Annotated in this window: 109 protein-coding genes and 8 pseudogenes (1 of these 117 only partly in view); 43 read left to right on the top strand and 74 right to left on the bottom strand. The window is 56.9% G+C overall.

Features of this window, described 5'->3' with window-relative positions:
• Positions 1 to 1,057: the 5' portion of a DUF7125 family protein gene (locus GAO09_RS07170; RefSeq protein ID WP_153353343.1), read on the bottom strand. The gene continues 386 nt to the left of window position 1, outside the view; the window shows 1,057 of its 1,443 coding nt (coding positions 1-1,057); the start codon lies at positions 1,055 to 1,057; its stop codon lies beyond the left edge, outside the window.
• Positions 1,058 to 1,458: 401 nt separating this feature from the next.
• On the opposite strand from GAO09_RS07170, the gene GAO09_RS07165 reads away from it, so the two are divergent.
• From GAO09_RS07165 to GAO09_RS07155, 3 genes are all read left to right on the top strand, one after another.
• Positions 1,459 to 1,668 carry a cold-shock protein gene (locus tag GAO09_RS07165; RefSeq protein ID WP_027687039.1) on the top strand — a complete coding sequence of 70 codons (210 nt, stop codon included), beginning with the start codon at positions 1,459 to 1,461 and terminating at the stop codon, positions 1,666 to 1,668.
• Positions 1,669 to 1,817: 149 nt separating this feature from the next.
• Positions 1,818 to 2,093 carry a hypothetical protein gene (locus GAO09_RS07160; protein ID WP_206828806.1) on the top strand — a complete coding sequence of 92 codons (276 nt, stop codon included), beginning with the start codon at positions 1,818 to 1,820 and terminating at the stop codon, positions 2,091 to 2,093.
• Between the two features lie 308 nt (positions 2,094 to 2,401).
• Entirely contained in the window at positions 2,402 to 3,847 is a 1,446-nt protein-coding gene (locus GAO09_RS07155; RefSeq protein WP_153353341.1) for a sensor histidine kinase, read from the top strand.
• Positions 3,848 to 3,875: 28 nt separating this feature from the next.
• On the opposite strand, the gene GAO09_RS07150 is transcribed toward GAO09_RS07155, so the two are convergent.
• Both GAO09_RS07150 and GAO09_RS29920 read right to left on the bottom strand, forming a co-directional pair.
• A complete protein-coding gene (locus GAO09_RS07150) occupies positions 3,876 to 4,247 on the bottom strand; it encodes a response regulator (RefSeq protein ID WP_153353340.1) in 372 nt (123 codons plus the stop codon).
• 100 nt (positions 4,248 to 4,347) lie between these two features.
• Positions 4,348 to 4,644: a response regulator gene (locus tag GAO09_RS29920; protein WP_338015054.1), complete on the bottom strand. Its 297-nt coding sequence runs from the start codon at positions 4,642 to 4,644 to the stop codon at positions 4,348 to 4,350.
• A gap of 581 nt (positions 4,645 to 5,225) precedes the next feature.
• Between GAO09_RS29920 and GAO09_RS07140 the strand changes: the two genes are divergently transcribed.
• Positions 5,226 to 6,992 carry a methyl-accepting chemotaxis protein gene (locus GAO09_RS07140; RefSeq protein WP_153353339.1) on the top strand — a complete coding sequence of 589 codons (1,767 nt, stop codon included), beginning with the start codon at positions 5,226 to 5,228 and terminating at the stop codon, positions 6,990 to 6,992.
• A gap of 104 nt (positions 6,993 to 7,096) precedes the next feature.
• On the opposite strand, the gene GAO09_RS07135 is transcribed toward GAO09_RS07140, so the two are convergent.
• The 5 genes from GAO09_RS07135 to GAO09_RS07115 all read right to left on the bottom strand — a co-directional run bounded on the left by GAO09_RS07135 (position 7,097) and on the right by GAO09_RS07115 (position 9,250).
• Positions 7,097 to 7,375: a hypothetical protein gene (locus GAO09_RS07135; RefSeq protein ID WP_209018637.1), complete on the bottom strand. Its 279-nt coding sequence runs from the start codon at positions 7,373 to 7,375 to the stop codon at positions 7,097 to 7,099.
• 9 nt (positions 7,376 to 7,384) lie between these two features.
• Positions 7,385 to 7,684 carry a DUF982 domain-containing protein gene (locus GAO09_RS07130; RefSeq protein ID WP_153353338.1) on the bottom strand — a complete coding sequence of 100 codons (300 nt, stop codon included), beginning with the start codon at positions 7,682 to 7,684 and terminating at the stop codon, positions 7,385 to 7,387.
• Positions 7,685 to 7,760: 76 nt separating this feature from the next.
• Positions 7,761 to 8,234 carry an Hsp20 family protein gene (locus GAO09_RS07125; RefSeq protein WP_153353337.1) on the bottom strand — a complete coding sequence of 158 codons (474 nt, stop codon included), beginning with the start codon at positions 8,232 to 8,234 and terminating at the stop codon, positions 7,761 to 7,763.
• A gap of 357 nt (positions 8,235 to 8,591) precedes the next feature.
• The gene (locus GAO09_RS07120) at positions 8,592 to 8,882 is read right to left on the bottom strand and encodes a hypothetical protein (protein WP_153353336.1); all 291 of its coding nucleotides are present in this window, start codon (positions 8,880 to 8,882) and stop codon (positions 8,592 to 8,594) included.
• Positions 8,883 to 8,977: 95 nt separating this feature from the next.
• A complete protein-coding gene (locus GAO09_RS07115) occupies positions 8,978 to 9,250 on the bottom strand; it encodes an usg protein (RefSeq protein ID WP_153353335.1) in 273 nt (90 codons plus the stop codon).
• 277 nt (positions 9,251 to 9,527) lie between these two features.
• Between GAO09_RS07115 and groES the strand changes: the two genes are divergently transcribed.
• A complete protein-coding gene (gene groES / locus GAO09_RS07110) occupies positions 9,528 to 9,842 on the top strand; it encodes a co-chaperone GroES (protein ID WP_153353334.1) in 315 nt (104 codons plus the stop codon).
• 48 nt (positions 9,843 to 9,890) lie between these two features.
• A complete protein-coding gene (gene groL / locus GAO09_RS07105) occupies positions 9,891 to 11,519 on the top strand; it encodes a chaperonin GroEL (protein WP_153353333.1) in 1,629 nt (542 codons plus the stop codon).
• Positions 11,520 to 12,102: 583 nt separating this feature from the next.
• Here the strand turns inward: groL and GAO09_RS07100 are convergent.
• Both GAO09_RS07100 and GAO09_RS07095 read right to left on the bottom strand, forming a co-directional pair.
• Positions 12,103 to 12,477 carry a VOC family protein gene (locus tag GAO09_RS07100; RefSeq protein WP_153353332.1) on the bottom strand — a complete coding sequence of 125 codons (375 nt, stop codon included), beginning with the start codon at positions 12,475 to 12,477 and terminating at the stop codon, positions 12,103 to 12,105.
• A 28-nt stretch (positions 12,478 to 12,505) separates the two neighbouring features.
• On the bottom strand, positions 12,506 to 12,910 hold the full coding sequence (locus GAO09_RS07095) for an OsmC family protein (protein WP_153353331.1): 405 nt from the start codon (positions 12,908 to 12,910) through the stop codon (positions 12,506 to 12,508).
• 302 nt (positions 12,911 to 13,212) lie between these two features.
• Here GAO09_RS07095 and GAO09_RS07090 point away from each other — a divergent pair, with 302 nt between their 5' ends.
• Positions 13,213 to 14,418, top strand: coding sequence for a GGDEF domain-containing protein (locus GAO09_RS07090; RefSeq protein ID WP_153353330.1), 1,206 nt, complete (start codon positions 13,213 to 13,215; stop codon positions 14,416 to 14,418).
• A gap of 145 nt (positions 14,419 to 14,563) precedes the next feature.
• Complete coding sequence (locus tag GAO09_RS07085) at positions 14,564 to 15,061, top strand: GNAT family N-acetyltransferase (protein WP_153353329.1); 498 nt, start codon at positions 14,564 to 14,566, stop codon at positions 15,059 to 15,061.
• A gap of 265 nt (positions 15,062 to 15,326) precedes the next feature.
• Here GAO09_RS07085 and GAO09_RS07080 read toward each other — a convergent pair whose 3' ends face one another.
• Positions 15,327 to 15,557, bottom strand: a complete 231-nt coding sequence (locus GAO09_RS07080) for a CrpP-related protein (RefSeq protein ID WP_153353328.1) — start codon at positions 15,555 to 15,557, stop codon at positions 15,327 to 15,329.
• Positions 15,558 to 15,793: 236 nt separating this feature from the next.
• Here GAO09_RS07080 and GAO09_RS07075 point away from each other — a divergent pair, with 236 nt between their 5' ends.
• Both GAO09_RS07075 and GAO09_RS07070 read left to right on the top strand, forming a co-directional pair.
• The gene (locus tag GAO09_RS07075; protein ID WP_153353327.1) at positions 15,794 to 17,986 is read left to right on the top strand and encodes a putative bifunctional diguanylate cyclase/phosphodiesterase; all 2,193 of its coding nucleotides are present in this window, start codon (positions 15,794 to 15,796) and stop codon (positions 17,984 to 17,986) included.
• A 77-nt stretch (positions 17,987 to 18,063) separates the two neighbouring features.
• Positions 18,064 to 18,687 carry a plasmid pRiA4b ORF-3 family protein gene (locus tag GAO09_RS07070; protein WP_153353393.1) on the top strand — a complete coding sequence of 208 codons (624 nt, stop codon included), beginning with the start codon at positions 18,064 to 18,066 and terminating at the stop codon, positions 18,685 to 18,687.
• A gap of 112 nt (positions 18,688 to 18,799) precedes the next feature.
• Here the strand turns inward: GAO09_RS07070 and GAO09_RS07065 are convergent, their stop codons facing one another.
• On the bottom strand, positions 18,800 to 19,327 hold the full coding sequence (locus tag GAO09_RS07065) for a hypothetical protein (protein ID WP_153353326.1): 528 nt from the start codon (positions 19,325 to 19,327) through the stop codon (positions 18,800 to 18,802).
• 169 nt (positions 19,328 to 19,496) lie between these two features.
• Here GAO09_RS07065 and GAO09_RS07060 point away from each other — a divergent pair, with 169 nt between their 5' ends.
• Complete coding sequence (locus GAO09_RS07060) at positions 19,497 to 19,736, top strand: hypothetical protein (protein ID WP_153353325.1); 240 nt, start codon at positions 19,497 to 19,499, stop codon at positions 19,734 to 19,736.
• A 9-nt stretch (positions 19,737 to 19,745) separates the two neighbouring features.
• On the opposite strand, the gene GAO09_RS07055 is transcribed toward GAO09_RS07060, so the two are convergent.
• The 5 genes from GAO09_RS07055 to GAO09_RS07035 all read right to left on the bottom strand — a co-directional run bounded on the left by GAO09_RS07055 (position 19,746) and on the right by GAO09_RS07035 (position 22,615).
• On the bottom strand, positions 19,746 to 19,904 hold the full coding sequence (locus GAO09_RS07055) for a hypothetical protein (protein WP_153353324.1): 159 nt from the start codon (positions 19,902 to 19,904) through the stop codon (positions 19,746 to 19,748).
• A 209-nt stretch (positions 19,905 to 20,113) separates the two neighbouring features.
• The gene (locus GAO09_RS07050) at positions 20,114 to 20,482 is read right to left on the bottom strand and encodes a DUF6481 family protein (RefSeq protein ID WP_153353323.1); all 369 of its coding nucleotides are present in this window, start codon (positions 20,480 to 20,482) and stop codon (positions 20,114 to 20,116) included.
• A gap of 32 nt (positions 20,483 to 20,514) precedes the next feature.
• Positions 20,515 to 20,739 (bottom strand): hypothetical protein, encoded by a 225-nt coding sequence (locus GAO09_RS07045; RefSeq protein ID WP_153353392.1) that lies wholly within the window; start codon positions 20,737 to 20,739, stop codon positions 20,515 to 20,517.
• 133 nt (positions 20,740 to 20,872) lie between these two features.
• The gene (locus tag GAO09_RS07040; RefSeq protein ID WP_112506291.1) at positions 20,873 to 21,082 is read right to left on the bottom strand and encodes a cold-shock protein; all 210 of its coding nucleotides are present in this window, start codon (positions 21,080 to 21,082) and stop codon (positions 20,873 to 20,875) included.
• Between the two features lie 393 nt (positions 21,083 to 21,475).
• On the bottom strand, positions 21,476 to 22,615 hold the full coding sequence (locus GAO09_RS07035; protein ID WP_153353322.1) for an alpha/beta hydrolase: 1,140 nt from the start codon (positions 22,613 to 22,615) through the stop codon (positions 21,476 to 21,478).
• A gap of 272 nt (positions 22,616 to 22,887) precedes the next feature.
• On the opposite strand from GAO09_RS07035, the gene GAO09_RS07030 reads away from it, so the two are divergent.
• Together GAO09_RS07030 and GAO09_RS07025 are read left to right on the top strand one after the other, a co-directional pair.
• Positions 22,888 to 23,088: a type II toxin-antitoxin system VapB family antitoxin gene (locus GAO09_RS07030; RefSeq protein ID WP_153353321.1), complete on the top strand. Its 201-nt coding sequence runs from the start codon at positions 22,888 to 22,890 to the stop codon at positions 23,086 to 23,088.
• Positions 23,085 to 23,468, top strand: a complete 384-nt coding sequence (locus tag GAO09_RS07025) for a type II toxin-antitoxin system VapC family toxin (protein ID WP_338015053.1) — start codon at positions 23,085 to 23,087, stop codon at positions 23,466 to 23,468. The genes GAO09_RS07030 and GAO09_RS07025 overlap by 4 nt, the downstream gene beginning before the upstream one ends.
• An 82-nt stretch (positions 23,469 to 23,550) precedes the next feature.
• Here GAO09_RS07025 and GAO09_RS07020 read toward each other — a convergent pair whose 3' ends face one another.
• The 8 genes from GAO09_RS07020 to GAO09_RS06985 all read right to left on the bottom strand — a co-directional run bounded on the left by GAO09_RS07020 (position 23,551) and on the right by GAO09_RS06985 (position 34,575).
• Complete coding sequence (locus tag GAO09_RS07020) at positions 23,551 to 24,813, bottom strand: glycerate kinase type-2 family protein (RefSeq protein ID WP_153353390.1); 1,263 nt, start codon at positions 24,811 to 24,813, stop codon at positions 23,551 to 23,553.
• Between the two features lie 40 nt (positions 24,814 to 24,853).
• Complete coding sequence (locus GAO09_RS07015; RefSeq protein WP_132279071.1) at positions 24,854 to 25,705, bottom strand: 2-hydroxy-3-oxopropionate reductase; 852 nt, start codon at positions 25,703 to 25,705, stop codon at positions 24,854 to 24,856.
• A gap of 12 nt (positions 25,706 to 25,717) precedes the next feature.
• Positions 25,718 to 26,494, bottom strand: coding sequence for a 2-oxo-tetronate isomerase (otnI, locus tag GAO09_RS07010; RefSeq protein ID WP_153353320.1), 777 nt, complete (start codon positions 26,492 to 26,494; stop codon positions 25,718 to 25,720).
• A gap of 10 nt (positions 26,495 to 26,504) precedes the next feature.
• Positions 26,505 to 28,217 carry an ABC transporter ATP-binding protein gene (locus GAO09_RS07005; protein WP_153353319.1) on the bottom strand — a complete coding sequence of 571 codons (1,713 nt, stop codon included), beginning with the start codon at positions 28,215 to 28,217 and terminating at the stop codon, positions 26,505 to 26,507.
• 11 nt (positions 28,218 to 28,228) lie between these two features.
• Entirely contained in the window at positions 28,229 to 29,404 is a 1,176-nt protein-coding gene (locus tag GAO09_RS07000) for an ABC transporter permease (RefSeq protein WP_153353318.1), read from the bottom strand.
• Between the two features lie 10 nt (positions 29,405 to 29,414).
• Positions 29,415 to 30,401, bottom strand: a complete 987-nt coding sequence (locus GAO09_RS06995; RefSeq protein WP_132279059.1) for an ABC transporter permease — start codon at positions 30,399 to 30,401, stop codon at positions 29,415 to 29,417.
• A gap of 27 nt (positions 30,402 to 30,428) precedes the next feature.
• Positions 30,429 to 32,543 (bottom strand): family 10 glycosylhydrolase, encoded by a 2,115-nt coding sequence (locus GAO09_RS06990; RefSeq protein WP_153353317.1) that lies wholly within the window; start codon positions 32,541 to 32,543, stop codon positions 30,429 to 30,431.
• 103 nt (positions 32,544 to 32,646) lie between these two features.
• Entirely contained in the window at positions 32,647 to 34,575 is a 1,929-nt protein-coding gene (locus tag GAO09_RS06985) for an ABC transporter substrate-binding protein (RefSeq protein ID WP_132279053.1), read from the bottom strand.
• A gap of 203 nt (positions 34,576 to 34,778) precedes the next feature.
• Here GAO09_RS06985 and GAO09_RS06980 point away from each other — a divergent pair, with 203 nt between their 5' ends.
• On the top strand, positions 34,779 to 35,792 hold the full coding sequence (locus GAO09_RS06980; protein ID WP_153353316.1) for a LacI family DNA-binding transcriptional regulator: 1,014 nt from the start codon (positions 34,779 to 34,781) through the stop codon (positions 35,790 to 35,792).
• Positions 35,793 to 35,941: 149 nt separating this feature from the next.
• Here GAO09_RS06980 and GAO09_RS06975 read toward each other — a convergent pair whose 3' ends face one another.
• The 8 genes from GAO09_RS06975 to GAO09_RS06940 form a co-directional block, all read right to left on the bottom strand.
• Complete coding sequence (locus GAO09_RS06975; protein ID WP_153353315.1) at positions 35,942 to 37,006, bottom strand: ABC transporter ATP-binding protein; 1,065 nt, start codon at positions 37,004 to 37,006, stop codon at positions 35,942 to 35,944.
• Positions 37,007 to 37,022: 16 nt separating this feature from the next.
• On the bottom strand, positions 37,023 to 37,865 hold the full coding sequence (locus tag GAO09_RS06970; protein WP_132279044.1) for a carbohydrate ABC transporter permease: 843 nt from the start codon (positions 37,863 to 37,865) through the stop codon (positions 37,023 to 37,025).
• On the bottom strand, positions 37,855 to 38,787 hold the full coding sequence (locus tag GAO09_RS06965; protein WP_132279041.1) for a carbohydrate ABC transporter permease: 933 nt from the start codon (positions 38,785 to 38,787) through the stop codon (positions 37,855 to 37,857). Before GAO09_RS06965 ends, GAO09_RS06970 begins: the two co-directional genes overlap by 11 nt.
• Before the next feature lie 12 nt (positions 38,788 to 38,799).
• Positions 38,800 to 40,071, bottom strand: a complete 1,272-nt coding sequence (locus tag GAO09_RS06960) for an ABC transporter substrate-binding protein (RefSeq protein WP_153353314.1) — start codon at positions 40,069 to 40,071, stop codon at positions 38,800 to 38,802.
• A gap of 36 nt (positions 40,072 to 40,107) precedes the next feature.
• Entirely contained in the window at positions 40,108 to 41,709 is a 1,602-nt protein-coding gene (locus GAO09_RS06955) for an FAD-dependent oxidoreductase (RefSeq protein WP_132279330.1), read from the bottom strand.
• A 26-nt stretch (positions 41,710 to 41,735) separates the two neighbouring features.
• Complete coding sequence (locus tag GAO09_RS06950) at positions 41,736 to 42,782, bottom strand: LacI family DNA-binding transcriptional regulator (protein ID WP_338015052.1); 1,047 nt, start codon at positions 42,780 to 42,782, stop codon at positions 41,736 to 41,738.
• A 487-nt stretch (positions 42,783 to 43,269) separates the two neighbouring features.
• Positions 43,270 to 47,217 (bottom strand): putative Ig domain-containing protein, encoded by a 3,948-nt coding sequence (locus GAO09_RS06945; RefSeq protein ID WP_153353312.1) that lies wholly within the window; start codon positions 47,215 to 47,217, stop codon positions 43,270 to 43,272.
• A 566-nt stretch (positions 47,218 to 47,783) separates the two neighbouring features.
• Positions 47,784 to 49,004 carry an MFS transporter gene (locus GAO09_RS06940; RefSeq protein ID WP_153353311.1) on the bottom strand — a complete coding sequence of 407 codons (1,221 nt, stop codon included), beginning with the start codon at positions 49,002 to 49,004 and terminating at the stop codon, positions 47,784 to 47,786.
• Positions 49,005 to 49,392: 388 nt separating this feature from the next.
• Here GAO09_RS06940 and GAO09_RS06935 point away from each other — a divergent pair, with 388 nt between their 5' ends.
• Positions 49,393 to 49,974 carry a DUF1349 domain-containing protein gene (locus GAO09_RS06935; RefSeq protein ID WP_153353310.1) on the top strand — a complete coding sequence of 194 codons (582 nt, stop codon included), beginning with the start codon at positions 49,393 to 49,395 and terminating at the stop codon, positions 49,972 to 49,974.
• Positions 49,975 to 50,377: 403 nt separating this feature from the next.
• Here GAO09_RS06935 and GAO09_RS29915 read toward each other — a convergent pair.
• The 10 genes and pseudogenes from GAO09_RS29915 to GAO09_RS06885 form a co-directional block, all read right to left on the bottom strand.
• Positions 50,378 to 50,538 (bottom strand): annotated as a pseudogene (locus GAO09_RS29915) (glucokinase); the annotation flags it as partial.
• Positions 50,539 to 50,866: 328 nt separating this feature from the next.
• Positions 50,867 to 51,004: pseudogene (tatA, locus tag GAO09_RS06925) on the bottom strand (twin-arginine translocase TatA/TatE family subunit); the annotation flags it as partial.
• A 20-nt stretch (positions 51,005 to 51,024) separates the two neighbouring features.
• Positions 51,025 to 52,008, bottom strand: coding sequence for an FAD:protein FMN transferase (locus tag GAO09_RS06920; protein ID WP_153353307.1), 984 nt, complete (start codon positions 52,006 to 52,008; stop codon positions 51,025 to 51,027).
• Positions 52,001 to 52,558 carry a nitrous oxide reductase accessory protein NosL gene (locus GAO09_RS06915; RefSeq protein ID WP_153353306.1) on the bottom strand — a complete coding sequence of 186 codons (558 nt, stop codon included), beginning with the start codon at positions 52,556 to 52,558 and terminating at the stop codon, positions 52,001 to 52,003. Before GAO09_RS06915 ends, GAO09_RS06920 begins: the two co-directional genes overlap by 8 nt.
• Complete coding sequence (locus GAO09_RS06910; protein WP_153353305.1) at positions 52,555 to 53,382, bottom strand: ABC transporter permease; 828 nt, start codon at positions 53,380 to 53,382, stop codon at positions 52,555 to 52,557. Before GAO09_RS06910 ends, GAO09_RS06915 begins: the two co-directional genes overlap by 4 nt.
• Entirely contained in the window at positions 53,379 to 54,284 is a 906-nt protein-coding gene (locus GAO09_RS06905; RefSeq protein WP_153353304.1) for an ABC transporter ATP-binding protein, read from the bottom strand. The genes GAO09_RS06910 and GAO09_RS06905 overlap by 4 nt, the downstream gene beginning before the upstream one ends.
• Positions 54,281 to 55,618 carry a nitrous oxide reductase family maturation protein NosD gene (locus tag GAO09_RS06900; protein ID WP_235937961.1) on the bottom strand — a complete coding sequence of 446 codons (1,338 nt, stop codon included), beginning with the start codon at positions 55,616 to 55,618 and terminating at the stop codon, positions 54,281 to 54,283. Before GAO09_RS06900 ends, GAO09_RS06905 begins: the two co-directional genes overlap by 4 nt.
• 29 nt (positions 55,619 to 55,647) lie before the next feature.
• On the bottom strand, positions 55,648 to 57,567 hold the full coding sequence (gene nosZ / locus GAO09_RS06895; protein ID WP_153353303.1) for a TAT-dependent nitrous-oxide reductase: 1,920 nt from the start codon (positions 57,565 to 57,567) through the stop codon (positions 55,648 to 55,650).
• A 22-nt stretch (positions 57,568 to 57,589) separates the two neighbouring features.
• Complete coding sequence (locus GAO09_RS06890) at positions 57,590 to 59,818, bottom strand: NosR/NirI family protein (RefSeq protein ID WP_235937960.1); 2,229 nt, start codon at positions 59,816 to 59,818, stop codon at positions 57,590 to 57,592.
• 237 nt (positions 59,819 to 60,055) lie between these two features.
• A complete protein-coding gene (locus tag GAO09_RS06885) occupies positions 60,056 to 60,502 on the bottom strand; it encodes an RrF2 family transcriptional regulator (RefSeq protein WP_153353301.1) in 447 nt (148 codons plus the stop codon).
• A gap of 688 nt (positions 60,503 to 61,190) precedes the next feature.
• Between GAO09_RS06885 and napE the strand changes: the two genes are divergently transcribed.
• The 9 genes and pseudogenes from napE to GAO09_RS06840 all read left to right on the top strand — a co-directional run.
• A complete protein-coding gene (gene napE / locus GAO09_RS06880) occupies positions 61,191 to 61,403 on the top strand; it encodes a periplasmic nitrate reductase, NapE protein (protein ID WP_153353388.1) in 213 nt (70 codons plus the stop codon).
• Entirely contained in the window at positions 61,348 to 61,908 is a 561-nt protein-coding gene (locus GAO09_RS06875; protein WP_338015051.1) for a ferredoxin-type protein NapF, read from the top strand. Before napE ends, GAO09_RS06875 begins: the two co-directional genes overlap by 56 nt.
• Entirely contained in the window at positions 61,901 to 62,182 is a 282-nt protein-coding gene (locus tag GAO09_RS06870; protein ID WP_153353299.1) for a chaperone NapD, read from the top strand. Before GAO09_RS06875 ends, GAO09_RS06870 begins: the two co-directional genes overlap by 8 nt.
• Positions 62,157 to 63,080 (top strand): annotated as a pseudogene (locus tag GAO09_RS06865) (molybdopterin-dependent oxidoreductase); the annotation flags it as partial. The gene GAO09_RS06870 and the pseudogene GAO09_RS06865, both read left to right, overlap by 26 nt.
• Positions 63,081 to 63,200: 120 nt before the next feature.
• Positions 63,201 to 64,584, top strand: a pseudogene (locus GAO09_RS06860) (molybdopterin-dependent oxidoreductase); the annotation flags it as partial.
• Positions 64,585 to 64,597: 13 nt separating this feature from the next.
• A pseudogene (locus GAO09_RS30325) lies at positions 64,598 to 65,524 on the top strand (molybdopterin dinucleotide binding domain-containing protein); the annotation flags it as partial.
• The gene (locus GAO09_RS06850; RefSeq protein ID WP_153353297.1) at positions 65,494 to 65,985 is read left to right on the top strand and encodes a nitrate reductase cytochrome c-type subunit; all 492 of its coding nucleotides are present in this window, start codon (positions 65,494 to 65,496) and stop codon (positions 65,983 to 65,985) included. The pseudogene GAO09_RS30325 and the gene GAO09_RS06850, both read left to right, overlap by 31 nt.
• Positions 65,982 to 66,692: a cytochrome c3 family protein gene (locus GAO09_RS06845; protein WP_153353296.1), complete on the top strand. Its 711-nt coding sequence runs from the start codon at positions 65,982 to 65,984 to the stop codon at positions 66,690 to 66,692. The genes GAO09_RS06850 and GAO09_RS06845 overlap by 4 nt, the downstream gene beginning before the upstream one ends.
• A gap of 37 nt (positions 66,693 to 66,729) precedes the next feature.
• A pseudogene (locus GAO09_RS06840) lies at positions 66,730 to 66,881 on the top strand (GTP 3',8-cyclase MoaA); the annotation flags it as partial.
• A gap of 35 nt (positions 66,882 to 66,916) precedes the next feature.
• Here GAO09_RS06840 and GAO09_RS06835 read toward each other — a convergent pair.
• The 6 genes from GAO09_RS06835 to GAO09_RS06810 all read right to left on the bottom strand — a co-directional run bounded on the left by GAO09_RS06835 (position 66,917) and on the right by GAO09_RS06810 (position 71,306).
• Positions 66,917 to 67,744: a shikimate dehydrogenase family protein gene (locus GAO09_RS06835; protein ID WP_153353295.1), complete on the bottom strand. Its 828-nt coding sequence runs from the start codon at positions 67,742 to 67,744 to the stop codon at positions 66,917 to 66,919.
• A gap of 34 nt (positions 67,745 to 67,778) precedes the next feature.
• Positions 67,779 to 68,510, bottom strand: coding sequence for an amino acid ABC transporter ATP-binding protein (locus tag GAO09_RS06830; RefSeq protein WP_153353387.1), 732 nt, complete (start codon positions 68,508 to 68,510; stop codon positions 67,779 to 67,781).
• Positions 68,511 to 68,582: 72 nt separating this feature from the next.
• Entirely contained in the window at positions 68,583 to 69,224 is a 642-nt protein-coding gene (locus GAO09_RS06825; protein WP_153353294.1) for an amino acid ABC transporter permease, read from the bottom strand.
• Positions 69,225 to 69,236: 12 nt separating this feature from the next.
• Positions 69,237 to 69,905, bottom strand: a complete 669-nt coding sequence (locus GAO09_RS06820) for an amino acid ABC transporter permease (RefSeq protein ID WP_153353293.1) — start codon at positions 69,903 to 69,905, stop codon at positions 69,237 to 69,239.
• A 21-nt stretch (positions 69,906 to 69,926) separates the two neighbouring features.
• Entirely contained in the window at positions 69,927 to 70,370 is a 444-nt protein-coding gene (locus GAO09_RS06815; protein ID WP_153353292.1) for a type II 3-dehydroquinate dehydratase, read from the bottom strand.
• A 105-nt stretch (positions 70,371 to 70,475) separates the two neighbouring features.
• Positions 70,476 to 71,306, bottom strand: a complete 831-nt coding sequence (locus GAO09_RS06810) for a transporter substrate-binding domain-containing protein (RefSeq protein WP_153353291.1) — start codon at positions 71,304 to 71,306, stop codon at positions 70,476 to 70,478.
• A gap of 195 nt (positions 71,307 to 71,501) precedes the next feature.
• Between GAO09_RS06810 and GAO09_RS06805 the strand changes: the two are divergent.
• Together GAO09_RS06805 and moaA are read left to right on the top strand one after the other, a co-directional pair.
• Positions 71,502 to 73,031 (top strand): annotated as a pseudogene (locus GAO09_RS06805) (TIM barrel protein); the annotation flags it as partial.
• A 156-nt stretch (positions 73,032 to 73,187) separates the two neighbouring features.
• The gene (gene moaA, locus GAO09_RS06800; RefSeq protein WP_153353290.1) at positions 73,188 to 74,180 is read left to right on the top strand and encodes a GTP 3',8-cyclase MoaA; all 993 of its coding nucleotides are present in this window, start codon (positions 73,188 to 73,190) and stop codon (positions 74,178 to 74,180) included.
• Positions 74,181 to 74,206: 26 nt separating this feature from the next.
• On the opposite strand, the gene GAO09_RS06795 is transcribed toward moaA, so the two are convergent.
• The gene (locus GAO09_RS06795) at positions 74,207 to 74,929 is read right to left on the bottom strand and encodes a Crp/Fnr family transcriptional regulator (RefSeq protein ID WP_153353289.1); all 723 of its coding nucleotides are present in this window, start codon (positions 74,927 to 74,929) and stop codon (positions 74,207 to 74,209) included.
• Between the two features lie 442 nt (positions 74,930 to 75,371).
• Between GAO09_RS06795 and GAO09_RS06790 the strand changes: the two genes are divergently transcribed.
• The 4 genes from GAO09_RS06790 (at position 75,372) to GAO09_RS06775 (ending at position 81,910) form a co-directional block, all read left to right on the top strand.
• Entirely contained in the window at positions 75,372 to 76,379 is a 1,008-nt protein-coding gene (locus GAO09_RS06790; RefSeq protein WP_153353288.1) for a sensor histidine kinase, read from the top strand.
• A gap of 194 nt (positions 76,380 to 76,573) precedes the next feature.
• Complete coding sequence (locus GAO09_RS06785) at positions 76,574 to 77,587, top strand: sensor histidine kinase (RefSeq protein WP_153353287.1); 1,014 nt, start codon at positions 76,574 to 76,576, stop codon at positions 77,585 to 77,587.
• Positions 77,588 to 78,057: 470 nt separating this feature from the next.
• Positions 78,058 to 80,880 (top strand): bifunctional diguanylate cyclase/phosphodiesterase, encoded by a 2,823-nt coding sequence (locus tag GAO09_RS06780; RefSeq protein WP_209018634.1) that lies wholly within the window; start codon positions 78,058 to 78,060, stop codon positions 80,878 to 80,880.
• A 625-nt stretch (positions 80,881 to 81,505) separates the two neighbouring features.
• On the top strand, positions 81,506 to 81,910 hold the full coding sequence (locus GAO09_RS06775; protein WP_153353285.1) for a PAS domain-containing protein: 405 nt from the start codon (positions 81,506 to 81,508) through the stop codon (positions 81,908 to 81,910).
• Positions 81,911 to 81,932: 22 nt separating this feature from the next.
• On the opposite strand, the gene GAO09_RS06770 is transcribed toward GAO09_RS06775, so the two are convergent.
• The 4 genes from GAO09_RS06770 to GAO09_RS06755 all read right to left on the bottom strand — a co-directional run bounded on the left by GAO09_RS06770 (position 81,933) and on the right by GAO09_RS06755 (position 84,003).
• Positions 81,933 to 82,238, bottom strand: coding sequence for an ArsR/SmtB family transcription factor (locus tag GAO09_RS06770; protein ID WP_324185296.1), 306 nt, complete (start codon positions 82,236 to 82,238; stop codon positions 81,933 to 81,935).
• A gap of 142 nt (positions 82,239 to 82,380) precedes the next feature.
• Positions 82,381 to 82,677, bottom strand: coding sequence for a DUF982 domain-containing protein (locus GAO09_RS06765; protein ID WP_153353284.1), 297 nt, complete (start codon positions 82,675 to 82,677; stop codon positions 82,381 to 82,383).
• A 222-nt stretch (positions 82,678 to 82,899) separates the two neighbouring features.
• Positions 82,900 to 83,370 carry an Hsp20 family protein gene (locus GAO09_RS06760; RefSeq protein WP_153353283.1) on the bottom strand — a complete coding sequence of 157 codons (471 nt, stop codon included), beginning with the start codon at positions 83,368 to 83,370 and terminating at the stop codon, positions 82,900 to 82,902.
• Positions 83,371 to 83,604: 234 nt separating this feature from the next.
• Positions 83,605 to 84,003, bottom strand: coding sequence for a helix-turn-helix domain-containing protein (locus tag GAO09_RS06755; RefSeq protein ID WP_153353282.1), 399 nt, complete (start codon positions 84,001 to 84,003; stop codon positions 83,605 to 83,607).
• Positions 84,004 to 84,317: 314 nt separating this feature from the next.
• On the opposite strand from GAO09_RS06755, the gene GAO09_RS30460 reads away from it, so the two are divergent.
• Complete coding sequence (locus tag GAO09_RS30460) at positions 84,318 to 84,770, top strand: GNAT family N-acetyltransferase (RefSeq protein ID WP_153353281.1); 453 nt, start codon at positions 84,318 to 84,320, stop codon at positions 84,768 to 84,770.
• Positions 84,771 to 85,572: 802 nt separating this feature from the next.
• On the top strand, positions 85,573 to 86,259 hold the full coding sequence (locus GAO09_RS06745; protein ID WP_153353280.1) for a TetR/AcrR family transcriptional regulator: 687 nt from the start codon (positions 85,573 to 85,575) through the stop codon (positions 86,257 to 86,259).
• A 130-nt stretch (positions 86,260 to 86,389) separates the two neighbouring features.
• Here GAO09_RS06745 and malQ read toward each other — a convergent pair whose 3' ends face one another.
• On the bottom strand, positions 86,390 to 88,246 hold the full coding sequence (gene malQ / locus GAO09_RS06740; RefSeq protein WP_209018632.1) for a 4-alpha-glucanotransferase: 1,857 nt from the start codon (positions 88,244 to 88,246) through the stop codon (positions 86,390 to 86,392).
• 1,612 nt (positions 88,247 to 89,858) lie between these two features.
• Between malQ and GAO09_RS06735 the strand changes: the two genes are divergently transcribed.
• Positions 89,859 to 90,035 carry a DUF2934 domain-containing protein gene (locus tag GAO09_RS06735; protein ID WP_153353278.1) on the top strand — a complete coding sequence of 59 codons (177 nt, stop codon included), beginning with the start codon at positions 89,859 to 89,861 and terminating at the stop codon, positions 90,033 to 90,035.
• Positions 90,036 to 90,112: 77 nt separating this feature from the next.
• Here the strand turns inward: GAO09_RS06735 and GAO09_RS06730 are convergent, their stop codons facing one another.
• From GAO09_RS06730 to GAO09_RS06710, 5 genes are all read right to left on the bottom strand, one after another.
• Positions 90,113 to 90,271 carry a hypothetical protein gene (locus GAO09_RS06730; protein ID WP_153353277.1) on the bottom strand — a complete coding sequence of 53 codons (159 nt, stop codon included), beginning with the start codon at positions 90,269 to 90,271 and terminating at the stop codon, positions 90,113 to 90,115.
• Entirely contained in the window at positions 90,268 to 90,414 is a 147-nt protein-coding gene (locus tag GAO09_RS06725) for a hypothetical protein (protein ID WP_153353276.1), read from the bottom strand. Before GAO09_RS06725 ends, GAO09_RS06730 begins: the two co-directional genes overlap by 4 nt.
• 46 nt (positions 90,415 to 90,460) lie before the next feature.
• A complete protein-coding gene (locus GAO09_RS06720; RefSeq protein WP_153353275.1) occupies positions 90,461 to 90,973 on the bottom strand; it encodes a ferritin-like domain-containing protein in 513 nt (170 codons plus the stop codon).
• Positions 90,974 to 91,259: 286 nt separating this feature from the next.
• A complete protein-coding gene (locus GAO09_RS06715; RefSeq protein ID WP_153353274.1) occupies positions 91,260 to 91,457 on the bottom strand; it encodes a hypothetical protein in 198 nt (65 codons plus the stop codon).
• The gene (locus GAO09_RS06710; protein WP_338015049.1) at positions 91,454 to 92,755 is read right to left on the bottom strand and encodes an NAD(P)/FAD-dependent oxidoreductase; all 1,302 of its coding nucleotides are present in this window, start codon (positions 92,753 to 92,755) and stop codon (positions 91,454 to 91,456) included. Before GAO09_RS06710 ends, GAO09_RS06715 begins: the two co-directional genes overlap by 4 nt.
• 121 nt (positions 92,756 to 92,876) lie before the next feature.
• Between GAO09_RS06710 and GAO09_RS06705 the strand changes: the two genes are divergently transcribed.
• Positions 92,877 to 93,059 carry a hypothetical protein gene (locus GAO09_RS06705; RefSeq protein ID WP_153353272.1) on the top strand — a complete coding sequence of 61 codons (183 nt, stop codon included), beginning with the start codon at positions 92,877 to 92,879 and terminating at the stop codon, positions 93,057 to 93,059.
• Positions 93,060 to 93,199: 140 nt separating this feature from the next.
• On the opposite strand, the gene GAO09_RS06700 is transcribed toward GAO09_RS06705, so the two are convergent.
• On the bottom strand, positions 93,200 to 93,961 hold the full coding sequence (locus GAO09_RS06700; protein ID WP_153353271.1) for a DUF2243 domain-containing protein: 762 nt from the start codon (positions 93,959 to 93,961) through the stop codon (positions 93,200 to 93,202).
• A 67-nt stretch (positions 93,962 to 94,028) separates the two neighbouring features.
• Positions 94,029 to 94,892 carry a manganese catalase family protein gene (locus GAO09_RS06695; protein WP_153353270.1) on the bottom strand — a complete coding sequence of 288 codons (864 nt, stop codon included), beginning with the start codon at positions 94,890 to 94,892 and terminating at the stop codon, positions 94,029 to 94,031.
• Between the two features lie 210 nt (positions 94,893 to 95,102).
• Here GAO09_RS06695 and GAO09_RS06690 point away from each other — a divergent pair, with 210 nt between their 5' ends.
• Positions 95,103 to 95,966: an SDR family oxidoreductase gene (locus GAO09_RS06690; protein WP_209018631.1), complete on the top strand. Its 864-nt coding sequence runs from the start codon at positions 95,103 to 95,105 to the stop codon at positions 95,964 to 95,966.
• Between the two features lie 525 nt (positions 95,967 to 96,491).
• Entirely contained in the window at positions 96,492 to 96,650 is a 159-nt protein-coding gene (locus GAO09_RS06685) for a hypothetical protein (protein WP_153353269.1), read from the top strand.
• A 48-nt stretch (positions 96,651 to 96,698) separates the two neighbouring features.
• On the opposite strand, the gene GAO09_RS06680 is transcribed toward GAO09_RS06685, so the two are convergent.
• From GAO09_RS06680 to GAO09_RS06660, 6 genes are all read right to left on the bottom strand, one after another.
• Positions 96,699 to 97,229, bottom strand: a complete 531-nt coding sequence (locus tag GAO09_RS06680) for a DUF4142 domain-containing protein (RefSeq protein ID WP_153353268.1) — start codon at positions 97,227 to 97,229, stop codon at positions 96,699 to 96,701.
• 98 nt (positions 97,230 to 97,327) lie between these two features.
• Positions 97,328 to 97,522, bottom strand: coding sequence for a YetF domain-containing protein (locus tag GAO09_RS30320; protein WP_338015048.1), 195 nt, complete (start codon positions 97,520 to 97,522; stop codon positions 97,328 to 97,330).
• 1 nt (position 97,523) lies between these two features.
• Positions 97,524 to 98,084, bottom strand: a complete 561-nt coding sequence (locus tag GAO09_RS06675; RefSeq protein ID WP_324185767.1) for a cysteine hydrolase family protein — start codon at positions 98,082 to 98,084, stop codon at positions 97,524 to 97,526.
• 100 nt (positions 98,085 to 98,184) lie between these two features.
• Entirely contained in the window at positions 98,185 to 99,012 is an 828-nt protein-coding gene (gene nadE, locus GAO09_RS06670) for an ammonia-dependent NAD(+) synthetase (RefSeq protein WP_153353266.1), read from the bottom strand.
• Positions 99,013 to 99,134: 122 nt separating this feature from the next.
• Entirely contained in the window at positions 99,135 to 99,686 is a 552-nt protein-coding gene (locus GAO09_RS06665) for an SDR family NAD(P)-dependent oxidoreductase (protein ID WP_153353265.1), read from the bottom strand.
• 8 nt (positions 99,687 to 99,694) lie between these two features.
• On the bottom strand, positions 99,695 to 100,147 hold the full coding sequence (locus tag GAO09_RS06660; protein ID WP_153353264.1) for a hypothetical protein: 453 nt from the start codon (positions 100,145 to 100,147) through the stop codon (positions 99,695 to 99,697).
• Positions 100,148 to 100,439: 292 nt separating this feature from the next.
• On the opposite strand from GAO09_RS06660, the gene GAO09_RS06655 reads away from it, so the two are divergent.
• From GAO09_RS06655 to GAO09_RS06630, 5 genes and pseudogenes are all read left to right on the top strand, one after another.
• Entirely contained in the window at positions 100,440 to 100,604 is a 165-nt protein-coding gene (locus GAO09_RS06655; RefSeq protein ID WP_153353263.1) for a hypothetical protein, read from the top strand.
• A gap of 468 nt (positions 100,605 to 101,072) precedes the next feature.
• Positions 101,073 to 101,360: a hypothetical protein gene (locus tag GAO09_RS06650; RefSeq protein WP_153353262.1), complete on the top strand. Its 288-nt coding sequence runs from the start codon at positions 101,073 to 101,075 to the stop codon at positions 101,358 to 101,360.
• Between the two features lie 1,015 nt (positions 101,361 to 102,375).
• Positions 102,376 to 104,614, top strand: a pseudogene (locus tag GAO09_RS06640) (methyl-accepting chemotaxis protein).
• Positions 104,615 to 104,820: 206 nt separating this feature from the next.
• Positions 104,821 to 105,135: an ArsR/SmtB family transcription factor gene (locus GAO09_RS06635; RefSeq protein ID WP_153353259.1), complete on the top strand. Its 315-nt coding sequence runs from the start codon at positions 104,821 to 104,823 to the stop codon at positions 105,133 to 105,135.
• Positions 105,136 to 105,816: 681 nt separating this feature from the next.
• The gene (locus GAO09_RS06630; protein ID WP_153353258.1) at positions 105,817 to 106,020 is read left to right on the top strand and encodes a cold-shock protein; all 204 of its coding nucleotides are present in this window, start codon (positions 105,817 to 105,819) and stop codon (positions 106,018 to 106,020) included.
• 109 nt (positions 106,021 to 106,129) lie between these two features.
• On the opposite strand, the gene GAO09_RS06625 is transcribed toward GAO09_RS06630, so the two are convergent.
• Entirely contained in the window at positions 106,130 to 106,708 is a 579-nt protein-coding gene (locus tag GAO09_RS06625) for a CrpP-related protein (RefSeq protein WP_153353257.1), read from the bottom strand.
• 1,077 nt (positions 106,709 to 107,785) lie between these two features.
• Here GAO09_RS06625 and chrA point away from each other — a divergent pair.
• Positions 107,786 to 108,997 carry a chromate efflux transporter gene (gene chrA, locus GAO09_RS06620; protein ID WP_153353256.1) on the top strand — a complete coding sequence of 404 codons (1,212 nt, stop codon included), beginning with the start codon at positions 107,786 to 107,788 and terminating at the stop codon, positions 108,995 to 108,997.
• Between the two features lie 11 nt (positions 108,998 to 109,008).
• On the opposite strand, the gene arsH is transcribed toward chrA, so the two are convergent.
• The 5 genes from arsH to GAO09_RS06595 all read right to left on the bottom strand — a co-directional run bounded on the left by arsH (position 109,009) and on the right by GAO09_RS06595 (position 112,122).
• Complete coding sequence (gene arsH / locus GAO09_RS06615; protein ID WP_153353255.1) at positions 109,009 to 109,719, bottom strand: arsenical resistance protein ArsH; 711 nt, start codon at positions 109,717 to 109,719, stop codon at positions 109,009 to 109,011.
• Positions 109,712 to 110,137 carry an arsenate reductase (glutaredoxin) gene (gene arsC / locus GAO09_RS06610; RefSeq protein ID WP_153353254.1) on the bottom strand — a complete coding sequence of 142 codons (426 nt, stop codon included), beginning with the start codon at positions 110,135 to 110,137 and terminating at the stop codon, positions 109,712 to 109,714. The genes arsH and arsC overlap by 8 nt, the downstream gene beginning before the upstream one ends.
• Positions 110,138 to 110,139: 2 nt before the next feature.
• Positions 110,140 to 111,198, bottom strand: coding sequence for an ACR3 family arsenite efflux transporter (gene arsB, locus GAO09_RS06605; RefSeq protein ID WP_153353253.1), 1,059 nt, complete (start codon positions 111,196 to 111,198; stop codon positions 110,140 to 110,142).
• Positions 111,199 to 111,331: 133 nt separating this feature from the next.
• Positions 111,332 to 111,775, bottom strand: a complete 444-nt coding sequence (gene arsN2 / locus GAO09_RS06600; protein WP_153353252.1) for an arsenic resistance N-acetyltransferase ArsN2 — start codon at positions 111,773 to 111,775, stop codon at positions 111,332 to 111,334.
• The gene (locus tag GAO09_RS06595) at positions 111,769 to 112,122 is read right to left on the bottom strand and encodes an ArsR/SmtB family transcription factor (protein WP_153353251.1); all 354 of its coding nucleotides are present in this window, start codon (positions 112,120 to 112,122) and stop codon (positions 111,769 to 111,771) included. The genes arsN2 and GAO09_RS06595 overlap by 7 nt, the downstream gene beginning before the upstream one ends.
• 423 nt (positions 112,123 to 112,545) lie before the next feature.
• On the opposite strand from GAO09_RS06595, the gene GAO09_RS06590 reads away from it, so the two are divergent.
• Positions 112,546 to 113,076, top strand: coding sequence for a hypothetical protein (locus GAO09_RS06590; protein ID WP_153353250.1), 531 nt, complete (start codon positions 112,546 to 112,548; stop codon positions 113,074 to 113,076).
• Positions 113,077 to 113,277: the final 201 nt, after the last annotated feature.

The following is a 113,277-nucleotide window of genomic DNA, read 5'->3' as shown; positions in this document are numbered from 1 at the left end:
CAATCTGGCCAAATTCACCGGGGGAGATTTCGTTGGGATTGAAGTCCCGCAGGACGAGTTTGCCATCCTTGTGGAATTGCCTGAGTTCCATCCCCAAGCCTTCAGAACGACGGAAGAAGGTTTCCAACCGCTCCTCGAACAGGAAGAGCGCCACGCTCTCACCCCGTTCGAGAGCCGCAGTGGCATAGAGGGACGACATGGTCGATTTACCAGTACCTGACTGTCCAATGACCAGCGTCGTGGTCCCGGCCTCCTGGCCACCGCCGAACATCTCGTCGAGCTCGGCGACACCGGACTTGATCAACTGCGGCTTGGCCGTTTCTACGGCGGCGCTGGACATGATACGCGGAAAAACGACGACCCCCTGCCCCTCGCGGATCGCCATATCGTGATAACCATCAGCGATCGGCACGCCGCGCATCTTGGAGACTTCTATTCGGCGACGCACGCCACCATATTCCTCAAGCGACTTGTCAAAGCGGATAACGCCGTGTGCCAGCCCCTCGACTTCCTCGCCGCTACGGTCATAGCCGGGGGTCTGGGTATCGAGCAACAGCGCGACGACGTTCCGCTTCGCAAGGAAAGATTTGAAGCCGATCAGTTCTCGGCGAAAGCGTGGACTATCACCTGTAATCAGCCGGATTTCGAGGAGTGAATCATAGACAAGGCGACGAGGCTTGTGCTCCTCGATCGCCGCTTCGATCGCTTTTCTTGTCTCGTCCAGGCGCAGATCCGCGGTCAGGAATATACTCTGGTCGTCGGCCTCGTTCACCGTGCCTGAGGTTGACAGCTCTTCGACTCGGATACCATCAAGCGTCCAGCCGTGCGACACTGCGATGGCCTCGAGCTCTGCAGCCGTTTGAGAAAGCGTCACATAGATGCAGCTCTCCCCAGCCTCGACACCTGCGCGCAAAAACTGCAACGCGGCCGTGGTCTTGCCCGATCCCGGCGCCCCCTGAAGCATGTAAAGATTTGATGCAGGAAGCCCTCCGCGCAGGATTTCGTTCAATCCTGCGATTCCGGTGTTAACGACAGTGGATTTCTTCTGTTTGGGCATGTTCGTCTTCCGTAAAGTGCGCGGCGCATATTGAAATCGATGGCGCCCATCATTCAGGGAAGAGCCACTTTGATCTTATATTTGCCTTTCAAAAAACTTCAATGTGGCCATGGCTTATGCAACATGCCCTTTGAATTTTGATGAAACCGGTCACGATCGGGGGATGTGAGTTTCGCAAGGATTGAAGGGAATTCTTCACTGGTCAGTACAGTAGAAAACTAGAACGTTGGCGTCCCAATCTCAAATGCCTATAAGCTGAGCTATCGATTTTTTCTTGCCGAGCTTTGGTTACCACGCGACTGGCACCGCGTTTTGAACGAACCCTCCCTTTAAAACGATCGTTATCATCATCCGCAATGCCTTGCGTTGCGGTCGTCTCTATTGCTATGAAAGGGTTCATCATGACCACTGGCACCGTAAAATGGTTTAATTCCACCAAGGGCTTCGGCTTTATCCAGCCTGACAACGGCGGCGCTGACGCCTTCGTGCACATTTCTGCCGTCGAGCGCGCCGGAATGCGCGAAATCGTCGAAGGCCAGAAGATCGGTTTCGACCTCGAGCGCGACAACAAGTCGGGCAAGATGTCCGCCTGCAATCTGCAGGCTGTATAATCGGTAACTGCTTTCCTTTGACCACGGATGTACTGGCACTGTCGAAAGCAACTACCAATCGAGGTCAGGCAGATTGCCTGGCCTTTTTTTGTGCCTGACGCCAAGGCACACGCCTGCGGCGAGACCGGCCAGAAATCACAAGAGATCCGATCAGCGATAAAACCAGTGAACTTCAGGCGATCAACACCGCGTGGCAAATTGCGATCCAGGAAATTCTGAGAATGGTCGTTCGCGACCTTTACAGATCCGGCGACGAAGCTTCGTTTCACGCTCATATCAAGCGGATCGAAGAGGCTGCCGTCGACAGTATCTACACCGGGCTGATGTTGCGGGGAACTGACGAGTGGACCGAGGTTCTCGTCAAAGAGAAGGCGAGCAATTTCGTCACAAGCCTCCTGACATCGTTCACATACGATCGGGTCTAAAGCGTCGTAGCGCCCGCGAATAACCTCGGCGGCCTGTTTTTTTCTGTCTGACAAGAATATTGCGCGTGCCACCGCCATTGTTTTCGGACGAGGGGTGTTGAGCGATGTGGTCCGCGAGCCGAGTGTTCTCCATCCAACCCATGGCTTGAGCGTAATCCAATCCCCGATCTGTCACCCGGACGGTCTGTTGCGCTAACACCATGTAGCAAATGAGCTTTACGCTTGAAACTGCCGAAAATTTTCACCGCGATATGCGTTGACTTGCTGATCGGAAGCTCTCAAATAAATGGAGGGCGAGAGGGCTTTCAATGCATAATCACGATCCGGCCACCCCCGATCACGGCTCGATGGCTGACATTATTCGCAACCACGACTGGGTAAGCACCAGCCTTGGACCGATGTCGTCGTGGCCGCCCCAATTGAAGTGTGCGGTTGACATCGTAATTCCGTCGGGTGCGCAGATCGTGATGTTTTGCGGGGATGACTTCACCGCCGTTTATAATGACGCATATGCCCCATCGATCGGGAACAAGCACCCGAGAGCCTTAGGGAGGCCGGCGAAAGAAAACTGGGCTGAACTTTGGGACGACCTGGAGCCGCTTCTGCTGAAAGTTCGAGAAGGCGGCGAAACAATCGTTGCCAAGGATAGGCCCTTCTACATCGAACGACACGGCGTGCCGGAAACAGTCTACTTCGACATTTCCTATTCGCCCGTTTCCGATGAACACGGCCAGGTGCTCGCGGTGCTCTGCATCGTGAATGAAACCACGGAACGGGTTGGCTACGAGGCAAAACTCAAGCGCCTGGCGTCAATCATCGCCTCGTCGGAAGATGCGATCCTCGGTATTGACCTCGCCATGACGGTTACCGATTGGAACAGTGGCGCCAAAAAGCTCTATGGATTCTGCGCCGAGGAAATCGTTGGTAGGCCTGTCACCCTTCTCGTTCCAGACGACCGCATCGACGAGGAGGCTCGCATCATCGCCCGCATCAAGGCGGGAGAGCGGGTGGAAACCCACGAGACCGTCCGGCGGCACAGCAACGGACGGCTCCTGGACGTTTCTTTGACTGTCTCACCCATCTATGACGCAGACGGCAGGATCATCGGGGCTTCAAAGATTGCCCGCGATATTACGGCCCGAAAAGAAGCTGAGCGTGTTCAGGATCTCCTGATTGGCGAACTGAACCATCGTGTGAAGAACGTACTTGCGACGGTCGCCGCGATCGCTCGTCAAACTTTTGCCGGCGTGCCGGACATCGAACCCGCAAGGGCAGCCTTTGACGCCCGCTTACAAAGCCTGGCCAGAGCGCACGACCTGCTGACGAGAGGAAGTTGGGAAGCTGCCAGCCTTCGCGCGGCAGTCACCGAGGCGCTGTCTCCCTATCCGCCCGAGCAGTTCGAGATCAGTGGGCCTGATGTCGACGTCTCACCCAAGGCCGTGGTCGCCCTCACGCTGATATTGCACGAGCTTGCTACGAATGCCGCGAAATATGGTGCCTTGGGAGCGAACTCGGGAAAGGTGACTGTGTCATGGAACGTATCAGAGGCAAAACTCACTCTGTTGTGGAAAGAAACCGGGGGGCCACAGGTCCAGCCTCCGAGCCGTAAAGGCTTCGGATCTCGGTTGATCGAAGCGCTGTCATCTGGCCATCTTCGGGGCGAAGTCGAACTAAATTACGATGTTTTGGGCGTAAATTGCATAATCCGGGCGCCGCTTGAAACGGAATGGAGCGACCACGACCATATTCATTAACGAACCTGACGCAATGTCAGTTGCACCGTCAGGATCGTCGCAATCGCTTGATGCGGTCGACAAGCTGCTGGGGATGGTGCGGGTGGTCGAGCGGACCATCTTCACAAAGGTCGCCGGCGATCTTGGCGGTTCGCTCAGCCGAGTGTGTCACCACCACCGTGAGATCCGGTCGGATTTCCCTGGCTTTTGCAGAAAGCTGGAACCCGGACGCATCCCGCAAAGCTATGTCTGTCACCAAAATCTCGATATCTTGATGAGAGAGAGCAGTGATTGCCTCCGCGGCATCAGTCGCTTCAATGACCCGGTACCCGCAGTCTCTGAGATACTGACCAACGGTCGAGCGCTGTAGAGGATCGGCGTCGACGAGGAGGATCGTTTCGGATGCTGGCTCGTCAGTCATCGATGTTGCCCGCCAGCGGAGATAAAGCGCTTACGAGGTCCAAAACAGGTTTTTGCAGAAACAAGTCAAACAGATGCCGGTCATCATCGGTGGGTCGATGCTAGCCAGACATGACGGCAACCTTGATGTGACGATAGGACCGCTTCACCATCCTTGCCAGGTCCAGGCCTGTGGGGGCACCGGGCATATGAACATCGGTCAGCACCATTTCGAACTGTTGGTCGCGCGCCAGAACGGCAAGGGCATCGCCCGCCGTTCCCGTTTCTACGACCTCCCAGCCTTGCTCACGAAGCGTGTCTGCTATGTCCATCCGGATAAGGATTTCATCTTCGGCAATCAACACGCGTCGCCTTGATGCCGAAGCTTGAGCGAGGTTCCCTTTATCTGCCGAAATCACTATCGCCCCTCTTACGCGCGAACGTTTCGTGATTATGCAATGCAATGCGCAAGGTCCGAAATTGTTCCCTTGCCGCTTTATTAGATCATCACCAAGCAACGACGTAAGATTTCAGAATTATAGTGGCCGTCTACCGAATTTTATGGAGGGGCCGGAATTCACCTGTGTCAAATACCAGCTCTTTGCCACGGCCTGCGCAGGTCTGTGCGTATCCCGAAAAGTAGACGCTTGCACTGAGACGACCGTTACCTTTGGCGGAGGCAGAATGCCGCCGAGCTGACGCGAAACCACCGGCTCGACGGCAGAACTGCTGACCGGCACGCAATATAGATCCGGGAAGGTGATAATGAGCGGGAATTCTTATCAAAGCGTTGAAAGGGTTTTCCGTGAATCTGAACGCGGCGCGCAGCCGACTGCGGAAGCGAACGTTACAGCGAAGGTGGCCGTTGTAACTACGTCTTTGCTAAATTTTTAATCATTTATGTTCATGCTTTACTAGATATAGCACTCTCTGCCGTGTTGTGCGGAAACGTGGGCACCGGAGAGGCGCGTGCAGTCACTGAACCTAGGGGGCGTACAGGATGTTCGGCAGTTCCACCATATCGCGGATGCAGACGAAGTCGCTGAAATCGATCACGGCCAACATCATGATTGCCGACGCGGGTCTCAACATCCGCTACATGAACGATGCGGTCATGGAGCTTCTTAAAGAGGCTGAGGCGGATCTCAAGAAAGAGCTGCCTCGCTTCGACTTTGCCAAGCTTGTCGGGAGCAACATCGACATCTTTCACAAGAACCCGTCTCACCAGCGCAACATGCTGGCTGCCCTGAAGACGCAGCACAGGGCAACGATCTGGGTGGGTCACCGCGCTTTTGACCTGATCGTGACGCCTCTGCTCGAAGGACAGAAGACAACCGGATTTGTCGTTGAATGGGCCAATGCAAAGGAAAGGCTGCAGAATCTGGACTTCGCAGGCCAGATGGTGGCGATCAGCCGTGTTCAGGGCATCATCGAGTTCACCACCGAAGGTGAGATCGTCACGGCCAACGACAACTTCCTCAAGGCGATCGATTATCGACTGGACGAGATCAAGGGCCGTAGCCACAGTATGCTGGTTGATCCAGATTACGCGAAATCTCCTGAGTACAAGCAATTCTGGGACGCGTTACGCCGAGGCGAATTTCAGGCAGCCGAATTCACCCGCTATGGCAAGAACGGCAAGGTGGTCGTCATCAATGCCTCGTACAATCCGATCCTGGACGCCAAGGGCAAGGTCACCAAAGTCGTGAAGTTCGCAACCGATGTGACCGAGCGGGTTCATGCCGTCAATACCATTGGTGAAGCACTGACCAAGATTGCCCAAGGAGATCTATCGTTCAACATCGACCAGCCGTTTGCGCCGGATTTCGAAGGACTTCGGCGCACGATGAACGAGGCGCTGAGCCAGATGCGCAATACGCTCGGCGCTGTGGCACACTCGACTGATCAGATTGACACGGGAACCCGCGAGATCAGCCAGAGCGCGGAGGATCTTTCCAGGCGAACGGAACAGCAGGCGGCGTCCCTTGAGGAAACCGCTGCGGCGCTTGATGAGATCACCGTCAATGTCAGCAATGCTGCCAAGCGCGCGGATGAGGCCCGTCATGCCGCGGCCACCGCAAGCGATAACGCGGAGCGCTCCGGCAAGGTGGTCGCCAATGCGGTTGGCGCGATGTCTCGCATCGAGAATTCATCGAACCAGATCTCGAACATCATCGGTGTCATCGATGAGATCGCTTTCCAAACGAACCTGCTCGCACTCAACGCAGGCGTTGAAGCGGCCCGCGCCGGCGAGGCCGGCAAGGGTTTTGCCGTCGTGGCACAGGAAGTGCGTGAGCTTGCGCAGCGATCCGCTCAAGCCGCAAAGGAAATCAAGGAGCTTATCCGCAACTCGAGTGACGAGGTCAGCACAGGCGTGAAGCTCGTCAGCGAGACTGGCGAGGCCTTGCGCACGATCCAGCAGAACATCGTCTCCGTGAATGAGCACATGGAAGCGATTACCAGTTCGGCAAAGGAACAGGCGACGGGCCTGTCCGAAGTCAATTCCGCCGTCAATCAAATGGATCAGGTGACGCAGCAGAACGCCGCGATGGTGGAAGAGACCAATGCCGCCAGCGCGACGCTCGCTCAGGAGACGGCGAAGCTGCGTGAGCTAATCCAGGGCTTCCAGCTTGGTGCCGATGCCCCAAGCCTCGCAACGCGCCAAATTGCGGTGGCAAATGCAAGCCATAGGCACGTGGCATCGCCGGCCCGCCGGATGATGGCCAAGGTGGCGGCCGGATCATCGGGCGGCTGGGACGAGTTTTGAGTTCGAAGCGAAGGTGCGAACTCCGTCCGGTTTCGACGGATGATAGGCGGACGTGGGTTGGTCGAACATTCCAATGCCCGACCGGTCGATACCCACGCCACCCTCTATGACTGATATCGCCGATCGAGTTCGATAAGGGCTGACTGGATCTCGTTGATCTGGACAGCCTCTGGCGTTCCGGGCAATTGCCGAAGCGCCGACTTCGACTCGACCACATAGAAATCGGAAGCCCAGGCGGCGAGGATCGTCCGTTTATCATCGATCGACAGGGATGGCGCTTTCACGACATCGATTGGCCGTCGAAGCTGCATTCCTCGCATCAGAACTGTCGGCCCCATTGCCACTGCAGTGACGACCACCTGCTGCAACCTGATGTCTCTCATGAGACCACCTCACTGCACGTGGGGACCGCTGCCGCCCCGCATGCGAGAAGCCGGGATCGCGGGCGTATCAGGGGCAAGAATCTCATGCTTTTCCGCGAAGGCTGCGAACAGGCCGCGCGCGGTCTCCGCTTCGATTTCGCCGCGAAGCGCCGCCTGGCATGCTTTCAGGGCGATGGTGTGTACCTCGTCCCTGGACGAGGCCGGCCACTCGACAAGGTGCCGGTAGGCGTCCATGACGCTATGAACTTCCGCAGGGAAGCCCAGGCCGACGAGAATGGTGACAGGCTTTGCGAACATATCGGGTTTCATTGCTCTCTCCTTCCCAACCCGGAATGTTGACGGGCGCCGTAGCAGCGGCGCCCCGATTTAGCGGATTATGTAGATATCAAGCCGCCTTTTGCGCCTCGATCTGCGCTGGAGCGACCGAGGTCAAAGCGGGTGTGCTCTGGATCGTGATCTTGCGCGGCTTCAAGGCCTCAGGGATCTCACGGACAAGCTCGATCGACAGGAGACCGTTGTTCAGATCCGCTCCGTTCACGCGGACATGGTCGGCAAGTTCGAAGCGGTGTTCGAACGGACGCCCGGCAATGCCGCGATGCAGGTATCCATCCGTTGAGGTCTCCTGCTTCTTGCCGGTGACCGTCAGCAGATTGGACTGGAAACTGATATCGAGGTCGTCCTGGGCAAAGCCCGCCACCGCGATCGAGATCCGGTAGCTGTCATCGCCGGTCTTGACGATGTCATAGGGCGGCCAGTCGCTGATCGAGCGGGCGCGCTGGGCATTTTCCAAAAGATTGAACACCCGATCGAAGCCGACGCTCGAGCGGTAGAGAGGTGCGTAATCATAAGATGTTGCCATAGCCATATCCTCCTTGAAGCAACATGGATACGGGATGCTACACGTAGCGCTCCCGGCGATGCCAGCCCTTTATCAGCGGCTGGCGGCGATCGATTTGGTTTTGCCGAATTTCGGATTCAAGATCTGCGACAGAAAAAATTGCACCCTTTTCGACGCCGTACGACCGCTTCGGCATTCTATCCGCGCTGCAAGGTCAAAGTGGCGTTTTTACCGCTCGCTCGCTATTGGCGCCGTGAATGCATGATCTCCAGGTACCGATGAAAAGAGCCCTCCCATCTACGACATAGCGATCGCCTTGGGCCAGGCGCTCCATGATTGCTGCGAAGCATGGGAATTCAATCCGCCGGGGGCCTCGGTTTAATGGACGGACCGACTGAAGACACGATGGGGATAGGCAGCTTTGAATTGCGATATCATGGCGCAGGCCTGCTGCAGGACACGCTCGGCCGCCTCCGGATTATCACGTGCAAGTTCGTCTGCATTGACCCGTATTGCGTTTGCCATATTCGCAGACATCACGGCAAAGCGCCCTTCGCCATAGACGAGCGCCTCCTGTGAGGCGGTCTCAAGCCAGCGGGCGAAATCCACCATGATCTCCTCCCTTACCGGGACGCTCGCACTCTTGATGATTTTGATGTTCTCTTCCATTCGGGTCTCACTCCATACACACGTGGTCAAGCGACCGGGCTCATCAAGCCCCGATCGCCGGGTGAGCTAGGAAGTGGAAAAATAAAATTCAAGGTTCATTGCAGCTTGAATTCACCGTCGACGCGCCGCCATTCGTTGGGCCCGATCAGGCGCTGATGGCTGTAGCGAACCGAATGCAGCGGCCCATCCAGAGACGACTGCCAGAAATCGAGGAATTTGCGCATTTCTGGGAAATCTGGCGCAAGGTCGTAATCCTGCCAGACATAGCTCTGCAGGACGGTTTCGAAATCGGGAATACGATAGAGGATATGCGCTGTGGTAAGGCCATAACCGTTGAGCTGCCGCTCAAGATCCGACGAAAACTGCATGCTTCATCTCCTTTTCATGACAGGCAGAAGGATGACGCAAGTGTGCTGCGGCATCAATCTTTTTTCAACTCGCCACCTCGATTATCGTTCCTTTACAGCATGTTAGCAGCCATCACCCGAGAGTGCCAATTTTTCCTGTCCACCCTCTTGAAATCAGAAAATCTCGAAAATAAATTTTTCGCGCGAAACGCTCAAAGAGGCTTCGCACCCGTCCGGGCCGGTCATCCGGTTTCGGCGCGGGGGATCAACGTCATCTTGTTTGTCCATGGAGGAAAACATGTCGTTTAGACCGCTGCATGATCGCATTCTCGTACGCCGGGTCGACTCTGAGGAGAAGACCAAAGGCGGGATTATCATCCCTGATACCGCCAAGGAAAAGCCGCAGGAAGGCGAAGTCATCGCCGTCGGCTCCGGCACCCGGAACGAAGCTGGCCAGATCCAGGCGCTCGACGTCAAGGCCGGCAATCGCATCCTGTTTGGCAAATGGTCCGGCACCGAGATCAAGATCAACGGTGAAGACCTGCTGATCATGAAGGAAAGTGACGTCATGGGTATCATCGAAGCCCAGGCCGAACAGAAGCAGGCTGCCTAGGTACGCCCGCTCATCAGTCAAAAAGCTGCCTATTGAAGGAGTGAACAAATGGCTGCTAAAGAAGTCAAATTCAACACCGATGCCCGCGAACGCATGCTGCGTGGTGTCGACGTGCTCGCCAATGCTGTCAAAGTAACGCTTGGTCCGAAGGGCCGCAACGTCGTCATCGACAAGTCGTTCGGCGCGCCCCGCATCACCAAGGACGGCGTCTCGGTCGCCAAGGAAATCGAGCTCGAAGACAAGTTCGAGAACATGGGCGCCCAGATGCTGCGCGAAGTGGCATCGAAGACCAATGACCTTGCCGGCGACGGTACCACCACGGCCACCGTTCTTGCCCAGGCCATCGTCAAGGAAGGCGCCAAGGCGGTTGCCTCCGGCATGAACCCGATGGACTTGAAGCGCGGCATCGATATCGCCGTGGATGCAGTCGTTAAAGAGCTAAAAGCCAACGCTCGCAAGATTACCAGCAATTCCGAAATCGCCCAGGTCGGTACCATCTCGGCCAATGGCGACGAGGAGATCGGCAAGTATCTGGCCGAAGCGATGGAAAGGGTCGGCAATGAAGGCGTCATCACTGTCGAGGAAGCCAAGACCGCCGAGACAGAGCTGGAAGTCGTCGAAGGCATGCAATTCGACCGTGGCTATCTCAGCCCGTACTTCGTCACCAACCAGGACAAAATGCGGGTCGAGCTCGAGGAGCCTTATATCCTCATCCATGAAAAGAAAGTCTCCAACCTCCAGGCGATGCTGCCGGTGCTGGAAGCCGTGGTGAAGTCCGGTAAACCTCTGCTGATCATCGCCGAGGACGTGGAAGGCGAGGCGCTCGCGACGCTCGTCGTCAACAAGCTGCGCGGCGGCTTGAAGATCGCGGCCGTCAAGGCTCCGGGCTTCGGCGATCGCCGCAAGGCCATGCTGGAAGACATCGCTATCCTTACGGGTGGCACGGTCATTTCCGAAGACGTTGGCATCAAGCTGGAGAACGTCACGCTGAACATGCTGGGTCGCGCCAAGAAGGTAGCGATCGAGAAAGAAAACACCACCATCATCGATGGTGTCGGCTCCAAGGGCGAGATCGATGGTCGCGTCGCGCAGATCCGCGCCCAGATCGAGGAGACCACCTCAGACTACGACCGTGAGAAGCTGCAGGAACGTCTTGCCAAGCTCGCGGGCGGCGTTGCTGTCATCCGTGTCGGCGGATCGACCGAAGTCGAGGTGAAGGAGAAGAAGGATCGCGTCGATGACGCCCTTCATGCGACCCGTGCCGCTGTCGAGGAAGGCATCCTGCCGGGCGGCGGTGTTGCCTTGCTGCGCGCGGTGAAGGCCTTGGACGGTCTGCCGACAGCCAACGACGATCAGCGCGTCGGGATCGACATCGTCCGCCGGGCGATCGAGGCGCCCGTTCGCCAGATCGCCGAGAATGCTGGCGCGGAAGGTTCGATCATCGTCGGTAAGCTGCGCGAAAAGACTGACCTTTCCTTCGGCTGGAACGCCCAGACCGGCGAGTATGGTGATCTCTACGCTCAGGGCGTCATTGACCCGGCCAAGGTGGTGCGCACTGCACTGCAGGATGCAGCCTCGGTCGCTGGCCTGCTGGTCACGACAGAAGCGATGATCGCAGAGAAGCCGAAGAAAGACGCCGCTCCGGCGCTGCCCGCTGGCGCCGGCATGGATTTCTAATCACTCACAGGCCCGCCCCATCCGCCGGGGTGGGCCATTTTGGGAGACTAAAGAGTGCCCGAGCCCATTTCGAGAGAAGATGCACGTTTGTGCGCCAGCGTTGTCAAGGAGATCGCTCGAGCGATAGATATTGTCAAAGATCCGGTCGCGATCGGGAGCTTGACGGCATCCGTCGCCAGACTGTTCAATAGAGGCATGCGCGATCGCGAGGAGCTCCTGGCGGCAGCCATGCAGGCTGTCCCTATGTCGGCTAACTCAACCTCGCAGCAGTGAGAACCTAGGCTCTCAACAAACCACGGAACCATCGATTCGCCAAACCAGCCAAGTTAAGAGAAAGGAAACACGTATTTCTAGTCCGGGAGCAAGCAAGCGCTGACATCAACGCTTTCAGCGCGCTTTAGTCCGGCGCGAGCGCAAAGGCGTCGGGTCGACACAGCCGCGAGAGCGTTGCAATGATTGGTAAGTTTCGCGAAGCTTGGACCTTATGGCTGCACCCTTCAAAACGAGGAGGACGGTTCCTTCGTCCGATTTCACACCTAAGGGACGCAGATGAAGCGCTCTGCAGGCGTCGGGGTCGCCGATCTTATCCCGTCGGTTGCGTCCGTGCCGTGAGTTTATGTCCGTCCGGATCGCGAATATACGCGACGAATGACCCGTTCGGACGCTCCGCGGGAGGGCTCTCGATCGCTTCGCCACCGTGCGTAATGCCGGCTTCGTGCCACGCTAGAACGTGAGCGGCGCTCGCGGCCCCAAGACCAATCGTTCCACCGTTAGCTACGGTCGCCGGCCCTCCATTGATTGGTTTCGTGATCATCAACCGACCACCCTCGTGGACGTAGATCAGCCTGCCTCTCGCATCCATTTCGCCGAGCTTGCCACCCAGCGCAACCAACGTGGCGTCGTAGAAATTTCTGGCTCGCTCCAGATCGTTGCTGCCGATCATGATATGGGTGAACATTTTCTATCTCCGGTAAGATATCAAGCAATCAGAATACCGTTAGCGTCGTCGGTACGCCACGATTAAGGGAATTTGCTACCGTGCAGATCGACCAAGCACGATCGATCAAGGTCTGCGGGTCAGACCCATCCAGTGTCGTGCATCTCACGGATAGGACGGCGTTGGTGGCAACAAGAGGCGCACCATCAAGTTCCAGTTGAACCGTCACGGCTATGTCTCCGATTTCGACACCGAGGTCATGGGCAATATAGCGAAGGTCGTTGCAGTAGCAACCTCCGACTGCCAGACCGAGGAGCTGCCCGCCATTGAAGCCTAGGCCCAACCCGCCGGCCTTGCCTTCCGGCCTATCAACGACAATGGTGTGTCCACCAGCCCAACCAACTGCTGCCTCCGTAGCCGCCATATTGCGCAATTCCACGATCGACTGAACCATTTCCTTAACTCTCTCCGCGAAAGTTTGATGGCACGCTCCTGGCACAAGCTCATTGTGTCAACGGTAAACCAGACCCTTTTTGGGCAGGACGGCCGGCGTGCCATTGCTATCCGGATATCTGAAGGCTGCACGAGATGACTTGTTTCGTGGGGGGGGGGAACGGGATCTTTCTCGGCGGCAGCGCGTCAAGACAGCGGCCAGCCGGCGGTTGAGCGGTCGTTCAGTCAAATACGTCTTAAATCTTTCATCCGGTGTTTAACCCTCGCATGTAGCCGTCATCCGGTCTCTAAACAGGATGCCGTATGCCGGATTTCTTCACGCTGTTCGTTGTCGTCCTGCTGCTCAATCTTTCACACAGCATGCTGTGGGGAATGATTGCCTATCGGTACAAGGATCTGCTAGCTCCGCGCTATTGGCTTGCCGGTAGCGCGGCAGGTGTAATTGGTGGGCTCGCTCTCTCTGTGCAAGGGGAGAGTGGCCTCATCGCCAACACAGTTGCCGGCAATGGCTTTATCATTCTGGGATTCTATCTGAACCTGTGTGGCACGCGTCAGTTTCACGGTGACAAAGTTCAAGGAGCGAGAACCTCCATCCTAGTCGCTGGCAGCATATTGGCCATGCTCGCGACTTTCCACATGTGGTATGGCCGCAATCCTGTTTACACGCTGGCACAGTCGATACCGCTGATGCTAACCGCCACCTATCTTTTGCGAATACACGGAAGGGATCTCGGAGCGGTCGTCGCCGGCATAGCCATGTTGGCAGGCGTATTGTCCCACATCGTGATCGCCGGCGGCAACGTTCTGATCGTGATTGGCGCAGCGCCTGGTCTCCAACTATATCGGGCTGCGTCGATTGACCTACTGATCTTCCTGTTCGCATCGGTCGTCTGGAACTTTGGATTTCTCATTTCGGCAGTCGAACGGCTGCGCACTGAAGTCGAGCGCCTGGCAAATGAGGATGAGCTGACAGGGATCGCCAATCGCAGACTTTTTATGAAGCACCTGAGCAGTGTTTGCGAAACGGCGCACGGTGGGCAGGGTTTCAGCTTGCTCCTGTTTGATCTCGACAGCTTTAAAACGATCAACGACAAATATGGCCATGCGGCAGGTGACGCTGCCTTGAAGCATGTGGCAGATTTGATCACGAGACAGTTGGGACAGGGCGATGTCTTTGCTCGTCTTGGAGGAGACGAGTTCAGTCTGTTGATGATTGGCGCAGATGTGAACGACGCTGAGGCTATCGCCAAGCGGATCGTTGGCGAAGTCGGGAGCACGCCGCTGCATTGGGGCGCCCTGCAGGTGCCTCTCTCGGTCAGCATCGGGATCGTTTCACGAGGTCCGTCCGGGTTAAACCCTGAGATCCTTTTGGACAGCGCGGACCGCGCGCTCTACGAGACCAAGCGGCGCGGCCGGAACGGCTATACAGTTTTCGAGGCAACCGACACAGAATCGAATGTCATCCATCTTGCTAAATTTTCCCCATCCGGTTCTGCAGCCGGATCATAGCTTCGCCCTCACGAACCGCCTCTTTTGCCAATAGGTTCGGCGCGAGCAATCCCAGCGGGATGCCAGATACAGGTGAGGACTTTAGCTCTCCCCGTTAGAATGATCATACCCGGCCACAACTCTCGTAAAATAGAACTGACAGAGCATGATTGAAACACCTCGTCTTATTCTTCGTCCGCCGATTTATTCCGATTTCAAGCCTATGATCGAGATGTTCTCGGAAGAGCCTGTGTTACGACAGATCGGCAAGCTCAACCGCAGCGAAATCTGGACCCGGCTCTTACGCGACGTCGGGCACTGGCAGTTGATGGGTTTCGGGCAATTTTCGATAATTGAACGCGCGCAAAACACTTACGCAGGCAAAGTAGGGTTTGCGGTGTTCGAACGCCCGCTGGGCCGAGCGGACACAAATATTGAAATGTCCTGGACTCTTCAAAGCGGGTTCCATGGGCGCGGATATGCGACCGAGGCAGCGCAAGCAGTGCAGCATTGGTTCGAGCGCGATCACAGGCAGCCAACAGCATGTCTTATTGCTGTGGGAAACGTTCTATCACTTCGTCTCGCTGAACGCTTGGGCTACAAAGAAATCGATAAGGTGTGCCGTGACAAGGGAGACGCCATCATCTTACAACGAGATCCTTAAAACATTATCCTAGCTCGGTAGGGAGCCGAGCTGTTCAAGTTCTCGATCGGAAGCGAACCTGTGTTTCCGAGCATTAAGCGCGCTATAATCGTAACGACTTGGGCCATCTCTGAGCGCAGACCGATGATTTGATCGTCACTATCCCGTCGGTCGGTTGCTGAGGCCCGTGGCGGAGCAGCGAGAAATTCCTTCGGCCACCCTCGTGGTGATACCAGCAGTTCGATACTCCTCTGCTGGACCACGTCGCCGTTCAGGATGAGCACGATCAGCTGCCGCGAAACAAGCAATTCGGTTGCTGAAAGGCACGTGCCGCATTCTCGATATTCCAGCCGAACACCCACGCCTCTGCTCTCTGCAGCCAGCCATCCCTCTCTTGGGGACACTCTGTTCTTTCAAGATACGGCATTACTGGATTTTCGCTTGCAGAGAGACCCAGAACCCGGGCGTTTATTCCCCGTTGTTGCCAGTCAAGGATTATTTCAACATCGAAAGTCATTCGATCCTCATGATCGTCGCTGGGCTCTCGCAGGCTTTAGAGCTGCCGAGGCCTTCTGCGAATCAAGGCTTGCTCGAAGCTTACCTCAGCCCATAAAGAGTTCTCACTTCAAGCGGCCGATCGCACTGGTACGTTAGCGTACACGGGCCTTTAACCAGCTTCTAACCAACTTGCTTGGCGTCGTTTTAACAGCCGCTGTTTTACCGTCTCATCAAATACAGGATGACGGCCCGCGAATGACAATGCAGCTTCAATCACAGTGGTTTCTACGATGGGTTTTGCCGTTTTGTGCCTCCTTGGCGCTTTGTGGTTTGCTTCTCATCAGTTTGACTTGGGCGGCAGCAAGAACCGATGAAGTCGCGGCGCTTCGGCAACGCGATCTCGTCACGCTCACGGTCGCGAAGCTAAAGGTTGGCGTTGCGCATGATCAGGAAAGCGCAACGGTTTGGGACGATGCCGTCAGAAATGCAACCAGCGGGAACCTCGAATGGATCGAGGCGAACCTTGGCTCCTGGATGCACAGCTATTTCGGCCACGACGCCGCGCTAATCCTGAGGCCTGACCTTTCATCCTTATACCAGTTCTCATCAGATCCAGACCATGCTCCAACGCCCGGCGATTTTCAGAAGGCCTATCTGCCGCTTGCCAAAATGCTCCAGGCGCGACTGTCTGTCGGAGATACCGAAGGCACCAGTGACACGATCCTATCGATAGGAGAAGCGGATCTTGCCTATGTGGGCTTTCGACCCGCGATCGTTAGTGTGAAGCCGATCGTGTCGGACACTGGTAATCTTGAGCAAATTCCTGGCCAAGAGATGCTACACGTGGCAGTCCGCTATCTCGACGGTGATCTGCCCGCAGTGATCGGCCGAGAATATGAGTTCGCTGACCTAGAATTTGCGGCAAAACAGCCGACAGGACGCAACATCGCCTTCGTACCGCTGATTGCCCGAGATGGACAGGTATTCGGCTATTTCCGTTGGAAACCATTTCGACCTGGGCAGCACGTACTTGAGGCCACTACCCCTGCCCTCATGCTCGCGTTCATCGCATTGTTTGCGGGGACCAGTTTGGCTGGAGGCGCAATTTGGCGTCGCTCGGAGCGCTTGGCTGCGAGCCGCGCCGAGCTTAGGCATCAAGCCTCTCACGATGCACTAACAGGTCTTGCAAATCGCGGTCACTTTGGCGAGCAACTCGATCGAAGGCTCCCAAACGCACAGGCCGACGAGCTGCACTGCGTCTTGTTTGTAGATCTTGATCGCTTCAAGGCTGTCAACGACACGTTCGGCCACCCGGTTGGCGATAAGCTGATCAGTTCGGCCGCAACCCGTATGCGCGACCTTCTCCCTAACGCTCTCATAGCCCGCATAGGAGGCGACGAATTTACGATCCTGCTGCAGGGCGACGACGCGCGGAACGCCGAGGAACTGGCCAGAAAGCTCGTTCATGGTCTGAGAATGCCCTTCGAGATCGAGGTGGCGCATATCGTTATTGGTGCAAGCGTCGGCGTGGCGTTTGCAGCCGGCTCTTGCGATCCGGTTGAACTGACCCGCCAGGCCGATATAGCGCTTTATCACGCCAAGGCCGCCGGCAGGAATACTTACGCGCTGTTCGGGGAGCATATGGACGAGCTGTTGCGCAAGCGTAGAGCGTTGGAAAACGATCTAAGATCAGCGGTTGAGACCCGGATCCAGTTTGAAACCTTCTACCAGCCGGTGTTTGCTGCAAATAGTGGGGCCCTCTGCTCGCTGGAGGCTCTTGCCCGCTGGAACCATCCGACACTTGGCTATATCAGTCCCGATCAGTTCATTCCTCTGGCCGAAGAGATAGGCCTTATCAGCGACATCGGTGCATTTGTGTTGGAAGACGCATGCAGGACGCTGGCCGAGCTTCCTGACATCTCGGTGGCAGTCAATGCTTCTACGCTTGAACTTGAATCGCCTGGCTACGCGCTGCGCGTTTTGACAGCTCTGGCCAAGTGGCAGGTAAGCCCGGCCAGACTGGAAATCGAGATGACTGAAACGGCGACCGCAGACGACCGGGGCGAGCTCGAACGAACAATCTCGATGCTGCGAGCAGCTGGCGTTAGTTTTGCTATTGATGACTTCGGAACCGGCTATTCCTCGTTTTCACGCGTGCAAAAGATCGAGGTCGACCGGATTAAAATCGACAAGTCCTTTGTTGACGAGATGCATCGCAGCGATAGCAGAGCGCTGGTTGTTGCGATGATCGACATGGCACGAGCGAAGGGCCTCAAGATCACCGCAGAAGGTGTAGAGACCGTAGAGCAACGAGCGGCTCTTGAAAGTCTCGGCTGCGACGATCTCCAGGGTTTTCTTTTATCCCGGCCTTTGCCTCGTCAGGCTGTTGTCGCGCTCGTGACCGGGGCAAAACAAACTCTGAACGTGGCAAGCTCCGGCACCGCCTAAGCAAGGATCAAGCTGCGTGGGCAAGTGGCCACGAAGGACCTCTTGACGGGCCACCGCCGTGCTTGTTCACTCATGCTATGTTTAAAGCTCCGAACGCCGCGCAGATCAGAGTTTCTATCGACGAGATCAATCCGGACATCTGGCGCCGCTTGATCCTGCCGGTTCATTGGAACCTCGAACAGTTGCACCTTGGGATCCAGGCCGCCTTCACTTGGTGGAACTATCACCTCTATGAGTTTCGCATCGGTGGTCTACGTTATGGCGACGTCGAGATCCTGACTGAAGACGCGACTGACGAGGATCCCCGAGTGTTCGATCAGACGGAGGTTCGCCTTCTGGATTTCGAGGAGGGCGCAGTATTCAGCTACCACTATGATTTCGGAGACGGCTGGCGGCACACCATTGCGATCGAGGAGTTCTTGACGCTCGCGACTACGCCGAAACAAGGCAGCTGTATTGCCGGCGACAGAGCGCGCCCGCCTGAAGATGTTGGCGGCGTGTCGGGCTACGAGCGGTTTCTCGAGATCATCACCGACCCGGATGATCCGGAGTTCGAAGAGACCATTCGCTGGTGTGGTAGTCATTTCGATCCGGAATGGTTCGATCTTGCGATGACGGACAAAGATCTCCGGAATGCTCTTCGGTCGAATGCCAGGCGACGCCTGTATCAACCGAAGCCGAAAGCGGTCTCGAAGAAATGAGTTGAGCAAACAGGCGGGCTCATCGGCAAGAACCCCGTCGATTTAAGAGATTCCGTCGAAGGATCGGCGATCAACTTACAGGATCAAATGGCCTATCTGCGACCGCCCTCCGTTATCGATGCTGGAGGCGCTCTCGAAGCCACGAATTTTCCTTGCGGAGTTTTGCCGCCAGCATCGTCCTTAAAAGACGGTTCTCTACCTCGAGCTGCTCGAGATCATCCGGTTCATTGTGCTCGACCGGTGTTTGTCTGCGGTCTTGTGGAAGCCGCCGTCCGGCAGGCGATCGGCGCTCCCTGACAGCCCGTCCCGACTTGCGCCGACGTATCGCCGGCACGGCAGCGCCAATGTCTTGCTCATCAGCCCTATCCGGCGCTGCGCTGACATCATCGATTGAAACCTCCAAACCAGCAATGTCGACCATGTCGATGCTTGCTGAGGTCGGGGCGGATTGTTCAGGGACATGAGCTGGTGCTGACGTTTCCCCCGGCTTGGAAGGTTCGCTCTGGACTAGAACAACCTCGACATCGCGGGCCACGGACTTCAGGTCCAGATTGCCCCAGATGGAGCTCGGTGCCTTGCTGTCGAGTTTTCGACGACCGGATTTGTATTCTACGACGAAACTACGCTGAGGCTTTTTCATATGGCTGTTGAAGACCTGGGGATGCGCATGGAACGCTGTGTTGGATGGCGGCAGATGTCTACATCAACTTTTGCTGGAATCAAAACGGCGCCAATTGCCTCTTAGCCGGCTTGCAAAAACTCGACGTCCTCCGGTAATCTTGAGCCTGCCGACCAACAGTGCCAGACCCATGACCCAGACAGATCTTCCCTCCTCTGAACGCTCAGAACTCTCCGGCCGCTACACTGAAAACGACATCACCGTCATTGTGGAAATCTTCCGTCCCCCAGCCGGTGATGATTGGCGGATGGAGGTCACAAGCTTAGAAGACCAGGTCACCGAATGGAATGAATCCTTCGCATCTGCGCACGAAGCATGGGAAGAGTTCATCTATGTCGTCAATATGGAAGGTCTCGCGGTCTTCCTCTAGACGCCTTCATCAAGGGAGATATGGTCTGGTGATCGACAGCGACAGACGGCGAATGATGCGGCCCTCAAGATCGACCAGGGCGATCCCGATCGGCGCGTTCTCGAAGGCAAAGTCGAAAAGCGCCAGGCGGGATTCGGGATCATTGGCCGTATAGAGTTCCGCTACCATCTTTCCTCCAAAGACAAGAGCTTTACCGCGACAAGGCCGATTTCCGCGACCAAGCGAAAGTTTTGGTAGAGAGCGCCGGAGCCAAAGGTTTCACCGTCGCCGAGATCAAGAAGGTTTGTGGCGGCGACGTGGAACGATATCTCCTCGGCAGCAGAACGCGATGACCGATGCAAACCGGCAGCAAACACGCGTGTGGCCGATCCGGGAACCTAGGCCTGTCGTGCTTTGCGACTGGCATAGCGCCGATCGCGCTCAGCCTTTCGTGCCGCTTCATCCTCTATCACCCGTGCGATAAGGCTTTTTTCGCGCATATCGCGTGCTTCAGCCTCGGCGGCTGCGGCTTCCAGCTTCTCGGCTTCCTCGGTCACCAGGCGCTCCGACTCCGCAATTTTTACCCGTTCGCGCTCAAGGCGACGCTCTTCCCTGGCCGCCGCGATGGCCATCCGTTCCGCCCGCTTTGCCATAGTGGTTGGCTCGGCTGTGGTCTTTGCACTGCGATAGGCATTCAGGAGAGCAGCCTTTGCCCCTGCTGCTGCGGCGCGGCGATCGGAGAGTTCATTGTTTCTAGCGTTCTTCAAATGTTTGTCCTTGGGTGGATTGCGAAAGAAATTCAGCGGATTTTCGCACGCTTGGCGAGCAGTGAAGCAGTTGCTGCCGTGCGGTCGTGCTCTTCTTTTGCCATCCGTGCTTCGCGAAGCCGCAGGGTCTTTTCCTCGCGGGCACGAACTAGTGAGTCGAGCTCTTCGACAGCGCTGTTGCGCGCGAAAAACTGTGTTTGAGCATCGCCGAAGGCGATCTCGGCCTGCTGGCGAGATTTGCTGTGTGTCTGTGACATGGGGTTCCGGTTCAGGCCGTCCGAATACGGCGGCAACAAAAAAGGCCAGGCAAACTGCCTGACCTTGGTGGGTATCATGCTCTCGACAGTGCCAGTACATCCGTGGTCAACGGAAAGCAGATACCCGGTTGGCTTAGGCAGCCTGCAAATTGCAAGCCGACATCTTGCCCGACTTCACGTCGCGCTCGAGTTCGTAGCCAAGCTTCTGGCCTTCGACAATTTCGCGCATACCAGCACGTTCGACCGCCGAGATGTGGACGAACGCATCAGCGCCGCCATTGTCAGGTTCAATGAAGCCAAAACCCTTGGTGGAGTTAAACCATTTTACTGTGCCGGTGGTCATGATGATGAACCCTTTCAAAGCATGATTGATCGACCGCGCAACAGGTGCAACGCGGATGGAGATAGCGATGTTTTTGAAAGGAAGGTTCGTTCAAAGCACGGTGCTAATCGCGCGGTAACCAAAGCTCAGCAAGCAAAATATCGATAAACTACAAATAGAGGCGAGCGGTCCGAAAGTCAACCTTTGGTTCAGGTTACATATTGAGGCCTTATTCTATCGCGCCATATCGCTCTTCTCGGCTTTCTTCACGAGCCCTCGCTAACTGTCCCCATCCTTCGTCGATTTGAGCTTTGTTGTCGATGACGACGAACGTCCATCCTCTCCACCAAATCCATTGTCGAACGAGCCGTCGGTGTAAACTTCAACCGGTCCGGCCGAATCCCCAAGGATGCGTCACTGAGCAAGGATTGCACCCCCGAGCCTGAATGGCGCCGAGATCGCGCCGCCCACCCCGTTCAGCACGATCGCGCCTGTTCCCGCCACCCGGTTGGAGAACCCTTGCCGCAGTTGTGGATAGACCGCTGCCAGCGATGCAAACCGATCATGGTTGGTGCCGTTCAGCGACGGGATTTTCGAGATGTCGACTATATCGAGGTTTTCCTCGATGGCGAGTTCTCGCGTTCTTGGATCATCAATATCCAGGGAGCCCGCAGTTGCCGCGGATCCGGCAAGCCGTTTGGAAAGCGCAAGCGCGACATCGTCCTTCGACGCCAGCACGACGATCGGCTTGGAAAGCCTGTCTGTCACTGATAACTGCTTGCGCAGAAGATCAATGTCGATGTCGGGCGCTGCGAGAACGAGCTGATCGATTGACCGGACGACGTGCCTCTTCCCCATCAGCGACAGCTGCCGCATCGACTCGACCGCCAGCCATGCACCCATGCTATGCGCCATGATCGTGGGACGCACGCCGACGGCCGAAAGATCGGAGAGGACCTGAGCAAAATCGTCCCGCGCGAAGGCTGCCGAATCCTTGTCGGCGACATATCCTGTCACCTCTGCCTGCGACGGCCAGTCGAAGAGAATGGCCCGCTCCTGGACCTTCGAGTCTGCAGTCATCTGGGCCAGCCTGAAGAGCGCCTCCTGATGGCTGTAGTTGTAGCCATGAACAAAGATTCCGGCGCGCCCATAGACGGGTGACCCGGCCGTACCCCGCGCAAGCGTCGCAAACTCCCCAGCTGTCAGGTCACGTCGGCCGATCACCGCGAAGGACGTCCGCGGATCGGGCTTGGAGACTGGCCATTCAATTTTGGACGGCCGATGTGTCGGTGGGATCGAGAGGGTGACTTCGGAGTATCTTAATCGATCACCTCTGCCAGCGGTGAAAGCCCCGCTCTTGCTGTCATCGGGAACACGGTCGGTCGCGACGAGGATTGCAACACGCGTCGCTTGGTGAACAGAAGCGACGACCATCAGGTTCTCAGGTCCCGGTCGGGCACATGAGGAAAGCGCCGCAATGGCGATGAGGATAAGAAATGTGAGGCGCAATGGACGGAACTCTTGACTCGGGTGGCAGGAACTCCCAATCGACATTCCGGGAAGAGCTGGAAAATCGGCATAAGAGTAATCTTCTACCGTGTTGTCACAACAAGTCTATTAACCTGAGACCTGTTCGCTCCACCTGATGCGCGGAAGCCGAAACGGAAGTGCTGTTTTTGATGCGTCCGGGTAAGGCAGAGGGCCTTCTTTCGCCTTGATGGGGATTGAACCGGCGACACGCGATAGGCTTGGTGGCAATGGCTGCTCGAGAGGCGTAGATTATTGCACCAATTGGTGCTATGTGTGTTTCAACACTGGAGCTACCTATGCGATCTACTATTAGTCTCGACGACAACCTTATGGAACGGGCCAAGTCCCTTACAGGCACAAAGGAAACGGCGGCTCTTGTGCGTCAAGCACTCGAGACTTTGGTAAGAGTCGAATCCGGCAAACGGCTGATCGCCCTTGGCGGGACTATGCCCGAGGCTGAGGTAGCACCTCGCCGCCGGAGCGAATTGAGCAAGTGATCCTTGTCGATAGCTCGATCTGGATTGATCATTTTCGACACGGTGACTCGGAGCTGACCAAAATCATCGGAGATGATCGGTTGCTTTGCCACCCTTTCGTTGTCGGCGAACTGGCCCTAGGCAGTCTGCGAGATCGGGATGCGGTATTAGCGTTTCTTGCAGCTCAGCGTGAGGCAGTGGTCGCGCCCCATGCAGAGGTGATGACAGTCATTGACCGCTATTCGGTATTCAGCATGGGGATCGGCTATACCGATGCACATCTGTTGACTTCAACCCTCCTAGATCGACGATCAAGCTTGTGGACGAGGGATAAACGCTTGGTGGCTGCGGCTCAGAAGGTTGGCGCGGCGGTTTATCCTTCCGCGAATCTTCCCCACTAGACATACAGCGAGGAGCTTTCGAGCGATGATAGCTTAAGCTCTTGAAAGGATTCGAACCTGCGTCCCATACTCACTACGAGCCTTATCGGACCAGTATAGCCCTGAAATCATTGACGTTGACGCCAGTCGGTCCGCAGACAAAAAGATCGTCGACGGCCGCAAAGGCGGCATAACTGTCATTGGCCGAAAGCTTCGCATCGCCGTTTACATGCTTCGCGATGAAGCGGGCGACGCTGGTGCCATCAGCAAATGCCCCAGCATTATCCCCTGAGCCATCTATACCATCGGTGTCGGCGGCCAGTGCGAACACATCGAGACCATCGATCGCAAGCGCGAGAGACAGCGCGAACTCTCCGTTCCGTCCGCCCTTGCCGCACTTTGACCGAAGTGTAACCGTCGTCTCGCCACCCGACAACAGCACGCAGGGCCGGATAAACGGGCTATTATCCAATGCGATCTCGCGTGCGATGGCCGCGTGCACACGGCCGACATCTTTCGCTTCGCCCTCGATGCAATCCGACAGCACTAAGGGTGTTACTCCTGAGGCGCGGGCAGATGCTGCTGCCATTTCGAGCGAAATGCGGGCGGAGGATACGAGGTGGTGGCTGTGCCTGGCAAAGGGTGCATCCGCCGGGCTCGGTGCGCGAGCGGCGTCCGATCCAATGAAGTCGAGCATTCGTTGCGGGAGCTTTAGCCGATACCGTGCAATTATCTCCAGGGCATCATGACGACTGCCGAAATTAGGGATTGTTGGGCCAGACGACACCAATGCCGGATCGTCTCCAGGAATGTCTGACACCACGAAGCTCACCACCCGCGCCTTTGTCAAAGCCGCCAGCCTTCCTCCCTTGATCGTCGAGAATTGCTTGCGAACTCCGTTCATCGCTGAGATCGGAGCACCTGACACCAGCAGTTGCTCGTTCAGGGCAATCTCGTCGGCAAGAGCAAAACCGTCCGGCGGCGCGGGCAGGAGTGCCGAACCTCCGCCGCAGATCAGTGCAATCACGAGATCCTGGTTCGAGAGGTTCGATACTGCTGCTTTCAATCGCTCGGCAGCATCGAGACCCGCTTGGTCCGGGACCGGATGCGCCGCACCGATAACCTCAATGCACTGCGTCTCGCATTCGTAACCATAGGGCGTAACCACCACACCTGTCAGAGGGCCAGACCAAAGCCTCTCCAGCGAACGCGCCATCTGTGCTGCGCCCTTTCCGGCGCCGACGACGACCACACGCCCGCCAACAGGCGGAGGTGGCAGAAGGTCCCTGATCCTGCTCAATGGATCGGCGGCCTCTACCGCCGCTTCATATAGCGATGTCAAGAACAGTCGGGGGTCTGCGATCATCGTGCGTTGCTCCTGTCGGTCGAACTTCGCGGTGGCAACGTCATAATGCCTTAATGAGCGCCGAGTGGTCCGTGTCACCCAGACCTTTTTCCAGGGCACTGTTCATCAACTGGTGCACCATTGCGGTATTGGGCAGCATAATCTCCAGCAGGCGTGCGGATTCCAGCGCCAACGACAGATCCTTATGATGTAAGCGCATGCGGAAGCCGGGCTCGAAGGCTTCGTTAATCATCCGCTCTCCGTGAATTTCGAGAACCCGCGACGCTGCAAAACCGCCCAACAGGGCTTTGCGAACGACGGTCGGATCGGCGCCCGCCTTTCTGGAAAACCTGATAGCTTCCGATACGGCCTGAATGTTGAGGGCGACGACGATCTGGTTGGCGACCTTGGCGATCTGACCATCGCCGACACCGCCGATCAACGTGATGTTCTTGCCCATCTTTTCAAACAGGGGCTTTGCGCGCTCAAACGCTTCCGGCTTTCCGCCGGCCATGATCGTGAGCGAGGCGGCTTTTGCGCCGACCTCTCCGCCCGAGACAGGCGCGTCGACATAGTCGCAACCGCAGGCCTCGATACGGGCGGCGAAATCCTTGGTCGCCAGCGGCGAAATCGAGCTCATGTCGATCACCAGCTTGCCGCTGCTAAGACCCTGCGCAACCCCCTCTTCTCCAAACAGCACGGTTTCGACATCAGGCGTGTCGGGCAGCATGAGAATGATGACTTCGGCAGCCTGCGCCACCTCCATGGCGGAAGCGCAGGCCGTCGCGCCATGCTTGACAAGATGCGTCGAAGCAGGCTTCACCCGATGTAGGTAAAGCTCGTGGCCCGCTTCGATCAAGTGCTGCGCCATCGGGCGGCCCATGACGCCCAGTCCGATAAATCCGATCTTCAAAGCTCAATCTCCTTACTGATATGCCTTCATCCAGCCCAGTCCTTCGCTGGTGCCGGCGGCTGGTCGATATTCGCACCCGACCCAGCCGTCGTAGCCGAGTTCATCCAGGCGCCTGAAGATGAAGTCATGGTTGATCTCCCCACTCCCCGGCTCGTGGCGTCCAGGATTATCAGCGATCTGAACATGGCCGATCTTGCCCCGCAGCCTCTCGAAGGTGGAGACGAGATCACCTTGCATGATCTGCATGTGATAGAAATCGTATTGGATCAGTAGGTTGGAATGGCCAACCCGATCCATGATCCGCTCCGCCTGATCCGTCGTTGTCAAAAAGTAGCCGGGGATGTCGCGGGTGTTGATCGGCTCGAAGACCAGCGAGATTCCGGCATCGGCCAACTGTTCGGCAGCATAGCGCAGATTATCTACGAACGTCGCCTCGGCTACGTCAGGCTCAACGGCGGCGGGCACGATGCCGGCAAGGCAGTTGACCTTGCGGCAGCCGAGTGCGTCCGCGTACTTGATCGCTCTGGTCACGGATGCCTGGAATTCCGCGACCCTGTCCGGCAGGCAGGCTATGCCCCGCTCGCCTACTGCCCAGTTGCCGGCTGGCAGATTGAACAGGGCTTGCTGCAGATCATGGCGTGCCAGCTCGGCGGCGATCGCTTGAGGGACTTCCTCATAGGGGCTGACGTATTCTACCGCCCGGAAGCCATCCGTAGCGGCGGCGGCAAAGCGGTCGATGAAGGAATGCTCGGTGTAGAGCATGGAAAGATTGGCTGCGAACTTAGGCATGCTGAACGGCTCAAACTTGATCTGCGCGCAGGCGGTGAAGCATGCGCTTGTTGCGGGGATCCGGATTGGGGACGGAGGAAATCAGCCGCTTCGTGTAGGGCTGCGACGGGTTGGTGCGGATTGACTCCGCATCGCCGACTTCAACGACCTTTCCCCTGTGCATGACCGCCACGCGGTCGCAGAAGTACCGCACGACCGAGATATCGTGAGAGATGAAGACGAAGCTGAGGTGCAACTGCTTCTGAATGTCGAGCAACAGGTCGAGTATCTGGCTGCGGATTGACACGTCGAGCGCGGAGGTCGCCTCGTCGGCGACGATCACCTTGGGATTGAGCGCGAGCGCCCGGGCGATACCAATGCGCTGGCGCTGACCGCCTGAAAACGCGTGCGGGTAACGTTCCATGGCAAGAGGATCAAGGCCCACCTTGCCCAGCAACTCGGCGACGCGCGCCTCCACGGCCCTGCCAGACATGGCCTTGGAGATGACGAGCGGATCGCCGATGATCTGCTTGACTGTCATGCGCGGATTGAGCGAGGCGAACGGATCCTGGAAAATCAGCCTCACATCCTGATGATAGCGCCGCAGATCGGCCTTGCCGAGCGTCGTGACATCGACCGGTGAGGCCGCCTCGTCGGCACGGTATGTGACGCTACCCGACGTCGGCTCTACGATGCGCAGGATCATCCTGCCGAGCGTCGTCTTGCCCGAGCCGCTCTCCCCAACGATACCGAGGTTTTCGCCGGGGAAGAGATCAAGATTGGCGTCATCGACGGCGACCAGGCCGCGACCGCTGCCGCGCGAAAACATGCGTGACGGTGCGCCGTAGATCTTGGTCAGGTTTCTGATGGAGAGAACCGGCGCGACGGTCGGAGCGAGCGATGCCGGCAACGCGCGCCCTGCCGCGCCACTTTCCAGCTTGACCGTCGCATCGAGAAGCTGTCGCGTATACGGATGCCGGCTTGCGTGGAAGATGTCGTCGACCGGCCCCTGCTCGACGATCTTGCCGAAGCGCATAACGGCAACCTCATCCGCAACTTCGGCGACGATCCCCATGTCGTGGGTGATTAGCAGCATTGCCATGCCGCGCTCGTCCTGCAGCCGCTTGATGAGGTCGAGGATCTCCGCCTGCGTCGTGACGTCGAGCGCCGTCGTCGGCTCGTCGGCGATTAGCACTTCCGGATCACAGGCGAGCGCCATGGCGATCATGGCCCTCTGCCGCATGCCGCCGGAAAACTCGAACGTGTAGCGATCGGTCATCAGTTCTGGCTGCGGGATTTCGACCTGGCGCAGCAACTCAATGCAACGAACGCGCGCCTCTTTCTTCGAGACCCGCTTGTGCAGGCGAACCGCCTCAACGATCTGCGAGCCGATCGTATGAACCGGTGACAAAGAGCTCATCGGCTCCTGAAAGATCAGTCCGATCCGACCGCCGCGGATGCCCAACACCTCGCGGCTCCCCTCCTTAAACTGGGCGACATCCACAGGCCCGTCCGGGCCGTCGAGCAGGATCTGGCCGCCGGTCATACGGCCGGGCTTGTCGATGATCCGCATCAGGCCGCGGGCCGTGACAGATTTTCCCGAACCGCTTTCGCCGACAAGCGCCATCGTCTTTCCGCGCTTCAGGTCGAAGGTGACGTCGCGCACAGCGTGGAGCACATGTGTCCGGAGGTGGAAATCGATCGACAAATTGCGGACCGAGAGCAGCGCATTGGGCTTCATCATCGAACTTCCTCTCAAGTGTCGTAGGGATCGGCTGCATCACGCAGGCCGTCGCCGAAGAAATTGAAGGACAGCACCGCGAGCACGACCGCGAGGCTGGGCCAGATGAGCAACCACGGCGCGGTTGCGACCGTGCGGACGTTCTGAGCATCCTGAAGCAACACACCCCAGCTGACGACCGGCGGCTTCAGGCCGACGCCGAGGAATGACAAGGACGTTTCCGCTACGATCATTGTCGGGATGGCGAGCGTCACGACTGCGAGAATATGGCTAGTGAGCGACGGCAAGATGTGGCGAAAGATGATCCTCCGCTCGCCGGCCCCATCCAGCCTCGCAGCAGTGACGAAGTCATCGCCGCGCAGCGAGAAAAAGCGCCCCCTGACCTCTCGTGCGAGCCCCGTCCAACTCAGAAGCGATACGATCAGCGTTACCATGAAGTAGACAGAAAGCGGCGACCAGCTAAGCGGGATTGCAGCCGCTAGCCCGAGCCAGAGCGGAATGGTCGGCATAGCGCTGACGATCTCGATGATCCGTTGAATGAGTGTATCGACCCAACCGCCATAGTAACCGGAAACTGCTCCCATGATCACGCCAAGCGACAGCGAAATCGCCACGCCCACGAGCCCGATCGACATAGAGACCCGCGTTCCGTAGATCAGGCGGCTCATCAGGTCTCGACCGAGGCGGTCGGAACCAAGCAGATACATTGGTTCGCGCGCATCCAGTGGACCGACCAGATGAGTCTCCATCGGGATGACACCCCAGAGTTTGTAAGGCGCACCTTTGACGAAGAAGCCGATCGGTATGACCTTCGTCTGGTCGACAACGAAGCTACGGCGTAGCGCCTTAGGCTCGATCTCGATCTTGTAGCCCTTGACATGTGGCAGGAACCTGGTCTCGCCATCAGCATTCGGCGCAAATAGTGAGATCCTCTGAGGTGGTGCAAAGGTGAACTGGGGCCGGGACGTGTTGGGCAGGCCGGGCGCCAGGAACTCGGCGAAGGCGCCGATCAAGTAGAGCACGACAATGATGCCGCCGGCAACAGCCGCGACCTTGTGGCGGAAGAAGCGCTGGCGGATGAGGGTCCACTGTCCGGCAGCTTCCAGAGTTTTGACCTTCCCTCCCGACTTCAGCGGGCTGACGGCGGGACCAGTCTCGAGTAAGGCGGTAGAATTTCTGTCGATCAACATGGCGCCCCCCTCAGTTGAACCGAATTCGCGGATCAAGCACCGCCAGAAGAATGTCGGAGATCAGCATCCCAACCAACGTCAGCACACCCATCAGGAGAATGAAGCTGCCCGCCAGATACATGTCCTGGCCAACCAACGCGCGCAGGAGCAAAGGACCGGCGGTCGGCAAGTTCAGAACGATCGCTGTGATGGTCACACCGGAGACGAGGTCCGGCAGCACCCAGCCGATAGAGCTGACAAACGGATTGAGCGCGATGCGCACGGGATATTTCAGGATAACCTTGTGCTCGGGCAGTCCCTTGGCGCGAGCCGTGATCACATAGGGCTTGCTTAGTTCATCGGAGAGGTTCGCTCGGAGGATGCGGATCATGGCGGCAGTGCCGGACATGGCGATGACGATCACCGGGATCCACATGTGGCTCAGCATATCCGTGAGCTTGGCAAGGCTCCAGGGAGCATCAACGAAGGCGGGAGAGAAGATGCCGCCCACGCTTTGCCCTAAGAACCGATAGCTGGCATACATCAAGGTAAGCGCCATGATGAAGTTCGGCACGGCAAGCCCGATGAATCCCAGCAACGTGAAGGCGTGGTCGCCGAACGAATGCCGCCTCACCGCCGAATAAATGCCGATTGGGAGCGAGATCGCCCATACCATTAAAAGGCTTGCCAGCGAGATCAGCAAAGTTGATCCCATCCGGTCCCAAATTAGGGTGGAAACCGGCTGGTTCCATTCGAATGAGTAGCCGAAATCGCCACGGGTCAGTATTCCGCCAATCCAGACAAAGTACTGAACATGGACCGGCTGGTCGAGGCCGTACTGTGTGCGCAACCGCGCGATCGTGGCCTCGTCCAGGTTCTGTCCCCCATCGGCCATGGTGGACAGAAGTGACGTCAGATAGTCGCCGGGCGGCAACTGGATGATCATGAAGGCGATCAGCGACATGCCGAACAAGGTCGGTATCATGTACAGAACGCGCTTCGCCACATAAGCAAGCATGGTCTCCTCCCGCTGCTATTGCTTGGCTCACGACTGCCAGGTGAGATGAACCGTCTCAAGAGCCTCAATGGTAGGCACCAGGATTTCGACACGGTTCCCCACGATACGGCTTGAAACCGCTTCAGTGCCAACGAGCAGCTTTATCGCCCCCGGCTTGCGCCCCTTCGGCAGTTCGATCGACAGGTTTTGCTGACCGATCGGATAGACCTCCCGCAAGGGACCCTTCATCATCATCGGGTTGGTGAGGTTGACCAGGAAGATCGCCATGGCGTCCTCACTCTCGTAGACGGCGATATCGATGATCCCTTTGCCCTCGACCCGGACGCGATGATCCTTGCCGATCGCCCAGGTCACCGCATTTGCGATCAATCGGCCGTGATCGGGAGCAAGCACCTTCCAGAAGACCTCGCCGATATTCCACGGGATGTAGACGACGCGTCCTCCGTGGCCGGTGTCGCGTGCAACGACGGCGGCTCCGGTCGGCGCCTCCCGGGGGTAGACCTCCTCCATCGGCAGATCTGGAAAGTCAGGCACGTAGAGGAACGGGGTGTCTGCCGTCGCATCTGCATCGACAGCGATCAGACGTGTACCGCCGATGATGCGAGAGGCGCCCTCATAGCCCTTGTTGACAGGGTGCGAGCCGGACAGCGCCACGTAGGTGTTTTTGACAGGACCGCGTGGAGCCGATGTCAGAGATGCGCCGAATACCCGCGAGAGACCGAAATCATCCCGTCGAGTGCCAACTTCGTCGTAGAGCGAGGTCTCGCTTGCCGCCACGACCGAACCGCCGCGCTGGACATATTGCTCAATCGCCAAGCACTGTTCGTCGGATAGATATGTAGCGTTGGCCAGTACGATCAGCTTGAAGCGGTCGAGTGCTTCTGGGGTCATCACTTGGTCGGAGAGGAACTCGAACGGAATGCGCGCTTCGACCAGGGCGTGATAGAAACCGAGATCGTTGTGTTCGGCGATGTGCCGCTCTTCTGGTGCCCAGTGCCTGAGCGTCGTCGACGGATCGATGATGGCGATCTCGGCTGTCGGCTGCATTCCCTCGATTTGTGGCTCGATGTCCGCATGCAGGTTAAATGCCTCGACGACCGGCTGCACCCAGCGATCATCCGGAACGCAGGCGTTGAATTTTGTGAACCAGGGAAACAGTCCCTGCGCCATGCCATCATGGATCCACAGCTTGATCTCTTCGCCGCTCTGGACGCTGTCCTTCCAGCGATATTCTTCCTCCGGCCCGATGGAGGTGATCAGCCCGACCGGACGGTCGCGGAACGTCCCGCGGATGCGCTTGCCGTTGCGGCCGGCAGACCAGCCGACCTCGACGCCTTGGCGCGCCTGGTGGTCAACGAACAGGATCGGGCAATGCTTCTGGATGAGTGACAGGTCGAACTCCATGAGCGATGAACCGCTCATGTTGGGGATGAAGCTCGCGTGGGGGCGGATGGCCTTCACCGTCTCGTCCCAGTAGACCACGAGGTCCGTGAGTACCCGCCGGCGCCATGCGGCCCATGCCTGCCATGCGGGATCGGTGGCATCCGCTTTCGCGGGAAGGTCAAAGCCGGTTTCGCTTTTGAAACGTCTTTGATTATCTTCGCTGTATGAAACGCCGTGCCCCTGCCAGCGGTTGGCGAACACCGCATCGATGTCGTATTTGGTGACGATCTCCCGGATGACCTCGGTGGTAAAGTCGCGGTTGTAGCTTCCCAGCGCGTCGGTCACGTAGATGCCGGGGAAGGCCCAGTGTTCGCGTGGCGTACCGTCCCGGTTGATCGCTACCCACTCCGGATGGGCAGCCGCCGCGTCCGCGTGGATGGCATGCGGGTCGACACGCGCCATGACATGCATGCCAAGCTTGCGAGCTCCCTCGACGATGGTGCCGAATGGGTCTGTGCCGCCGATGAATTTCGACACGTAATGCAGCGGGATTTCGCTGGGATAGTAGGCAATGTAGCCGCCGGCCGAGAGGCACACTGCGTTCGACTTGGTGCGCCGAAACACGTCGATCCAGAATTCCGGATCGTATTTATCGGGATCATCTTCCGCGAATGTCAGCTGTGTCCAGCGGGTGGCGGACTTGTACCATTCAGGAGAACGATCGGTGGAAACAACGGCTTCGCTTGGTCGATGCAGCATATGGGCTTTCCATGGCAATAGGGTGCCTTCGCGCCGTGGGGCACGTGCAACAGGTTGAAGTACGCGTCCCGGACCTTTCCAGGACAGGGACGAGACAGTGTGATCAGGCCTTGAAGAAGGTCTCGGGGTTCGCAGGTCCCGGCGTCGGATAACCCCAGGAGTTCGGCATCGTCTTGGGGACGTTCTGCATGTCGTTTCGCACCACGCCGTAACTGTCGCTCGGCAGGCAGACGCCGAAGACATAGAACTGGTCGGCGGCGATCTCGAGAATTTCTGCCATCAACTTACGTTGTACCTCTGGATCCGGCGAGCCTAGCACGCGGTCATATCGTTCCAACGCGTCCTTGACCGGCTGGGGTGGTTCGACCGCTCCCTTGGATGCGGGGTCGCGGTACCATAACTGCCACCCCTTAGCGTAGAGGGCTTCTGTCGTGTTGGGGATGAAGTAGCGTGGGTCGAGGATGGCTGCGATACCGCCATTGCCACCGAAGCGATGCGCTGTGCCATCGAACTCGATGCCCTGGCGAACCCGAACCTCCCACAGGGAGCGGTCCATGCTTCGCATCTGCACATCCACGCCGACCGCCTGGAACATTGGCAACGCGAGCTGGAAGATGTCAAGAAACGTTGCGCGCGCCTGATCGATCTCGAAGATGATCGTCACCCGTTTGCCGCTTTCATCCTGTCGGAAACCCTCACCGTCTTTGTTCGGAAGGATCTTGTCCAGCAGGGCGTTGGCAGCATCGGGATCGTACTGAGTGAACTGTGTAGCCAGGCGTTCGTTGTAGAGTGGATCTTCCGCCCGGACGGCGGGCTGCGAGATCGTTCCTTGGCCGATGAACACAGTGTCGATGATAGCCTGACGGTCCAGTGCCATAGACAGCGCCGCCCTGAAATCCTTGTTGTTGTAGAGTTTTCGCTTGGCCTCGTTAGGATGGTTGAGGTTGAGCTGGAAGACCATCTCGTTGGTCTCGGTCGAGGTCAGCGTATAAAGGCCGAACTTGCCCTGTTCCTGGGAGTCGTAAAGGACGGCACGGTTGGCTGGGGTGGCTATGTATTGGTCCATCAGGTCGATCTCACCCTGCATGGCTTTCAACAGCAAGACCTGTGCATCGGCCACCATCTGGTAAACGATGCGATCAAGGTAAGGCAGTTGATTGCCCTCGGTATCGACCTTCCAATAATAGGGGTTACGTTCGGCAACCGCGCGGTCGGTGCTCTGCCCCGGCGCTATTGCCATTTTCCAGGCGTGAATGACCGGGCGCTGCGAGTTCTGGAAGAACTCGTTGTCGACGACGAGACCAGCTTCACGCTGGAACAATTGGATCCAGCCGGAAGCTCCCTTGGCCTTGGCCTGCTGCTCGGCATCCGGATTATATTTTATGTGGAACTGCTTCAGGTAATGTTTCGGTGCACGCGTCGTCTGGTCGTCGTTTGCCCAAGCGAGCCGCAGCGGGAATAGTCCGTTGGGTGCCGCGAAGATCACCTTGAACGTGACGTCGTCGACAGCCTCGAACCGCGCCTTTTTGCCTCCAGCTCGCAGATGGTTCTGGCCAACGTCGTTCAGGCCATCATAATCGAAGATATCCTCGTACCAGAACAGGATGTCCTCGGTGGTGAAAGGCTCTCCATCCGACCACTTCATCCCCTTGCGAAGCCTGAAAGTGAATTCGGTCGCATCGGTATTGCTTTCAAAATGCTCTGCGACGTTCGGCACCACACCCGACCAATCCGGCGCATAACGAACAAGAGGCTCGTAGGCCTGGTAACGAAACAGCATTGATAGGGATCCACCACCGACAATCGCGCTGTTCCAGTCACCCCCATGGGTGCCGACGCGATCAAGAGGCGTTACGACGAGTGGGTTGATCGGCAGGCGATCCGCGACTGCGGGAAGGTTCCCTGCCTTGACCAAAGCTTCCAGCATGGCCGGCTCCCTGGCGGGAGTCACCTGCGCAAGCGCAGGCATTGCAGGCAGAATAACAGCGGCAGTACTCGCAGCCAGAAACGCGCGGCGACTAAATCCTTGCATGACTTTCCTCCTCCATTCACGTCGCAGCCAGGATGGCCTCCCCTCCTCAGGATCGGTCCCGCCACGTTTCCACAAATTGCCCTGTCAAGGCAGCTTTTATCTCTTCTTTTTTTGTCAGCTTGTATTATGTAATTTGTTAGGTAAAGCGTTATGTTGAATTTTGTTTCCAAGACCGGCGTGCCGGTCTGACGATGAGGATGGTCATGGGCCGGATTACATTGCAGGACATCGCCAACCACACAGGCTTGTCGAAATTCGCGGTGTCGTGTTCCCTCTCGGGAAAGCCGGGCGTTAGCGACGCTACCCGGAAACGCGTCGAAGATGCTGCTGAAAAACTGGGATATCTCCGCCCTAGGCCTGTAGAAGAACAGCGCGAGATCACGGTGATTTTCCACGATCGGGTCGACAACGTCAGCTACGAACTACGCACGATGCTGCAGGACGGTATGCAACGGGAAGCGCATCGTCTCGGTCAGCCTGTTCGCCTGCAATGGACGCACGACGCCAATAGGGTGGAGACTATGGTGAAGGACAGCGCGGGCATCATTCTCGTCGGCCCCCATGAGCAAAGAACCCTGGATATCCTGAAGTTGTCCGGCGTCCCGGTGGTGCGGCTCGGCTGGGTTTCCCCTCTGGAACAGGCGGACCATGTCGGGGGAACGGATCATGAGGCAGGCATCGCAGTCGGCGACTATCTGACCGGGCTAGGCCATCGGGACATCGCGTTCCTGCAGGGCGAGGAAGGATTTCGTGGCCGGATGGAGCGGTATCACGGCCTGCGCGAAAGTCTCGAACAACATGCCGATGCGCGTTTGCATGATTTGCGGTTCAAGGAGGATGGAGGCTTTATCCCCGCGCTGCAAATGCTTCACAAGGCTGGCATTGCGCCAACGGCGCTGTTTTGCGCCCATGATGGCTTGGCACTCACAGCCGTTTCCGAACTCCTGGCGCGGGGTTACCGCATCCCGGAAGACATGTCGGTGGTCGGCTTCGGCGACTTCTCCGCGGCAACCCAGATCTCCCCACACCTGACGACCATTAAGGTCCAGGGGGTCGAAATGGGTGCGACAGCGATGCGCCTTCTACTGGAACGTATCGAAACGCGGGGTCAACCGGTGCACGCACGACGCATCCTGATCGCGTCGACCTTTGTCGAGAGGCGATCATCGGGCGCCGCGCCGAAGCGGGCGAAATTGTTAGATCGCACAAGCCCGTAGAGGCTTCGCAGTGATGAAGGGATTGGAACTGTCGACCGTACCTAGTATCCCTAAGCAATTGGAAATCGATCGCCCCACCAAACCGGTCGATTGCTGTATGACGCGGTCGCAAGTTCGCTTAGCACTCATATCGCGTTATGAGCGCGTCATTAGTTGAGGCGGGTATCACCGTCTTCAGAAAACAGGTGAATGGAGCCGACCTCCGGCGAGACGTGCATCACTTCGCCAGGCGCACTAGTGATCCGCTCACGGAAGACGCCGGTTACCTGATTTCCCCCCAACTTCATCGTCACTTGCGTCTCAGGCCCCATCGGCTCGATGAGCACGATTTCGGCGGGAACACCCGCGTGACCGGGATGGTCAGACAATCGAAAGTGTTCGGGGCGAATGCCGTAGACGGCAGCCTGCCCCATTGCGGTGTTTATCGACTTAGGCAGGGGCAAAACCACGCCCGATGTTTGGAAGCCCGCCTCCGTTATCTTGCCCTCGATAAAATTCATCGACGGCGATCCGATGAAACCCGCAACGAACTGGTTGGCCGGACGGTCGTAGAGATCAAGCGGCGCACCGATCTGCTCTACCCTGCCGCCGTTCAGCACGACGATCCTGTCGGCCATGGTCATCGCCTCCACCTGGTCGTGAGTGACGTAGATAGTGGTCGTCTTCAGCTTCTGATGCAGTGCCTTGATCTCGCCGCGCATCACGACACGCAACTTCGCGTCGAGGTTCGACAGCGGCTCGTCGAACAGGAAAACCTGCGGATTGCGAACGATTGCGCGGCCCATGGCGACGCGCTGCCGCTGGCCGCCGGAGAGCTGGCGCGGATAACGATCAAGAAGATTGCCAAGGCCCAATATGCCCGCCGCCCAATTCACCCGCTCGGTGATTTCGGCTTTGCTGGCACCGCGGTGCTCCAGCGAAAAGCCCATATTGGTCGCAACCGTCATATGCGGGTAAAGCGCATAGGACTGGAACACCATGGCGATGTCGCGGTCCTTCGGGTCGAGGTCGTTGACGACCCTATCGCCGATATTCAGGGTACCGCCGGTGATCGTTTCCAGACCGGCGATCATTCTCAGAAGTGTGGACTTACCGCAGCCTGACGGCCCGACCAGCACAACGAACTCGCCGTTTTTGATGTCGAGATCGACGCCGTGAATAGTCTTTACTGCGCCGTAGCTCTTGCGGATATCGGAAAGGGTGACGTCTGCCATGATATGATCCGGTTGTTCAGCCCTTGAGGCCAGTATGGGCGAGGCCTTCGACGAATTGCTTCTGGGCAATAACGAAGACGATGAGGACGGGCAGCGCCGTCAGGGTGGCTGCTGCAAGCTGGATGTTCCACATCGGCCCACCATACGCATCCGTGTATTGGGTAAGCGCCTGCGGCAGCGTGAACATCTCGGCGCTGGAAAGAAATACGATAGGTTCGAGGAACAGGTTCCAGGAATGCAGGAAGGTGAAGATGGCAACAGAGGCCAGCGCAGGTTTTGCCAGCGGCAGGGCGATCCTGGTGAAGATTTTGAACCGTCCGAGACCATCGACGCGGGCTGCCTCTTCCAGTTCGGCCGGAAGCGTCACGAAGAACTGTCGCATGACGAATGTGGCGAATACGCTGGGCGCGCCGAAGATCGGCACGAGGATCAGCGGCCAGTGAGTGTTGACCATGCCGGCCTTCAGAAACATCTGGAATAACGGCACAATCGTCACCTCGGACGGGATCAGCAGGCCGAGCAGCACGATCATGAAGACCGCATTCGCGTAAGGAAATCTGATCCGGGCAAAGGCATAACCCGCCATGGACGAGATGATCATCGTGCCGACGGTCACCACCGCCGCGATATAGGCGGAGTTCCAGTACTGCTGGACAAAGGGCTGCAATTCGAAGACCTTCGAATAAGTCGTCCAGTCGTAGCTTTGCGGCACGAGTTGCGGCGGGAAGGCGAAGATATCGCTTATCGGCTTGAGCGACGACGTCACCATCCACCATGTCGGAAAGACGAAGGGGATGAGCAGTACGCACATCACTCCGTAGAGCGCCACCTTCGTGCGCGGGGAAATATCAGCTCTCATAGAAGACGATCCTCTTGCGCATCTGCCACTGGGCGAATGTCAGGATGGCGACGATGGCAAACAGCAGGATGGACAGCGTCGAGCCGTAGCCGAAGAAGTGAAACTGAAACGCCTGCTGGTAGAGATAGTAGACCAGCACCGTCGTCGAGAGACCCGGCCCGCCCTGGGTCAGCACCGCGATCTGGGCAAAGACCTGCAGCGAGCCAACAATGGTGATGATCGAGGTCAGCAGGATCGTCGGGCTGATCAGTGGCAGGGTGATGCGGCGGAACTGCTTGAAGGCCGGCGCGCCGTCAATCCGGGCTGCTTCGTAGAGTTCCTTCGGCACGCCCTGCAAGGCAGCCAGGAACAGGATCATGTTCAGGCCGACATTCTTGAACACCTGCACGACGATGACCGAAATCATCGCGGTCGTCTCTTCCCTGAGCCAGTTCGGCCCTTCGATGCCGAACGTCAGGAGCATGCCATTGATGCCGCCGTTTTTCTGCAGGAGAAAGCCCCAGACGATCGTCCAGGCAACCAACGAGACCACGACTGGAGAAAAGAACAGGGTGCGAAAGACTGCGATGCCGGCGAGCTTCTGGTTCAGCAGCACGGCCAGCAGCAAGGCCAGTGACAGGTTGAAGATCACCAGCCCGGCGGAAAAGATCGCCGTCGCGCCCAACACTTCGAGAAGGTTCTCGTCCTCCATCAGCATCCGGTAATTCTGCGCACCGGTATAGGTGAAGGTATTCGCGAGCACGTTCCACTCGTGCAGCGAATACCAGAAGACCAGCCCGAGCGGGATCAGCACAAAGACAACGATCCCGATCAGTTGTGGTGCAATGAAGAGGAAGCCGGCGAGGCTGTCGCGCCGCGCGATCGTCCAGAACGGCGATGAGGAACGGCCTTCCGGACGAGCGTTTTCCTGCGCGACAGCCATGACCAACCTCCTTCAGCGCTTCAGCAACGGGCCGATCTGGCCGCAGATTTTCTGAAGAGTAGCCGGCACGTCCGCCTCCGGTCGCCACACGGCGTCGAGATTGGAGCGAACCATCTGCTGGATCTGAGCAAAGCCGGTATGACCGGGCATGACCTTGCCGGTGGCGATGCCTGAAATCACGACCTTTTCGATCTGCTCCTGCCTGAGCAACGGATTGGTCTTTTTCAGGATATCGGCATTCAGCAGCGACTTGCGCGCAGATGGGAAGAACTGGCTGAGCTTGGCCGAGTTTTCCGGATTGGTCATGTAAGCGACGAATTCGGCGGCCGTTTCAGCATTCTTACCCGATTGCATGACGCCGATGCCCGCCTGGCCTATCAGCGCATATTCACCTGCCGAGCCCTTCGGCAGCGGCACGAGATCCCAGCTGAACGCCTTTTCCTTAGGCAATAGCGAGGCGCGGCTGATCTGGGTGATCGTCATCGCCGCATTGCCGGCGAAAAAATCGACTGTCTCGCCCGGGCCGGGGATCGCCTTCTTGGTGAACACTGCGTCGTGGATGAAGGTCAGCGCATCCGCCATCGGCTTGTCGGCCATGGTGCAGGTCTTGCCATCTTCGCTCCAGGGCGATGCGCCCCATCCGCTCCACACAGAGGTAAGGTATTGCCATGCCTGATAGTTGAAGTCGCGTACGACCAGACCACCCTTGCCGGATTTGGCGACGGCGGCGGCCGTTCCGATCGCGTTGTCCCAAGTCCATTCGCCTGCAGCGATCATCTCGGCCGGTGTTTTGGCGCCAGCAGCCTTGATCAGGTCATTGTTGACGAAAACGGCGAACGGCGAAGTCGAAAACGGATAGGCGTATAGCTTGCCGTCTTCAGTCCAGCGTTCGGTGGCCCCGGTGCCGACTTCTTCGAGATTATAGCCTTCTGCCGCCTTTAAAGTATCGGTCAGCGGGTAAAGTGCACCCGACTTGACGAAGTCATAGGCCGAAGTCTCGAAGATCCACGCCATGTCGGGCGCGTTGCCACCGGCGATCTGGGTCGTCAGCGCCGTCGTGTAAGTCTCAAACGGCAGCGACTCGTAAGTGACGCTGACATTCGGATAATCCCTCTTGAAGCCCGCGGCGATCTCGTTGAACAGCTTCAGATGTGCTTCATTGGCGCTCCAGATTGTCATCCGAAGATTGACCGCATCCTGCGCCTCGGCAGTTCCGCCTAGCGCAAGCGATCCGAAGATCGCCAGCGCGCAGGCGGTTGTTTTCAAAGTCCTTTGATAAAGCATTCCCAGTCCTCCTCCAAAGATGGGTTCGATCAACAATCAGTAGGCGGCGATCTCCGGCCAGCGGATTTCGATGCCTTCGCGGGTCAAGGCCGCCTGGAATTCCGCCAGATGGCTGTCGCCTTCCTGCACTTGGTGTGGCGTCAGCCCCTTCTCCAGGCACCACGCCGCCAGCATGCCGGCCACTTCGCCGATGTTCCATTCGACAGGGTGCAGGCGGTAGCAACCGTTGGTGATATGCGTTGTGCCGATATTCTTGCCGGCCGGGATGAGGTTCTTCATTCGCTGCGGCAGCAACGCACCGAGTGGGATCTCGAATGGGCAGGACGGGACGTCGACATAATTGTCACCGCCGGTCGAGGGATGCAGGTCGATGCGGTACATGCCGACGCCGATACTGTCCCGATAACGCATCGCGCCTTTTTCCCCGCGCACTGTAAAGGACAGGTCCTGTTCAACGATCCGAGTTACCGGCTTGATGCGCCGGCCTTCGCGGATATAGGGCGCCATGGCAAGGCCATGTTCGGTGCCGGTGATATCACCACGCAGACGCAGGCCGCGGTAACCCTGCCCCCCGTCAAGACGCGGTGCTTCCGTCTGCAGCCAGTAGAAGACAGAATAAGAAAGGTCGGCCGCCGATTTCAGATGGCGCGCCTTTTCCTCGTCCGGAACGTCGATAATCGTGCCGTCCATGTAGTCGATCATCGGCCAATTCACGAGGCAGATGTCGGACTGGTAGAAACCAGGCGCAAAGTTTTTGCGCGCTGCGATCCGGCGAAAAATCCAGAGGTTCTCATCGCCACCGCCCTTGCGCTGGTCTGCATCGACGAGAAGCGGATCATCATCCGGGTTCGGCGTGAACGAGCGTGTCGTATGTTCCAGCGTGCGCGGATGCGGCGCCGTCAAGCCAAGCAGCGGCCCACCCCAGAAATGCGGCTGGTACTTGCGCCAGTAGTCATAATTTTCCGGCTTGTCGATCGTCTGGTCGCCATCGACATGATCGATCGCAAAGCAGATTGAGACCGCCTGAACATTGTCCGGCTGGGCTTCCGCCGGCGCACTCGGTTCGCCTGTGTCGGACTGCGCCTCGAAGCCTTTTGCGTATTCCGTACCCGTCATCGGCAGAAGATCGCCGAGTTCGGTCGCGTCGAGAACGTAGTCGGCGGAAATGACGATCTCGGCATCCGTATCGCGCTGGCGAACCGTAATCGAGCGAACCGTATCGCCCTCGACATCAGCGGCAACCGGCCGATAGGGTTTCAGCACCGTCAGCCGGCCGGCACCGATATAAGGCATCAGCATGCTTTCCATCACCGCCAGGCTGACGCGTGGTTCGGCGCAGATGCGGCTCACCCAGCCGCCGCCGGGATTGAGATCACCCCAGGCGCGGGCGCCTTCGGTCAGCGGATAGTGGTCGCGATAATATTGCCGGACACCACTGCGCAGTTTGCGGTAGGACCGTGTGATGCCAAACTGCTCGACCCAGGTGTGTTCGTCCGACGGCACGGCCTGACTGGTCAACTGCCCGCCGATCCAGTCGAATTCCTCCGTCATGATGACGCGCTTGCCTGCGCGTGCCGCGCCAAGTGCTGCCGCGACGCCACCAAGTCCGCCGCCGACGACAAGAATATCTGCTCGCATCTCTTTCACGTCATTACATCCGTTCTCTATTGGCGTTTCTTCGCTGGACCCGAAGGACAGGGTCCCAGTGTTTCGCCCTCGACGGGCCCACAAGTCAGGAGGATCTGGCTGCCGGCGCTGCCGGTCTCGATCCGGTTAACCAGCATCGCCGTTGCCTGCCGTCCCATTTCCTCACGCGGGATTTCGTAGGAGGTGAAACGCACCGGGCTGCGGCCGGCGCGGATATGGCTTCCAAGCACGACCATTGAGAAATCCCGCGGCACGGAAAGCCCGCGCTCGCGCGCTTCAGCCTCGACTCTCACCGCATCCGCCAACTCGATGAAGAAAGCGGCCGTCGCACCGCTCGACACGATCCCGTCGACGATCTCACCGGCCGGCCGGTTGACGGCATCGACATGCAGGGCAAGCTCCGGCCCCTCACCCATCGCGGAACCGAAACCGCGCCAGCGATCGGCAATGGATTCCGCCGGTCCTTCCGGACCGACATAGGCAAGCTTCGAGTGGCCGAGCGAAACGGCCTTTTCGACGAGTTTCCGGGTGCCGGCCGCATAGTCGCCGCCGACATAGGGAACCGGCCCGCCGGCATCGTCGCGACGGCCGATCGCCACGAACGGGTAATCCTCCGCCACCAGCCGGGCGAGTTCCTTGCGGTCGAATTCGCGGCCGAGCACGAGGCAGCCGTCGGCGATGCGGAGCCGGTTGTTCTCGGAGAATATCTTGCGGTTATTGCCGACACCGGCGCTCGTCAGAAGCAGGAGATCGTAGTTCTGCTGCTGCGCCTCCTCCTCGATACCGAGCAGGAAGGGCGTGAAGAAGTCGGCCTGCGCGCTCGGAAAAGCCGGCTCGTAGGTGAAGACGCCGAGGATGCGGTTCAGCCCCTTGGCCATCCGCCTCGCGATCGGGTCGGCGACATAACCGGTCGTGCGGATGACGCCTTGGACGCGCTCGCGGGTCTCGGCAGGGATACGTGCCAACGCGGTAGGCGCGCCGTTGAGCACAAGCGAAACCGTAGCCTGGCTGACGCCGGCAAGTTTAGCGATATCGTTCTGAGTTAGTCGCTTGTGGCCGGTCACGTGATGCCCTCCCAAACATCCGAGAATGCGCTAATACGTATTAGCAGCTAATGCGCATTAGCACAACAACCGTGCGGTCTGTCAAGAGGTGATTGTGAAAGATCTAATTGCCTCGCCTGCAGCGAAAGTTATGAAGGGAAAGGAATAAGCCTGCTATTTCGTGAGCAGGATTCTGGTTCGTCTTCTTTGCTGGACCGCGTTGTGCGTGGGCGCGGCCGCGCCAATATCGGCCGGTTATTACGGTCTTGATAGGATCTGAACCGTCGACCTGTTTATTTGCGTGCTAAAAAATGTAGGCAGGTCAATGCGTTGTTCCTTTGATTCAGCCGAAGTATCTAGCTCAAGCAGTCTGTGCGAAGAAACTGACGCAGCACGATGATTGTTGAGAAGGATTGCCCTCTGAATTTTGGTGTCGCGGCAAGCGTACGGTAAGCACAGCTCGCCGCACGGTTGAGCAGTGGTCGTCGCTCGGACGCATGGCACCCTTCTAGAACCGCCCACTGATTCCCACTCTTGCACCAGCCGATTGCTCGCCATCGCCTTCGATGTTGAACAGCAAGCCGAAATCGACATCGAACTCCTGGCTCGTCTGCATCGACAATCCGGCGGACACCTGCGCGAATGCACCGGCGCCATCCATCCCAGAGAAGCCAGCTGTGGCGCCGATCTTCGGTGTCAACACGAGGTCGTTGTCCAGCGTGACCTGCCGCGATATTTCTGCACCAAGGCTGGCGCGTAATTGCTCGCTGGTGAAGCCGTCGAGATCAAGGATATCACCCGCGCCGTTCGTAACGGAATAATCGTCAACCGTTTCCGACATGTAGACCGCACGAAGCTTGGGCGTGAGCACCGTGACCTCATCAAGGTTCCACTGCCCCTTGATGGAGGTGTCGAACAGCCAGCGACTGGTATCGAATGTGCCGTCCCAGAACCGGGTATCGATATCGTTGGCAGAGCCGCCGTAAAGCAGACTCGTATCCCAGAAGACATTCTTGCCAATTTCGAATGAAGCGTAGGGGCCGGCGAGCCAGCCGTTGCCGGTCAGGGTCGTATCCTCATTGGTTGGATCCGTCATCCGGTCGTAGTGGAAAGAGACTCCTAGCAGCGCCTTATCGGAAAGCAGGTAATCCGCCCCGGCGGAAACCATTGCAAAGTTACCCCACTTGTTTCCGTTTTCCTCGCGATTATGGGCGAAGAAGGTTCCATCGATCCAGATGTTGAACGAAGAGAAGTATCCCCCTGCCCCACCATCGACGGCATCTCTTGCAGACTCCAACTGTGCAAGGCTGGTAGAGAAGCCGAGTGTCATACCCTCTGCAGATGGCATCATGCGGGCCGTGACCGGATCGGTTGCTGTTGCCATACGGCGTCGTTCCATCAGGCCGGGAACCTTGATGGACGAGGCTATCATGTTTTGCCGTGTCTGCACGAAACCACGCACCAGATTGTCGATATCCTCGGCGACCTGAGTTGGGCTAAAGCCAATATTGTAGGTGACCGTGCCAGTATTTGAGACTCCGAGCGCGCTGGTGAGACGGAAGCCGATGCGGACCTGACCCGCATATGCAGGGTTGGGAATGAACTTCAGGTACCAGCCGGTCGGCGTTGGGCCACCTGCTTGGGCAAACTCGCCATTGACGATACTGACCGTGCCGGCGTTTGCTGGCTCCACAAACGTCAGATCGCCTGAAACAAAGGGCCCCCCTGTCGCCCCTCCCGCCAGATTGACGTTTGCAGGTGAAGAGCCAGCTGGAACCGATACGACCTTGTCATCGACGGTGACGGCACGAGGCGCAACTTTCAAGGTATAGCTAGCCGTGCCTATATCACCGTTGTTGTCGCGCGCCTGGATGGTAAAGCTGTAGTCTCCTTCGGATCCAGCGGCCAGCGGGCCAGTGAGTTCACCTGTCGAGACATTGAGAACCACGCCGTTCGGTAAACTTCCAGACGAGAGGCTGTAGATCAGCGGCGCTGCGCCGCCTGTGGCTGAGATGGCCTGACTATAGTCTTCGCCAGCCATCGCCTCCGTCAGCGCACCGCCGGAGGGGGAGAAGGTGAAGGAAACCGCCGGAGCAGCCGCGATCGCCAGTGTGTAATTCGCATCACCGGTATTGGCCGGAGTGCTGCTATCGTTGACCGTTACCACGACAGAGGAATTGCCAGCTGCCGTCGGAGTACCAGATATCGTACCGGTTGAGGCGTTGAGAGTAAGGCCCGCCGGCAGTCCGGTAGCGTCATAGGTGTAAGGTGCGGTCCCACCCGTTGCACTGACGGAGCCGGAATAGGCGGTTCCGACTGTTCCAGACGTCAAGGCACCAGATGCTGGCGAGACGGTGAGTGTTACAGCTTGCGACGTCACTGCGAGCGCATAGGCCGAACTGCCTGCTGCATTGTTGGCATCGGTTGCCGTCACGGTGAAGCTTGCGTTTCCAGCCGTCGTCAGTGTGCCGGAGATCACCCCTGTCGACATATCCAGCGTCAGGCCCGCAGGAAGCGATCCGGAACTTACGGCATAAGTGTAGGGCGAAGCGCCCCCGGAGGCTGCAACAGTCTGGCTGTAAGCCGTTCCGACCGTTGCGCCCGTCAGCGTGCCAGCCGCTGGCGAGAAGGCAAAGGTTGGGGCCGATACCGTGATGCTGACAGTTGCGGCCGTCGAGGTTCCGGCCGTGTTGGTCGCGGTATAAGTGAAACTGTCAGCTCCGGAGTAACCAGCCGTCGGCGTGTAGGTGATCGATGTTCCGGCGATGCTCGCCGTGCCGTGGGCGGGGTTCGATGCGATGGCAACAGAGTTTGCAGCGCCACCGGTAATGTTGAGGGCAATCGGATTGGCCAACGAATTGGCCGCAACCGTCGCGCTGACATTGTTGGCAACAGGAAGCTGAACGGCCGCCGCCGGGGTCACCGAATTGGATGCAGCGGATGCGGCGCTTGAACCGACGCTGTTGGTAGCGACGACGGTGAAGGTATAGGCCGTGCCATTGGTCAGGCCGGTCACTGTGATCGGGCTCGCCGCACCGGTCGCGGTTGCGCCGCCGGGGCTGGCCGTGAAGGTATATCCGGTGATCGCGGCTCCGCCATTGGCGGACGGTGCGGTGAAGGACACAGTCGCCCCGCCATCGCCTGCCGTTGCTGCCCCGATCGTTGGAGCGCCGGGAACCACGGCTGCAATGGCGAGCGTATAGCTCGCACTGCCCGTTGCGCTGTTGGCATCGGTGGCCGCCACAGTGAAGGCGGCGTATCCACCTGTCGTCGGGGTGCCTGAGATCACCCCTGTTGAGGTATTCAGCGCCAGACCCGCAGGAAGCGATCCGGAGGTTACGGCATAGCTATAGGGTGATGTACCCCCCGAAACCGAAACGGCCTCGCTGTAAGCCGTTCCAACTGTCCCGGTTGTCAAAGCGCCCGAGCTCGGCGAGACTGTGAGTGGCACCGATATGGCAGCTATGGCCAGCGTATAACTTGCCGATGCTGCAGTGTTGTTTGCATCCGTTGCTGTGACAGCAAAGCTGTAGCTGCCAGCCGTCGTCGGCGTCCCGACGATGGCACCAGTCGCAGTGTTGAGCGTCACGCCCGCTGGAAGCGCACCTGAATTGACAGAGTAGGAATAGGGCAAGCTCCCACCTGAAACCGTAATGGTCTGAGAAAAGACCGTGCCGACGGTGCCTGAGTTTAGTGCTCCAGAAGGAGGCATCAGGCTCAGGTTCGCCGCCGTATAGCTATATCCGCTAGAAAGCGTTGCCGTTCCGTTAGCCGTGGTCACCACGACATCGACGGAGCCTGCAGCGTGCGCTGGGGTTGCCGCGGTGACCGAGGTGGCGCTGTTGACCGTATAACTGGTCGCAGCCGTCCCACCGAAGGTCACGCCTGTCGCACTGGTAAAGTTGGTCCCGGTGATCGTTACCAAAGTACCGCCGGCCGTCGTGCCAGCGTTGGGGTTCACAGATATCACACTTGGTGTGGATAGCTGGCCCGAGCAAACGATGGAGAAAGCGCTGAGGTAGGTCCGTGCGTTCAAAGCAATATAAAGCCCTGAGGTACTTAGAGAGTTGTTGGTGCCGGACTGCTGTCCTTGAGAGCCTGAATAACTTGAGTAGACATAAACTGCGGCAAGGTCGTAAGTCGAAAGTCGAATATTAGCAGAAGCAGTTTGATTAGTTTTGGGATCCGTCCCGTTATCAGTAAACGACACAGTGATCGTTTCGCCCGTGTCAAAGGCAGAAGCCGCAAATCGGCCGGTGTACGACGTCGTCCCACTCTGGTTATTCAAGGTGCTGCATGCGGCAGACAAAGCGTAGGCGGGCGAAAAGCCAGTCGCACCGACAGCTAACAATGCCACGACGAACGAAATGAGCATTTGAACCAGTGAAAGGCGGCTAAAACGCTGGTTGCTGTCGCATTGGTTCGAGCATTTCCACAATCCCGCACCTGTACTCATCGATTAGCCATTTCCCGCCCGAATCTATATGAGTGAATTAGCATAAAAAAATATCGAAAATCCAAATTATTGCTGGATTTGGATATCCGTTTGTCAGCTGAAAAACTTGGCTGATTATACCCGCATAAGATCCGGCTTACGGCATCTGGACGGATGGCCTGAAGCTACTTTTTCGGGGACCAAACTGTCCCGTGCCGACTTAGAGGCAGCGGGCACTCATTGGTGCCTTATTCAAGGTAGTTGTCGGTGGTGGTGCCGCAAGCACTTACTGCCGCGCTAAACGACACTAACGAATGGCACCATTATGCCGCATTGACAGCGCCGTCCTGCTGCAGCCGCTAAGCTATTCACTGCTACTGCAGGTCTTACGTCTTGATAGGATTCGAACTTCCGACCCTGTTATGCGAGAACTAACGCACGGAAGCTGCTTAGCGGAAAACGCCGGTACGCCGTATGGAGAACGACCGATCTGAGCCAGATTGCCGACCGCGCGTTCCTAGGGCACGTTGACAGAGAAACGGACATTAGGGTTCTTGCCGCCGGGGTCGGGACTGGACTCGAATCGGTCATTTTTGGCGGCCGTAAACAAAGGTCGCTACCGCAACAAGTTGGATCGCCGCCGCCAGTATAAAAACGCCAGGTTCGGAGATTGTCCTGACGATGCCGAACACGGCGGGTGCAAGGGCATACGTCGCTTGACTAAGAGCCACGATCAGCGGCACGACTCGTGAAACATCAGCCTTGTCAAATTCCAGCTGTGCGATAAGAGGCGGGAGCGACGTAGCGTTGCCAATGCCCAGTCCGAAAAGCAGGACCCCGGCGATCATTGCCGCATGGTCTCCACCTGCCAGCAGAAGCGTGATGGAGCCGATCACCTGGACGCCGTAACTTGCGGAAGCGATAAGACGGCGGTCCGCCGAAATCGGCATGAACCAGCCGATGCCAGTGCGCCCCGCAACTGCAGCAGCGGTTGCGCCACCCATCAGTACGCCCGCGCCTTGCGCACCAAAGACCGGAACAACGATCGAAAACAGATGTGCCAACAGTCCTACCTGCGCAAACAGTCCGGCGGCCATACCCGCTGAGAGCGTTATGAAGCGACGATCGCGCCACAGCAAACCGCGCGGCAGCGATGGACCCGGCGAAGACGCTGCCATCCGTTCCACCTGGTTTGACTTCGCTCCGTCTGGAGATTGCCCCAAGGCTTCAGGCGATTTGGAAAACACCAGAGCAGACAGGACCGCGACTGTGGCGGTCATAGAAATCCCAATAATCATCGCAGCCTGTGAAAAACCGCTCCAAGCGATGAGAACGACCCACAACGGCGAAAAAACTACGCCACCCACGCTCGCTCCATTGTAAGCCATGGACAGTGCTGCCGGACGTTTGCGGATAAACCATGGAGCGACAATTGCATTCACCGCCGCAGCTCCCATGGCAACCCAACCTGACCCACTCAGGAGAGCGGCCGCGAAAAGGTGCCAGGGATGGCTGGCCAGTGACCACCCGCCGACACCGAAGGCAAGCACAACCGCTCCGGCAAACGTTGTCACTGGAACGCCCCAACGCCGATAAAGTCGAGGCAGGTTTGCGACGACGACCGCTCCAATGAGAAAATGCAGCGTGACAGCGGCGGATACGAGCGCGAAGGGCCATCCAGTCCGCTGAACCACCATCTGCAAATAGATGGGCGGTCCGTAAAAACCGGCCCCCCAGCCAAACATGGCGACGAGGAAAGTGGCAGCGACCACATGCCAGCCGAAAAATGATGAGGCTTTAGATGTCATGAAAGCGTTCCATTGGTCATTAGCCCTTATCGCAGGCTCAACGACCAGAAGCTTCGGTCATGATCGAAGTGTGTGCGTTGAATCGCCATGAGCGCGAAGACGAAGACATCTAACCGACATCCAATGTTATGGTCTGGCGTGCCCTCTTCCAAAAGTTGCGCAGGCTGACTGACTCAGCCGTCCGCTCTTACCGCGAACGGGACGAACTCCCGTCGACACGAGGCCCGCTTGCAGGTCGGTCGCGGCGGCTTGAATGACCGACGTGGCCGCCCAGAGCGTAAGACGCCTTCTCAGAGCTTGCCTGTTGGCAGCAATTGGGCTCTCTGGGAACTAACCGCTTTGCAGGGGATGTGCTGAGCAAGTCCGCTAGTCGTCATAGGAGATAGCGTTGCAGAGTCTTGAAAATGGACAGTGGCTCAATGAGCCCAGAAAAGCAGAAGCGTCGAATACCGAACTTTCCGTAACGACCGACGCCAACACGGACTTTTGGCGAGAGACACACTATGGCTTTGTGCGCGACAGCGGCCACTTCTACGCATTCCAGGCTCAACGCGATTTCACCGCCCAGGTTCGGATCCAGGCACATTTCAACCATCTTTACGACCAAGCTGGCCTCATGGTCAGGCTCGACGAAAGACGGTGGGTCAAGACCGGGATCGAGTTCTCGGACGGATATGGCTTGCTCGGCAGTGTGCTAACCAATGAAACCTCCGACTGGGCAACGGGGCGATATGACGGCGACCCATCAGATTTTTGGATCAGGGTGACAGTCCAGAGCGGCGTTCTGAGAATACAAGCCTCATACGATGGGCAAGCTTGGCCATTGGTCCGCCTCTGCCCATTCCCAGAAGCGGATCATTACCTGGTTGGCCCAATGTGCTGCACTCCAGAGCGTGCAGGTTTGGAGGTGAGATTTAGTGAGTGGCGATTCGGGCGGGCTTTGGGTAAAGACCTCCACGATCTGACGTAGCCACCCGAGCGCTCTATACAGACGCCGAGCGTCTGATTCTGGTGCGAAGCCGACGAGACTTCGCCGAGAATGATGACCGCTCAGGAAAGGCAAACGACGGCGTGTACAGCTGGGGTCGAGGTGAAAAGCCACCGTTCAGCGTGAACTCCAGAGAAGTTTAAGCCATTTGCCCGGCGGGCGCCTTCGCCTTGAGGGGATTCGAACCGACAACACGCAATACCATCTCGATAAGCCTCTGATAAGTTGCGTGATTTTCGAAAAAGTGCCGTCCTGCCTGCATGCGTACATCAGCGAACTATTATTCAAGAACGGTCCCTAAAGATATAAACACTTGGTGCTCCGCCATCGTTTAAATCGCCTGCTCGCCTCACACAAAATGATCACCTCAAGCCTGCGAACATACCAATCCGATCAGGGCAGCGCGCGGATGAGTTAGGATAAATGTGGGAAGATTTTTCAACATTGCAGAATGTGGAGCCTTGTCCCAGAATGCTCGCGAAACTGCGATTGTTTCACCAATACCACAGTTTTCTGGGTGATGCCGCCGGCCAGAAAGACACCGCCGTTGAGACCGATCTGGCCTAATTGAGAAAAGAAATTTTTCGGCTCATCGTGGTTCATTCGAAGATGAGACAGGAAACGGTGCCGCATCTGCCCTCATTCTGGCAAATATTGATATGAAGGAGCTTCACGAGACACTGATCCACACGCCGGGCAAAGAGCGACGCCACCGGCACACCGTCATCACCCTGCTTGAGGATGAACGACTTCTGGGCATCCGAAAAATTTGATACTTTCATTGTTTCCGCTCTTGTTCCCAGCCGGGAATCTAGCGCGGAAAACTCCAATAAAAAACGATCCAGTTCTTGGGGATCAGAGCTGCAATCTACGCATCGTCCTTGATGCCGTTTCGGAATTCTCGAATACCTTTTCCGATATCGAGCATCAGCGCGGGAATCTTACCGCGTCCGAAAAGAATGAGCACGATTGCCAGAACGATGATCCAGTGCCAGACGCTGAAAGATCCCATGTGTTAATATCCTTGGTCGGTTAATTTGCGCGGTTGGACGGTGCCCAATCAGCTTCGATGTCGGGATGCTGCGCGAGCACCTTCTGTATCGCCGCCGTTTCCATCAGCGTAAACGCGGTCGAGAGCGCGTCTGCCCGAGTTGCATCGGGTGCAATGACGGTCATTCTGCGATAGCGCTGCACTGTGGAAACGCCTTGGGGAGAGATGATATGCCCCCAATTCCGTGCCTGATCGAAGTGAAGTCCATTGGAACTCGATGTCGCCACAGCCTTGTTGATGACAAACACCGAATGGTCGATGTCGGTATCGCTTTGGTTTTCAGAGATACCGACTTTCCAGGGCGCTCCATCCGGTTTTGCACCGATCGCGCGGACTTCGCCCATATCGACAAGGCTGCTTTCTACACCGCCACCCCGAAGGAGGGCGACAATCCGGTCCGTTATATAACCCTGCGCGATGCCGTTCAGCGTCACGCCCATACCGCGTTTGGACAGAGCGATACGATGCGCGTTGAAACTGACATGCTGTAAGCCGACGAGTTCACGTGCGCTTTCAAGCACGGATCGATCCGGGCCTGACGGATTTGCGTCGCCTCGGGAAAAATATTCCGCATACAGCTTCCACAAAGGCTGTACGGTGGGATCGAACAATCCGTCTGTTTCTTCCCATACGGAATGACAGACAGTCAGCAGATCCACCAGCTCCTGCGGCGGGAAGGCGAGAGCACCGGCCCTGTTGAGTTCACAGAGCGCTGAAGCCGGACGGTAAAGGCTAAAAATATCCTCCAGCCTGCTCACCTCGGCGATCACCTGACGTACAAGACCCTCCGCGTGATCACGGTCAGGATGGCTCAGGATCAGTGTCGTCGGTGCGCCGAGCGCATGCCCACGCCAGACTAGAGGCTCGGGGTGAGAAAACGCTTGTGTTCCACTCAGAACGAGCGGCAGACCAGCTCCCGCCGCCATGATCCGCAAGGCCCTGCGGCGTGTGATGGTCTCAACCATGGTGATGCCCGCCTGCCCCGTGAGCTTCGGGAGCCTGAGCATCGGAAGGCGGAACTTGCGAACCCAGAATGTAATTCTCGGGAATGTCCTTGAAGCCGACAACACGACCGCCGTTTTTCGCGGCGAAGGCGATGGCGTCCTGCTCCACAGAGAATGGTACGGCTTCAGCCGTACCCATGCCGCCCACACGAGAACTCTCGATCACGTAATGCGCCTTGCGAGCATCGACCCAATTTTCAGCGCCGGGCTTTTCCCAGCTTGGCGCCTTGCTCATGTCGGACACGTAGATCGCCGCGATGTCGCGCGGCTCTTCCGGCAGCATCGTGAAGGCAACGGTATCGCGGGCCGACGAGAACCAGATGACCTCTTCCGTCTGCTGCATGATCACCTGCCCCTTCGGACCATCATGCTCCATGACGTTCATGCCGCAATATCGTCCCATGGCTTCAGCGGTCATGGCTGTAGGAGCTGGCATGATGGCATTCTCTTTGGGGCTGCAGCCGGCAAGGAAAATGGCGGCCAAAGCCACGGTCGCGAATGTCAAGTTCATGCTTCTCTCCTTGCGAAAACGATATTGGCAATGCCAAGCGGCACGATTGCCCAGAGCAATAGCGCCACAGTCAGAATAGGTGCGGACAGACTGCTGCCGGCGGTAACGCCACCCATGCCGGACAATGTGCTGGCCGCGCCCGAACCGAGGTTGAGCAGGCGGTAGGCGTCTGTCGGGTTTGCCAAAAGCAGGCCATCCAGCAACAGCGACGGCACCGAGCGCCCCTGCGCGGCGACAAGGCCGCCGAGCAAAGCCATGTCGTAGATCAGCACGAAGAACAGCCATATGCCGACGGCGACACCGCCCGCCGTGCTGCGCTCGCGCACCAGTGTGCTGATCAGATAACCGATCGACAGGAAGACCGCACCGAGAAGGATGGAGGCTCCGAGCATGGTGGCGAAGGCACGCCAGCTTGCCGGCGAAATCACGGTTCCGGAGGCGACAAGTGCCACCGCGGCAGCGCCAAAGCCGATCAGCGTCGAAAAGGCGAGGATGGAAAGATGACCTAAAAACTTGCCGATCACGATCTCGCTGCGACCGACCGGATAGCTGAGAAGCAGGATCAGCGTCCCGCGCTCGCTTTCACCCACGATGGCATCATGCGACAGAAGCAAGGCAATGAGAGGCAACAGGAAGATGGCAAGGCTGGACAGGCTGACGATAACCACATCCAGTTGGTTCACGCCGACATTACCGGTGGGCGCGCTTCCCAGAAAAGTCAGGGTCAGTGCAAGTCCTGCCAGAAGAAGCGTGGTTGCCAGAACCCAGCGATTGCGCCGCCCTTCCTGGATTTCTTTTCTGGCGACTGTGAGAATATTGTTCATTGAGCCGCCTGCCTTCCCAGAAAATGCGCATAAAGTTCATCAAGCGTCGGCTCGGCAAGCGTCAGGCTCTCGAGAAGCGAAGGCTCTGATGTCATTTTCTTCAAAAGGTCGATCTTGTCGGCTGCGTCGACACTGACCTCCCACGCACCACCCGATTGCCTGCACCATTCACCGGACCATCGTGGCGAAGCTTCCATATCCGACAGCCTGATGATCACCCTCGTCGGGAGGCTGGCGATATGGCGCAGTTCATCAAGCGTACCGTCGGCAATCTTCACGCCCCGGTCGATGATGATCACCCGGTCCGCGCGATTTTCGAGTTCGGTCAGCGCGTGTGAAGACAAAAGAACCGTCGCACCATCTGCCCGAAGTTCGCTGATCAGGTCGTAAAAATTATGCCGCAACGCCGGGTCCAGACCACTGGTCGGCTCATCCAGCAACAGAACACGCGGCGTTCCGAGCAGTGCCTGCGCAAGCCCCAGACGCTGACGCATGCCCTTGGAATAGGTGCGAACCGGCCGGTCGACGGCCTCCGCAGCCAAGCCGACGCGCTTGAACAGAAGCTCGGCGTTTGAAAACTCGACACGTTTCAGGCGGGCATAAAAGGCAAGCGTCTCGCGACCCGTCAAAGCCATGTGGAACGACACGCTTTCCGGCAGATAACCGACACTTTGGCGAACATGAAAATCGCCGCGAGCCGGATCGCCACCGAGCATCGTCACCGACCCGCTGGTGGGACGGATGAGCCCGAGCATCAGTTTGATGAGCGTCGTTTTGCCCGCACCGTTGTGGCCGACGAGCGCAATCGTCTCCCCCGCATTCAGCTCGAAGGACACATCCTTGACGGCGGCAACACCGCCATATTGCTTTGAAACACTTGTGGTAATGACCGAGGCTGTCATTGGGTACTCCTCTCGACAGAGGTAGGCGTCATCAGTGGGCGGCTATCGACCACGCCTCCGGGCAGCAGCGCCGGAAACTGTGCCTGCGCCCAGCGAATGACCTGAACGGCCGGACTGGTCATCAGCAGTTTTGCCTGAGGTGCGGTCCACAGGACCTGATCGATCAGGTCGTTTGGTCGATAGGGATTGTCGGCAATACCATCGCCGTTCAGATCGAAGCCGGGATTGTCGCTCCAGTAATTGCCGCGCCCTTCATGCGACCAATCGAGATAGCGCGTGCCGACATATTTGACCTGATTGCGGTTATTTATGAAGGCGTTTCCACTCATGCTGTTGCCTTCGGATCCGGCGGTAAAATGGATACCGATGGCGCAATTCTCGAAATGATTGTCCACGAACCGGTTGCGGTTGGCGTTGTAGATGAAAACGCATTTTTCCGGTCCGAGGCGTCGATTTTCGGTCTCGCTTGCAATGTCGCTATCGCTTGCAGGCATGCCGTGCTCACCGGACTGAATGCCAGCGGAAAGCCAGCGATCGACGGGTTGCATTTCACCCAGAACGATATTGCCACTGATCTGCGAGCCGTTTGCGGTGTTCAGAAGCAGCCCATGGTCACGATCTCCTCGCGACACATTGCCCATGATCTTCAGCCGGCTGGAGAACATGATCGCGTAACCGACCGAGTTACCTGAAGAGATGTTGCCGCTGATCTCGCTGTCATTCGTGTACATGTAATGGATGGCGAAACGCAGATGGCTGAAGCGATTGCCACTGAAGACGTTCATTCTGCTGGCATTGGTCGCGATGCCGTCGCGGCCGAAGCTGATATCATTGTCGAGCACCTTGGCACCGGGCGCATTCCAGACGGTTACGCCATTTCCCATTTCGCTCGACCTGCCGCTTTTGAGGCCAACGATGCGATTAGCGCGCGCAATCGAATTTTTCGCGCCGTACAGATAGATCCCGAACAGGTTGCCCGTCACGGTATTGTCTTCGATCAGCGCATCGGTCGCCGTCCTGTCGGCGTAGATTCCGGAATCGCGGGTTTCGAGGCTTGGCCCCGAACCGCTGACGGAAATTCCACGAACGGCCACACCAGCACTGGCAATGGTGATCACGCTTCCTTTGCCATTGCCGACGACGGCGGCGCCAGTCTTGCCGCGCAATTCGATCGACTTGTCGATCACCACAGGTCCGGCATGCTCGCCCGGTTCGAGCACGAGAACGTCACCGGCGACGGCCGTGCCGATCTGGCTCTGTATAGAGACACCAATCGGCACGACACGTTCGGCAGCGTTCGCAACGGCCGGGATGGCGACCATAATGGCCGCCATCCTTGCTATCCTGATCAGGAGACGTTTCATCAAGCCGACCGTGGCTCAACGAACATGCGACCCTTCATTTCCATGTGCATGGCATGGCAGAACCACGAGCAGTAGTACCACCATACGCCCGCCTTGCTGGCCTTGAAGGTAACCGACGCAGTCGCATTCGGGCCGATTTCCATGTTGACGCCATAGTTGACGATGGCAAAGCCGTGGGTCAGGTCCTCGACTTCATCGATATTGGTCACATAGACAGTGACCTCATCGTCCTGCTTCACCGTGAAATCTTCAAGCCAGAAGGCCGGAGCCGAGGACGGCATGTAGACGCGAACCTTGTTTCCGTCGCGGATGACAGTGGCATCGAGTTTCAGATCGACGCCGTCTGCCTTTGCCTGGGCGACCGCATCCGCGAAAAACGAATCATCGCGGCTCCAGATATGAACCGGGTTGATCTTCGACGCATGGACGATCGTGGCATCGTGCGGTTCGGCGAAAGAAGGTCCTTCATGAACGATGACCATTTCATCGCCAGAGATATCGATCAGCTCATCGTTTTCCGGCTTGAGCGGACCGACATTAAGGAAACGGTCCTTGGAGAACTTGTTCAGCGAAATCAGCCACTGACCATCGGCTTCCTTGGTCTGTCCCATCGACGTGTGATTATGGCCGGGCTGGTAGTGAACGTCGAGCTTCTGGCGGATCGGGTTGACCTTCTCGCCCCCATAAGCGCGCTTTGCGTCCTCGATACTCCATTTGCAAATCTGGCTATCGATGAACAGGGTTGTGTAAGCAAAGCCCTTGCCGTCATAGGCCGTGTGGAGCGGCCCGAGACCGAGTTCGGGTTCGGCGACGACCGTATCGCGCGGCTTGATCTTGCCGGCGAAAAGGTCATCAAATTTTCTGACATCAAAAACAGTTGCCGTCGGCGAAAGCTTGCCGTTGGCAATGACATGGATGCCGTCAGGAGCGGTGTTGATGCCGTGAGGGCTGTTTGCGACCGGGATGTAGCGTGTATATGGCGAGCCATGGCGACCGTCGATGACAGGCACTCCGCCCATCGTCTTGAAATCACCCTTGGCAACAGCTTCCTCGATCTTTTTGAGATCGAAGATGACGATCCAGTCCTGCTCGTTCGCCATCATCTCTGCGAGATTGACGCCTTCCTCAGAGTTGTAGCAGGTGGCGAACGCATATTTGCCCTGGTAATCGCAATCGACGTTATCGAGGTTGCCATCGACCATAACCTGCCAGGCAACCTTCATCGTGTCGCCGTCAACGGCCGTGAAGATGGCGTGATATTGCTTGGGATCGTTGAGAACCTTGCCATCGTTCGGGATCGGCGCACGGTCTTCGCCGTTGCAGAAGACATAACCTGTACGCGGATATTTCTGCACACGCAGGCCATGGACCGTATGCTGGTTGGGCAACTGGATGATCTTGTCGCATTTCATAACGTCGAGACGAATGCGGCATACCCGCGTATTGGCCTTGTCGTTCGCGAAGAGATACCGGCCATCATATGTGCCATCGGTGAAGGACAAATGGGGATGATGCAAATCGCCGTTCAGGTAGATGCCGCCTTTGTCCGCAAGAAACTCCTTTTCTTCCGGCAACAAGCCTTCGGTCAGAATTTTGCGGCTTTCGTTCGTCAGGCCCCAGCCAGTGGCACTGCAGCGATTGAATACGGGGATACGCATAAGCTCACGCATGGACGGCAAACCGACCACACGAACCTCACCGGTCTGACCGCTGGAAAAGAAAGTATAGTACTCATCCAGTTCGCCCGGCTTCACTTCGTGGCTGTGTCTCTCCGCAGCCTGCGCGAGGGCGGGGGAAGCGCTTGCGGCCAGCAGGCCTGTCCCAGCGCCGACACCTGCGGCTCCGGCGGCCGCTGCAAATGCGGCCGAGCCCAGTAATTGCCGGCGATTGACGCCCGGTTTTTGTGATTGCTCTGACATAGTGTCCTCTCCTTGTGAAATTTCAGTTTGTTCCGCTGAGTGGTGATGGTGAGACTTTTTCAATCGGCGCGCCGTTATGGGTAACGACCGTTCTGGCCGGCGCCTCGCCACGGGATGCGGGGGATGAAAGAGCCATGAATTTTTCCCTTTTCTTGCGGACCTGGATCATGTGCGGACAGCGCTGATCGTCGTGGTAGAGCTCCTGGCAATGCATGCAGTAGATGCATTCGTTGACATTGATCTGGCCCTCGGGATGGATCGCGTTGACGGGACATTCCTTGGCGCAAAGATGGCAGGGAGAACCGCATTCGCCCCAGCGCTTGAGCCATTCGAACATGCGGATCCGACCGGGAATGGCGAGCGCGGCGCCAAGCGGGCAGAGATAGCGGCAATAGAACCGTTCGATGAACAGCCCGGCGCTCAGCATGGTCAGGGCAAAGATGACGAAGGGCCATTCACGGGCAAACTTGAGAATGATCGCAGTCTTGAACGGCTCGACCTCCGCAAATATTTCAGCGAGCGCGACGGAATAGAGCGGCAATCCGAACAGGCCGAGGAAGATGATGTATTTCACCGGCCACAGACGCTCGTGCAGACCCCACGGCAATTTCAGCTGCGGCACCTTCAGCCATTGCGCGATATTGTTGGTCAGTTCCTGCAGCGCGCCAAACGGACAGAGCCAGCCGCAGAAAGGTCCTCTTCCCCAGAACAGAAGACCGGCTGCTACAGCAGCCCACAGAACGAAGATCAGCGGCGCGGAAAGGAAGAATTCCCAATTGAAGCCGGTACGAAGCAAGTTGAAGAAGGTAAGAACATTGACGACCGACAGCTGTGCATTGGCGTACCAGCCTAGCCAGACCAGCGCGAACAGCAGATAGCCCCGACGCAGCCACTTGAAGAACACCGGACGCTTCATCAACCAGTCCTGGAAGAAGAAGATCGCGGTCAAGATCAGCAGAGCAACGACCGTGATGCCGATCTTGATACGGTTCATATCCCATATCCGCATCCACAGCGGCACTTCTTCGATGACGGTTCCTTCAGCACGGATTTCGGCAGACTGCTCGGCTGCCGGATTGACGGGTGCCGACTGCACCGCCACACTTTTCTCGACCTTTTCAACGATCACGTAGCTATCAGGCAGAGCGTAGGAGAGATGATAAGGGGTGATCGACTTGTCGCGCCCTTCCGCATTGCGCTGGACCAGCATCTGCAAATCGAACGACTGGGTAACGTCGAATGGAAACTCCTCCGGCACCACGAACAGCGCGATCTCGCGAAGCTTTGGCGCGTCGGCGGCCGCGAGTGACGGCACGCGTGTGTGGTCGCGGTCTTTGAAGCGATATCCCTGCCCATCCTGTAAAAGCTCGATCCGATCGAAAATACCGCCGCGCACATAGCCTGAGCCCTTGAAGGAATAGGCGCCATCACCGGCAACCAGAATGGCCGACTGCCCGAGCTTCAAACGCGCCGCGAGACGCTCGTAGGCAACATCGCCCAACAACGAGCGGCCGATAGACGGAACACTGGCAGGAGCAAGGTAGAGATCAATGAACCTGTCATTCGGATCGTGGGTTTCCGGTTTATCGGCGGCAACGGTTTTCCCGGCCTTACGAAAGTCCTCGGAAACCTCACCAACCGTCATGCGCAGGCTGCGCACGGAGCCATCGCCGATCAAAGTCTGCCAGTCACGGACCTCGGATTTAGAGGTATCGAGCTTGCGAGTAAACGTTGGCTCTGCCGCATTTGAGGCCGCTGCGCCACCAAGACGGTTAGAGCGGATAAGCTGAACGGCAGCGCGCGAAATACTGTCGCCCATCACGAGAACCGTAACGGTCGCGCCGCTGACGATATCCACCTGCGGCGGTGCCTCTTCGCCAGAAGCGACACGCCCAAGATCTTTGTTTAACAACGCATTCATCGAGGCAACAACCTTTGCCTCGGGTATTCCGATCAGGACGATCGGTTCTTTATGATCAACGAGTTTGATCCCCCGGATGATACCAGTAGGGTCGATTCCGACCACGATATGAATGGGCTTACCGGAGTATCCTACGGAACTCGAAAAGTCCGAGTTGAGATATGCAAACCCAACCATTTCTCCTTTCCGGAGAACGGGAGCGATAGGCGGCTCTCCAACAAGTTGACCGAAAGCATCGGCATCCTTGAACAAGTCGCTAGGCTGAAGAGATTCGAGATAGTTAGGCAACTCATTGGCGGCTTGGCCAAGAGAAACTCCTCCGAAAATCATGATCAGCCACGAACAGACTATAATTATGACCGAACGGATCGATACCCGCGTTTCCGCCCAACAGTAACGCTTTCGCATAAGGCTTCCGCGTCCTCCATCTATATCACAGTCGATAGACAGAGCTTTAGAAGACGCGCGGCCGCCGTTCGTTGATTGAAATCAAGTATGATTGATGAATGTTTATAAGATTATTGAAGCGTCAGAGGGAGGGCTTCTACCCAAGTTTCCGAGCCGGATTTATTGAGAGCTTTGAACCCGCACATCACTGAGAAAGGAGAAATCGCTCGGACGGGCAATCAAATCAGCGAGTGTGTGACGATCGAGCACTTCAAAGAAGGCATTTAATGCATCGAGTAGGATACCGCGTAAGCGGCACACCTGACCCATCCTGCAATTTCCTTGTTGCCTTTGGCACTCGACCAAATCAAAGCCAGCTTCCGTTGCTCTAACAATTGCTCCGATCGAGACATTTTCTGCTGATCGTGCCAAATTCAGTCCACCAGTGCGCCCCCGTGACGCTTTGAGTAAGTTTTCACGTATGAGAACCTGCGCGACTTTCATGAGATGGGAGCGCGAAATATCGTAGGCTCGTGCGACTTCCTCTATCGTAACCCGTCGACCATCGGAAACTGCAACGAACATCATCAACCTCAAACCATAATCGGTAAAAAGAGTAAGTTGCATCGAAACTCCTCAGGAGCCTTGGTTGGTGTCTTCTTGATGTTGGAGAGCGGAAAAGCACGTTCTGCGAACCTCCAGGCTCATCGCCGCGCGATCATATGAGAGGGTGCGCAGGTCCGGGTACTTCGATTGTAGATCGCGTATCAGCGCTTCAAGCCGATCAATATCGTCTCGCAAAATCCCTATTTTTGGCATGCTGGGCCTCCCTGTTTTAAACAATGCTATTGCAGCAGAGGCTGCCGTCCTTGTTTTTAATCAAAGACAGGCAAGAGTATCGTCGCAATATTTTTCAGCGTTTGCCTGCGCCTAGACGTGGCCCTTAAGCGAGGGAGCGTTACCCACTTTGGTTGCCACCGCGGACTGACTTAGCGTCGCAGTGAGCTCTCAAGCTGCGCAGTCGACCGGTCCAAATCACCCCTACGGGACGAGTTAAGTTGCGAATAGTGCTGGGGACAAATAGCCAAAGGCTGGGTCCAGCCGCCATCGCAAATCTGCACGATACGGCCCGGGCAACGGCTCGGCAGGGCAGCTAGCGTTTCTTAGGCAGCGGTCCAATAACTGACAGAAAAATTATCCGATATGGAAAGAGAATGCTTTTTGCCGCGGTTGATTGACATAAATCAATGACGGAGAACTTCTGCGAAGCCATGGATACGGGTTGATATGATTCCTCGAAGCGGATGCAGCCATGATGAAGAAGACAATCGCAGGGGAGCAGATTTCGTTTCGTCAGAAACGCCGCCGCGAACTTCTTACTTTTTTTGTTCTGGCTTTCGGCATCTGGCCCATTGTCGCCGTCGGCACCGTCGCCAGCTACGGCTTCATGGTCTGGGCCTACCAGATCGTCTATGGCCCGCCCGGCCCGCACGACATCACCCCGGCACGACCGAACTCAGCAGAATAACCCCATGGGTCAAGTCGCCACCACCCGTCGCGCCTTTTTGAGAGGCAGCGCATTGCGGGTCACCCAGGGATATTACCCACCCGGCGTGACGGAAGAATCCGTTCGCAACTGTTCGGGTTGCGCAGAGTGCGAAAAAGCCTGTCCTACGCAGGTTATCCTGATGCGCGATGGCGTGCCGACCGTTGATTTCGGCATAGGCGAATGCACATTCTGCAGCAAATGTTCGGAGCGATGTCCCGAGCGGGTTTTCCCGCCTGAGCCGGCCGTATCGTTTGCCCATCACGCCGTCATCGCGGACAGCTGCCTTGCCGTCAATTTTGTGGATTGTCAGGCCTGTCGCGACGTCTGTCCGCCGGCGGCCATCCGTTTCAAGCCACGGCTCGGTGGTCCGTTCGTACCCGTGCTCGACACCGATTCTTGTACCGGATGCGGCGCCTGCATTTCGGTGTGCCCCACCCGGTCAATCACCATGACGGCAAACACAAGGGAGGTGGCGCATGCGTGAGCCGCAGCATCACATATCGAGCGCGGTCGTCGTCGTGCGGCCAGAAGCAGTCGAACGCATGACGGCGGCGCTCACCGAGATCGAAGGTGTCGAGGTGCATGCCACCGGCGGCGGCAAAATCGTCGTCGTCATCGAGGGTCCGAGTTCGGGCTTTCTCGGTGAAACACTGATTGGAATTTCGGCGATGGGCGATGTCATCGCCGCGCACATGGTTTTCGAACAGACAATTGCAGAAAAGGAGATGTCGGATGACGGCAGAACTCACGCGGCGTGACGTGCTGAAAGCCCAAGCCGCTGCGATCGCGGCGTCGACCGCAGGCATCGCCATGCCGGCAGCAGCCCAATCCGTCCCCGGCGGCGTCGCGGCACTGGAAATCAAATGGTCGAAAGCGCCCTGTCGCTTCTGTGGCACCGGCTGCGGTGTCATGGTCGGCGTCAAGGAAAACCATGTCGTCGCCACCCATGGCGACATGGAGGCCGAGGTCAATCGCGGCCTCAACTGCGTCAAGGGCTATTTCCTCTCGAAGATCATGTACGGCAAGGATCGCCTGACGACGCCGCTTTTGCGCAAGCGTAACGGCGTGTTCGACAAGGAAGGCGAATTCGAACCCGTCACTTGGGAGGAAGCCTTCGATATCATGGCCGAAAAGGCCAAGAAAACCTTGAAGGAAAAGGGGCCGACGGCGCTCGGCATGTTCGGCTCCGGCCAATGGACGATTTTCGAAGGGTATGCCGCCACCAAACTGATGCGCGCCGGCTTCCGTTCGAACAATCTCGATCCCAATGCGCGCCACTGCATGGCATCTGCCGCCTATGGCTTCATGCGCACGTTCGGCATGGACGAGCCGATGGGCTGTTATGACGATTTCGAGCATGCCGACGCCTTCGTGCTGTGGGGCTCGAACATGGCGGAAATGCACCCGATCCTGTGGACGCGTCTGGCTGACCGCCGCCTCGGCCATGAGCATGTGAAGGTTTCGGTTCTGTCCACCTTCACCCATCGCAGCATGGACCTTGCCGACATTCCGCTGGTCTTCAAACCCGGCACGGATCTGGCGATCCTCAACTATATCGCCAACCACATCATCCAGACCGGCCGCGTGAACCAGGCATTTATCGACGGCGAAAGCGGCCGAGATGACTCCGATCGATTTCGAAACGTTCAAGAAACACGTGTCCGAATACACGCTCGACAAGGTTGCCGAACTCGCAGGCGTCGACAAGGGCTTTCTGGAGCAGTATCGCCGCGCACATGGTTTTCGAACAGACAATTGCAGAAAAGGAGATGTCGGATGACGGCAGAACTCACGCGGCGTGATGTGCTGAAAGCCCAAGCCGCTGCGATCGCGGCGTCGACCGCAGGCATCGCCATGCCGGCAGCCGCCCAATCCGTCCCTGGCGGCGTCGCGGCACTGGAAATCAAATGGTCGAAAGCGCCCTGTCGCTTCTGCGGCACCGGCTGCGGTGTCATGGTCGGCGTCAAGGAAAACCATGTCGTCGCCACCCATGGTGACATGGAGGCCGAGGTCAATCGCGGCCTCAACTGCGTCAAGGGCTATTTCCTCTCGAAGATCATGTACGGCAAGGATCGCCTGACGACGCCGCTTTTGCGTAAGCGCAACGGCGTGTTCGACAAGGAAGGCGAATTCGAACCCGTCACTTGGGAGGAAGCCTTCGACATCATGGCCGAAAAGGCCAAGAAGACCCTGAAGGAAAAAGGCTGTGAAGGTTTCGGTTCTGTCCACCTTCACCCATCGCAGCATGGACCTTGCCGACATTCCGCTGGTCTTCAAACCCGGTACGGATCTGGCGATCCTCAACTATATAGCCAACCACATCATCCAGACCGGCCGCGTGAACCAGGCGTTTATCAATAAGAACACCAAGTTCATGCAGGCAACGACCGATATCGGTTACGGCCTGCGCGCCGAGCATCCGCTTGAAGTCAAGGCGACCGGCGCGGCGAAAGCGGCCGAGATGACTCCGATCGATTTCGAAACGTTCAAGAAACACGTGTCCGAATACACGCTCGACAAGGTCGCGGAACTCGCAGGCGTCGACAAGGGTTTTCTGGAGCAGCTGGCGGAGCTTTATGCCGACCCGAAGATCAAGGTCATGTCGCTCTGGACCATGGGCTTCAACCAGCACGTCCGTGGCGTCTGGGCCAACCAGATGGTCTACAACATCCATCTGCTCACCGGCAAAATCTCCGAGCCGGGCAACAGCCCCTTCTCGCTGACGGGCCAGCCTTCGGCTTGCGGCACCGCCCGCGAAGTCGGAACGTTTGCCCACCGCCTGCCCGCCGACATGACCGTGACCAACCCGGAACACCGCAAGCATGCCGAGGAATTGTGGAACATTCCGCACGGCATCATTCCGGAAAAGCCGGGTTACCATGCCGTCGAGCAGGACCGCATGCTGCATGATGGCAAGCTGAACTTCTACTGGGTTCAGGTGAACAACAACATGCAGGCCGCTGCCAACAACAGCAACGAGGCCTATCTCGGTTATCGCAACCCGGAAAATTTCATTGTCGTTTCGGATGCCTATCCGACCGTGACTGCCATGACCGCTGACCTGATTCTGCCCGCCGCCATGTGGGTGGAAAAGGAAGGCGCTTACGGCAATGCCGAACGCCGCACCCACGTCTGGCATCAGCTGGTCAATGCACCGGGCGAAGCTCGTTCCGATTCTGCCCGCCGCCATGTGGGTGGAAAAGGAAGGCGCTTACGGCAATGCCGAACGCCGCACCCACGTCTGGCATCAGCTTGTGAACGCACCGGGCGAGGCCCGCTCCGACCTCTGGCAGTTGGTGGAATTCTCCAAGCGATTTACCACCGACGAGGTCTGGCCGCAGGACATCCTCGACAAGAACCCCGACTTCAAGGGCAAGAGCCTGTACGAAGTGCTTTATCAGAACGGCAATGTCGACAAGTTCCCGATCTCGGAAGTCTCGACGGACTATGAGAACCGCGAGGCCAAAGCTTTCGGCTTCTATCTGCAGAAAGGCCTGTTCGAGGAATATGCGAGCTTCGGACGCGGCCATGGTCACGACCTTGCGCCATACGACATGTATCACGAGGTGCGGGGTCTTCGCTGGCCGGTCGTCGATGGCAAGGAAACCAAGTGGCGTTACCGCGAGGGTTACGACCCCTATGTCAAGGAAGGTGAAGGCGTCAAATTTTATGGCCAGAAGGATGGCCGCGCCGTCATCCTCGCAGCGCCTTACGAGCCGCCGGCAGAATCTCCGGATGATGAGTTCGGCTTCTGGCTGGTGACGGGCCGTGTTCTCGAACACTGGCATTCCGGCTCCATGACCATGCGCGTACCGGAACTCTACAAGGCATTTCCGGGCGCCCGCTGTTTCATGAACGGCGACGACGCACGCCGCCTCGGCATCAACCAGGGCGGACAGGTGAAGATCCAGTCGCGGCGTGGCGAGATTATCAGCCGGGTGGATATTCGTGGCCGCAACCGCATGCCGCATGGCGTGATCTTCGTGCCGTGGTTCGACGCCAGCCAGCTGATCAACAAGGTCACGCTCGACGCCACCGACCCCATTTCCAAACAGACGGATTTCAAAAAATGCGCAGTCAAGATACTTCCCGTCGCGTGAGCCGGCGCTTCTGGACTTTCGTCGCGCTCGCCCTGTGTCTGGTAACGGGCACGGTGGCGATTGCGCAAACGGTCCCGCAACTGTCGGGCCGCGCGAGCCCGATGGAAAATACCGGCGCGGAACCGCTGCCGCGATGGATCGTCGACGACATCCAAAAGATGCGCAACTATCCGGACCAGCCCCCGGTCATTCCGCATTCGATCGAGGGATACCAGCTGTCGGTGAATACCAACCGCTGCATGTCGTGCCACCGGCGCGAAATGACCGAAGGTTCCGGCGCGCCGATGATCAGCGTTACCCATTACATGACCCGCGAAGGCCAGATGCTGGCCGACGTTTCGCCGCGCCGCTATTTCTGTACGGCATGCCACGTGCCGCAGGCCGACACTCGTCCGCTGATTCCCAACATGTTCAAGGACATGAGTGAACTTGGCTTCAAACCCGCGGGATCTGGCCAATGATCGGAAAGTTCAAAGCAATACTCCTCTGGGTCTGGCGGGTTCTTTCCACGCCTGCGGGAACACTGAGCCTCGGTTTTTTGACGCTCGGCGGTTTCGTCGGCGGCATTATCTTCTGGGGCGCATTCAACACCGCACTGGAGGTGACAAATACCGAAGCCTTCTGCACCGGTTGTCATGAGATGAAGGACAACGTCTACGAGGAAATGACGCGGACGGTCCACTTCTCGAACCGTTCCGGTGTGCGGGCATCCTGCCCAGATTGCCACGTTCCGCACCAATGGACCAACAAGATTGCCCGTAAAATGCAGGCTTCGAAAGAAGTTTGGGGCAAGCTTTTCGGCACCATCAACACGCGCGAAAAATTCCTGGATCATAGGCTTGAACTTGCCCAGCACGAATGGGCGCGCCTGAAGGCCAATGACAGCCTCGAATGCCGCAACTGCCACTCTTCCATTGCCATGGACTTTACCAAGCAGACCAAACGCGCGGCGGAGATACACACCCGCTATCTTCTAACGGGAAAGGCGACATGCATCGATTGCCACAAGGGGATCGCGCATGAATTGCCGAATATGGAAGGCGTTGATCCGGGCTGGAAAGTGCCGGCCGAACTTATGGGCAAGGCAGGCAACCATGGTTTGCAGGATACCGATCAACTAGCGGTGTTCCTCGAAGGCGTGGGAGGGATAAATCATCGCAGCGATTAAGGGGATGACCATTCTTTAAAAACCCGCGGCAGAGATCATGCCTATGATCGACACGTTCGGTCGCGCGGTCACTGATCTGCGCGTCTCCGTCACCGGTCGGTGTGATTTCCGCTGCACATCTGCATCGCGGAAAACATGACATTCCTGCCGAAAAAGGATCGGCTCACGCTGGAGAAGCTGGATCGGCTCATACGGTCTTCCAATAACAAGACCGAACCAAACCCTCACAATCTGGCAACGGCGCGAAGCTCTTCCGCCGTCGTCGTGGGGAGATCAAAGAATTCGAGATAGGCCGGGATTTGCTCGAACAGCATGTCCGTTCCGACCTGATATTCGCAGCCACGAGCACGGGCAGCAGCCAGGAAAGGTGTTATCTCACGGCTCAGCACCACCTCACCAACGAAGGCTGAAGGCGCGATCCGGGACACATCGAAAGGCAACGGATCATCGTCATTCATGCCGAGTGGCGTGGCGTTGATGACGATATCGTAACCGTCCGGATCAGTCGTCCCATCTTCCACACCCAACCCCGGATAATGACGGCGCAACCGGCCCACCAAGCCCTGCCTCATGGGTATGGAGGCATCGAAAAGCGCCAGCTTAGCCAAGCCCGCTTTGGCAAGCGACGCAGCGATCGCCGAACCGACGCCTCCGGCGCCGGCCATGATCGCTCCTTTGCCTTCAATCTCCCGCCCTCTGCGCAGCATCCCGCGAACGAAACCCTCACCATCGAACATGTCGCCGACCAAGCCGCCATCCGGCCCGATCTTCACTGCGTTGCAGGCTCCGGCCACCTGCGCATTGGTGGAAATATCGTCCAGCAATCCCATCGTGGTGATCTTGTGCGGCATGGTGATCAGCGCACCATGGATGTTGGAAAGACGGAAGACCAGTTTCAGAAATGCCTTGTAGTCATCGGGCCGACATCCCATCGGCACCACGACCGCATCGATGCCGTTTTTCTCGAAATAAGGGTTGTAGATCAGCGGTGCCTTGAAGGAATGCGTCGGGTAACCAAGGTGCGCGATGAGTTTTGTTTTGCCGCTTATCATCGGCCTTACTTTCCGGCTATGAGCCTGTACCGCATCAATGCCGCCCGAGAATTTCACCAAGGAACTTCCGGGTGCGTTCATGTTGCGGATTGGAGAAGAACTCGGCGGGAGGTGCTTCCTCGACGATCGCGCCGGATGCCATGAAGATGACGCGATCGGCCACTTGGCGGGCGAAACCCATTTCGTGGGTCACGCAGATCATGGTCATTCCCTCTTCGGCCAGCGAGATCATCGTATCGAGCACTTCCTTGACCATTTCCGGGTCGAGTGCGGATGTCGGTTCATCGAACAGCATCGCTTTGGGCCGCATGCAGAGCGCGCGCGCAATGGCGACACGCTGCTGCTGGCCGCCGGACAACTGGGCGGGATATTTGTCCGCCTGCTCCGAAATCTTGACCCGTTCCAGCAGCTGACGGGCACGATCCTCAGTTTGCGCCTTGTCTAGACCTAGTGCCTTCATCGGAGCCAGCATGCAGTTCTGCAGCACGGTCAGATGCGGGAAGAGATTGAACTGCTGGAAGACCATGCCCACTTCGCGGCGGACTGCATCGATCGTCTTCGATCCGTGCCCGAGCATGATACCGCCCACATGGATGTCACCCTTCTGATAGGCCTCCAAGTGATTGATACAGCGGATTAGCGTGGACTTGCCGCTTCCCGAGGGGCCGCAAAGCACGATCTTTTCGCCCTTCGCGACAGACATGTTGATATTGTCGAGAGCCTTAAAGGCACCGTACCATTTTTCCACGCCCGACAACGAGATCATCGGCTCGGTAGTCATTGCGCTATTTATTGTCTGGTTCATCCATGAAACTCCGGATTTCTCGACGCGCACGCCCTAGCGGCTGGCGGTCAGGAATTTGCGTTCGAGATGGGCGCCATAGATAGTCAGCGGGCAGCACATCAGGAAATAGAGGGCTCCGACCACGCCGAAGACGGTCAACGGCTGGAAAATCTGGTTTGAGATGATGTTGCCGGCGCGGGTAAGCTCGGTGAACCCGACGATGGAGGCGAGCGATGTGCCCTTGATGAGCTGCACCAGAAAACCGATCGTGGCCGGAAGTGAGATCCGTATCGCCTGGGGAAGCACGACATCCTTCATACGGGAGACGTAACCGAGGCTCAGCGCCTTGGCGGCCTCCGTCTGCCCACGCGGGACAGCTTCGATCGATCCTCGCCAGATTTCCCCAAGAAACGCACTTGCATGGAGGGTCAAGCCGACCGACACCGCAGCCCACGCATCCATCTGGATGCCGATCAGAGCAAGCCCGTAATAGACGACAAAAAGCTGCATCAGAAGCGGGGTGCCCTGGAAGACTGCGATATAGCCAGCCGTCAGGCGCTCGACGATAAGGATGCCGGATGTGCGCGCCAATGCGACAATCAAACCCGCAATACTGCCACATATGAAGGCGACCACGGACAGCGCGACCGTCCATTTGAGGCCTGCCAGAAGAAAAAGGAGTTCTTCGCGTTCCATTCGATTTCCTCCTTATCTGACCGGATAGCTGAAATAGCGGGAGGAGAAGAGCGCGAAGACGCGCATCATCACCCAGGAAATGACGAAGTAGAACGCCGTCACGGTGAAATAGACCTCGAAGCTGCGGAAACTGTCAGACTCGATCCGCTGCGATACCGAGGTCAGTTCGTAAGCCGAGATGGCGGATGCGATGCTGGTCGTCAGTGTCAGCAGGATGAACTGGCTCGTCAGCGAGGGGTAGATCGCCCTAAGCGCCGGCTTGAGGATGATCAGGCGGAAGACCTGGGCCTCGTGCAGTCCGAGCGCCAGTCCCGCCTCCCTCTGCCCCTTCGAAATTGACTGCACGCCACCACGAATGATCTCGATGGCGTAGGCACCGCCATTAATGCCGAGTGCGATGATCGCTGTCGGCGTTGGATCGAGACGGATACCCGCCAATGGCAGTGCGAAATAGATGAAGAAGATCTGCACCAGAAACGGCGTGTTGCGGATCAATTCGACGAAGCCGATCACGAGCCAGCGCAGAGGCTTGAATGGCGATTGGCGTAAAATGACGCCGCCGATGCCGATCGCGATCGCCAAAAGCATGCCACAGATGGCCAACGTGAATGTTCCGAGACAGGCCCAAAGAAGGTTTGGCAGACCTTCGATAACCGGAGTGAAATCAAGGGTGTAGTTCATGATGTCTCCTGCGGCGCGTTTTCAGGACGGCTCGACCATCCCGGCCATGGCGTCGATCGCCAGTTCATAACCGCGGGCTCCGAAGCCGATCATGATGCCGGTCGCGGTGCGCGAAATCAGGGAGTTGTGATAGATGCTCTCGCGCGTATGCACGTTGGATATGTGCAGCTCTATCTTATGGCCGTCGAAAGTCTTCAGTGCGTCCAGAAGGGCGATGGACGTGAAAGTGTATCCGGCCGGATTGATGATGATGCCACAGGCATGTTTTCGCGCCTGATGCACGGATTCCACCAATTCGCCTTCGAAATTCGTCTGGCGGAAATCGATCGAGAAGCCCAGAGATGCGGCTTTCGCCTCGCATCGCTCGCGAATGTTGCCGAGGGTTGTCGTGCCGTATATGGCCGGCTCCCGCTCGCCCAGAAGATTGAGGTTGGGTCCGTTGAGGACAAAGATCGTCTTGTTCATGGAAAAACTCCGGGCAGCGTCGGCGCAAGGGTTTGTCATGCGCCGACGCTGGCACCTTACTCAGATGCCACCACGCGAAATTCAGAGTTTACGAAGAGCCGAAGCTCAACTCGCGGTGAACGGAATACCTTCGAGGCTCTTCGGGAATTCCGGCACCGGGACCTTCATCCACTTGTCGTAGATCTTCTTCAATTCACCATTGGCCTTGATCTTGTCGATGAACTCGTTCACCGCGACGTTGATCTCTTTTTCGCCCAAGCGCGTGCAGGCGCCGTTGTAGAGCTTCTGGAATTCGAGCTTGTTTTCGAATTTGCCCGGGACGGCCTTCTCGACGCGATCGAGGTAGAAGATGTTGCCGCCGAGCGCATCGACCTGGCCGGAAGCCAAAGCCTGAACGCTCGCCGCGTCCCCATCATACCGGCGAATGGTCGCGGTAGGCGGTGCGTTCTTGGTAACCTGAGTATCCTGTGCTGCACCCTTGGCGACGCTGATCGTCAGGCCGGCCATGTCATCATTCGTCTTGATCGACTTGTCCTTCGGCCCGATCAGAACAATGGCATTCGCATTGTAAGGCTGGCTGAACTGCACGGCCTTGGCGCGATCCGGCAACATCGCCATCGTCGCGAAAAGAATGTCGACGCGGCCTGATGTCAGTGCGGGAATGCGGTTGCTGACTTCCAGCGGAACGAATTCCACCTCGACACCGAGTTCCTTGGCGAACAGGGCGCCCATTTCGGCGTCAAAGCCGTCCTGCTTGCCTGCACTCGTGACAAAACCCCAAGGCGGGTTGTCGCCCTGAATACCGACGACCAGCTTGCCCTTGGCCTTGATCTCGGCCGGCGTGATAGCGGCTGCCGGTTGCGAAAGCGATGCTGCGGCGACAATTGCCGCGGCGCCCAACAAGGCGCGGCGTCGATTCAATTTGAATCCAAACATTAGGTGCTCCTCCTCCGATGGTCCAAAAACCTGCCAGCTCTCCTCCAGCTGGTGACAGGCCAAAGTTGACATAAGGCCATTTCCAAATCAACTGAGTTTTTCTATAATCTATGACAAAATAGAATTCGGCGCTTGCTTGGAATATTGCATTACGATTTGTGCAGTGCGAAATTATTGTTTCAGGAGGAGGAAACGATGAAAACATCGATTGCCACGGTATCGATCAGCGGAGAATTTCCCGAGAAACTGGCAGCCATTGCAGCAGCCGGCTTCGACGGAGTGGAGATCTTTGAAAATGATTTCCTGGCCTTCGACGGCAGTCCGGCCGATGTTGGACGCATGGTTCGCGACCAGGGCCTGGAAATCACGCTCTTTCAACCGTTCCGGGATTTCGAGGGCTTGCCGGAGCCGTTACGCAGCCGGACTTTTGATCGCGCCGAGCGCAAATTCGACATCATGCAGCAGCTCGGCACAGATCTCGTTCTCGTCTGCTCGAATGTTTCGCCGGCATCGCTTGGTGGTATCGATCGGGCTGCAGCAGACTTCTACGAACTGGGAGAGCGGGCGGCGAAGCGCGGGCTGAGGGTTGGCTACGAGGCCCTGGCTTGGGGCCGGCACATCAATGACCACCGCGACGCTTGGGAAATCGTGCGGCGTGCCGATCATCCCAACATCGGTCTCATACTCGACAGTTTTCACACCTTGGCGCGCAAGATCGACGTCGGATCGATCCGCTCCATACCGAAGGACAAAATCTTCATCGTGCAAATGGCGGACGCGCCGCTAATCGAGATGGAGCTGCTTTATTGGTCACGACATTTCCGCAATATGCCGGGTGAAGGCGACCTCCCAGTGCGGGAGTTCACCGAAGCCATCGCCGCGACGGGCTATGATGGCTATCTTTCGTTGGAAATCTTCAATGACCAGTTCCGCGGGGGCTCTCCAAAAACGATTGCGGCCGACGGTCACCGTTCGCTGGTCTATTTGGGCGATCAGGTTCGTCGAAATCCGCAGGCTGCGACACTGACCGTGGTAGAAATGCCGGATCGCGCTGCCGTGAAGGGTATAGGGTTCGTCGAGTTCTCGACGGATGAAAAAGACGGTGACAACCTTGCCGCCATTCTCAAGACGCTCGGTTTTCGCAAGACTGCTGTTCATCGCTCCAAGAAAGTCACGATTTTCGAACAGGGCAAGATCCGCCTGTTGCTCAACACCGACGAAAACGGCTTCGCCAATGCTTCTTTCGCGGTACATGGGACGTCCGCCTATGCGGTCGCGCTGATTGTCGATGATGCCGGCGCGGCCTATGCCCGCGCAATCGCGCTTGGCGCCGAACCATTCGAGCAAGGGGTCAGCCAGGGCGAAGTTCAGATCCCGGCGATCCGAGACGTGGGCGGCGGATTGATTTATTTCCTCGACGAGCAAAGCAACCTTGGCCGGTTCGCGGAGATCGACTTTACACCGGTCTTCGAAGACACGGACATCTCCGCAGCGCATCTTGCCCATATCGATCACGTCGCCCAGACCGTCGCTTACGAGGAGATGCTGACCTGGCTATTATTCTACACTTCGATATTCGAAGCCGAAAAGACCCCTATGGTCGACATCATCGACCCGTCCGGAGTGGTGCGCAGCCAAGTGGTCGAGAATAGGTCAGGTAACCTGCGCCTGACGCTGAATGGAGCGGAGAACCGACGCACTTTGGCTGGCCATTTTATCGCGGATCCGGGCTGGAAAGTGCCGGCCGAACTTATGGGCAAGGCAGGCAACCATGGTTTGCAGGATACCGATCAACTAGCGGCGTTCCTCGAAGGCGTGGAGGGATAAATCATCGCAGCGATTAAGGGGATGACCATTATTTAAAAACCCGCGGCAGAGATCATGCCTATGATCGACACATTCGGTCGCGCGGTCACTGATCTGCGCGTCTCCGTCACCGGTCGGTGTGATTTCCGCTGCACCTATTGCATGGCGGAAAACATGACCTTTCTGCCGAAGAAGGACCTTCTGTCGCTGGAGGAACTAGACCGCCTCTGTTCCGCCTTCGTGGCCAAGGGCGTGCGGAAACTGCGGCTGACCGGCGGCGAACCGCTGGTGCGCAAGAATATCATGCATCTGGTACGCTCGATCGGCCGCCATATCGAAACCGGTCATCTCGACGAGCTGACGCTCACCACCAACGGCTCGCAGCTTTCCCGCTTCGCGCAGGAGCTTTACGACGCCGGCGTGCGGCGCATCAATGTCTCGCTCGATACGCTCGATCCGCAAAAGTTCAGGGAAATCACCCGCTGGGGTGATTTTGCCAGGGTCATGGAAGGCATAGATGCCGCCCAGAAAGCTGGACTGAAGATCAAGCTCAATGCGGTGGCGCTGAAAGGTTTCAACGAACACGAGATCCCCGACATGCTGCGTTTTGCGCATGGTCGCGGCATGGATCTCACCGTCATTGAAACCATGCCGATGGGCGAGATCGAGGAAGATCGCACCGATCGTTACCTGCCGCTTTCGGTGCTGCGCGAAAATCTCGAGAAGGAATTCACCTTCAGGGACATCCCGTTCAAGACCGGCGGCCCGGCGCGTTATGTGGAAGTCGCCGAAACCGGCGGCCGCATGGGCTTCATCACGCCGATGACCCATAATTTCTGTGAGGGCTGCAATCGCGTGCGCCTCACCTGCACCGGCACGCTCTACATGTGCCTCGGCCAGAACGACGCAGCCGACCTGCGCGAAGTGCTGCGCGAAAGCAACGACCCGGCCCATCTGGCTGCGGCCATCGACGAGGCGATCGCCCGCAAGCCCAAAGGCCACGATTTTATCATCGACCGCAACAACCGGCCTGCCGTATCGCGGCACATGAGCGTGACGGGTGGCTAAGCGGGCATAAATTTCGTCACTCATTTTCAGTTGTCAGGACCAGCCGAAAGCCTCTCAAGTCTCGTAGCGTCCAAGACTACAATGGTCTGAACATTTTCGACCTCAATGACGCGCATGCGGCGTAGACGGCTGAGCGTACGGCTCGTCGTCTCTATTGTGAGTGCGAGAAAATCGGATAAATCGGTCCGAGAGACAGGTAAGCTTAGGCGAGATCCGTCCTGAAGGCCGCCATATTGCCAACGTGCGATAATCATCAGAAAGCTAGCGAGCCGCTCGACCGCACTTTTCCGACCGATGGCAAGAAGCCATTCTCTAGACTGCTCTAAGTCATCACCTATGCTCTTGATCACTTCTATGGCGAGTTCATGGGATTCGCGAACAAGCTCGTCCATTACAGAAGACGGGATTAAACAAATTTCCAGTTTGGTCGCCGCGGATATGTGCATGGGCCTCGTTGCAGTTGGCGGCGTAATAATTCCCGGCGCGAACTTCAGGCCGACAATCTGCCGCCGCCCGTCGCGTAGAGTTTTTGCGAGCACGGCGACACCATCGATAATGATGAGAAAGTTGGAAGACAGCTCACCCTCGAAAACTATGGTACCGCCGAGATCGGCGACTCGCCTCGTGCCAACTTTGCTTAAATTTCGGATGTGCTCAGCGTTGAGGGCAATCTCGATTTTGCCATCGGGCGCACCGCTCTCGAGACCGCACAAAACATCCCTGCGCCCATCCAGTCCGTTCTCACTCATTTGTTGCCCTTCGATATCGATTGGGCACACATGAACAGTTATTGAGATTTACGCCTGACCGACATCAAACGGCGCAAAATATCTGAGGGCACCATGCGCTGGCACAACAGGCTTTGTACCCTCACCTCCGTCACATTGACAAATAGGAGGTGGCAATGTCGTTCCTCGGTTCCGTTGACGGAATCGAACCAGCGATCCGCTTCACTAGCCCTCGCAGTGAACGGTGGTCAGATCTTTCCGCCGAGGGCCACTCTGCTTTAATCTAACCTATAGACGACCTAGGCGTCGACCGAGCCTCAGTTTTGGAAGAAGGTCCTACAAGGGTTGAAACTGTAGCGTGGTTCACTAGTTTTGCGTCCGGTCAAGTTTCGTAATAGCTGGTTAGCTGGTAAGTCATCGTAACATTTACACACCCTTGTCTAAACGTGACGCGGGAATGCACATGTTTGAGCAGAAGTCCAAAAAGCGCCGCCGCAAAAATCACAGCGAAGCTCGCCTCGCAGCCATTGTGGACAGCTCCTTTGATGCCATTATCAGCAAAGATCTGGCTGGGACGATTGTTAGTTGGAACAAGGCTGCTGAAAGGCTTTTCGGGTTTACGGCCGAACAAACTATAGGACGTTCGATCTACGTCCTCATACCTGACGACCGCCACGATGAGGAAGTTGAGATCATCCGGCGCATTAAGCTAGGCGAACAGATAGAGACCTTCGAGACGCTGCGCCATACTCAAGCAGGGAGGCTGGTTCCAGTTTCGATCACGATCTCACCGATCAAAGACAAGCGCGGCAGGATTATTGGTGCCTCAAAAATCGCCCGCGATATTTCTGAAAGCAAGGAAAATGAGCGCCGGCTCAAACTGCTTATGCGTGAGATTAACCACCGGGTTAAAAACCAGTATGCCGTTATCCTTTCTGTTATCACCCAGACCGCCGCGCGCGAACAGGATATCAAAGCGTTTGAGCGACGTGTTCGGGAGCGCATTATGGCGCTTTCCCATTCTCAGGATTTGCTGTCTTCGGTCGACTGGGCAGGCGTAGAGCTAAAGGCACTGGTCTCGCACCAGGTCCGACCATTCGCCACAAATGGCGTTTTCTCATCCTCCGGACCTGACATCTTGCTCGACGCGAATGCTGTGTTGAACATCGGCATGGCCCTCCATGAATTGGTCATCAACCGTTTGCAGTTTTCTGGATCGGAGCTATCCGATGTGGATCTGTCATGGACACTTGCGAGTGAACCTGAAGGCGAGCAGTTCAAATTGGTTTGGCGTGAGACAGGTGTCACCGAGCCAGATCTCCTAGCCCGCGGCAATGGGTTCGGTTCCCTCGTTTTAAAACGCATCGTCGCGGCCGCTCTCGGGGGGACATGCACATGGACCGCTACTGAGGATGCTATTGTCTGGACGCTGATCGCACCCCTGCCCCGCATTCAGATCGGGCTGGAATGAAGGGGGACCCTGATAGAGGTCGCGCAAACGTCTTCCGGATAAGTCATTTGCTCGGCTTTGGGCAACTGTCTTCGCGGGACCGCGGATACAGGCGTGCGCATCGCTCGATCATGAGAGTCCATTACATATTGCCTTGAGACTTGGCTCATCCTCGCTCATATAAGGACATCGACACAGGCATTCCGGGGGAAACCATGGACACGACCAAGCGTCACTCCACGTCACGCGAGCGGTTTCTCGAGGCTGTTCTACACAGCGCAATCGATTACGCGATCATCTCCATGGATCTTAATGGCCTGGTGACAATCTGGAACGAAGGGGCTGTCCGCATCCTAGGCTGGAGCGAAGAAGAGATGCTTGGCCAACCGGCAGGGGTTTTCTTTACAGAAGAGGATCAGCAGAATGCCATTCCCCAGCAGGAGATGCGCGACGCTCTGGAGCATGGCCGCGGAAATGACGAGCGCTGGCATCTGCGGAAAGATGGTTCGAAAATCTGGGCATCCGGTGAAATGATGGTGCTGCGCTCCGACGGCGGTTCGCCCGAGGGCTTCCTCAAGATCTTACGCGACCGCACGGAAGAGCGGCACCGTCAGGAGCGCCAGAAGCTTCTGATGCATGAGCTGAACCACCGCCTCAAGAACACCCTTTCGGTGATCCAGTCGATTGTCACGCAGTCCCTGCGTGGTGCAAGTTCTGTCGCTGAAGTAGGATCGACGCTGCAAGACCGCATTTCGGCTTACTCGCGCGCGCATGACATTTTAATGCACGAAAACTGGTCCAGCACAGATCTCAAAACAGTCGTCGCGAGTGCGGTTTCCAGTCTCGGGCTAGAAGGAAGCCCACGTTTCCTGTCGAGTGGACCCTACGTCGAACTCGATCCACAAGCAGCCTTAGCGATATCGCTCGTTCTTCACGAGCTCGGCACCAACGCGCGAAAATATGGGGCCCTGTCGAATACTGACGGTCTCATTACGATGCGCTGGACTGTAACAAAGGATGCTGGGGAGCCCTCGATTGAGGCGACATGGGCAGAGAGTGGTGGGCCAAAAGTGGTTCCACCAAGCAAGAAAGGATTTGGGTCAAGGCTGATCAGCGTGAGCCTTGCGAGTTTCGGTGAGCTCTTTATCGACTTTTTGGAAACTGGTTTGGTCGTTAAGCTTCGCGCCCCTCTGGCGAAACTTCAGCGGCAGCTTCACGAGGCGGAATAGCTTTGGCGGTCTCGTCGATTTTGACGGGACCGTCATTGTTGGTTTCCATGGGAACTGAGTGTGATGGAAGCATCCAACTCGATCGCAAGAGAGAGCGTCTGAGCACGGCCTTCAAAAGAATCTAGAACGGCCTGATGGAAGGCTGCACGGCACATCGCCCTCGAATGTTATTATACAGCATCATAGCGGCCCTTGGCTGATTATAAGTTCGCAGACGATGGAGCTTTTTGCCCCCAGATCGCATGTGTCCAATACCGGACAAAAGAAGGGGTTGAGTTGGATGTTTATGAGATCGTAAACCAGCTCCATTAGGGTCTGCGCAGATTCAATTTGAGGTGAGTCACTCGTGCTCGCCGTAGGGATGACACGTGACGCAAGCCGATCCTAGCCAGACATGGTCAAACCCCGAGGGCAAACGGCTTCAAGAAGTGAGGAGCTACGGCTTTCTGCGAGCTGGAAGCAGAAGTTCTTTGGATCAGATCGTAAAACTCGCGGCAAGAGTTTTCAATGTTCCTACGTCGTTGCTGTCCTTCCTCGATGAAGATACCCAGTGGTTCGCCGCACAGACCGGCTTCGATCCTTGCGGAACGACACGAGACCTTTCATTTTGCGCCCACGCGCTCGATAGCGCCGAGATACTTGTTGTTGCCGATGCTCGCGCTGATGACAGGTTTCGCTCAAATGCTCTTGTAACAAGTGATCCTTTCATTCGATTCTACGCCGGGGCGCCGCTTGTAACGTCAAAGGGCCATATACTCGGCACGCTGTGCATCATCGATACTCTCCCGCGAGAGGATTTCTCCGCTGAGGATCGGGAAACGTTGCAAGCGATGGCGAACCTGGCCATGGATCAACTGGAACTCAATCGCTCTGCAGAAATGCAAAAAGCGGCGCTCTGTCTCAACCAAACTTCTCCTGACGCAATCATCCACATCGACGCTGGCGGGATGATCATGTATGCTAATCGCGCCGCGCGTACCATTTTTGGATACCAAGAGGACGAACTGGTCAATTCGCCGATAGACAAGCTACTTCCTGTCAAACTGCAGAAGAAAATGGCGGCCGTCGTTCGGAAGTTCAGAGCCTCCAGATCCGAATTCCTCTCTTTTACGCCAATCGAAGCGATCGGCTTACACAAAAGTGCCGGTGAAATACCGATCGAGTTCTCAGCAGGAATTTGGGCGAGCAACAAAAGTTTTTGCATGGGGGTGATCGTCCGCGATATCGAAGAACGGAAGCGCCGGGAAGCATCTTTCGAAATGCTATTTGATCGTAATCCAATTCCAATGTGGATCTTCGACGCAGGTTCACTCGATTTTCTCGCGATCAATGACGCCGCCTGCGCACTGTATGGCTACACCCGCCCGGAAGCACTTACGAAGAACGCATTGGATATGCGGCCGGCGGAAGAGCGTGAGGAAATCCGTGCAACAATTAAAGATTTCGGCGACTTCTACCAGTCTGAGCGTCCCGGGACGCACGTAGCTGCGGATGGCGGCTTGCTCCGCGTGCTCACCTTCGCTCGGCGGCTTAGGCACAATAACAAAGACTGCGTGGTGGTAGCAAATGTCGACGTAACTGAGCGTGACATGGCACAAAACCAGCTGGCTAGCACAGAAATCTTCTTAAACGCAGTGGTCGAAAGCATTCCCTCCATGGTTTTCGTCAAGGACGCAGCCAGCGGGAAATTTGTGCTCCTTAATAAAGCAGGCGAGAGACTTCTCGGCACCAGGCGCGAAGATCTGATCGGCAAGTCGGATTTCGATCTGTTCGACGTGAAGGAGGCGGAGCGTTTCAGAAAGGCTGACGAAGCCGTCATGGCTTTGGGGGAATTGGTGACAATCGAGAACGAACCCATCTCGACGCCAGCCGGAATGCGTTCACTTCGGACGCAAAAGATCGGAGTCCCGGATGCCAATGGTAATCCACGCTACCTTCTTGGCATTTCCGAAGACGTCACCGAACGATTGGAGGTCGAGCAGCAAAACCGCCATATGTCGTTGCATGATATCTTGACCGACCTTCCAAATCGACATTCGTTTCAGGTTGGTTTGGACCGGCAACTGGCCTCCTCAGAACCATTCGCACTAATCATGATCGACCTGGACCGGTTCAAGGGGATCAACGATACGCTCGGACATCAGGCAGGAGATGAACTCCTCAGACAGATCGCGCGCGAAATGGTCTCAGTAAAAGGCGATCAGGATATTGTTGCGCGTCTCGGGGGCGACGAGTTTTCCGTGATCCACAAGCTGGACGGAGCAGGCGACGCCTCCGCAAATAAGCTTGCGGACCGCCTGATTTCGGTTCTGGCGAAGCCTTATATTATTGATGGTCATGCCGTGTCGATCGGCTGCAGCTTGGGCATTGCCATTAGCCCGGGACACGGCTCGACGGCGGACGTCCTGATAAAACGTGCTGACCTCGCGCTCTATGTTGCGAAATCGACGGGCGAAGGCGAAGCTCGACTGTTCGAGAGTTCGATGGAGACTAAAGCAGACCGCGAGCGGCTTTTGCGAGGCGAACTTCAAAACGCCCTTACAAACGAGCAGTTTCATCTCGATTTTCAGCCCATTGTAGACGCGGAAACGGGTAAGATAGTATGCTGTGAGGCGCTTCTGCGCTGGAACCATCCAAAACTCGGCTCTATTTCGCCGACAGAATTTATTCCGGCAGCCGAGGCGTCCGGCCTGATCGTGTCCATTGGTCGTTGGGTCCTGGAGCAGGCATGCAATGACGCATCAAGATGGCCATCTGACGTTAAGGTGGCAGTTAACCTGTCTCCCAGGCAATTCTCTGGCTTCGGCTTGGCGGCAAGCGTTGCAAAGGCGCTAGCCGTTTCAGGCTTGACGCCGGACCGACTTGAACTTGAAATCACTGAGTCGGTATTTCTATCCGATACCGACGACAACATCCGAGTTCTGAATGGACTCAAAAGCCTCGGCGCGCGGATTGCGCTCGATGATTTTGGCACTGGCTATTCAAGCCTTGCTTATCTCCGCAAGTTCTCGTTTGACAAATTGAAGATCGACCGATCGTTCGTTACGGATGTAGCAGTCTCGGACGAAAATCTGGCGATCGTGCGAGCAATCATAGGACTTGGGCGAAGCTTCTCCGCGATCGTTACAGCTGAGGGCGTTGAAACCAACGACCAGTGTGACTGCCTGAGAGTGGAAGGTTGTGATCAGCTTCAGGGATATCTCTTTAGCAAGCCCGTTGCATCGGCGGAGTTGATCCCAATGCTACGAGAGGCTCAGTCCGGACAGTTCACCGCAACTTGCAGCGCACGATAAAACTCTGGGTGCTGCCTCTCGAATTCCTTTCACTTGCATCGAGCCAGATGGTGCGCAGCGCCGTCCAGCACCAGGCCGGCTACCACCCGCCAGAGCGTAACGGCACGTTTGCGCTCCTGCTTGATCGATTGGTCCAATCGGAAAACGACCGAAACCGTACCGATATCGGGAACAAGCTCTTGCCCGGAAACTGAATAGTGCTCATATGCGGAAAACCGGTTGCGCCCACTGTCTCCCGGGCGCCAGCTGTTTCCCTCTGGAGGTTTCGACCTTCCAATTTCAAGGGCCGCGGTTTCGCAGGCCCTTTTTTCTTACAACGAATTGACCAGTGGCTTCTGTGCTGTGCGCGAAAACGGCTTCGAATGTAGTGCCTCGGTCGGTCACTGAAGCCTTTGCTTGATACCCATATAATCGACTTAATACCCTATAGACTGCTTTGCGGCGCCGAGCGAGGAAAGTCCTGCGAAGAGCCCGTTTTCTTTAAGGTTTAGTATGAGACGAGTGCCGGCGATTAGTGGGAAGAACCGACTGTCGCGCACTGGTTCATACCAAACCCCTTGAAGTTGCGTGCACACATCCTAGAATAGAAATCAACCCAACGTAACCGTGCCGGTGGACCATACGTTTGTTGAACGATGTTTTATTTGTCGCAGAAATTTCCGAAGCCGCGCCGCCCGAAGCGGGTTTCTTTTCCTGGGATGTGGGTGACAACATCCTCCGTGCCGATGGCGCACTTGCCTTGCTGTTTGGGCTGCACCCGCGAGATGCGGCTGCGGGTCTGTCAATTGAAGTGTATATGGAGCGGGTTCATCCAGAGGACCGACCACGCCTTGCAAGAAAGATACGTGACAGCATCGTTGCTGACAGACCGCAGCAAGAAACCTACCGCGTTTTGAACAGCCTCAATGAATATAGCTGGGTAACGGGTTATGGGAGGGGGTTCCGCAACGAACTTGGGGATACGGTTCGCTATGTCGGTATTGTGGTCCACGCGAGTGAAGAAGCGCGCGGCGCCGATTTACAACACTGAAGTTGGAACGGGTGGGTTCGGTTCAGCTAGCGTGTCTCTGATCTTCGGTCCGTGACATAGCGCTGAGCGTCTTCAGGATGGAGCAGACGCCCGAATGGCTTGTGGAGTAATAGATACTTTGGGCATCTCGGCGCGTAACCACCAACTGATCTGCCCTCAATTTCGCCAAATGTTGCGACAGGGCAGACTGGCTCAGTCCGACCAATGAGGCTAATTCTCCCACACCCAACTCCCGCTCTGAAATGAGCTTTAAAATCTGGAGGCGTTTTTCGTTGGCCATAGCGGAAAGAAGTTTGACGTCGCGCTCAATATTGTTTTCGGTGCTCACCGTATTGATCCTGACAAATAATCAGCTAAAACAGACAAACGTCATACAGCGCTGCACGATTTAGTCAATCGGGACGTGCGCGTGACGGAGACATTCGGTACGCCTCCGCCCTGATAAAAGTGATGCTACCTTAACGGCAAACTTATATGCCGCCAATCTTGGCGCCACCGTCACGCCGCAGGCAAGGCGGCACATCCTCGAGCGAGGCAAGCTTCCCGTTTTGCTTCAAGAAACGCTCGAAGTTCTTGCGGACGGCCGAGATCGGCCACCGACCTCCGGCAGCTTCGTGGCAATATCGGCTCAAAGTCTGGTATGCGAGGTTCCGCTTCTCCTGTGGCCACTCATCGAGAAAATCGAAGACATCGTCGAGGCCGGTGATTTCCTGCACGAAATACCGGCGCTGAGCGTAGAGCGGTGTGTCGAACAGAGCGAGCGCCATAGTAACCTCCTTGCTTGGCTCGATTGGTCGAACTGTGGAGGCCGGCCCTCCCGGACCGGCCGCCGATCGTTATCGTGAGGGTTTCGCTTGAGGCGAGGGGTTCTGGATTCTGCGCAGCAAGTCTGAGAATGCTTCCCGGACAGTGCTTTCCGTTTGAGGCCTCTGCGTCTGCGAACCTGAACTGCGAAGGGTTTCGCACGAGACTTCATGGCGATCACCCGATCAAGCGACCTGGCGATCTGCTTCCAGCTGAAGCGGCTCGTTTTGAAACGTGGCACCTCCAATGGCGATCTTCCGCGGCTTCATTGCCTCGGGGACTTCACGCTTGAGGCTCACTTGTAGGAGACCATTGGAAAGCGATGCGTCCTCGACCCGGACATGGTCCGCAAGCTCGAACTTGCGCTCGAAGCCGCGTCCGGCAATCCCGCGATGCAGATATTCACCGTCTTTTGTCTCGGCCTTCTGGCCTTTGACGATCAGGACGTTGCGTTCCTGGGTGATATCGAGATCACCTTCGCCGAAACCTGCGACCGCCATTTCGATGCAGTAATCGTTTTCGCCGGTCTTGACGATATCATAGGGCGGCCAGCTATCGACCGCATGCAGGCGCTGAGCATTGTTGAGAAGATTGAAGACGCGGTCGAAGCCAACGCTGGACCGGTACAGTGGTGCGAAATCGAGATCAGCTCTCATTACCATATCCTCCGTAAAGCAACATGGAAGGGGCGCGGAACTCCCGCTGCCCCGGCTCTTCGGCTCCCTTTGGGCCGCCGACGGCAACAATTTAATTTCGCGATTTTAGTCGTTCAAGAGCATCGGAGAATTTTTCCTCATCAGATGTCGCGATCGTGCCGCGATTCTTGGAATTCCTAGTCGGAGCCAGGAGATAAGAATATTTGGATGGATCGATATGCACATAGCCTGCAGCTACTTTGCATTCGATGAGAATTCCAGAGATTCCGCGAGCCCAATTATGTGATGACGAAGTGCCTTGGATAACTTCCAATAAGCTCGGTTGAGAGCCCTGCCTTCAGCGGTAAGGAGATAAACTACCAGCGGATCATTAGCAGGCAGCGCACCCCCATGGGTAGAGATCGCCTTTTCTCCATCAAAAAAATCCGATACTTTAACATTCAATACATCCGCGATTTGCTGAAGCCGGCTTGCGCTCACCCGGTTAGTCCCACGCTCGTATTTCTGAATCTGCTGAAACGTAACTCCGAGGGCTCCGCCTAGAGCGGACTGGCTTATGCCGGCGACTTGCCGAAAACGCCGCAAGTTGCTTCCCACAGTGACGTCGATAGGATCAGGGGAAAATGTAGGCATTTAGCTTCCTCTCATCTTTATGCCGTTTTCTTTCCTGACGACCTTACTCTCAGGACGATGATCGCGCAGCAAACTCGTGGCAATGAGCCGTGGCAGCCACTGTATAAATTGATTGCCAGCCAGACGCAGCACTACCTACTGCTGCATCTTCGGCGTAATTGAGGCAATTTTGCTAACGATTTGCACGCAGAGATCCGAGCTTCTCCGAGCAAGCTGCGGCAGTGAAAACAGTCCTTGCAAAATGGAGCGGGTGAGCGGAGACATCGCCGGGCGAGAACGCGTTCATTGAAAACGGAGTATCTTTATCTCACATCATGCAAATTCTTGACCTTCACGAATGTCCATGGATGGCAGACACTGTCGCTGATCGAATCTGGCGGGAATGGTGGCGTGACGTCAGCACCGTCGACCATGTTAAGTCCAAGGTGCAGGATACGATGCGCGGAAGGGCCTTCCCTTTCACGCTGGTTGCGGTGAAGAACGGTTTTTTCCTAGGAGCTGTCTCTGTAGTGGAGAGCAACACTGGCCCACGGAGGGACCTCTCACCGTGGCTGTCTGGTTTGTGGGTCGAAGAAACTGAGCGTCGAAAAGGAACTGGCTCATTATTGATCGCGGAGGCCATCCGGCGCACCGAGCGGTTAGGCCGCACTCCCCTCTACTTAACGGCAACGGATGACGGAATGCAGTTCTACATGCGAAGAGGTTGGACAGTTGTGCAAGCGCCTGGAGAATATGTCCATGTGCTGAGCTCTTCTGCGAGCAGTTGATACGGTAACAAGTGAGTTCCATGTGGCTGCCAATTTGCCATGCTTTACCTGATAATCCGCTGCAGCCCTAAGATCAACGCGGCATTATTTGGAAGGCCGGCATCACAGCTCGCCCGAGTTGTTTTCCAGCGCTGGAGGCGCAAGCGAAGATCACGTGCCTGCGGTGATATGCTTTTATCCGCGATAGCGCTCATCGCCGCGTCGAAAATGGCACCGCTATTGAGGCTGCAAAAATAGAGAACGCAACGCTGGAAAACGCGTGACAAGATCTCGGTATAAGCATTTACGCGCTTCAGCCCGCAGAAACGGTGGCGTTATGACTTAGAACAAGTTAGCATTTGTCATAATTAAGGTACATCGGGAATGAGATTTGCCAGACAAAATAGTCAGTATTTATGAGCGAGATGACGTGTGGGTTGTAGAGGTTTCAGAAGAAGGCCGTTCGTTTGAGCGAACATTCCGATTCCTTGACCATGCGGACTCATTCGCCGCCGGCCAAGGAATTCGGCTAAGCAGGCCGGTTACAGCTTCTCAATCGCGGAGGACTGGCCCAACAGACCCAGATGGAAAAGCCCTACAGGATTCGGACTAGCTCTTCACCGTGCCAAACACCGTGGTTTTTGCCGCAAATGGCCGCGCCGCTTTGCGAAAAAAGGATCGATCCGAGCTTAGGCGGCGCTCAAGGCTCCCTGGAGACATCGTTGTCATGGGCTTGGAGCCAGCACTATGTTTTTTGATCGAGCCGGGCCGCTAATAGAACAGCTTGTCTGCGTTAGCGTTACGGCACTGGGGGTATTCAAAAATGACGAAAACGAACATTAGTGGGTGGAAACGTGAACGGAAGGTTCTCAGAAGAATTCCGAAGCAGGATCGAGCGCTCGATCGTGTCATGAGCATTTTAAGTGTTGCTGAGAAGCTGATCGGCGAACATGGAATCGATGCAGTGACGATGAAGGAAATCGGCAGGCAGTCCGGTGGACCAATCTCGTCGGTGTATCAGTATTTTCCGGATAAGTCGGCTATCCTTGCCATGCTGCACGACCGCCATGTGAACCTGACCCGTCGTCTTGTGGTCGAAGTGGTGGCAACTATCAAATCCCGCGAAGATGCACTCAAGGCGCCCGGCAAGCTGTTCGACGCCTACTATCGAGCAATGCGCGAGAACGCCGCCGCTGTTCAGATCCTGACAGCCATAAAGGCGAGCAAGAGCCTAGCCGAGCAGGATATTGAGGAAACGCGGTATCAGGTGCAGGATTTCTATGAGGCGACCGAGCAGTTCGTTGCAAAGTCGAGACGGGCTGATTTTAAAGCGGCGCTGTTTCTGATGTTCAATATGGCGGATGCGACGTTGCGTCTCGCTCTCACATCACCGCCACAGGAATCCGATACCTACATCGCCCATTTCAAAGTCATCGTTCAAACTCAATTGACGTTCTTTCTTGACGGAGAATGGCCGAAATGGCCGGCCGCGATTACGGCAAGAGCCTGAGAAAGAGCCGCCCAGTTGGGCGGATCGTTGATCAACGCGTCGCCGCCTAACAGCCCATTGATTGTACCGGCGGCGCTGAGAGCTGACCGCTAACTACCCGCCCGCTGATCATGGGCGATCCACGTATGGTTCACGAATGCTCAGCGACCGAGCCAGCCCTATCGCTTCGTGGTCTCTTTTGCGAGACGCTCTCTACGATTGAAATGAACGTGGGTAATGTTCGCCAGTGCTCGATTGGGCAAAGCGCCTTCAGACGCCAGTTGGGGTAACTCGTATCAGTCCCCGGGACATTTGTTGGCCGTTCGTCACCAAGGAGATCCGCGAGTCGCACGGCAAATAGTTTGCTGTCCAGCCCCGCGGCATAGCTATGGATGGCCTGCTGCAGGGCTTCAGCCTTCGCAACGTTGGTGCTTTCCATCTTCTCGCCAAACAGGTGAAGCCAAAGCGCGGATCTCAGCCCTTCGCGATTAGAGCTCTCGATCGCGATCCCGCTCTCATCCAGGAGGCCAAGGGAGTGGCGCAGCGCTATGTCATCATGTTTCCACCATCCGCCCAGCGGTACGAGATCATGGGTTGAAAGGCAGAACAGGGATTGAGGATGCATCGGGTCGGCTCGCTCGGTGGAGATCTCTGGCTCAAAGTACATGACCCTGTAGCTGTGCATGCCAACATGCGACAGGACCTCACGGAAACCATCGGGGACATTGCCAAGATCCTCCCCGACAACCACCGTTTGGCTGCGCTGAGATTCTATCGCAATTGCGTTGAGAGCCTCGGCAAAAGGATAGTGCAGATAAGTCCCTGTCGATGTCGGCCGCCCCTCCGGGACCGCGAACAAACGCCAGAGGCCCATGACGTGGTCAAACCGAACTAGCCCTGCGTACTGCATAACCCGTCGAATGTCGGCTACTGCGTCACTTTCCTGCTGATGAGGCGCTGGCGAGGGGACGGCGAGGCCCCAATTCTGTCCGTGAACGCTGAACGGGTCAGGCGGTGCGCCGATCGAAAAGCCTTGGAGATAGGCATCAGGCTTACTCCACGTTGCGGAGCCATCAGGTGATAGTCCAACCGCGAAATCAAGGTACAGGCCAAGACGTAGCCCGCTCGCGACGGCCTGAGCTGCGACGTCTTTCAACTGAAGATGAGCTATCCACTGCATCCACTGATGGAACTCGATTTCAGACTTATGATTTGCGGCGAAGACAGTTACCACTACGCTGCCTGGACGCTGAAACGGCTCGGGCCAGCTACGCCAGCCAGCGCCTCGACCCTTGGCGACCATTTCATGTGACAACGCTTCGAAAAGCGCGTGCCGGCGCAGCGCTGCACCTTCATCCGATACGAATGCGTTGAAGGATCTACGGCTGAACTCGTCATCGCGACTGAGATCCCGACGCCAGTTTGACCATGCGTCCCGCAGCGTTTCGATCTTCAACCTCTGAACAGCGTCATAATCGACGTTTTCGCTCAACCTTACATTCAATTTTGCCTCGCTGTCCTGTAAGATAGAAGAGTATCCCGGAGCGCGATCGACCGCGATGTATATTGGGTTGAGAAACGTTCTGCTCGACGGCGAGTAAGGTGAACAGCGATCTGGATCAGCTGTGAAGAGCGCATGTAGCGGACTAATCCCGACAAAATCGGCTCCTTCTCCTGCGGCAATGCTGCAAACAGCGGCCAAATCCTCGAAATCGCCGATGCCCCAATCACGTTCGGATCGCAGCTCGTACATCTGCACAGCGATGCCCCATACTCGGGTATCGCGGAGCCAGTCGGGAGAGAAGCAAGTATTGGCCACGGATGCGATGACGCCGTCGAGATCATAATTTGGCGTGGCCGCTGCCTTTTCGAAAATCGCTGGTCCGATAGCCGCAACCAGCTCTTCAATCGTCTCCGATGGCACCTCGGTGATCAAGCCATCGATTCCGAGATAATGAAGCGCAATTCCAGCCTTCCGGGCGATTTGGTCCAGCTCCGAGCGTGTCATCAAATTTTCCCTCGGCCAAGAGCAAAAGTGCTCTGCCAACATGCCCCAATCTTCGATCGAGACAGATGTTCCCGAGAAGGCAGGCAATCCGCTTGAGGGTGCAAGAGCGTATCAGATCAGTCGCACAGCACGTCCCGCTATACCCAATGCCAATCTCGGGATTTTGGCCCCTTATCGGCGTGCATTGGGTATGTGGTGCACTGACTAAACGGTCAACTCGGCAGGGAGGAAAGCCGAAACTGGGCTCGCATGGCGCTCAAATCATTTACTGCACCATGTTCAGCCACGATCACCTGACGCAGTTCGCTTTCTACGTGATGCGGCAAACCTTGACCGTTTTCGCCCAACGGCAAATTTGGTAACGTTTCATCTGATTGAAGACGGCTGCCCCTTCAAACCGGAGATACACGTTTCCGCAGTTCAGGCTGAGAATTACCAAATTAGACGTTTGCCGATGTTGCTGGCATGAAGACCATTATACCCGCATTGGCTCCAAATCCGGACAACGTACCGGGAACCGTCGTACATTTGAGGCTTTCTACTACTATGGATTGAGATGAGGCGCGATATCAGGCCCTAAAGGACGGCGATTTAGGTTGGTCCGTTGTTGACCGCCTTACGGGCCGTGTGCTGCGCATTCGCAACCTGCCGATGCTGTGTCTGAGCGAGAGTGCAGCCAGAGCGATCGCAGACTACGCCAACCAATTTGGAAACCTGATCAGTACGCTGCATTGAACAGCCTGATAGCGGTCGCACGGGGGAGCATACAAAACTTCAATTCTCATGCTTGGGCGTGCCGCAAAAACCTTCTCAGGTCTTAACCGCCAAGCAAACCTTTTCATTAACCATTCGCGTTTAGCTTTGCGTGTGGGAACCCACTCGTGTATCGCGTCTCCTTGGTTCTTCGCACTTCCTCAGCCCGCTTCGGCGGGCTATTTTTCTTGCCGAGATGAGACTTCGTCGGACAGGATCGAAGTTAACAAGCCATTTGCACGCGAACCGCATTGGAGCATAACTTTTCTTTAACAGTGGATACTCTGTCCTCGTTTGCGCCTTACGTAATCTTTCTTCCGCTGGCGCGAGGCTTCAAATCAAAATTCTCTGTCTGCGCCTACGACCTCCGAACTCGGATTTTCTCGAAGACTAAAAACGACGATCGTGGTGCCAATGATGCAAAGCATCCTCATTTGTGACAGTGTCTCCGCCTTAGAAAAGGAAGACATGTGAGACGTGACCGTGTCGATTGCAGGCAACGATGGCACAACGCAGTCTCCGTCATAAGCAACTCTGGACGCATCATCGAGATTGCCGAGCAAAGCCCTGCATGCGGTAACCTATGCGTAGCTTTCGGCATCGCTGCAGGCCGGTTTATTGGCAAGCCCTTATCGCGCGCGCTCTATGCATACGACATAGAGCCGATCCAGAGCTTGGCCTGAAAGATGCTATTCCGCTGCTCGATGCCAACCTTCAGGAGGAGCTCGAAACCGACCAGCTTCTCACCCAGCTTGGCGAGGTGTCCGCAAATCCCAAGGGCACCAAGAAGAGCGCATGACGACCGCGGCCGGCGAGCTCGACGGCTCGCCGGCACCAATATAAGTTACAGGAGGAAGGTATGGGTACCGATCGCGAGGAGTGGATATCAAAGCGGGCATACGAGCTGTGGGAGCAGGCTGGACGGCCCGATGGCCAAGATGGCGAGCAATGGGCCGAAGCCAGCGCTGAATGGGATGCGGGCCAAGCACAAAGCAAAACCGGTAGCACGGCTACTGACTGGGACGACGAGTACTGAACCCTGCTGCCCCTATGATAAACGAGCTAAACTTGAGACGATGGCGGATATCCGCCATCGTTTTCCGATCCTGCGCTTCAACCAGCCTGATCAATGGCATGAGGTGATGGTTGAGCTTCCGGCGGGGCAGCTGACGGCATCCACATCATGTAGATCACAGCACCGATTAGAACCACGGCTGCGGCAAGCGCAAGAAGCGTGATCACGCTTTTGCCGGCCGGGCCATCTGGGCTCATGTTCTGTCGTGCGATCGCTCGCCCCTGCTGTCTTCGAGACTTTTTTCAGCACGCTTCTTCAGATCCTCTCGGCTCTTATCGGCAGTTTTCGCATCAGAGCGTGCCGCGTCGCTTTCCGGATTCGATTTTGCGGGATCGGTCATTTAGTTTTCTTCCACTGGTGTTCGTATCAAGTGCAATCAGATCCAGTCATATCTTTGCCGACATACCTGCTTCCTTGAGGTTGGCGAACTTGATCGTCGTGGGACGGAGGTTGTCTTCAAGCCAAGCAGCCATGGCGATTTCTTCATCGAGGTTGGCCTGCAATGGATTGACCATTGCTGCGAAACCGCCGAGCTCGGCGATCGTGATGAGCGATCTGTAGGCCGCAATTTCGAAGTGCTCGAATGCAAAGTTGGCCATGCTGTTCTTGAGTATCTCGTCGCCGGCGACGGTATGGCCGAGTGCTGCCATTGAGCCGGTGAACGACAGGGCGGCGTCTTTCAACGAGGAGTTCTCCTCGGCGAGGGACGTCAGTATTTCAACCAGACGGCTGATCTGTCCTTCCGTCTCGCGGATATGCTCTTCGAGCTTCGCCGCTACATCAGGATAGTTTTCGATCCGCTTGACCTGAGGCTTCATGATGGAAAGCGCCTGGTTCTCCATCGCGTGCGCGTTCTTCAAGCCGGTGATGAAAATATCTCTCGTTTTATCGTCAGACATCATTGCCTCCTTTTGACGAACCGCGAACAGCTTTCCCGCGCCAGAGTTCCCTCGAATCATTCATCCGACACAGTCGCGCTGTCACATCATCGCGTGTGCTGCTCCAACGTCCCGTCTTACGGTCGCTGCATCGTGTTACTGTCTGGATCTCCCGGAGTGAGTACGAAAAAATAGAGCGCCCCTAACCCAAACGCCGCTGTCAGTAGGAGCACAACGAACAGCATCATGCCGCTTGCAGGCTTTTCTTGTTGAGTCATCACGCATCCTCGTCTTGGACAATGATCATTCATCGGGCGGGGCTGGAAACGTCAGGTGGATCATTTGGACCCGCTTGGCTGCCATTGAAAAAATAGAAGCCAACTCCGAGCACTCCCACGATCGACAAAACCACGCCGAGCCACATCATCTTCTTTGATGCGACGGAAATCGCGATCGCGAAAAGCGTTGCCCCCGCCACCAGAGCAAAAAACCAGATCTGCGTCATCGATCACCTCCCGGTCCGGTCACTGAGTAAATGGTAGAGGGCGCTGTCACTTCGGTCTCTCTGATCGAGCCTTCCTCGATCAGGCGAGCACCGCGCTGCCGGGTGAGGTAGCGCCATATCCATTGAACACTCACGAGAATGCGCTTCTCGAAATTGATCAGCAGATATACGTGCACGAAGGCCCACAAGAGCCAGGCGGTCCGCCCTTTCAAGGTCCATTTGCCGAAATCAAAAATGGCAGCGTTTCGACCGATGACCGCCGTATTGCCTCGGTTCTTGAAAGCAAATCCTGCAGGGCTTGCCTCTCCGCTTTTCAACGACCGCCCAAGATAGATGCCCTGCTGCTTGGCAACCTGAGCGAGGCCGGGTAGCGGCTTTCCATCCGTTCCTCTAAAATCGGCGGTGTCTCCAAGGGCAAAAACGTTCTGGTGGCCTACGACCCGCAGCTGATTATCAACCGGTATCCGTCCTCCCGGCGCGGAATCAAGTTCGAGCCATTGATGTGCGGGGGATGCCTTGACGCCCGCGCCCCAGACGATACAGCCGGTTCGAATAAATTCACTCCCGACCGTGACGCCATCCGATGTTACATCGAGAACCCGTTCACCTGTGCGCACCTCGACGCCTATTTTCTCGAGGTAATGACGCGCGTAGTTGATGAGCTTTTCCGGAAATGCTGCGAGTATCTTTGGTCCCGCTTCGATCAGGATGACCTTAAACTGGTCAGGTTGGATGTGTCTGAAGTCCCGGTTGATCATGAATCGACCAAGCTCGGATATCGCTCCCGCCATCTCCACGCCGGTCGGCCCGCCCCCGATCACCACATAAGTGAGGAGGTTGCGCTTTTCCTGTTCGTCGTGGGCTCTCTCCGCCTTCTCGAATGACGATAGAAGACGCTGCCTGATCTGGCGTGCTTCATGAATTGTCTTCATCCCTGGTGCGTTGGCGCGCCAGCCATCCTTGCCGAAATAGTTGTATTCCGAGCCAGTCGCAATGACCAAACGATCGTAGTCGACCCGGTCACCACCATCGAGCAGGACCTGCTGCCTGTCTGCATCGATCCCTATCACCTCCGCCATGATCATGTTGATGTTGCGATAACGACCCAAGGTCTTGCGAATAGGTTCGGCAATATCAGCGGGGGAGAGTGCGGCTGTCGCGACTTGATAGAGTAACGGCTGGAAAAGGTTGTGATTGCGGCGATCAATGACGGTGACGGAGCAATCCGTGCCACCAAGTTCCTGCGCGCAAGCGAGGCCGCCAAAACCTCCTCCGATTATTACAATACGTTCTTGCACAGGCCCCTCATGATTGTCCTCGATGCGCCGCGCTAACCTGAGCAAAAGTCATTGGTTCCATCTCGACAAGGAACTTTACCCGAATGCGTTGGTTCGCTGGGCATAGTCAGGGAGTAACGCAGTGACAGAACACAAAAGCGCGGACACACCGACGGGTCTCACACCTTCGAATGACACTCCGCAAGAAAAGAAGCGCAAAGTCTTGATGGGGCGCGGCGCAGTCGGTTTTCTGGCAGCATTCGCGATTGCAGCGTTTGCACTTTACATTTTCATCGCCGTCTACGGCCTGATCGCGGGGACCTGACGCCATGTCCCACTCCGGAAACCAAGGCCCAGATTGGTATTTTCGCCTGATCGGCGCACAGAATGCCAAAGCCGGTATCGTCCGGTTCGCTATACTTCTAGGAGTCCTGCTGCTGGCCGCGGCGCTCGTATCAATCTGGCTTAGTTCATTTTAATCCAGTCGAGGCAGCCGACGGGTGCGATCGAATTGCTAACGAGTAACGCACCGTAGCCATACAGGCGAGCGAGCTTGGCATCGGCCGGAACGTCAATTGCCCATATTTTATTCGACGAGTCGGTCCATACCAAGCGCCCATCGACCGCGCCTAGTCCTGCCATCATCACGGTCTCGCTCGCCCCTGGACGCAGCACGACGATAACGCTCTCTCCGCGGGGCGCCGGGAAACTTGCTATCGATCCCGCGATTAAGGTTGCAAGAACGAGCGCGACAGGAGAACAAAGAAGCGATGTGCTGCCTGAGCGCCTCCTCATCAGGTAACAGCCAGTTGCGAAAGGAAGCAATCCAAAGACAGCCAACCAGGCGAGGTCCCAGAGAAAAGGCTGCTCGACGTCCATTCGGACACGGTGAATGCCGAGAATCCAGTGCGAAAGGACCGCGTCGACAAGATGCCAGATCCCAAAACCTATCATAGCGCGCGCGATCAGCGGCACGTTCTTGCTTTGTCGTGTCGGTGTGGGTGACGTCCACAGCAGATACAGCCCAGCTATAGCCACCACATACATAAGGCCGTGAAACAGTCCGTCGGTCAGGACGAGAAAGCGAATATCGAGACGGGCCTGCTCAAGCCCGCTCAGCAAGTGGTGCCACTGCAGGATCTGATGCAAGAGGATCCCATCGAAAAAACCTCCAAGACTGAATCCAAGCGCAAGGGCACCTGTTTCTCGGCGGTTCAGTCTTGCCATCAACGGTGATCCTCATTGACTTTGCAAGCGGACGCGCCGGCCCAGTGTAGCTGGACCGGCCGACGGCTTAGACTTTTCCGATCTGCTCGTTCTGCGCACCGCTATCCGGGCGCGCCGGTCCAAGAACTGGTTCGTCGCCCATTGGGACGTTCTGGAATACCGTGAACTGACCCTTGCCATCCATCGACGGGCCATCGTTCCATCGCGCGGGCGGGGGCACCGAGCCGTCCGATGCGGTAGCAAAGAAATCGTAGTTGTGAGTCTGATCTTCCTTTTCCTGGGGGAAGCTGTTTGGAATGGGCAGCGCACCTTCGTGTCCGCCGAGCTCCTCGATTACCGCCAGCCACTGCTGCTGGTGCATGGTGTCGCGAGCGATCATGAAATGCAGCATGTCCTTCATGCCGTCATCGTGCGCGGCATTGTAAAGACGGGTCGCCAGCACACGCCCCGTGCTCTCAGCCGCCACGTTGCAATACATGTCGGCGGCGAGATTACCGCTCGCGTAAATATGCGACATGTCGAACGGCACACCTTCCGAATTGCCTGGAAAGGCCGCCATGCCGGTTGACAGAATGTGACGGTGCAGCATGCCTTCGACGACATGACGCGGGTTTTCGCCTCCCATGACTGCGCCGACGATTCCGTCTGCAGCACCCGCTTCAGCGAGGCTGGCCGGGGCCTTGTCGAGATTGAGGGCAACGGCTGTGGCCAGCATCTCGATATGGCCAATTTCTTCCGTGGCAGTGTGGAGAAGCATGTCTCGGTATTTCGTGGTCGGGCCGCGTGCGCCCCAAGCCTGGAAGAAGTACTGCATGCAGACGCGAATTTCGCCTTCGACGCCACCGATCGCCTGCTGGAGCATTCGTGCAAAAATCGGGTCGGGAGAACCGACCTTGACCGGATACTGCAGACGCCTATCGAAACTGAACATGATTATCTCCTCGTGTGGAATTCCGATACCTGGACAGATATCGGTCAGCGAACAGGGAGCGGGTTTGGAAGTTCCAATATCTCCGGATTAAAAATGGATCCGATCTTACTCTTGATGGCACCCCGTGACCGACGGGCGAAAGTCAGAGACCGTCCGGAACTGTGAGGGCTTTGTTTGGTTAGCCCTGTTGTGAAAATACAGGAGACAGCCATGACTGAAGAAGGTCGCCCTTCCCCGCCGCAGCCTGAACAGCAGCAACAGCCTCCGGGCGAAACCAGGCTCATGAAGCCTGTACCCGATCACGGAGAGAATTCTTATCAGGGCAACGGAAAGCTTGCAGGCAAGGTTGCCCTCATCACAGGCGCTGACTCCGGTATCGGTAAAGCGGTTGCAATCGCGTTTGCCCGCGAAGGAGCCGACGTTGTCATTTCCTATCTCAACGAGGATGACGATGCACGCGATACGGCCAGGTGGGTGGAAGATGCGGGCCGCAAAGCCCTCGTAATCCCCGGTGACATCAAATCCGAGGATCACTGCATCGACCTGGTGGAACGGACGGTGGCCGAACTCAGCGGCCTCGATATCCTGGTGAACAACGCAGCTTTCCAGAGGACCTATGCCGACATCAGCGACATCACTGCCAATGAATGGGATGAGACCTTCCGGACAAATATCTATGCGCCGTTCTACCTTTCGAAAGCCGCCGCACCCCATATGAAACCCGGCAGTGCTATCATCAACACTACCTCCATCCAGTCCCGCCAGCCGTCTCCACAGCTTCTCGCCTACGCATCGACAAAAGGCGCTATTTCCAACTTTACCGCGGGCTTGGCCGAGATGTTTGCCGACAAGGGCATACGCGTGAATGCGGTAGCGCCGGGACCGATCTGGACTCCGCTCATTCCCTCAACCATGCCGCCGGAAAAATCGGCGAAGTTCGGCGAACAGACCCTGTTGAAACGGGCAGGTCAGCCAGCGGAGCTTGCTGGCGCGTACGTCCTGCTGGCGTCGGATCTTGGAAGCTACATGACAGGAGCGGTTATCCCGGTCACAGGCGGTGAGATTATGATATGACGCAATCTTGAGAAACGACCAAGGCCGGGCTTTTGGAGAGGGCCAAATTGGCCCTCCCAAGTGACAACACAATCGCCGCGAGCTATGGTTTTTCGGTGGTTGTGCCTGAAGGATTTGTCGTCGGGACCGGACCACCGGTGCCATGTGGCGTTGTCTCAGTCGGTGCAGTGTTGCCAGTCCCGACTGTGGGTGCCGGGCTCGGGGAGGCGGGGTCTGCGGGTCGATCGGCAGCGCCTGTTTGTTCAGCCGGGGGATCGGTCGCCTCTCCCCACCATTCTGCACCGGCCCAGGCAATCGCTGCAAGGATCAAGGCTGCACTGAGAACGGTAAGCACAGGTTTCCCTGCCCGCCCCTGCCTGGCCTCCGTTGCATTCTCCACAATGGCTGGTTTGTCCTTCGTTTCCATCGCTCTCGCTCCGTTCACACTCAGCACAACCCAGCCGCGCAGCGTTCGTTCCCTGAACGCTCATACTATGACGGGCACATTTTACCGTCTCGTTTGTTTGAAGAAAAAGGAGGACTGGAATGACGGAAAAATCGATCAAAAATGCCGACCGCACCATGCTTGATGACGACGACAACAGCCGATTCAACGAGAGCGTCGACACGACCAAAACACCCAAGGAAGAGCGCGAGGATCCGAAGCGGAAAGAGCAAGGACGGCCAGAGGCGACAAGCCTTTAACAAAAAAGGCGGCAGAGATGCCGCCTTTCTTTATAATTGACGCGATGATCAGTCCTTATCCATGTCCTGAGCCATCTTGTAGTGATGCTCGAGAGCGGGAAGATGCTTGGCAGCGAATGCCTTGAGATCTGCGTTCTCGCCTTCTTCTGCATAACGCTTGAAGAGGTCAACAGCATCCTCGTGCGCTTCGACCTGGTCGTCGATATATTCCTCGTTGAATTCCGCGCCCTGCAGTTTGGCAAGCTCGTCAACGTTTTCCTTGTGGTCATTGATGAGGGTGGTCTCAGCCTTGCCCTGGACCTTTCCGCTGTTGAGCAGCGCAGTCAGTTCTGCCGTTGTTTTCTCATGATCGGCGATCATCTGTGTCGCAAATTTCTTAACGGCATCGTCGCCCTTTTGCATGGCGAATTTGCTGGACTCGATCTCAAAGACATCACTGGCAGATGCTTGCATGATGAAGTCCTCCGTCTTCGGAGCTACGCCCAACGCGGAATTGACGCCTGTGGACTCGGTTGCCGACTGTGCAAACGCGGCAGTGGCGGTCATCAGAGCGGCGACGGTGAGTGCGATCTTTTTCATTTGAATCTCCCTTATTTGCCGGGCACTAACCGGCGCACTGGCGGAAAGTTCCGACTTCGGGATAGCAAAACAGTAATGCGGCCTTGAAATTTTAATCGTCAGTCCTTCGGAATAATGCTCACGGCGCCATCTGCCTCCAAGACCGCTGATTTAATCTGGGTGAGCTGCTCCAACCCTTGCTCGACCCTCGCCGTCGTCAGCACGTCCTCAAGACTGACGCGCGCCCGGACAGACGCGCGCAGGTCCGGCTTGCCGTTAGGTCGGACAACGACTCGAGCTATAGGGATGACCATCTCAGGCGCGTCCCAGAAACGCCTCTGTCGAAAGGATTTTGAGCTGGACCGAAAACCGGTCACCCAGCAACTCAAGGGAGGCATCATGCGTCTGATCAGCACCGCTACACACGGCATCCTTGAGGAGAATAACCTCGTATCCCAGGTCAATCGCTCCCACCGCGGCTGCTAGGACGCAGACATCGGTCTCTCCCCCGGTTATGGCCACCACTTCGATCCCCTCACGTTGTAGCACATGATGAAGTTTGCCACTCGTCCACGGCGAGTAGGTCATCTTGTCAAAAATACGAGCTGGCGGAACAAGCGCTCTGAGCGACGGAACGAGATCTATCATATTCGGCCCTAGCCGATCCGATGTCATCGTATTCCACTTCTCATAATAGTTACGCCACATGCCGGGCATCTCCGCCGCGCGCTTGGGCGGCACAAATCGGGTGAATACTGTCCGCTCAGGGCGCCACCTTGCCACTTCCTCGACCTGTGGTGAGACCTCCCTCATCCAGGGTACATGCCATGGTGTATCCTCGGCAAACATTCGCTGCATATCGATGCACAGATGGATCCAGTTTTTTGAAAGTCATCATCTCCTCCTGAACGCGAACCCTGACAACAACTTGAAGTTCCCTGCGTTTGAGCGAGCACCAGCAGGTGCGGCCGCATCTTCAAGGGTGTGCCGATGGAACGATGGGGAGACTCCGCTTGTGGGCACTTGCCTTGTAGGTTCTCACGATGAGCGCTTCTGCCACCTCACTTATCGGCTTGCCTTCGAGGAAATCATCAATCTCTTCATACGTCACCCCATAAACCTCCTCGTCCGGCCGTAGCGGTGCATCCGTTTCCAAATCAGCTGTCGGCACCTTGAACACAAGATTTTCTGGCGCTCCCATATGCGCTGCCACAGCCTGCACCCTGCGCTTCGTCAAGCCCGAGAGTGGCAGAATATCGGCTGCTCCATCACCAAATTTTGTAAAAAAGCCCATTAGCGCTTCGGCAGCTTGATCGGTCCCAATCACAAGCCCCTGACTTGCACCAGCGAGCGCATATTGAGCAATCATGCGCTGGCGGGCTTTGATGTTGCCGAGATGAAAATCCTTTCGCGCAGGATCGAACAGGTCGTCTGCCTGATCCGTGACGGCACGCATCATAGCGTCTGCGGCAATCTTTATATCGACGGTCACGGTCCGGTCGGGCTTGATAACGTCGAGGGCTTTTTGCGCATCTGCTTCGTCAGCCTGCGCTCCATACGGTAATCGAACAGCAATAAACCGAGCGTCTCTTCGTTGCGCGCAAAGCTGAGAGACTGCTGCTTGGGCAAGAAGGCCAGCAGCCAAAGAGTCAACGCCACCGCTGATCCCAAGAACATAGGTTACGCAGGATGAACTGGACAGGTATTGAGCAAGAAACTCGATGCGACGACGCACCTCCATCGCGACATCGAATTGCGAGGTCACGCCAAGTGCGGCTGCGATCTTTTGCTGGTCATCTGGCAATGCTTTGTTTCCTTCCTGAAAGCTGTGCCCTGGATCTACATTAGTTCAGGGTCTCTCTTGCTGCATCACATCTGCGATTTCCTGGATCAGCGGCAAGTTGGCCAGTTCTTCATCGGGTGCGCTCAGCTTTGGCTTCCAGTTCGGATAGCTGTCACTCGTGCCGGGGATGTTCGTCGGCTGCTTCTCACCCGTCGTCCCGGCAACACGCTGACGATCGAAGCGGTGATCAGGATCTTGCCAGAGCCCCGTGCGCCCATACGTTGGGCGATTTGGTGGATTAGAGACACGGATCCTCTAATGGTTGTATCGATTACCGCAAGTGTCTGCGATAGATCCGTTTCAACGAAAGCTCCACCGTGATCGATGCCTGCATTGGCGATCAGCAGGTCCACCGGGCGGTCCAGATCCTTGACGAAGTGCACAAAGTCATCGACACCCTGCGTCGTGGACAAGTCCACGCACATGGCATCAACGATAGAGCCCGTCTGTCGAAGTTCCACCGCGACATCGTAGATTCGAAGCTCGTCTGCTGCCAGCACGAGGTCGAAGCCAGCGGCGGCGGCACGCTTTGCTAGCTCTCGGCCAATGCCTGAGGATGCTCCGGTTACGACCGCGAACCCCTGACTTGGTCGATGATGTTGCAGAGAGGACGGAGGATTTCCATCGCGCACCATCCGCACGCTCAAACTTGCGTCGGTCGAATGGTGTCGACCGGAACCTCACCATCGATCACGCCTCGCTGCAAGCCCTCCCGCCCATGTTCCACTTCGATGACAGTGTAAGCCTTTTCGTCTCGAAAGGCGCTTGCATTCCTCGTCGAGACATCTTCGGCAGGTAGAGCATCGACTTCCTGAAAATCCAGCTCGCCTCCAGCGGCAACAATCCGAGCATCTCCAGCGGTCCGCGCAGCGACGATGACAGTTCCGAGAGACGGAGCCTGATCCCAGCGGGCATCATGTGGTGGTGCGGCCGGTTCCAGGCGATAAATGTTCAGGATCTCGCCGGCTTCTGTCGACACCGCAGTTCTCTCCGCGTCGGCAAGTTGAGCCTGGCTTTCAACCGATAGAGCGAAATGGTTGTCGGTTGTCCCAGTGTTTTCGCTGTGTATCGATCCGGTTCTGGTGGCGTTAGACATCTAGAAACTCCCCTCGGGCCGCCCCCGCCTGCGTGATGAAAGGCAGCGTGGGTAAGCGAACACTCCTCGGCCGCAAGAGTTCCCGAATGCTTTGCAGTTTCGTAAGCGGAAACGCAACGCCCGATAAGCTCGAAGAATTAGATGACGGAAGTATCCCTGCAGCGTCTCGTCCGCTACCGGACAAACCGAGTTGCGGGGAACTTTGAGATATGGCGCTTGTTCATCGCGTGAGGTCGAGTGATCAGCCTCACCCCCAGCCGACGAAACTTTAGCCCAGCTTCGAGGAATACAGATGCAAAACTCCGACCAAAGCACATCGCGTCGAAATCGCAAATTAGAAGTGGACGGGCGTCAGCCTAAACTCTCCTTCGTTGGCTTTGCCGCCTATGTGGCGCTTGCAACGGCGATGGGTGGGGTTTTTGTTTGGATAGTTATCTACGGCGCATTCGGCAATTGATGCTGATCATCGAAGGCCAGGGCATGACTACTTCGTTTTGAAGTCTCATCAATGCGAACAAAACCAAAAGCGTTGCTAGTGGTTCCGAAATGTCCACGCCAACGGAAGGAACAGCGGGACCAGCGCGTGCGAAGGCTCTAAATAACGGCCTCTTGCAATCTGATCGAAGGTCCGCGACATCGATCGATAACTGCCTGACGCGACTATCATACTGAATTCAGACTTCGCTTCTCGCGTCACTGGCATAAGCTACGAGTAGACTGTACTCGCAAGCTTAATGAATTTTGTGAAAGTCTCATCGTTTTTCGGACAACGATGAAACTTTTTACTACCGGCCCAGTTCGCTGCCTTGAGATGCCCGGATGAGGCTTCGTCGGTTGTGACTGGAGATGTAAGTTTGGGTGTCTCGTCCATTGATCGTCTTCCAACTTGCTCGCTTCGGCGAGCCCTTTTTTTAAAGGACGGGACATGCCCTGGTTCATTCCGCTTATCGTGGTCGCGTTACTGAGCGCCTGTAGCGCCACCCGCTCGGGACGGCCGGTTATTGACAACGGGATCGCTCCCATACCGGGCAGCGTTACATACGGCGGTCAACCCCATACCAAATTATCGAAAGCGCCGGTCGGAAGCGGCTTCAGCCACGAGTTCTATAATCAGAACGGCAACCGAGTGGTCGAGCGATATGTAATACAACCCGATCGCTCACTCAAAATTACGAGCCAGGAAATCGTCAACTTACCAGAGAACAATAATTGAGGTAGCTCTGATCATATATTGCAGCAGAACGACGATCGGTCCCTTCGCGAGTGTGCATCACCTTTCGCCTACGTGCTATGAGAACCTGCGCAGTCGAAGGTTCCGATCGCACCAGCGATCGTAGCTTTGTCTCGACCACCGAACGCCCTACCAATTTCTCCATAACCAAGGGCAAATTCCTGCCGCACCTCCCAAATGAGCAGACGACGCGCGGCGACCACTCGCTTTGAGGAGCAGCGACCAACTACGTCCCCGTAGCATACTTCCAACTCGATACATCGTCTCTTTATGTATTTTACCTCGGCGCGAACCCGTCGATTTGCAACATGCAATTGGTAGGCTCGAACATGTGCGTCGAAATGGATGGGGCTTAAGCTCCACCGAGGCGGATGCTCGAGAACTGACATGCTATTTTTCGTTGTCGAGGCCGAACGATGGGCAGCGTTTGCCAGTCTCCTCTGGCGTAGCTTATGGTCACGTAACAACCGGGAATGATAAGAGGTAAGATCTAACTTTTTGAGGGTCATCGCATACATCTTGGCGCAGTCGTTCCGGCCTTCGGAAAGGCCTGACACTGTATGATGAACGAAAGGGAGTTCGCTTCGAGACCAAGCTGTCTCGCGCGAATTCTCAAGAACGACAATCCAGCCGCTTAGGAGCCATAGCTCCGCGATCGCCGACCTCAGATGCGCATTGAAAGGCCTGTTTTCAAGTATTGTGGTCGCAGACTTCACCTTTTTAGCCGCGGTCAATTTCAGTTTAATCCAGCCATCAGGGGTACCCGCACCTTGTTGGTTGGGTGATCAAAGGAACTAACGCCGCGCAGCAAGTTCGTTATCAAAACGGAAGTCGACACCACCATGAATGGTAAGAATGAAACGGTAGAAAAAGCAGTGCGAACGAAAACCAGGTTTGCGGAAAGGGTAAGATCGATAGCGGACTAAGTTCGTATTTAGCTAAAATTCAGCATTCTCATTTAACGGTCATCGCCAAAGCAATGCGAGCGAAATTAATTATGACTGCCACCTCGACCGTAACCAAACCTCTCTGGCGCAAGATTACCCTTTATGGATGCGGGGCTGTGCTTTTCACTAGTGCTGCCATTGGCGGTGTCGCTTGGTATGAGCAGCGAACAATGAACGATAGGGCGCTCTACAACAAGGCAGCGAGCGACCTGCAAGTCATCCAGACGGACATGGACGCTATCCAGAGATCTGCCTCAGCATTGGCCCTCGTTATTGCTGGCGAGCCCGACACCCCAGCGCTGATTGCCAGCAATGATCGCCAAGGGTTGATCAGCAAACTGTCGAAAAATCTTACTGCCATGGCCCAAGCCGGTGGGTTGCAACTCGTCACGATCGCCGATGGTAAAGGCAACGTTGTCGCTCGCATGCACGCCCCTGACAAATTCGGTGACAACTATATGGGTCGCCGCAAGACGGTCGCATCGGCCATCACGTCCGGCAAGCTTGCCGCTGGTATCGAACCCGGCAGAACGGGGATCGGCATCTACGCTGTCGCCCCAGTCATTGTTGACGGCCAAGTGGTTGGCGTGATCGATATCGGAACGGAGCTCTCGAATCCCTATTTCACACCTCTGGCGGAACGACTCGGCGCCGAAATTTCGGTCAATGTCCTGTCTGAGGGCGAGCTCGTAAACCAATCCTCGACCGACGGGAACCAAGCATTCCTAGACAACTCATCCCTTCAAGACGCATTCGAGGGTAAGCCGGTCTTTGAACAGGACGTCCTCGAAGGCCGTGACATGTTCATCAAAGCTGTTCCGTTTAGCTCGTTCGCCGGCGAGAAGATTGGCGTCATCGAGGTGGGGACTGACGCGACTGAAATCCTTGCAGGTGCCCGAGCCTCCCTCTGGACTATGCTCGGCGTCACGCTTGTCATTTCGCTGATCGCCCTGACCGCATTCTTTCTTTTCGCCAAGTCGCTCGGCAGCGCTATCGGTCGACTGACTTCTACCATGGGACGCCTTGCGTCAGGCGACCTTACCGCCAACATCGGAGGCGAAAATCGTCCCGATGAAACTGGCGCCATGGCGCGCGCGGTGCAGGTGTTCAAGGACAACGCGCTGAAAACGAAGGAACTGGAACGCCAGGCTGACGAGCAGCGCAGCATGACCGAAGAACAGCGCCGCCAGAACGCTGAGGAGGCGCGCATTCGCGCCGAGCAGATGGCGGAAGCCACCGACGGGCTCGCGACCGGCCTAAAACACCTGTCCTCCGGAAACCTGACATTCCAGCTCGACCGGCCGTTCGCACCGGACTTCGAAAGCCTGCGCGCCGATTTCAACTCCACCGTAGAGCAGCTACGCGATACGCTGGGTTCGGTCGCGCAGGCGACAAGCTCGATCGACAGCGGTTCGCGCGAAGTGAGCAATAGCGCCGATGACCTGGCTAAGCGTACTGAGCAGCAGGCGGCTTCGCTGGAAGAGACAGCGGCCGCCCTCGACCAGATCACCGTCAACGTGACCAACTCCTCCAAGCGGGCAGAAGAAGCCCGCACCGTTGCCATCCAGGCCAATGAAAGCGCCCGCCAGTCCGGCGCAGTCGTTGCCGATGCCGTGCAGGCTATGGGCCGTATCGAAGAATCCTCGGGACAGATTTCCAACATTATCGGCGTGATTGACGACATCGCCTTCCAGACCAACCTTCTGGCGCTCAACGCCGGTGTTGAAGCGGCTCGCGCCGGTGAAGCTGGCAAGGGGTTTGCTGTCGTCGCGCAGGAAGTGCGTGAGCTCGCCCAGCGTTCGGCCAAAGCTGCGAAGGAGATCAAGGATCTCATCGGAAAATCCTCGATCGAAGTTGGCACTGGTGTCAAGCTAGTGCGGGAGACGGGGGAGGCGCTGCACGCAATCGAAGCTCATATCGTCACGATCAACCAGCATATGGATTCGATCGCCACCTCCTCGCGTGAACAGTCGGTACGTCAACCAGATGGACCAGGTGACCCAGCAGAACGCCGCCATGGTGGAAGAGGCCAATGCCGCCGGCGCGACGCTCGCCACCGAAGCCGGCCGGCTGCGCGAGCTGATTGGCCAGTTTCAGCTTGGTCAGACCCAAGGCATGGCCAACCCCTCGTCTGCCCTGCGCCAGACCGCCGCGATCATGGCAGCCTCATCCCGCTCAGCACCGGCCGCCTCCCCGGCTCGCGGCATGGTCGGCAAGATTGCCAGAGCTTTCACAGGCCGAGGTGGTCCGGCGACCGCGGCGGCGACAGATAACTGGGAAGAATTCTGAACACCGACGGCGCCTATGGAGGTCGACTGCTAGCGCGGCCTCCATACCAGTTCACGACTGGCATGCATCAGCATTAACGCACCTTCACAATCAATTACTCTCGCGTTCCACCATATCAAGCTCTTAAATGTGTCTGGACAGTTGATTGGGAATCGCCTCCCAGCTATTGCAGGCATCTCTAATTAAGATAAGGTCAAATCATTCATATGCGTGATGATCCCGGGTCGGTGTTCAATGAGCCCGCACTTTTCCTGCAGGCCCTCGCAAATGGCCGTCGGCTCCATGTCCTGACGTTGCTCAATCAAGCTGAGTGGGACGTAACATCACTCGCCGCCGCTGTGGGTTTGTCTCAATCTGCGTTGTCCCAACATCTGGCAAAGCTGAAAGCCGCAGGTCTTGTCACCATCCGGCGGGAAGCTCAAACGATTTGGTATCGTTGCAACTCCAAAGCCGTGAACGATATTTTGATGCTGCTCGCATTGAAGTTCCACGTTCCAGCGGATACGTCTGAGGCCGCGTGAAAGAGCTGCAGTAAATCATCGCGCCTCGAACAGCCGCGCTGTCTTTGAAAAGCTGGATAGCATTGCTCTGCCAAAAATATTCCATTAACGTGGGCCGCTGTGCCGGTCACTGGATAGCTATGGAAAATGACTGGCCGCGATCTTTTGAGGTCGATGCTCCCTTGACGAAATTTAGTCGAATCGAATATGCGCAACTTGTGTAGGACGCTGGCATGACGCCGCTCGTCTCGCTCATTGAGAAAGGCTGCAATCATGATTATTGCCGCCTTTCTCCTAACTTTTCCCGCGCCGCATGATCCGCTTCAGAAACACCCACAACCAGCCTATATACGTGAATCCAAACCACGTCTTATACGTCACCTCCTTTGAGGAAGATGTATCGATCGTCGCGCTTGCAATCGGTGGGGCAGGAGAACAACCACACACTGTTCATATTCGTGGAAGCGCGGAAATAGTCCGGGCAAAGCTTCTGACTCACAGAGCAAACACATAAGTGCGAAAGTGGACGCGGCGGTAGTCTCCTCGCCGAAGAAACCATGCGGCAGGGTCTTGAGCTGCCACACCTCAAATGAATTCTGAGATGCGAAAACGAACGGTTACATGCTTGTCATTGACTAGCGGTACTGGGATAGCAACATGACCAACTCAACCATGTTGTTGGCCGCACACAGGAATGCATCGATGGCGACTGGTACTGTAAAGTTTTTCAACGACGAAAAGGGGTTCGGGTTCATAACTCCGGAAACTGGCGGACAGGACGTATTCGTCCATGTCTCCGCACTTCAACGCGGCGGCTCGTTGCGGGAAGGTGACAAGGTCAGCTTCGAGATTGGTCAGGACCAGAGGACTGGCAAATCAAAGGCGGAAAACGTTTCGGTCATTTGATAGCAGCGGCCATGAACCAGCTCTAAAGCAGCTGGTTCATGTTTCAGATTCCCATCTGTTATTCGGAAAAGGCATTCGATCGCTGATCATGTGCGAAATCCGCACGAAGCTATCCGCGCGCAGCGTTCTCAATATGCCAACCGAAAAGCCAGGCGTCGGCTTTTTGCAACCAGTTGTCCCGCTCATATCGACATGTTGATTTGTTCAGGTATGGAGCGATGGGGTTCTCAGCCGTCGAACGCCCGAGCACTCGCGCGTTCATGCCGCGCTGTTGCCAATCGAGAATGACTTGTTCATCGAACTTCATATCGATCCTCATTTGCGAGCGGCGCCCATATAGGGCTTTCGCCTTCTCTGCAGATCGAAGCTTGCGCGGAGCTTGCCGGTTTGTCCATCTGTCTGGATCACGTTTCGGCTTATGCACAAGCAGTATCCAGTGTTTCCTTGAAAAATCTGCTTCAGCTGTGGGGATCCCGCCTATCCGAACGCAGTGTCGCTTCGTTGAGTTAGCAACTAGGTGCATAGCCCGGAAGGTCGAAACGCGCCCCTGCTGGACATTCGGCTCATAGACGCCCTCTGCCACGTGTCTCAGTTCGAGAATTTCCATCGAACCACTCTCGGCGGCAGGCATCTCCGTTTTCTTGAAGTCGGGCGGCGAAGTGCTGGTTTCCTTCACAATAAAGTACAAGCTGCCAGCCGATACTTCATCAACGCCGCGGGACGTGCGGGTTGCGCCCTGCCCAGAGGGTGGACGCCCCAGTGTCCACTATTGATCGAGCGCCTTCCAGCACTAAGAGCCGTTTTCCCCAGCCTCAGTTTAAGAAGTGATTATTCATGCTGAGACTACGGGGGAACAGGAGACTTCGACGTGAGTTGTCCTACTTCACGTCCCAACTGGAAATATCACGATGTTGGTCGATATTTTGGCAGTCACGGTTGCCGCTCTGGTAACAGCGGTCGGCGTTGGTCTTATAGCACTTTCTCTAAGGAATCCTCCCGCAGAGGAGGATTAGGACTTTCGTGTTTTAGCGCTGAGAGGGTGTGTTGAAGATCCTTGCATCGATCTTCGGGTTGCGGAGAACACCGCAGATCCAATAAAGGCGCGTTGACCCAGCCGGCGCATGTTGCACCGTCCCGACCGTGTCAGTTCACAGGAGCCCACGCAGTGAAAAACGACCGGAATTATTATCTCATCGGTTTGATTGCAATTGTCGTCGTCACGGCCGGGGCCATAAGCCTCCACAAGGCGGGGCAGCAACGCACGACGGACCACGATCAGACGGTATCCGATGTTTCGCTCCCGCCAGCTAGGATAAACTAGCCCGGGATAGGCTGACTGTCTGCGCATCTAGCTCGGTTGTCGTGTGGATCGTGAGCAGCGATGCATATCACCCCTAACGATCTCAGCGGATACCGAGCTGTGACTCGCCGTGGCACAATGCAAATCTCATCTGAAGTATTCGAAGCTGAATGGCCCAATATCGGCAGATCGTCCGGCTAATGAACATCAGACGGACTGATTGACTATCTCTTCGAAAACAGAAACGGATGTAGCCCGGCCTTCAATGAATACGGCGGCGCCGCTGTTAGCAGCAACGAAGGAGCTGCAGCATTCGTTTGTTCAGCAGTTGATCCTTGCTGTGGCCCTGTCTTCGATCGCCCACTGCTAGCGCAAGTTGGCAGGAGACAAGGCTGTCGTAATTCTGTCATCAGCAAAGTTGTAGAGCCATCACATCGGAATTTTGGGGCTGTGGGATTGGACGCTATGGCAACTGAGGATCAAACAGCTTTACGCCCTCATGGGTCCGCATCCGAAGTGCTTTGGGCATTCCTGAAACTAGGCCTGACATCCTTCGGTGGCCCAGTCGCCCATCTCGGCTATTTCCGCGACGAACTCGTCATTCGTCGAACGTGGCTAGATGAGAAGTCTTACGCCGATCTTGTCGCGCTTTGCCAGTTTCTTCCCGGACCCGCCTCAAGCCAGGTCGGATTTGCGCTCGGCCTCATGCGCGGCGGCCCAATAGGAGCGCTTGCCGCGTGGACCGCTTTTACCCTTCCGTCAGCGATCATCCTTGTCCTGTTCGCGATGGCTGCGACCGCGCTCGACAATCCGGTCGGCCAAGGCTTGCTACATGGTCTCAAACTGGTGGCCGTGGCAGTCGTCGGCCAAGCCGTCTGGGGAATGGCAAAGACCCTGACGCCTGATCGCACACGCTCAGGCATAGCTCTTGCTGCAGTCGTCGCCGTCACCTTTACCGGCGTGTTCGGACAGCTTATTGCCATCATAGTCGGCGCGCTGGCAGGTCTCGTCCTGTGTCGTGAGCCAGACAGGAAGACCATGGGGGAGCTGTCCTTCCGTGTCTCAAGGACCACAGGTGCCGTCTGCCTGGTGACATTCGCAGCGCTCCTCATTCTGTTGCCAATAATTGCGGCCAGTAGCGGCTCGCAGTCGCTGAACCTCTTCGACGCTTTCTATCGGTCGGGCTCGCTGGTGTTCGGCGGGGGACACGTCGTTTTGCCGCTTTTGCAAGCCGAGGTCGTTCATCTTGGCTGGGTGCCCGAAAACACCTTCCTTGCCGGCTATGGGGTTGCTCAGGCGGTTCCCGGCCCACTGTTCACATTCGCCGCCTATCTTGGCGCTGTTATGGACCCAGCTCCTAGCGGGCTTATCGGGGCCATGATCTGCCTGGTAGCGATCTTCCTTCCCGGCTTCCTGCTCCTGGTTGGCGTTCTTCCCTTCTGGGGAGCGTTGAAACGGCTACCCTTGGCACAAGCTGCGATGCGCGGTGCGAACGCCGCAGTCGTCGGCGTGCTGGGCGCTGCCTTGTACAATCCAGTCTGGACGAGCTCCGTACTGACGCCGGTGGACTTTGCTATAGCACTTTCCGGCTTCTTGCTGCTGGTTGTCTGGAGAACATCTCCATGGATCGTCGTCGTGCTTATGGCGGCTGTCACCGTTCTCCTTCAGATGCTTTGACGCCCGAGCTATCAGATCGACTTGAGCGAAACCCGCTTCTCCAGCTCGGCCGCCTCTTCCTTCCGTTCGCTATAGCGGTTGGTCAGATAGGACGACGCATCGCGCGTGAGGATGGTGAACTTCACCATTTCCTCGCAGACATCGACGACCCTGTCGTAGTAGGACGATGGCTTCATCCGGCCATCGGCGTCGAATTCCTGAAACGCCTTTGCCACGCTGCTCTGATTGGGGATGGTGATCATCCGCATCCAACGGCCGAGGATGCGCAACTGGTTCACAGCGTTGAAGGATTGGCTGCCGCCCGAAACCTCCATCACCGCCAGCGTCTTGCCCTGGGTGGGGCGGACGGAGCCGAGCGACAGAGGAATCCAGTCGATCTGCGACTTCATGATGCCGGTCATCGCGCCGTGGCGCTCCGGACTGATCCAGACCTGGCCTTCCGACCATTGAGAGAGGTCGCGCAGCTCTTGAACCTTGGGATGGCTGACGGGTGCTTCGTCCGGGAGCGGCAAGCCGGCGGGATCGAATATCCGCACCTCGCATCCGAGGCGTTCGAGCAGGCGACGGACTTCAAGGGCAAGAAGGCGACTATAGGACACTTCACGGAGCGAGCCATAAAGGATCAAGATCCTGGGCTTGTGGGTCGAGAACGCCGGTCGGAGGGATTCTGGCGCGATCGGCTGAAGGTGGTCGTCGTGAAGTGCGGGAAATGTCTCAGACAATTCGCTTTCCTTCCTGGTCGAGGACCTGTTCGCCGTCTTCCTTGGTGAACGGACCCGAGAATGCGTCGGCAGGCAGAATGTCGAGCACGACCTCTGAGGGGCGGGCAAGTCTGGTGCCGAGCGGCGTCACGACAAGTGGGCGGTTGATCAGGATGGGGGTGGCGATCATCGCGTCCAGCAACTTGTCATCGGTGAGGTCCGGATTGTCGAGGCCGAGTTCCGCATAGGGCGTGCCCTTCTCACGGATGGCTTCGCGGACCGTCAGGCCGGCATCTGCGATCATCGTGGAGAGCTGCTCGAACGATGGCGGGTTCTGCAGATATTCGATGACGGTGGGTTCGATCCCGGCGGCGCGGATGAGTGCCAGCGTGTTGCGGGACGTGCCGCAGGCCGGATTGTGATAGATGGTGGCGTCCATGGTCAGGGCCTTTCGATGATGGTCTTGCGGGAAACGGCGGGCGATGCCTCGTACCAACCCTTCGAGCGGTTCACGATCCAGACGACCGAGAGCATGACCGGCACTTCGATCAGGACGCCGACAACGGTGGCGAGTGCCGCGCCCGACTGAAATCCGAACAGGCTGATGGCGGCGGCAACCGCAAGTTCGAAGAAGTTACTGGCACCGATGAGCGCTGACGGCCCGGCGACGCAATGGCGCTCGCCAGCTATGCGGTTCAAGAGATAGGCCAGCCCGGAGTTCAGATAGACCTGGATCAGGATCGGCACGGCCAGCAACGCTATGATGGCCGGCTGGGCGATGATCTGCTCGCCTTGGAACGCGAAGAGCAGCACGAGCGTGGTGAGGAGCGCGACGAGCGACATCGGCTGCAGCTTCGCAAGCAAGCGGTCGAGCGCACCCGTTGTGCCGTCGGCTGTCAGGTAGCTCCGCAGCACTTGTGCGATGATGACGGGAACCACGATGTAGAGCGCCACCGACAGGGCAAGCGTCGCCCAGGGCACGGTGATGGCCGACAGTCCGAGCAACAGGCCGACGATTGGTGCAAAGGCGACGACCATGATCGCGTCGTTCAAGGCAACCTGCGACAGGGTGAACAGCGGTTCGCCGCTCGTGAGGTTCGACCAGACGAAGACCATGGCAGTGCACGGCGCTGCCGCCAGGATGATCAGGCCTGCTATATAGGAGTCGATCTGGTCTGCCGGCAGATAGGGCCGGAAAAGCCAGCCGACGAACAGCCATCCAAGCAGAGCCATCGAGAATGGTTTGATCGTCCAGTTGATGATCAGCGTGACGCCAATCCCGCGCCAGTAGGAGCCGACCTGCGTCAGCGAACGGAAATCGATCTTGAGCAGCATCGGGATGATCATCAGCCAGATCAGGATCGCGACGGGTATGTTGACCTTGGCGATCTCGGCGCCGCCGATTACCTGGAAGACGCCGGGCATCAGGTGGCCGAGGGCAACGCCGATTGCAACGCAGAGTAAGACCCAGATGGTCAGGTAACGTTCGAAGGTGGACATCAGGTGGACTTTCCTTGCGGTGGTTTCGGGCCGTCCTTAACGAGGATGGCAGCCGTTGAAAAAGAGCGAGCGATATTGTTCATGCCGACAAACAGCACGATGCAGGTCTAGCCAGTCATGGTCATTGTGCGCGTTACGTGGGAGGCCGGTTGAGTCTCATAATGGTCGCCGACGACGGGCAAATGGAAGACAGCTGTCGGGTCGCGAGTACCGCAGCCGGCACGATGGTCCGAGGCACCTCGGTAAATCCGAGAGTAGAAAAGAACGGCGTAGCGCTCGTCGTCGCGAGGAAAACGTCGCCGCTGCATTCGACTCTCTGCAAGGTCTCCCGGACCATCGCTCGCCCGAGACCTTGGATGCGATGTTCAGGCAGCACGACAACAGATCGTAACAGTGCGTCGCCCGCGCAGCGCTCGATACCCGCATAGCCGATCGTATGGCCAGCGTCGGAAACGGCTCTGAAAAACGTGCGGCCCTCGTCATCAATGTCATCGGTCGGTAAGTCCGCGGCATGGAGCGCCACGCGGAGACCCTTGTCCTGACCGGGCACCTCGATAAGGGTGACCGTGCTCAACATGGCTTCGCCCCCGGTTCGCAGCAGGGCGTAAGCTCGGCGATGAGGGGCGCACAAAGCTCAGTCGAACCACCACAGCAGTCCTTAACCAGGAACAAGGTTAGGTCACGCAGTCCGTCGAGGTCGGCCCGATAGATGATTGACCGGCTCTGCCGCTCGCTTTTGACCAGCCCCGCACGCGACAGGGTCGCGAGATGGGCGGACATAGTGTTTTGCGGGACATCGAGCAGTCGGGCAAGTTCGCCTGCTGGGACGCCATCTGGTTCGTGACGCACGAGCAGACGAAACGTCTCGAGTCGGGTGGCTTGAGCCAAGGCTGAGAGGGCGACGATTGCGTTGTTGCTTTCCATATATCCAGATTAATGGATATCTAAGCCCTGTCAACCCGATGAGCCAAGTGCCCTTTTTAATAGCTTGAACCAGTAAGAACCGTCAACACCCACGTTATCTGCTAAGACGCTGACGCCGTTTATTTGCAACCTCACACTATCGCTCAATCGTCTTCCGCGCTGCCACAGCTCTGCAAATGGAGATGTAGACGCAAAGCAGATATTTCAGCATGAAACTATTAGCTCCTCGAACGCGTAATTTGCGTAAGGCCATCGAACGAGGCCGGTTCAGTAGATGCTGCATCTTCTGCAAAGTTGACTTTCAGAGGATGAAAGAGACCCGCTATCGCGGCCAGGCGGCCGGTGGGATGGATTTGGTGAAGCTATGGATTGCAGAGATAATCGCAGTCGGACTGGAAGCCGTACAACCTCGCTGGTTCGCGCATGAACGGTGAACGGGCAGTTATTGACCCACTGACCCAGGCTTCCGTTACGATCGCTTGGATCATTCTGCTGAACAAGCCATTCTACCCACTCTATGTCTGGTATCTCGCTGGCAATGGCGTGATCGCGTCGCTCGCCACTTTGATCGCCGCTCCCTTCTATCTCGCGATCCCGCTCATCGCCCATCGTTCGTCACTTGCGGCACGGGTCGCCCTTCCCGTTATCGGAACGCTGGACACGCTGTTCGAGACAAAACTGTTTGGTCAGGGGTCCGGCACGGAACTGTTCTTTGCGGCCTGCATCATGCTGGCAGCGCTTTCCTTCCGGGACCAGGAAAGATGGTGGCAGCGCGGCGTTGCCGTTGTAGTGTTCGGCGTCTTCATGATTTCGCGTAGCTCTGCAGGATCGCCCCTGTATCACTGGTCAGATCAGGATCTGGCCGCGTTCTTCAATCTGAACACTTTTGCAGCTGCGAGCCTGACGACCTTCATCGCCTTACGTTACGCAGGCAGCAGAGACCGTGGGACTTAAAACACCGGACAATTGTTAGCTTGGTCAGAAGACTTAATAGGGAGGAAGGCGATGAGGATATTTTCGAAACTGTGCGGTGTGGGAGCTTTTGCGACAATGACACTGTTCGGCACTGCCGCCGTGGTATCCGCCGAGCCCAGTGTCGTCGCCGTCGGCAAAGAGCACTACCGCGGAACGTGGCTGGAGATCGGCCGCACCCCG

The sequence above is a fragment of the Endobacterium cereale genome, from assembly GCF_009617585.1.
Classification (GTDB): Bacteria; Pseudomonadota; Alphaproteobacteria; order Rhizobiales; family Rhizobiaceae; genus Neorhizobium; species Neorhizobium cereale.
Note: the sequence above shows the minus strand (reverse complement) of the source record. Positions and strands in the feature narration are given on the sequence as shown.

Excerpts from the sequence above, each read along its gene's own strand:
- GAO09_RS07165 (WP_027687039.1), top strand. The coding sequence starts at position 1,459 with ATGACCACTGGCACCGTAAAATGGTTTAATTCCACCAAGGGCTTCGGC.
- GAO09_RS07155 (WP_153353341.1), top strand. The coding sequence starts at position 2,402 with ATGCATAATCACGATCCGGCCACCCCCGATCACGGCTCGATGGCTGAC.
- GAO09_RS07150 (WP_153353340.1), bottom strand. The coding sequence starts at position 4,247 with ATGACTGACGAGCCAGCATCCGAAACGATCCTCCTCGTCGACGCCGAT.
- GAO09_RS07140 (WP_153353339.1), top strand. The coding sequence starts at position 5,226 with ATGTTCGGCAGTTCCACCATATCGCGGATGCAGACGAAGTCGCTGAAA.
- GAO09_RS07135 (WP_209018637.1), bottom strand. The coding sequence starts at position 7,375 with ATGAGAGACATCAGGTTGCAGCAGGTGGTCGTCACTGCAGTGGCAATG.
- GAO09_RS07130 (WP_153353338.1), bottom strand. The coding sequence starts at position 7,684 with ATGAAACCCGATATGTTCGCAAAGCCTGTCACCATTCTCGTCGGCCTG.
- GAO09_RS07125 (WP_153353337.1), bottom strand. The coding sequence starts at position 8,234 with ATGGCAACATCTTATGATTACGCACCTCTCTACCGCTCGAGCGTCGGC.
- GAO09_RS07120 (WP_153353336.1), bottom strand. The coding sequence starts at position 8,882 with ATGGAAGAGAACATCAAAATCATCAAGAGTGCGAGCGTCCCGGTAAGG.
- GAO09_RS07115 (WP_153353335.1), bottom strand. The coding sequence starts at position 9,250 with ATGCAGTTTTCGTCGGATCTTGAGCGGCAGCTCAACGGTTATGGCCTT.
- groES (WP_153353334.1), top strand. The coding sequence starts at position 9,528 with ATGTCGTTTAGACCGCTGCATGATCGCATTCTCGTACGCCGGGTCGAC.
- groL (WP_153353333.1), top strand. The coding sequence starts at position 9,891 with ATGGCTGCTAAAGAAGTCAAATTCAACACCGATGCCCGCGAACGCATG.
- GAO09_RS07100 (WP_153353332.1), bottom strand. The coding sequence starts at position 12,477 with ATGTTCACCCATATCATGATCGGCAGCAACGATCTGGAGCGAGCCAGA.
- GAO09_RS07095 (WP_153353331.1), bottom strand. The coding sequence starts at position 12,910 with ATGGTTCAGTCGATCGTGGAATTGCGCAATATGGCGGCTACGGAGGCA.
- GAO09_RS07090 (WP_153353330.1), top strand. The coding sequence starts at position 13,213 with ATGCCGGATTTCTTCACGCTGTTCGTTGTCGTCCTGCTGCTCAATCTT.
- GAO09_RS07085 (WP_153353329.1), top strand. The coding sequence starts at position 14,564 with ATGATTGAAACACCTCGTCTTATTCTTCGTCCGCCGATTTATTCCGAT.
- GAO09_RS07080 (WP_153353328.1), bottom strand. The coding sequence starts at position 15,557 with ATGACTTTCGATGTTGAAATAATCCTTGACTGGCAACAACGGGGAATA.
- GAO09_RS07075 (WP_153353327.1), top strand. The coding sequence starts at position 15,794 with ATGACAATGCAGCTTCAATCACAGTGGTTTCTACGATGGGTTTTGCCG.
- GAO09_RS07070 (WP_153353393.1), top strand. The coding sequence starts at position 18,064 with ATGTTTAAAGCTCCGAACGCCGCGCAGATCAGAGTTTCTATCGACGAG.
- GAO09_RS07065 (WP_153353326.1), bottom strand. The coding sequence starts at position 19,327 with ATGAAAAAGCCTCAGCGTAGTTTCGTCGTAGAATACAAATCCGGTCGT.
- GAO09_RS07060 (WP_153353325.1), top strand. The coding sequence starts at position 19,497 with ATGACCCAGACAGATCTTCCCTCCTCTGAACGCTCAGAACTCTCCGGC.
- GAO09_RS07055 (WP_153353324.1), bottom strand. The coding sequence starts at position 19,904 with ATGGTAGCGGAACTCTATACGGCCAATGATCCCGAATCCCGCCTGGCG.
- GAO09_RS07045 (WP_153353392.1), bottom strand. The coding sequence starts at position 20,739 with ATGTCACAGACACACAGCAAATCTCGCCAGCAGGCCGAGATCGCCTTC.
- GAO09_RS07040 (WP_112506291.1), bottom strand. The coding sequence starts at position 21,082 with ATGACCACCGGCACAGTAAAATGGTTTAACTCCACCAAGGGTTTTGGC.
- GAO09_RS07035 (WP_153353322.1), bottom strand. The coding sequence starts at position 22,615 with ATGTCGATTGGGAGTTCCTGCCACCCGAGTCAAGAGTTCCGTCCATTG.
- GAO09_RS07030 (WP_153353321.1), top strand. The coding sequence starts at position 22,888 with ATGCGATCTACTATTAGTCTCGACGACAACCTTATGGAACGGGCCAAG.
- GAO09_RS07020 (WP_153353390.1), bottom strand. The coding sequence starts at position 24,813 with ATGATCGCAGACCCCCGACTGTTCTTGACATCGCTATATGAAGCGGCG.
- otnI (WP_153353320.1), bottom strand. The coding sequence starts at position 26,494 with ATGCCTAAGTTCGCAGCCAATCTTTCCATGCTCTACACCGAGCATTCC.
- GAO09_RS07005 (WP_153353319.1), bottom strand. The coding sequence starts at position 28,217 with ATGATGAAGCCCAATGCGCTGCTCTCGGTCCGCAATTTGTCGATCGAT.
- GAO09_RS07000 (WP_153353318.1), bottom strand. The coding sequence starts at position 29,404 with ATGTTGATCGACAGAAATTCTACCGCCTTACTCGAGACTGGTCCCGCC.
- GAO09_RS06995 (WP_132279059.1), bottom strand. The coding sequence starts at position 30,401 with ATGCTTGCTTATGTGGCGAAGCGCGTTCTGTACATGATACCGACCTTG.
- GAO09_RS06990 (WP_153353317.1), bottom strand. The coding sequence starts at position 32,543 with ATGCTGCATCGACCAAGCGAAGCCGTTGTTTCCACCGATCGTTCTCCT.
- GAO09_RS06985 (WP_132279053.1), bottom strand. The coding sequence starts at position 34,575 with ATGCAAGGATTTAGTCGCCGCGCGTTTCTGGCTGCGAGTACTGCCGCT.
- GAO09_RS06980 (WP_153353316.1), top strand. The coding sequence starts at position 34,779 with ATGGGCCGGATTACATTGCAGGACATCGCCAACCACACAGGCTTGTCG.
- GAO09_RS06975 (WP_153353315.1), bottom strand. The coding sequence starts at position 37,006 with ATGGCAGACGTCACCCTTTCCGATATCCGCAAGAGCTACGGCGCAGTA.
- GAO09_RS06970 (WP_132279044.1), bottom strand. The coding sequence starts at position 37,865 with ATGAGAGCTGATATTTCCCCGCGCACGAAGGTGGCGCTCTACGGAGTG.
- GAO09_RS06965 (WP_132279041.1), bottom strand. The coding sequence starts at position 38,787 with ATGGCTGTCGCGCAGGAAAACGCTCGTCCGGAAGGCCGTTCCTCATCG.
- GAO09_RS06960 (WP_153353314.1), bottom strand. The coding sequence starts at position 40,071 with ATGCTTTATCAAAGGACTTTGAAAACAACCGCCTGCGCGCTGGCGATC.
- GAO09_RS06955 (WP_132279330.1), bottom strand. The coding sequence starts at position 41,709 with ATGCGAGCAGATATTCTTGTCGTCGGCGGCGGACTTGGTGGCGTCGCG.
- GAO09_RS06945 (WP_153353312.1), bottom strand. The coding sequence starts at position 47,217 with ATGAGTACAGGTGCGGGATTGTGGAAATGCTCGAACCAATGCGACAGC.
- GAO09_RS06940 (WP_153353311.1), bottom strand. The coding sequence starts at position 49,004 with ATGACATCTAAAGCCTCATCATTTTTCGGCTGGCATGTGGTCGCTGCC.
- GAO09_RS06920 (WP_153353307.1), bottom strand. The coding sequence starts at position 52,008 with ATGGTTGAGACCATCACACGCCGCAGGGCCTTGCGGATCATGGCGGCG.
- GAO09_RS06915 (WP_153353306.1), bottom strand. The coding sequence starts at position 52,558 with ATGAACTTGACATTCGCGACCGTGGCTTTGGCCGCCATTTTCCTTGCC.
- GAO09_RS06910 (WP_153353305.1), bottom strand. The coding sequence starts at position 53,382 with ATGAACAATATTCTCACAGTCGCCAGAAAAGAAATCCAGGAAGGGCGG.
- GAO09_RS06905 (WP_153353304.1), bottom strand. The coding sequence starts at position 54,284 with ATGACAGCCTCGGTCATTACCACAAGTGTTTCAAAGCAATATGGCGGT.
- GAO09_RS06900 (WP_235937961.1), bottom strand. The coding sequence starts at position 55,618 with ATGGCGGCCATTATGGTCGCCATCCCGGCCGTTGCGAACGCTGCCGAA.
- nosZ (WP_153353303.1), bottom strand. The coding sequence starts at position 57,567 with ATGTCAGAGCAATCACAAAAACCGGGCGTCAATCGCCGGCAATTACTG.
- GAO09_RS06890 (WP_235937960.1), bottom strand. The coding sequence starts at position 59,818 with ATGATTTTCGGAGGAGTTTCTCTTGGCCAAGCCGCCAATGAGTTGCCT.
- GAO09_RS06885 (WP_153353301.1), bottom strand. The coding sequence starts at position 60,502 with ATGCAACTTACTCTTTTTACCGATTATGGTTTGAGGTTGATGATGTTC.
- napE (WP_153353388.1), top strand. The coding sequence starts at position 61,191 with ATGAAGAAGACAATCGCAGGGGAGCAGATTTCGTTTCGTCAGAAACGC.
- GAO09_RS06875 (WP_338015051.1), top strand. The coding sequence starts at position 61,348 with ATGGCCCGCCCGGCCCGCACGACATCACCCCGGCACGACCGAACTCAG.
- GAO09_RS06870 (WP_153353299.1), top strand. The coding sequence starts at position 61,901 with ATGCGTGAGCCGCAGCATCACATATCGAGCGCGGTCGTCGTCGTGCGG.
- GAO09_RS06850 (WP_153353297.1), top strand. The coding sequence starts at position 65,494 with ATGCGCAGTCAAGATACTTCCCGTCGCGTGAGCCGGCGCTTCTGGACT.
- GAO09_RS06845 (WP_153353296.1), top strand. The coding sequence starts at position 65,982 with ATGATCGGAAAGTTCAAAGCAATACTCCTCTGGGTCTGGCGGGTTCTT.
- GAO09_RS06835 (WP_153353295.1), bottom strand. The coding sequence starts at position 67,744 with ATGATAAGCGGCAAAACAAAACTCATCGCGCACCTTGGTTACCCGACG.
- GAO09_RS06830 (WP_153353387.1), bottom strand. The coding sequence starts at position 68,510 with ATGATCTCGTTGTCGGGCGTGGAAAAATGGTACGGTGCCTTTAAGGCT.
- GAO09_RS06825 (WP_153353294.1), bottom strand. The coding sequence starts at position 69,224 with ATGGAACGCGAAGAACTCCTTTTTCTTCTGGCAGGCCTCAAATGGACG.
- GAO09_RS06820 (WP_153353293.1), bottom strand. The coding sequence starts at position 69,905 with ATGAACTACACCCTTGATTTCACTCCGGTTATCGAAGGTCTGCCAAAC.
- GAO09_RS06815 (WP_153353292.1), bottom strand. The coding sequence starts at position 70,370 with ATGAACAAGACGATCTTTGTCCTCAACGGACCCAACCTCAATCTTCTG.
- GAO09_RS06810 (WP_153353291.1), bottom strand. The coding sequence starts at position 71,306 with ATGTTTGGATTCAAATTGAATCGACGCCGCGCCTTGTTGGGCGCCGCG.
- moaA (WP_153353290.1), top strand. The coding sequence starts at position 73,188 with ATGCCTATGATCGACACATTCGGTCGCGCGGTCACTGATCTGCGCGTC.
- GAO09_RS06795 (WP_153353289.1), bottom strand. The coding sequence starts at position 74,929 with ATGAGTGAGAACGGACTGGATGGGCGCAGGGATGTTTTGTGCGGTCTC.
- GAO09_RS06790 (WP_153353288.1), top strand. The coding sequence starts at position 75,372 with ATGTTTGAGCAGAAGTCCAAAAAGCGCCGCCGCAAAAATCACAGCGAA.
- GAO09_RS06785 (WP_153353287.1), top strand. The coding sequence starts at position 76,574 with ATGGACACGACCAAGCGTCACTCCACGTCACGCGAGCGGTTTCTCGAG.
- GAO09_RS06765 (WP_153353284.1), bottom strand. The coding sequence starts at position 82,677 with ATGGCGCTCGCTCTGTTCGACACACCGCTCTACGCTCAGCGCCGGTAT.
- GAO09_RS06760 (WP_153353283.1), bottom strand. The coding sequence starts at position 83,370 with ATGAGAGCTGATCTCGATTTCGCACCACTGTACCGGTCCAGCGTTGGC.
- GAO09_RS06755 (WP_153353282.1), bottom strand. The coding sequence starts at position 84,003 with ATGCCTACATTTTCCCCTGATCCTATCGACGTCACTGTGGGAAGCAAC.
- GAO09_RS30460 (WP_153353281.1), top strand. The coding sequence starts at position 84,318 with ATGCAAATTCTTGACCTTCACGAATGTCCATGGATGGCAGACACTGTC.
- GAO09_RS06745 (WP_153353280.1), top strand. The coding sequence starts at position 85,573 with ATGACGAAAACGAACATTAGTGGGTGGAAACGTGAACGGAAGGTTCTC.
- malQ (WP_209018632.1), bottom strand. The coding sequence starts at position 88,246 with ATGACACGCTCGGAGCTGGACCAAATCGCCCGGAAGGCTGGAATTGCG.
- GAO09_RS06735 (WP_153353278.1), top strand. The coding sequence starts at position 89,859 with ATGGGTACCGATCGCGAGGAGTGGATATCAAAGCGGGCATACGAGCTG.
- GAO09_RS06730 (WP_153353277.1), bottom strand. The coding sequence starts at position 90,271 with ATGAGCCCAGATGGCCCGGCCGGCAAAAGCGTGATCACGCTTCTTGCG.
- GAO09_RS06725 (WP_153353276.1), bottom strand. The coding sequence starts at position 90,414 with ATGACCGATCCCGCAAAATCGAATCCGGAAAGCGACGCGGCACGCTCT.
- GAO09_RS06720 (WP_153353275.1), bottom strand. The coding sequence starts at position 90,973 with ATGTCTGACGATAAAACGAGAGATATTTTCATCACCGGCTTGAAGAAC.
- GAO09_RS06715 (WP_153353274.1), bottom strand. The coding sequence starts at position 91,457 with ATGACGCAGATCTGGTTTTTTGCTCTGGTGGCGGGGGCAACGCTTTTC.
- GAO09_RS06700 (WP_153353271.1), bottom strand. The coding sequence starts at position 93,961 with ATGGCAAGACTGAACCGCCGAGAAACAGGTGCCCTTGCGCTTGGATTC.
- GAO09_RS06695 (WP_153353270.1), bottom strand. The coding sequence starts at position 94,892 with ATGTTCAGTTTCGATAGGCGTCTGCAGTATCCGGTCAAGGTCGGTTCT.
- GAO09_RS06690 (WP_209018631.1), top strand. The coding sequence starts at position 95,103 with ATGACTGAAGAAGGTCGCCCTTCCCCGCCGCAGCCTGAACAGCAGCAA.
- GAO09_RS06685 (WP_153353269.1), top strand. The coding sequence starts at position 96,492 with ATGACGGAAAAATCGATCAAAAATGCCGACCGCACCATGCTTGATGAC.
- GAO09_RS06680 (WP_153353268.1), bottom strand. The coding sequence starts at position 97,229 with ATGAAAAAGATCGCACTCACCGTCGCCGCTCTGATGACCGCCACTGCC.
- GAO09_RS30320 (WP_338015048.1), bottom strand. The coding sequence starts at position 97,522 with ATGGTCATCCCTATAGCTCGAGTCGTTGTCCGACCTAACGGCAAGCCG.
- GAO09_RS06665 (WP_153353265.1), bottom strand. The coding sequence starts at position 99,686 with ATGGTGCGCGATGGAAATCCTCCGTCCTCTCTGCAACATCATCGACCA.
- GAO09_RS06660 (WP_153353264.1), bottom strand. The coding sequence starts at position 100,147 with ATGTCTAACGCCACCAGAACCGGATCGATACACAGCGAAAACACTGGG.
- GAO09_RS06655 (WP_153353263.1), top strand. The coding sequence starts at position 100,440 with ATGCAAAACTCCGACCAAAGCACATCGCGTCGAAATCGCAAATTAGAA.
- GAO09_RS06650 (WP_153353262.1), top strand. The coding sequence starts at position 101,073 with ATGCCCTGGTTCATTCCGCTTATCGTGGTCGCGTTACTGAGCGCCTGT.
- GAO09_RS06635 (WP_153353259.1), top strand. The coding sequence starts at position 104,821 with ATGCGTGATGATCCCGGGTCGGTGTTCAATGAGCCCGCACTTTTCCTG.
- GAO09_RS06630 (WP_153353258.1), top strand. The coding sequence starts at position 105,817 with ATGGCGACTGGTACTGTAAAGTTTTTCAACGACGAAAAGGGGTTCGGG.
- chrA (WP_153353256.1), top strand. The coding sequence starts at position 107,786 with ATGGCAACTGAGGATCAAACAGCTTTACGCCCTCATGGGTCCGCATCC.
- arsC (WP_153353254.1), bottom strand. The coding sequence starts at position 110,137 with ATGGACGCCACCATCTATCACAATCCGGCCTGCGGCACGTCCCGCAAC.
- arsB (WP_153353253.1), bottom strand. The coding sequence starts at position 111,198 with ATGTCCACCTTCGAACGTTACCTGACCATCTGGGTCTTACTCTGCGTT.
- arsN2 (WP_153353252.1), bottom strand. The coding sequence starts at position 111,775 with ATGTTGAGCACGGTCACCCTTATCGAGGTGCCCGGTCAGGACAAGGGT.
- GAO09_RS06595 (WP_153353251.1), bottom strand. The coding sequence starts at position 112,122 with ATGGAAAGCAACAACGCAATCGTCGCCCTCTCAGCCTTGGCTCAAGCC.
- GAO09_RS06590 (WP_153353250.1), top strand. The coding sequence starts at position 112,546 with ATGAACGGTGAACGGGCAGTTATTGACCCACTGACCCAGGCTTCCGTT.